Origin of the sequence: Streptomyces sp. NBC_00872 (genome assembly GCF_045161915.1) — a bacterium.
Lineage (GTDB): Bacteria > Actinomycetota > Actinomycetes > Streptomycetales > Streptomycetaceae > Streptomyces.
The window spans coordinates 2,816,029-2,931,371 of record NZ_CP108806.1 but is presented as its reverse complement, the minus strand read 5'-3'; the positions used below and the strand labels follow the sequence as shown (position 1 = coordinate 2,931,371).

The following is a 115,343-nucleotide window of genomic DNA, read 5'->3' as shown; positions in this document are numbered from 1 at the left end:
TGCACCTGCTGCTCCAAGGGCCGTAACCGCGGCCCGACTGGGACGAGTGGCAGGGGTGGGGACATGGGATCGCCCGATGAGACCGGGAGATTACGGAGCGCCGCCGGCGTGCGCTGTCAGACCGACATCGACGCCGACGGCCGCTACGGATGGCGCGTCGTCGCACAGAACGGGCGGGTGGTGGCCGTTTCGGCAATCGCTTTCGCCACGTACGAGCGGTGCCGCGCCTCTTTCGAGGAGGTCTGCCGACAACACGCGGTCCTCACCGGAGGTGTCCAGCACACGCAGGAGAACAACGGCTGGATGTGGATCGTCAGGGACCAGGGCGGACAGCGCACGATCGTGTCCGCCCGTTCGTACGAGCGGTACTCGACCTGCCGGGCGGCGTACGCCCGCTTCCGTGACCTGTTACGGGAGTTGGGCGACAGCGGCGAGTTCCCGTGGAGCGGCCGTTGAAACGGATTTCGATCCTCATGCGCACAGGAGTCTGGCGCCGCGCATGGTTCTCCGCACGCCACTTGCACACGTTCGTAACCCGAAGTTGCCTCTAGGGCGCCCCTCGTTCACGTGAAGGTGCCCACGTGTCAACCGCGCCCCGTGAGCGTCTTGGTTGTGCTGAGACGAACAAGGGAGCGAACTGTGGCCGCCGGGGTGACCGGCGGGCCGTTCGGCGGTGATTCCGGCGAGACGCCGGCCGTCGACAGTTCACGCGTGCTGTACGCCGACCCCGGGCTGCCCGACCGGATCTTCCGAGGGGTGGCCCGAGGCGGCGGCGGCCTGGTCCTCGCCGTCATGCTGCTGGTCGGCGGCTTTCTGCTGTACCGGGCGTGGCCGGCGCTCGACCGCGCCCGCTGGTCCTTCCTGACCACCGAGGCCTGGGAACCGGACGCGGGCAATTTCGGTATCGCGGCCGTGATGGTCGGTACCGTGCTGATCGCCCTGGTGGCGATCGTGGTGGCGGTGCCGCTCGCGGTCTGCGCGGCGCTCTACATCTCCGAGTACGCGCGGCCCGGGATCCGCTCCACGCTGATCAGCGTCGTCGATCTGATGGCGGCGGTGCCCAGCGTGGTCTACGGACTCTGGGGGCTCTTCTTCTTCGAGGGCGCCGTCCTGCCCACCGCCCGCTGGATCGCCACCTATCTGGGCTGGTTCCCGCCGCTCGGCGTGGTCGGCACCGACCCGGACGACCCGCTCTCCACCGCGACCGTCTACACATCCTCGACGCTGATCGCGGGCATCGTGGTGGGCTTCATGGTCGCGCCCGTCATCTGCTCGGTGATGCGTGAGGTGTTCACCCAGGCCCCGGCCGGTGAGCGCGAGGGCGCCTACGCGCTCGGCGCCACCCGCTGGGGGATGATCCGCAGCGTCGTCCTGCCCTTCGGCAAGGGCGGCATGATCGGCGGCACCATGCTCGGCCTCGGCCGGGCCCTGGGCGAGACCATCGCCGTCTATCTGATCATCTCGCCGGTCTTTGTGATCCAGTGGCACATCATCCAGAGCGGGACCAGTTCGGTCTCCTCGCTGATCGCGCTGCGGTACGGAGAGGCCAGCCCCTTCGCCATGTCCGCGCTGATGGCGGCGGGCCTCGCGCTCTTCGTGATGACCCTGATCGTCAACTTCGCCGCCTCGTCGATCGTCGCCCGCAGCCGCTCCGGCGCGGCGAGCGACGCGTAGCGCCATGAGCGGCTGTCCGCCGGACCTGTCCGGCCACCGGTCCGTCCGCGACCGCCGGACGGGCGTCCGTGCCGTGTCCGCCACCGCGGGGACGGGCTCACGCGCTCTGTACCCAACCGCCGCACGGGCCGCCGTCACCGGCCCACCGCAAGCCGTCTCTAAGGGGATTCACCCGCTATGACCCTCGCACCCGAGACGCCGCCGGCCGTCACGGCGGAACGGCGCACCGTGCTGCCCGCGAGCCGGCCGCGGCCCGCCGAGCCGGGCGGGGAGCGGCGGCGTTCCCTGGGGCTGGGCCGGGCCACGGACGTCTACGCGCTGCTGGGCGCGGGCGCCGCGGCCCTCGGCCTGACCGCGCTGCTCTTCGTATGGCTGCTGCCGTTCAACGGGGTGGTCGGCTTCGTCTGCGTCGGATACGCGGTCTTCCTCGCCCTGTACGCGCTGCTGGTCTCCTTCGACGAGGACGCGGCGACCGTACGGGACCGGCTCGCCGGGGTCTTCGTCCGCAGCATGGGCCTGGTCCTGCTCACCGCCCTGGTCTTCGTGATCGTCTTCACGCTGTGGGAGGGCCGCAGGGCGCTGCCCCATCTCAACTTCTTCACCGAGGACATGAAGCTCTCGGGCCCGCTCGAACCGCTGAGCGTGGGCGGCATCCTGCACGCCGTCGTCGGCACGCTGGAGCAGATCGGTATCGCGCTGGTGCTCACCGTGCCGGCCGGGCTGCTCTGCGCGGTCTTCCTCAACGAGGTGCCGGGACGGTTCGCGCGGTTCGTCCGCACCGTCGTCGAGGCCATGACCGCGCTGCCGTCCATCGTCGCGGGTCTGTTCATCTACGCGACCGTGATCCTCACCCTGGGCACCGGCAGGTCGGGCCTGGCCGCCTCCCTCGCCCTGGCGGTGATGATGCTGCCCATCATCATCCGCGCCTCCGACGTGGTGATCAGGCTGGTGCCGGGCACGCTGCGCGAGGCGTCGTACGCGCTGGGCACCTCCCGCTGGCGCACCGCCTGGCATGTGGTGCTGCCCACCGCCCGCTCCGGTCTGACCACCTCGGTGATCCTCGGCACCGCGCGCGGTGTCGGCGAGACCTCTCCGGTGCTGCTCACGGCGGGCTTCAGCGCCGAGATGAACGCCGATCCGTTCGACGGGTCGCAGGTGTCCCTGCCGCTCGCCACCTTCGAGTTCGTCAAGTCGCCCGAACCGAACATGATCGCCCGCGGTTTCGGCACCGCGGCGACGCTGATGGCCCTGGTGCTGCTGCTGTTCATCATCGCCCGGATCATCGGCGGGCGCGCGCCGGGCCAGTTGACGCGCCGTCAGACCCATCGGCGGGTGCTCGCCTCACGCCGTGACGCCGAGCGCTTCGCCACCCGTACCCGCACCGGTACGGACGGCCACAAGCCGGCCGTACCCTCCGCCACACCCTTCAGGAGTTCCCCGTGAGACCCGCGACCGTCTCCCGTCTTGCCCTAGGGCGTGTCCGCAAAGTCTCGCCTGGCCCGCGACGCCCGGCACGCACGCTCGCCGCGTTGTCGGAGTCGTCCGAGTACGTCCAGTCCATCGACGACGCCGATCCTCCGCCTTGCGATCGCACGCACCGGACGCCGCGGACCCCGCCCTTCGGGCGGACGGCGATACTTCGCGGACACGCCCTGGGGCTGGCCGCGCTGCTCTGTGCGCTGCTGGCCGTCGGGCCGCCGCCCGCCTGGGCGGCGTCCTATCCGAAGATCAACGGCGCGGGCTCCACCTGGAGTGCCAACGCGCTGGACCAGTGGCGCCGCAATGTCGCCTCCAACTTCGGTATGACCGTCAACTTCGCCGCGACCGGATCGTCCAACGGGCGTGAGCAGTTCAGAAACGGCTCGGTCGACTTCGGTGTCTCCGAGATCCCGTACGGGCTCAAGGAGGGCGGCGTCACCGACACCCCGCCCACGCGCGGTTTCGCCTATATGCCGATCGTGGCCGGCGGCACCGCCTTCATGTACAACCTGAAGATCGGCGGCAAGCGGGTCACCAATCTGCGGCTGTCCGGCGATGTCCTCGCCAAGATCTTCACCTCGAAGATCACCATGTGGAACGCGCCCGAGATCCGGGCCGACAATCCGGGACTCACTCTCCCCGCCCGCCGGATCGTGCCGGTCGTACGCTCCGACGGCTCCGGTACGACGGCGCAGCTCACCGCCTGGCTGGCCAAGGAGCACGGCCCGACGTGGAACGACTACTGCGGACGCGCCGGACGCGCCTCGCCGTGCGGTCTGACCTCGTACTTCCCGGTCGTGCCCGGCACCTCGACCATCGCCAAGTCCGGTTCGCTCGGGGTCTCCAGCTATGTGAAGCAGAACCAGGCCGAGGGCGCGATCACCTATGTCGAGTACTCGTACGCCATCTCGACCGGCTTCCCGGTCGCCAAGGTGCTCAACGACTCCAACTACTACGTGGAGCCGACCGCGTCCAGCGTCGCCGTGGCCCTGCTCGACGCCAAGATCAACCCGGACAAGAACTCGACCGACTATCTGACCCAGATCCTCGACGGCGTCTACGGGTCGAAGGACAGCAGGTCCTATCCGCTCTCCAGCTACAGCTACATGATCATTCCCACCTCGCTGGCCGGTGACCAGAACCCGATGACCGAGGCCAAGGGCCTCTCGCTGGGCACCTTCGCCAACTACTTCCTCTGCGACGGCCAGCAGATGGCCGAGGAACTGGGCTACTCGCCGCTGCCGAAGAACCTGGTCCTGGCGGGCTTCGAGCAGGTCAGGCGGATCCCGGGCGCGCCCAAGGACAAGATCAACATCGAATCCTGCCGGAATCCCACCTTCTCCTCCAACGGGACCAACACGCTCGCCAACAACGCCCCGCGGCCGAAGGCCTGTGACAAGAAGGGCACGACCCAGTGCTCGACCGGCACCGCGGGCGCCAAGGACACGCAGACCCCGGTGAAGCCGTCGGCGCAGGGCTCGAACGGCGGCTCGGGCAGCGGCGGTCCTGGCGGCGGCACGGGCGGCAGCGGCGGTACGGGAGCGACCGGCGGTACGGGCGGCACCTCGGCCGGCACCGGCGGAGCGGGCGCCACGGGCGGCGCCTCCGGCTCCCAGGACCCGTCCGCCGCGGCGGCCGGCGCGTCCGGCGGCACGATCGACCCCGACACCGGTGAGCTGATCACCGAGGACGGCGCCTCCGGCGGCGACTCCTCGGTCGTCGCGAACCCGGTCACCCTCGCCTCGGGCGAGTCGTCGGCGCTGCGCGGCGCGCTGATGGGGCTCTCCGCGCTGCTGCTGGTCGGCGTCGTCGTCGGCCCGCCGCTGACCGCACGCGCCCTGTCCGCCCGCGCCCGCCGCAGGGAGGGATCGGGATGAGCGTGCGCGAGACGACGGTGTCCCGGCGGGTCAAGGCCGGTCTCGGCGCGCTGGCCGGCGCCCTGCTGCTGGCCCTCGTACCGCTGCCGTCAGGACCGGTCCAGGCGGCGGAGGCGCCGCCGGCGGACGTCACCGCCGAGGACTCCGCGGTGACGAAGACCGGCAAGAAGGGCCCGTACGACGACTTCTCCGGTCTCCAGGTGACGGTCCATCAGACCAGGAATCTACGCGCGCAGGGCGTCGAGGTGAGCTGGACGGGCCAGGAGACGTCGGCCGCGAAGTACATGAACTTCCTTCAGATCATGCAGTGCTGGGGGGACGACCCGGCGGGCCCCGAACGTGAGCAGTGCGAGTTCGGCGCGAACAACGCGGGCGAGCGCTTCATGGGCCTGCGGGCGCTGCCCAGGGGCCTGGACCCGGGGGAGACGGAGTACACCGAGGCCCCCGGCGGCGGCAACCCGTTCGTCCCGTTCCGGCCGGTGGTGGGGGAACAGACCGATTCGGGCACCGACTGGACGTACTTCACCAACAACGACACCAACACCCAGCCCTGGCTGCGCACGAGGCAGGACGGCACCGGCGAAGCGATCTTCGAGGTGAAGACGGCGCTCGAAGCGCCTCATCTGGGATGCGGCGAGGTCGACCCGGCCGCCGGGCGGACGACGCCCCGGCGGTGCTGGCTGGTCGTCGTCCCCCGTGGCACACACGATCCCGACGGCTCCTCCGACATCGGTACCGGGCTGAAGACGTCCGGCCTGAGCCAGTCCAACTGGGACCAGCGGATGGTCTTCCCGATGGACTTCGGTCCGGTGGGCAACACCTGTGACGCCGACAAGGCCGAGCGCCGCGTCATCGGATCCGAGCTGCTGACCGACGCCATCACGTCGTGGCAGACGCGGTTGTGCTCGGGCGCCGACGCGCGGTTCACCTTCAGCCAGGCGGGCGAGGAGTACACGCGCGGGCTCATCTCGAATCCCACGCCCAGTTCGCCCGGACTGGGTATCACCGTGGCGCCGGTCGAGGGCGGGACGGAGGTCGTGCACGCCCCCGTGGCGGTCAGCGCTCTGACGGTCGGCTTCTTCTGGGAGGACGGGGACGCCGGGCAGGTGCACGATCTCAAGCTCAGTCCACGGCTGCTGGCCAAGCTGCTGACCGGTTCGTACCCGTACGACGTCCGGCAGATCACCTTCCAGAGTCCGGTTCCGAAGCATCTCGAAGGAAATGCGCTCTCCATCATCGTCGATCCGGAATTCAGAGAGCTGAACCCGTACTTCGAGCGTCCCACGGCGCCTCAGCTCGGACCCGACGGAATATTGCTTCAGGCCGGTAATTCGGATGTCAATTCCCTTGTCTGGCGCTATCTCCAGTCGGACACCGACGCCCGGGAATTCCTCCAGGGGAAGCCTGACCCCTGGGGTATGAAGGTGAATCCCTCCTACCGGGGACTGGGTCTCGACAAGGACGCACCTTTCGATTTCCCGAAGGCGGACCCGACCGAGACCGAGGTGTCGCTGGCACTCGGCGGTGATCAGACGGGGAAGATCTCGTACGGACAGCAGGAGAAGTCGCCCTACTCCAACGACCTGCACAACGGAGCGCTGCGGATCCGGCGAGGGGCCAGCGGGGCGACCTTCGTCCCCGCCCAGGACCCCAACTCCCCAGGCGGCGTCAAGCTGGTGACCTCGGACGCCATCCCGGGCGACCGCAGGACGTACGGCATCGTCGACGCCGCGTCCGCGTCCCGCTACGAGCTGGACGTCGCCGCGCTTGCGAACGCCGACGGCCAGTACGTCAAGCCGACCGCCGACGCCCTGCTCAAGGCCGTCGACCGTATGCCCGACTCGGCCGTCAAGGGTGTGAAGGCACCCACCCCGGCCACCGCGAAGGGCGGTGCCTATCCGCTGGCGGCGGTCGCCTACGCCGTCGCTCCGCTGGACCAGCCCGCGAAGGTGCGCCAGGACTACGCACGGCTGATCCGGTACGCGGCGGGCGCCGGGCAGACGCCGGGCCTCGCCCCCGGCGAGCTGCCGCCCGGATACGCGCCGCTGCCCGAGGCCCTGCGCGACCAGGCGTCGGCCGCGGCCGACCAGCTCGAACGCGGCAAGCCGGCCGCCCCCGGCGATGACGAGAGCGCTCCGAACGGTTCCGGCGGCGCCGGTGGCGGCGATGGCGCGGGCGGCGGGTCCGCGGGCGGCGCCGGTGACGGTACGGCGGCGGCCGGCGGTACCGCGGACGAGGAAGCGGCGGCCGGCGGCTCCGGTACGGACGCGCCCAGCGCCTCCGCCACTCCGGGCGCCGCGGCGGCGGGCGGCGGTCCGGGCCCCGCCAAGAGTGTCGCGGCCTCGTCCGGCGGACTGACCCCCGGCGAGGTCCTGGGCATCGTCCGCTGGGTGCTGCTCGGGGTCCTGGTCGCGGGCGGTGTCGCCGCGCTGGCCGGTCCCGTACTCCTGCGGCTCTCCGTACGACGGGCGGCGACGGGCGGCTCCGGATGAGCTGACGGGACCGTGGCCCTGGAATTCCCGGAGCGGCGTTCCGCCCTCCGGGAATTCCGTGCAACCACCGGTGAATTCCCTAGGAGTCACCTAGGAAATGCCCTCGTAACCTTTTCCTTCAATGGAGTTGGTGGATCTCCGGCGGGAGAATAAGGAACTGTTCACGGTGTCGGCCGACGGGTCGGCAGCAACGAAAATCCGGATTCCTCTTGACCGTCCATTCCTCGCAATCCGTTTTTCACGGAGGAGAACAGAAGTGAACGTCAAGTCCCGTATTCGCATGGCCGCCGCCGCCGGCGCCGTCGCCATGGGCCTCAGCCTGTTCGCGACCCCCGCGTCCGCCGACTCCGAGACCCGCCAGATCGTCGGCGTGGGCTCCGACACCACGCAGGACGTCGTCAACGGTCTGGGCAACGTCATCCTCGACCCGAACGGCACCCCGGACAACCAGCTCATCCAGTCGTACAACGCGACGGGCACCGGTGGGGTCACCTGCCGTACCGGCGGCACGATCACGCGGCCCAACGGCTCCTCGGCCGGCATCGACGCGCTGCGCAACGACCTCACCAACACCGCGATCGACTGTGTCGACTTCGCCCGCTCCTCCCGGGGCCCGGCCGACTTCAGCACGACCCGGCTGACCTGGATCCCGTTCGCCAAGGACGCGGTGACCGTCGCGGTCCGTTCGAACAGCGCCCTCAACGACAACGTCGGCTTCACCACCGCCGAGCTGCGCGCCATCTACACCTGCACCAAGACCACGCACAACAGCGTGACGCTGAAGCCGCTGCTGCCGCAGTCGGGCTCCGGTACCCGCACCTTCTTCCTGGAGAAGATCGGCGTCACCGAGGCCCAGCTCGGCTCCTGCGTCAACGGCACCGTCCAGGAGCACGACGGCACCGCCCTGACGGACGTCGGCCACGTCGCCCCGTACTCCATCGCCCAGTACATCGCCCAGACCGGTGGTGTGGTGACGGACCGTCACGGCGCCACGGTCCTGGCCAAGGTGGACACCGTCCAGCCCCGCATCGCCGGCAAGCTCAACACCGCCTTCCCGTACAACCGTGACGTCTACAACGTCGTCCCGACCGCCAAGCTGACCGGCGGCGCCACCCCGGACGCCGACCTGATCCGGGCCTTCGAGACCACCACCAGCCCTGCCGCCACCGCCCAGATCTGCGCCCAGACGGCCGTCATCGAGAACTACGGCTTCGGCACGGTCGGCAACTGCGGCAACACCAGCGTCAAGGCCGAGCGCTGATGACCCGGGGCGGGCACTGACCACGGTCTCCGCCCCGGTCCTTCTCCCAGTACTCACCACCGCACCACCAGTACTCACCGCACCACACGCACCACACGCACCACCGCACCACGGCCGGGCACCCTCCACGGGTGCCCGGCCCCCGGCCTCCGCACCCGCGGCCGGCCGACGGCTCCAGGTACCGCGATCACGGAGGAGAGGCACAGAGTGAACATCAGGTCCGTCATCCGGTCGGCGGCCGTCGCCGTCACCGCCGCTCTCGCCATGAGCTTCCTCGCCCCCGCGGCCGTCGCCGACCCGCCCCAGTACCGCCGGCTTGTCGGCGTGGGCTCCGGCACCACGCAGGACGTGCTCAGCGCTCTGGGCTCCGTCGTCGCCGACCCCGACGGTGTTCCGCACAGCCTCCTGATCGGTTCGTACGACGCGACGGGCCCCTCGCCCGTCAAGACCCGCCCCGTCGGCTGCCAGATCCCCCGGCCCAACGGATCGCACGCCGGTATCGCCGCGTTGCGCGACGACATCGCCGCCGGTACGCACTGCGTCGACTTCGCCCGCTCCTCCGTGGGCCCGGAGGACACCGTGGAGACCCGGAGCACCCGGCTCACGTTCATTCCGTTCGCCAAGGACGCGGTGACCGTCGCGGTCCGTTCGAACAGTGCCCTCAACGACGGCACGGGCTTCACGACCGAGCAGCTCCATGACATCTACACCTGCGCGCTGACCACGTACAACGGTGTCGTCCTGACCCCGCTGCTGCCGCAGCCGGGTTCCGGCACGCGGAGCTTCTTCCTGCGCGAGATCGGTGTCACCGAGCCGCAGATCGGCTCCTGTGTCGACGGCACCGTCCAGGAGCACGACGGCACCGCCCTGGACACGGTCGGTGACATCGCCCCGTACTCGGTCGCGCGGTACATCGCCCAGACGGGCAGTGTGGTGGCGGACCGTCACGGTGTGACGGTCCTCAGCCGACTGGAGGGCGTCGCGCCGCGCGTCAGCGGCAGGCTGAACACCCTCTTCCCCTTCACCCGTGACGTCTACAACGTCGTCCGGACCGCCGAGCTGACCGGTGGCCCCACCCCGGACCCCGACCTCATCAGCGCCTTCGTCGGCCCCACTTCCACGGTCTGCGCCCAGGCGAACCTGATCCAGGTGTACGGCTTCGCCACACTCGGCTCCGCCTGCGGCAGCACATTGTGACGGGGGTGCGCTGATCAATATCCCTTCTCTCCCACGCAGGCCGGACACCCCTCCAGGTGCCCGGCCCGGCGGCGTATCCGGATCCGACCGGCGGCGGCGCCCGACACCGCACCTCGTGCCTGACCTACACCTACTAGGAGTAACGACCATGACACGCCTCGCGCGAGCGAGAACATTTCCGGCGCTGCTGATGTGCTGCGCCCTGATCCTGGGCGCTGCCGCCGCCGTGCTCGGCGCCGCGGCCACCGCGAGGGCGGCGGACCGGCTGGGTGATCTGACCCTCAGCCAGACCTCCGGAAGCATCACCGACAACCCCCTGGTCCCGCATGTGACCACGGACGCGCCGTGCCCGGCGGGCCAGGGCGATGCCCTGCAGCTCAGGGTGGTCCACCCGACGACCGGATTGCGTCCGAGTCTCGGCCAGGTGAGCGCGGGCGGCTATGACACCGCGCCCGTGGACACCGACCTGCCGGCGTGGGGCACCTCCCTCGCCGACATCCTCGACGGCTGGTTCGGCGCCGAGCCCCATGACGGCACCTACACACTGCAGTTGGAGTGCCCCAACTGGGACGACACGAACGCGTTCGCGTTCTTCTCCACGAACATCGAGGTCACCGGCGACACCTGGGCACTGCCCCAGGCGGAGGCCACCAGCGTCGAGCTGACGGCGGTGCCGGAGATCGAGTCCAAGCTGGGCGACACGGTGACCATCACGGCGAAGGTGACCCCCGCCGTGGCCGGTGACTTCACCCTGACCGCGCAGCAGCTCAACGCCGAGCCGGTCGAACTGGGCAGCGAGGCGGCCGACAACGGCACCGCCGTGTTCACCACCACGGCCCTGCCCCTGGGCGTGATGAGCATCGGGGCGCAGTTCACCCCCGCCGACCCGGACGCCTACACCCCTTCGGTGGGGTCCATCGCCGACTACACCGTCAAGCCGGCCACGGGCCCGTCCGGCTCCCCGTCGCCCAGCGGCTCCGAGAGCCCCGAGGAGCCCGCCGACCTCGAAGTCGTCGACGCGGACGGCAACCCGCTGGGTGAGAACCCGAATCTGGAGGCCGGTCAGAAGGTCGCTATTACCGCCCGCGGCTACTCCCCGAGCGCTGTGGTGAAGGTCTCCCTCTCCGACAGCGAGACGGCCTTCGCCGACGCCACGGCGGACGCCGAAGGCATCGTGCAGGGCTACGACTTCACCGTCCCGGACGAGATCGCCGACGGCGACCACACGCTGACGCTCGCGGAGGACAAGGCGGACGGCCACAGCGTCGCGTTCGCCTTCACCACCGGCGAGGTGGTCGACCCGGACCCCAGCCCCGAGCCCAGTGACAGCACCGGCGCGGACGGCGGTACGACGGACGGCGCGACCGGTGGCGACACCGGCGGGTCGGACACCGGCGGTACGGGCGGCTCGGACAGCGGCGCCGGCGGAACCGCCGGAGGCAGCGGCGGGGGCGGTTCGCTCGCCTCGACCGGCACCGGTGTCGCGGCGATCGGCCTGGGCTCGCTGGCACTGCTCTTCGTGGGCGCGGCCTTCGTGGTCAGCGCGCGCCGCAAGGGCATGCTCACGTTCGCCGCACCGGCCGGCACACCGGTCGACTGACGCGGAACGGACGGCGGAACGGGAGAGCGAGGGCTTCCGGGGGCAGACCGTACGCCTGCCCCCGGGCCCGCGCTCGTACCCGTACCCGTACCGCCGGCCGCATCCGCTCGTCCCCCTCCACCCCTTCACTTCCCACCCCACCACCACCCCTCCACCCCGAGAGCGAGGAGCGCAGCCACCGTGGCCGTTCTGATATCGCCGCCCTCCGCCCCCGCGCCGCAGGCCGGGGCCCGACGGCCCGCCGGGCGCGGCGGAGGCGCCCCGCCCGCCGCCCGTCCCGGGCTGGCGCTGGCCGGGGCCGCGCTGTGCGTGCTCGCCGCCGTGCTGCTCGGCTTCGCCGCCAATCTCACCGTCGTCGGGCATCTCAAGCACGAGCGTGACCAGCAGGTCTCGTACGACGAACTGCGCAAGCAGCTCGCCGAGGGCACCGCCCCGGTGGGCGGGCGCGATGTCGAGGGCAAGCCCCTCGCGCTCGGCGCGCCCGTGGCGCTGCTGGACATCCCGGAACTCGGTGTCCACGAGGTCGTCGGCGAGGGCACCACCTCGGGTGTGCTGATGTCCGGTCCCGGACACCGCCGTGACACCCCGCTGCCGGGACAGGCGGGCACCGCCGTGATCATGGGCAGGCTGTGGGGGTACGGCAGTCCCTTCGCCGGCCTCGACCGGCTCCCGGTGAACGCCACCTTCACCGTGATGACCGGTCAGGGCAAGGCGGAGTACCGCGTCACCGGCAGCAGGCGGGCCGGTGACGCCCTGCCCGTGGCCGCCGACCCCACCAAGGGCAGGCTCACCCTGATCACTGCCACCGGTCCCGCGTACACGCCCTCGGGAGTGCTGCGGGTGGACGCCGAACTGACCAGCCCCGTACAGCCCAGCCCGCCGCGCGACCGGCGCTCCGGCTGGATCGGTACGGCGGAGGAGGCGCTCAAGGGCGACAGCGGAGCCTGGCTCGCGGTCTTCCTCTGGACCCAGGCACTCTTCCTCGCCGCGCTGCTCGCGGCCTGGGCACAGCGTGTCTGGGGCCACTGGCAGGCCTGGATCTGCGCCGTGCCCGTACTGGCCGCCCTGGGCCTGGCCTGCGCCGGCGCCATCACCCGCCTTCTGCCCAACCTGCTCTGAACCACCGGGAGTTGATCCATCATGACCGCCACCACCTCGCATGACCTCGCCGACACCCTGGGCCTGCCCGCGGTGGGCGGTGACACCGCCGCCTCGCTGGAGGCCGAGAGCGTCTCCGCGTGGTTCGGCGACCACAAGGTGCTCGACCGCGTCTCGCTCACCATGCCCGCGCACGAGGTCACGGCGCTGATCGGCCCGTCGGGCTGCGGCAAGTCGACCTTCCTGCGCATCCTCAACCGTATGCACGAGCTGATCCCGTCCGCCGGTCTCGCCGGACGCGTGCTGCTCGACGGCGGGGACATCTACGACCGGGGCCGCCGGATCACCCACGCCCGGCGCCAGATCGGCATGGTCTTCCAGAAGCCCAACCCGTTCCCCGCCATGTCCCTGTACGACAACGTGGTGGCCGGTCTCAAGCTCAACGGCATCAAGGCCCACCGCGACGGCAAGGACGACCTCGTGGAGGAGTGCCTCACCAAGGCGGGCCTCTGGCGCGAGGTCAAGGACCGCCTCCGCCAGCCGGGCGGCGCCCTCTCCGGCGGCCAGCAGCAACGCCTGTGCATCGCTCGCTCCCTGGCCGTACGTCCCAGGGTCCTGCTGATGGACGAGCCCTGCTCGGCCCTCGACCCCACCTCGACCCGCCGTATCGAGGAGACCATCGCCGAACTCAAGTCGGAGGTGACGATCGTCATCGTCACCCACAACATGCAGCAGGCCGCCCGCGTCTCCGACTCCTGCGCCTTCTTCCTCGCGGAACAGGGCACCCCTGGAGTCATCGTCGAACACGGTGACACGGACGCGATGTTCAACACCCCCCAGGACCCGAGGACGGCCGACTACGTCAACGGCCGCTTCGGATAACGGCCCCTGGTCCTCCAACGGCCTCCGCCTTCCCGGGGGCGCCCCGTCCACTACCCTCCGGACCGTGGGGAGGGCGTGTGTCGACGGAACGGCAGGCCATGGATCTTGAGCAGTACGAGCGGCGGGCGCGGGGCGGGCCGTGCTTCGTCTGCGCGTTTCTGGCGGGTGAGCCGGAGTACCGGCACGAGAGGGTGTACGAGGACGACGAGCACGTGGCCTTCCTCGACCGCTGGCCCACCCTGCCGGGGAAGGTGCTGGTCGCGCCGAAACGCCATGTCGAGCACGCCGTACGGGAGCTGGACGAGGCCGCGTACACGCGGCTGATGCTGTTCGTCCGGGCGGTGGCGCTGGGGGTGGAGGATGTGCTGGAGCCCGAGCGTACGTATCTGCTGTCGCTCGGCAGCCAGGAGGGCAACGCCCATCTGCACTGGCACATCGCGGGCCTGCCGCCGGGGGTGCCGTACAGGCGGCAGCAGTATCACGCGCTGATGACGGAGCACGGGGTACTGACCGTACCGCCGAGGGAGAGCGCCGAGCTGGCGGGCCGTCTGCACGGAGCGGTCGCCGACCGGCTCCGGGCGGCCGGCCCGGCCTGAGGCCGGGCCCCGGGGCCTCAGCGCGCCGGGAAGGCGTGGCGGCGTGCGGCTGCGACCGTTGCCAGGGCTACGGCGATCAGTGGCAGCGTGGTCCAGGGCAGCGCGCCCGCACCGGTCCCCGCGCTCTCCAGGACGACACCGCCCGCCAGGGACCCCGCCGCGATGCCCGCGTTGTAGACCGTCGTCTGCATCGATGTCGCCACATCCGCCCTCCCCGGCCCCGAGATACGCACCAGCGCGGTCTGCAACAGCGTCGGCGCTCCGCCGAAGGCGACGCCCCACGCCGCGACGGCGGCCGGCAGGACGACCGGGTCACGCCCGAAGAGTCCCAGCGCGAGCATCGCCGCCGCGATCAGGGCCAGGGCGCCCAGCAGCGTCGGCCGCGGGTGACGGTCGATCAGTACGCCGACGAGCCAGATCCCGCCCACCGTGGCGAGCCCGAAGACGAACAGGACCAGGCCGGCCCGGCCGGAACCGAGGCCGGAGCGCTCGGTGAACGGCGCCATGTACGTGTACATCGCCTGGTGCCCCAGCAGCAGGAGCAGCGTGATGGCCAGCACCGTCCGGATGCCGGGCATGGCGGCGATACGCCACAACGGAACGCGCTCCGAGGCCGGTTCACCGGGAAAGTCGGGGACGCGCCACGCCACCCAGGCCACCAGCACCACCGCCAGCACGGCCACCGTCCCAAAGGCCGCCCGCCAGCCCAGCAGTCGGGCCAGGGCCGTGCCCGCGGGGATGCCGAAGGAGAGCGCGACCGTGATCCCGGCCAGCACGATCGCGATGGCGCGGCCCCGGCGCTCGGCCGGGACCATACGGGCCGCGTACCCCGCGAGCATCGCCCACAGCGTGCCGCCCATGACACCGGCCATCAGCCGGGCCCCGAAGGTCAGCGCGTAGTCGGACGAGAGCGCGGTGACGGCGTTGCAGAGCGCGAAGCCGGCCAGCGTGCCCATGAGCACCGGACGTCTGCGCAGACCGCGCAGCGCGGCCGTGAGCGGGATGGCCGCGAGGAAGGAGGCGGCGGCGTAACCGGTCACCAGGAACCCCACCCGGCTCTCGGACACCCCCAGACTCCGGCTCATGTCCGGCAGCAGCCCGGCGGGCAGCAGTTCGGTCATCACGGCCGTGAACGCCGCCGTGAACAGGGCGAGCAGCCCCCGGAGCGGCAGCCCGGGGTGCCCGGACCCCGCCTCGGTGCCGGAGCCGTCTCTCGATGCGATGGACATGCGAGCATGGTGAAACCTTCACACCAGTGTGAAAGCAAGCCCGCCCCTTGAGGCCCGACCCCCGCACGGAGCGCCATGAAGATCGGTGAACTCTCCCGGCGCACCGGCGTCCCCACCCGGATGCTGCGCTACTACGAGGAGCAGGAACTGCTCCGTCCCGAGCGCGCCGACAACGGCTACCGCTCCTACGACGAGCCCGCGGTCCACCGGGTCCAGCAGATCCGCGGACTGCTCGACTCCGGCCTCACCACCGAGATCATCCGCCGGATCCTGCCCTTTCTGAACAAGCCGGACGAGATCCATCTCCACCCGGAGTGCCTCACCCCCGAGACCGCCGCCCTGCTGCGCGGCGAGGCGGAGCGGATCCAGCAGCGCATCGACTGCCTGGCCCGCAACCGCGACGCCATCCACGCCTACCTCGCCGCCGTCCTGCCCGGCCCCGAAGACCGGTCTCCCCCTCCTACACCGCGTCGTTCGGACGGGACATCCGGAGAGCCAGCTCCCGCAGAAGCGCCTCCGACGTGATGTCCGTACGGCCGCTGTCATGGACCTCGGCCAGCTCGGAGTAGACGAAGCTGAACGCCCCGATGAGCTGCATGATGGCGGGCAGCGCCGCCTCGGTCACCGCGTGCGCCGCCTCCAGCGGGGTGGCCTCGGAAGAGACCGTGAACGAGGGGAAGACCTCGGCGAGCAACGACCCGATCTGGCCCGCGCCCTGACCCGCCCCCGACTCGGCGCCGGTGGCCGGATCCCGGTCGGCGGTACGGATCCACTCCGCGGACTGGGTCAGAATGCCGATGGCCCTGAGAACGACTTCGCTCTGTTCCATGAGCAGAGCCTAGGGTCTTTCGTTTGGATCAGGCTGGGTGAGGGAGCGGGGTCTGGTGCCGTGGATCGCAAGGCGGAGGAGGGAGTCCACGCGGAGCGTAGGCGACCGACGACAACGCGGCGAGGCGCGGTGCCAGGGCACGCGAGCCCAGCAAGATCCAAAAGAGAGGCCCTTTAGGCGGCCCGTCCGGCTCCGCCCGGAGCGGAAGTCGGTAAAACCCGGACGCGGCCACGGAGTCCGACCTACTCTCGACATGTGTCAGGCGCGTCCGGTCGGGTGCTTGTCGTGGACGACAACAGGGTCATCCGGCAGTTGATCAGGGTCAATCTCGAACTGGAGGGTTTCGAGGTCGTGACCGCGGCCGATGGTGCCGAGTGCCTGGACGTGGTGCACGAGGTCATGCCCGATGTCGTCACCCTCGATGTGGTGATGCCGCGCCTGGACGGACCCCGCACCGCCGCGCGGCTGCGCGCGGACCCGAGGACGAGCCGGCTGCCGATAGCGATCATCAGCGCCTGTACGCAGTACGAGGTGGAGTCCGGAATCGCCGCCGGGGTGGACGCCTTTCTGGCCAAGCCCTTCGAACCGTCCGAGCTGGTCCGTCTCGTACGGCGGCTGACCCGCCGGGACGCCCCGCCCCCGTTCGATCTCGACGGCCGGCACGGCGCGGGCCACGCGGGAAGCGCGCGGGGCTGACGGCGGCGACAGGCCGGCCCCCGATGACCGCCCCCGGTGACCGCATCGCGAAACCGGTTCGCGAAGTGGCCCCCCTCCTCCCCTACGCTGGTGCCGTGACCCCCGCAGAACTCTCCCGGACCGTGCGGCACGCCGTGTGCCGCGCGGTCGAGGACGACGTCCTGCCGGGGCCCGTACCCGAACAGGTCACCGTCGAGCGCTCCCGCCCCGGTGGCCGGGGGGACTACGCCTCCAATGTCGCCCTGCGCCTCGCGGGCCCGGCCGGCCGGCCGCCCCGTGAGATCGCCGAGATCCTGCGTAGCCGCGTCGACACCACCCGGGGCATCGCACGGGTCGAGATCACCGGACCCGGCTTTCTGAACTTCACACTCGGCCGGGACAGCCGGGCCGAACTGGTCCGTACGATCCTCCGCGACCCCGCCCGGTACGGATACGGCGAGGCGCTCGCCGGTACGGCCGTGGCCTTCGCGCCCCCGCCCGCCGCCGACGTCCGCGCCCGGGTCTGGACCGACACCGTCGTACGGCTGCTCCGCAGCCAGGGCGCCGAGGCGGCCGTCGTACCGGGCGCCGTGGAGAGACCGGCGCTCGTACCCGCCGCCCCCGGCACCGGCCCCAGCCCTGACGCGGACACCGGCCCCGGCACAGGCACCGACGGCGGCCAGGACCCCGACGGTCTCTTCGTCCGGCTCGGGCGCGACGCCGCCCACTGGGCGCTGCTGCGACCCGCCGCCCACGACCGCCCGTACACGGGCCCGGACCTGCTCGTGCAGCGCGAGAGCAACGCCCTGTTCCGGGTGCGGTACGCCTACGCCCGTACCCGCGCGGTCGTCCGCAACGCCGCCCAGCTCGGTATGGCGCCCACCCCGGGCCCGTACGCCGAGGACACCCCGGGAATCCCGCAGGCCGAGCCCCCCGCCGAGCCCCCCGCCGCCGCTACCCCCGCCCAGGCCGCCGCCACCTCCGCCCTGTTCACCGCCCTCGGCGACCACCCCGCCGTCCTCGAAGCCGCCGCCCGGCTGCGCGCGCCCGACCGGCTCGCCCGCCATCTCGAACTCACCGCGGAAGCGTTCCTGCGCTTCCAGGAGAGCTGTCGTCCGCTGCCGCTCGGCGACGAGAAACCCTCGGCCGCCCACCGCTCCAGGACCGCGCTCGCCGAAGCCGCCGGGGCCGTGCTGGCCGGCGGCCTGTCCCTGCTCGGCATCGATGCGCCAGAACACCTCTGACCACCTGCCCGGGGCCCGCCGTCGTACGGCACGGCCGCGTACGGCGCGGCCCCGCCGCACACACCGAATCCCCCGAACAGCGCGTACGAACACCGCACACACACGAACACCGCACACGAACACCTCTGAGAGAGCCAAGAGAGCCACGAGATGAGCCGTTCCGCACACCCCGCAGGCCCCCGCCACGCGGATGTACTCCCCGAAGGGCACTACACCGCCCCGGCCGCCGATCTGAACGTTCTCGACGAGAAGGTCTGGTCGCGTACGGTCCGCAGGAACGAGGACGGCGTCGCCACCGTCGCGGGCATCGAGGTGACCCGGCTGGCCGAGGAGTTCGGCACCCCGGCGTACATCCTCGACGAGGCCGACTTCCGCGCCCGCTGCCGCGCCTGGTCCGACGCCTTCGGCGGTGACGCGGACGTGTTCTACGCGGGCAAGGCGTTCCTGTCCCGGGCCGTGGTCCGCTGGCTGAACGAGGAGGGGCTCAATCTCGACGTGTGCTCCGGCGGTGAACTCGCCACCGCGCTCGCCGCCGGAATGCCCGCCGAGCGCATCGCCTTCCACGGCAACAACAAGTCCCTCCAGGAGATCGAGCGCGCCGTCTCGGCCGGTGTCGGCCGTATCGTCCTCGACTCCTTCCAGGAGATCGTCCAGGTCGCGCACGCCGCCCAGCGCCTCGGGACCCGCCAGCGGGTGCAGATCCGGGTCACCGTGGGCGTCGAGGCCCATACGCACGAGTTCATCGCCACCGCCCACGAGGACCAGAAGTTCGGTATCGCGCTGGCCGGCGGACAGGCCGCCGAGGCCGTCAGAAGGGCGCTCACGCTCGACGGTCTCGAACTGATCGGTATCCACTCGCACATCGGCTCGCAGATCTTCGACATGGCGGGCTTCGAGGTCTCCGCCCGCCGTGTGGTGCAGCTTCTCGCGCAGGTGCGCGACGAGCACGGGGTGGAACTGCCCGAGATCGACCTCGGCGGCGGCCTCGGTATCGCGTACACCTCCGAGGACGATCCGCGCGAGCCGCACGAGATCGCCAAGGCGCTCAGCGACATCGTCACCCGGGAGTGTGAGTCCGCCGGGCTCCGTACCCCGCGTATCTCCGTCGAGCCGGGCCGCGCGATCGTTGGGCCCACGGCCTTCACGCTCTACGAGGTCGGCACCATCAAGCCGCTCGAAGGACTGCGTACCTATGTCAGTGTGGACGGCGGCATGTCCGACAACATCCGTACCGCCCTCTACGACGCCGAGTACAGCGTGGCGCTCGTCTCGCGCCGCTCCGACGCCGAGGCGATGCTGACACGCGTCGTCGGCAAGCACTGCGAGAGCGGCGACATCGTCGTACGGGACGCGTTCCTGCCCGCCGACCTGGCGCCCGGGGACCTGATCGCCGTGCCCGCCACCGGCGCGTACTGCCGCTCGATGGCGAGCAACTACAACCACGCGCTCCGGCCGCCCGTGGTCGCCGTCAAGGACGGCGGGGCCCGGGTGATCGTCCGGCGTGAGACGGAGGAAGATCTTCTGCGTCTCGACATCGGAGAGTGAAATACATGTCTCGCAATCTGGACGGGGGACAGAAACCCCCGTCCAGTGAGTGAGACTGGTTCGGGTTCCCGCTTGAAAGAGCCGTGATGGATGAAAGGCGTAGGTGGATGATGCGTACGCGTCCGCTGAAGGTGGCACTGCTGGGCTGTGGCGTGGTCGGCTCAGAGGTGGCGCGCATCATGACGACGCACGCCGACGACCTCACGGCCCGGATCGGTGCCCCGGTGGAGCTGGCCGGGGTCGCCGTCCGGCGGCCCTCCAAGGTCCGCCAGGGCATCGACCCCGCCCTGATCACCACCGATGCCACCGCCCTGGTCAAGCGCGGTGACATAGACGTGGTGGTGGAGGTCATCGGCGGGATCGAGCCCGCCCGTACGCTGATCACCACCGCGTTCGAGCACGGCGCCTCCGTCGTCTCCGCCAACAAGGCGCTGCTCGCCGAGGACGGTACGACCCTCTACGAGGCCGCCGAGCGGCACGGCAGGGACCTGTACTTCGAGGCGGCCGTCGCCGGTGCCATACCGCTGATCCGGCCGCTGCGCGAGTCCCTCGCCGGGGACAAGGTCAACCGCGTCCTCGGCATCGTCAACGGCACGACCAACTTCATCCTGGACCGGATGGACACCGCGGGCTCCGGCTACTCGGAGGCGCTGGACGAGGCCACCGCACTCGGTTACGCCGAGGCCGACCCCACCGCGGACGTCGAGGGCTTCGACGCCGCCGCCAAGGCCGCCATCCTCGCCGGGATCGCCTTCCACACCCGGGTCCGGCTGGACGACGTACACCGCGAGGGGATCACCGAGGTCACCTCCGCCGATCTCGCCTCCGCGAAACAGATGGGCTGTACGGTCAAACTCCTCGCCATCTGCGAGCGCGCCGCCGACGGCCGGTCCGTCACCGCCCGTGTCCACCCGGCGATGATCCCGCTCAGCCATCCGCTGGCCTCCGTGCGCGAGGCGTACAACGCGGTCTTCGTCGAGGCCGACGCGGCCGGGCAGCTCATGTTCTACGGCCCCGGCGCCGGCGGCTCACCGACCGCCTCCGCCGTACTGGGCGATCTGGTCGCCGTCTGCCGCAACCGGCTGAGCGGCGCGACGGGCCCGGGGGAGTCCGCGTACACCCGGCTTCCCGTGAGCGGTATGGGCGAGGTCGTGACGCGCTACCACATCAGCCTCGACGTGGCCGACAAACCGGGTGTACTGGCCCAGGTCGCCACGGTCTTCGCCGAGCACGGCGTATCGATCGACACCGTGCGCCAGAAAGGCCGACAGGACGGCGACGGCGAGGCCTCCCTCGTCGTCGTCACCCACCGCGCGCCCGACGCCGCCCTCTCCGGGACCGTCGAGGCGCTGCGCAAGCTCGACACCGTGCGCGGTGTCGCCAGCATCATGCGTGTTGAAGGGGAGTAAGGGACCCATGACCAGCATCGGCACCCAGCGCGGCACCCACCAGTGGCGCGGCATCATCGAGGAGTACCGGGACCGCCTCCCGGTGACGGACGCGACGCGGGTCATCACACTCCGTGAGGGGGGCACGCCGCTCGTCCCGGCGCAGGTGCTGTCCGAGCGGACGGGGTGTGACGTTCATCTCAAGGTCGAGGGTGCCAACCCCACCGGATCCTTCAAGGACCGTGGCATGACCATGGCGATCACCCGGGCCAAGGAGGAGGGCGCCCAGGCGGTCATCTGCGCCTCCACCGGCAACACCTCGGCCTCGGCCGCCGCCTACGCGGTACGGGCCGGCATGGTCTGCGCCGTACTGGTGCCCCGGGGCAAGATCGCCCTCGGCAAGATGGGCCAGGCGCTGGTCCACGGCGCGAAGATCCTCCAGGTCGACGGCAACTTCGACGACTGTCTGACGCTGGCGCGCTCGCTCTCCGACAACTACCCGGTGGCACTGGTCAATTCGGTCAATCCGGTACGGATCGAGGGCCAGAAGACCGCCGCGTTCGAGATCGTGGACGCGCTCGGCGACGCCCCGGACATCCATGTGCTGCCCGTCGGCAACGCCGGCAACATCACGGCGTACTGGAAGGGCTACACCGAGTACGCCGCCGACGGCGTGGCGGCCCGTACCCCGCGTATGTGGGGCTTCCAGGCCTCCGGCTCCGCGCCCATCGTGCGCGGTGAGGTCGTCAAGGACCCGCACACCGTCGCCACCGCGATCCGGATCGGCAACCCCGCGTCCTGGCGGTACGCGCTGGCCGCGCGCGACGAGTCCGGCGGCTTCATCGACGAGGTGACGGACCGGCAGATCCTGTCCGCCTACCGGCTGTTGGCCGCCCAGGAGGGCGTCTTCGTGGAGCCCGCCTCGGCCGCCTCCGTGGCCGGTCTGCTCAAGGCCGCCGAGGAGGGCAAGGTCGACCCCGGGCAGCGCATCGTCTGCACCGTCACGGGCAACGGCCTCAAGGACCCGGACTGGGCGGTCGCGGGAGCGCCCCAGCCGGTGACCGTGCCGGTCGACGCGACCGTCGCCGCACAGCGCCTCGGCCTGAACTGACACGGGAATCACACCGGAACCGCGCGCCGGGACCACGCCCCGGACACGCCCCGGTCACCGCCCAAGGACGGCAAGACCGACAAAGGCGCACAGGAGACACGCGACACGCATCGTGCGCCTCCTGTGCGCCCTATGTCGCCATACAACCTTCCTTCGATACGCTGTACCCCACCCGCCCCGCCGCATATGCCGCGGTGTTTGTCGCCCCCGTGGCCCCCGGGCGTTCCGCATGTCCTCGAACATCTCGCAGTCGCCCCACACCACCGTCATAGTCAGCACAGTCCCCAGCACGCAGTCACGCCGTCACAAGGAGAGTCGTCAGAGCGATGGCCGGTCCCGCGTTCCGCGCCGCCGCCGTACGGGTGCGCACCCCCGCCACCAGCGCCAATCTCGGTCCGGGCTTCGACGCCCTGGGTCTGTCGCTGGGGCTCTACGACGACGTGGTCGTCCGCGTCGCCGACTCCGGCCTCCATGTCGACATCGCCGGTGAGGGCGCCGAAACGCTGCCCAGGGACGAGAGTCATCTGCTCGTACGCTCCCTGCGCACGGCCTTCGACCTGCTCGGCGGGCAGCCGCGCGGACTGGAGGTCGTGTGCGCCAACCGCATCCCGCACGGCCGGGGTCTGGGCTCCTCCTCGGCGGCGATCTGCGCGGGGATCGTGGCCGCCCGCGCCGTGACCATAGGCGGGGACGCCAGATTCGACGACGCGGCGCTGCTGGAGCTGGCCACCGAGATCGAGGGCCACCCCGACAATGTCGCGGCCTGTCTGTACGGCGGATTCACGCTGGCCTGGATGGACGGGGGAGCGGCGCGCGCCATCAGGATGGATCCGGCCGGTTCCATCGTTCCGGTGGTTTTCGTCCCCGACAGTCCGGTGCTCACGGAGACCGCCCGCAGCCTGCTGCCGCGTACGGTTCCCCATGTGGACGCCGCCGTCAACGCCGGCCGCGCGGCCCTGCTCGTCGAGGCGCTGACCAGGCGCCCCGAGCTGCTGTTCCCGGCCACCGAGGACCGGCTCCACCAGGACTACCGGACCCCGGCGATGCCGCAGAGCATCGCCCTGGTCAACCGACTGCGCGCGGACGGCGTCCCCGCGGTCATCTCCGGCGCGGGCCCCACGGTGCTCGCGCTGGTCGAGGACGGTGCGGCCGACAAGGTCGCACGGCTGGCGGGCGAGGGGTGGGCGGCCAACCGGCTCTCCCTCGACGCCGGGGGCGCGAGCGTACTGCCGCTCGGCTCTTAGTCGCACAAGATTGCCGGTGAGTGAGAGGGGGAATGTTTGTTGGAGCCGGTAGTGTTAACCTCAAGTCTGCAACCGACGTCTTTGCGGCGCGGTGCTTCGTGTCCCGTTTCGGGACCAACCTTCTTCCGGGAGCCTCCCCAACTGCCTGAGCAGCCTGCCTGAGCAGTTTTGAGCACGCACCGGAACCGGCACGACACCCCCCGTTTTTCCTAGCGGAGGGCCGAGCAGGGGGACCTCGGGCCGGACCCATTTGCACGTATGCGTATTTCTCCGCCGTACCCGGCGGGACCACCGCCCCGGCACGGTCCACAGGATGGGACCGCCGTCGGACAGCACAACCGGTCGCCGAGCCAGAAGGCCGACGTCCGCTCCAGGGAAGGACCCTTCGTGAGCGACACCACCGATCTGATGGGCGTGACTGCCGACAACAGTGTCGACGCCACCGCGCCCGCCGCAGGTGCTGCCACTGGCACCACCGCACGGCGCCGCCGCTCCGGCACCGGCCTCGAGGGCATGGTCCTGGCCGAGCTGCAGCAGGTCGCGTCCGGCCTCGGTATCAGGGGCACCGCGCGGATGCGCAAGAGCCAGCTGATCGAGGTCATCAAGGAGGCGCAGGCCGGCGGCCCGTCCGCGCCCAAGACCGCCGAAGCGGGCAGCGCCGACGCCGAGACCAAGCCGAAGCGGCGCGCCACCTCCAAGGCCCGTACGGGTGAGGCCGCGGCCGCCGGGGAGAGCGCGGGCGAGGCCGAGAAGGCCGTGGCCCCGCAGCAGATCGACATTCCCGGCCAGCCCGCCAGTGACGACCAGCCCGTGGGCGAGCGCCGCCGCCGCCGGGCCACCGCGCAGGCGGGCAGCCCGGAGACCACGGCGGAGGCCCCGGCGGCCGACGTCAAGGTCGAGGCACAGCCGGACAGCAGGGCCGAGGCCGCCGTCGGCGCCTCCGGAGCGGGAGCGGCGCAGACCGACGCCGACGGCCGGCGCGGCGAGCGCCAGGACCGCGGCCAGCGGGGCGAGCGCGGTGACCGTGACCGCGGTGACCGCCGCGACCGGCAGCGCGACCGCCGGGGCAAGACCGATGAACAGCAGGGCGGTCCGGCCGGCCAGAGCGGCGGCCAGCAGCAGAGCGCCGGCCAGCGCCAGCAGCGGGACAACCGCGGCGGCGGCCAGAACACCGGCCCGCAGGACGACTTCGACGACGAGGCGGGCGGCCGGCGCGGCCGGCGCGGCCGGTACCGCGACCGCCGTGGCCGCCGCGGCCGTGACGAGTTCGGTCCCGGTGAGCCGCAGGTCGCCGACGACGATGTGCTGATCCCCGTCGCGGGCATCCTCGACATCCTCGACAACTACGCGTTCATCAGGACCTCCGGCTATCTGCCGGGCCCGAACGACGTGTACGTCTCGCTCGCCCAGGTCCGCAAGAACGGTCTGCGCAAGGGCGACCATGTCACCGGTGCCGTGCGCCAGCCCAAGGAGGGCGAGCGCCGCGAGAAGTTCAACGCGCTGGTGCGCCTCGACTCCGTCAACGGCATGGCGCCCGAAACCGGCCGCGGCCGCCCGGAGTTCCAGAAGCTGACCCCGCTCTACCCGCAGGACAGGCTCCGGCTGGAGACCGACCCGGGTGTGCTGACCACCCGGATCATCGATCTGGTCGCCCCCATCGGCAAGGGCCAGCGCGGTCTGATCGTGGCCCCGCCGAAGACCGGCAAGACCATGATCCTCCAGGCCATCGCCAACGCGATCACGGTCAACAGCCCCGAGTGCCACCTCATGGTCGTCCTCGTGGACGAGCGCCCTGAGGAGGTCACCGACATGCAGCGGTCGGTCAAGGGCGAGGTCATCTCCTCGACCTTCGACCGCCCTGCCGAGGACCACACCACCGTCGCCGAACTGGCCATCGAGCGTGCCAAGCGCCTGGTCGAGCTGGGCCACGACGTGGTCGTCCTGCTGGACTCCATCACCCGTCTGGGCCGTGCGTACAACCTCGCCGCGCCCGCCTCCGGACGCATCCTGTCCGGTGGTGTCGACTCGACCGCGCTCTACCCGCCGAAGCGCTTCTTCGGTGCCGCGCGCAACATTGAGGACGGCGGTTCGCTGACCATCCTGGCCACCGCGCTGGTCGAGACCGGCTCGCGCATGGACGAGGTGATCTTCGAGGAGTTCAAGGGCACCGGCAACATGGAGCTGAAGCTCGACCGGAAGCTCTCCGACAAGCGCATCTTCCCGGCGGTGGACGTGGACGCGTCCAGCACCCGTAAGGAAGAGATCCTGCTCGGCGGCGAGGAACTGGCCGTGGTCTGGAAGCTGCGCCGGGTGCTGCACGCCCTCGACCAGCAGCAGGCGATCGAGCTGCTCCTGGACAAGATGAAGCAGACGAAGTCGAACGCGGAGTTCCTGCTCCAGATCCAGAAGACGACGCCCGGTCCGGGCAACGGCAACGACTGATCCGGACAGCTGTCCCACCGAACCGCCCCGGCGCCCCGTGCGCCGGGGCGGTTCCGCGTCCCGGCCCGGTGCGCCCCCTCCCGGCCCGTACGCCCCAGGAGGGCCGTCAGCGGCCCGCTGACGGCCCCGTACCCGGATCCCCTGGTGGGGGAGGCCCGGCGGGCGGCCGTGGCCCGCTCACGGGGTGCCGTGCTCCCGCCTTGATGTTTGACTGACTGGATATGCGGCGACAGGGCGCGCCTCATCACCGAGGACAGGAGGCGGCGGGACCGGCACCACGGACAGAGGGAGACCATGACCGACGGGAGCAGCAGCCGAAGCAGCAGCCGAATACCCGGCCGTGGCGGACGCCGAGGGGCCAGGGGCGGCGGCAGGCGCCGCCGCAGGGCGACCGCCGTCGTCGCGTGGTCGGCCGCCGTTCTGGTGCTGCTCGGCGGGTCGGGACTGGGCTACGTCTATGTCAAGCTCGACGGCAATCTCAGAGGCATCGACATCGACCGCATCCTGGGCCGGGACCGCCCCGCCGACGTCGACAACGGCTCCGAGGACATCCTGGTCCTCGGCTCCGACTCCCGGGCCGGCGCCAACGCCGTGTACGGCGACGACGGCGGCGGTGCCCGCTCCGACACGGCCATGATCATCCATGTCTACCCGGGTCACCGGAAGGCCAGTGTCGTCTCCGTACCGCGCGACACCCTGATCGACCGCCCCGACTGTGCGGGACCCGGCGGAGGCACCGTCCCCGGCGAGCGGCTCGCCATGTTCAACACCGCGTACGAGGTCGGCGGCGCCGCCTGTGCGGTCAAGACCGTCGAGACCATGTCCGGGATCCGGATGGATCACTACATCGAGGTCGACTTCACCGGCTTCAAGCGGCTCGTCGACGAGCTGGGGGGTGTGCGGATCACCACCACCCGGCCGATCGACGACGCCAAGAGCCATCTGACCCTGGCGCCCGGCACCCACACCCTCGACGGGGAGCAGGCCCTCGGTCTCGTACGGACCCGCAAGAGCGTCGGCGACGGCAGCGACCTGGGCCGTATCGAGCTCCAGCAGGCCTTCGTCAAGGCGCTGATCGAGCAGGTCGGACGCATCGGTCTGTTCAGCAGCCCGAAGAAGCTCTACGACCTCGCCGACACCGCCACCCGGGCGATCACCCCCGACTCCCGGCTCGATTCCGTCAAGGAGCTGATCGGCTTCGCCGGCGGCCTCAAGGAGATCGACACCCGGAATCTCCGGATGATCACGCTCCCGGTGACCTACGACCCCGCCGACCCGAACCGTGTCCTGCCCATCCCGGCCGGTGCCGAGCAGGTCTGGACGGCCCTCAAACAGGACAAACCCATCCCCGCCTCCGCGACGAAGGACTCCGCCGGAGACCCCGGCGAGGCGGCCGGCACGGTCGTCGGCGACTGAGCCCCCTCCGGCGCGCGCCCCCGCGCGCCGGCCCCAGGAATACCTCCGGCCGACCCCCGGTTTTGGGAGATGCGGCCGGTCCTGGCAGACTGGTACGTCGGCCCCGGTTCACGTACGAGCAATCCGCGTGTACGACCCGGTGCCCTCCCGGAACTAGGAGAAACCCTTGAAGCGCGACATCCACCCCGCGTACGTCGAGACCCAGGTGAGCTGCACCTGCGGCGCGTCGTTCACCACCCGGAGCACCATCGAGTCCGGCACCATCCGTGCGGACCTCTGCTCCGAGTGCCACCCGTTCTACACGGGCAAGCAGAAGATCCTCGACACCGGTGGCCGTGTGGCCCGCTTCGAGGCCCGCTTCGGCAAGGCCGCCGCCTCCGCCAAGAAGTAGCGAGCCATCTGCGCCGGTTCTCGGTGCCCCGTTCCGGGGTGCCGAGACCGGCGCTTTGGCGTCCCGAAGCACCTTCGTACGAACCCAGGAGCACCCGATGTTCGAGGCGGTCGAGGAACTGATCGGCGAGCACGCCGATCTGGAGAAGAAGCTCGCCGACCCGTCGGTCCACGCGGACCAGGCGAACGCACGCAAGCTCAACAAGCGCTATGCCGAGCTGACCCCGATCGTCGGCACGTACCGCTCCTGGAAGCAGACCGGCGAGGACATCGTCACCGCCCGCGAGTTCGCGGCCGACGATCCCGACTTCGCCGCGGAGGTGAAGGAGTTGGAGAAGCAGCGCGAGGAACTGACCGAACGGCTCAGGCTGCTGCTCGTACCGCGCGACCCCAGCGACGACAAGGACGTCATCCTGGAGGTCAAGGCCGGCGCGGGCGGCGACGAGTCCGCGCTCTTCGCCGGTGATCTGCTGCGGATGTATCTGCGCTACGCGGAGCGCGTCGGCTGGAAGACCGAGATCATCGACGCCACCGAGTCCGAGCTGGGCGGCTACAAGGACGTCCAGGTCGCGGTGAAGACCAAGGGCGGCAACGGCGCCACCGAGCCCGGACAGGGCGTCTGGGCCCGGCTGAAGTACGAGGGCGGCGTGCACCGTGTGCAGCGTGTGCCCGCGACCGAGTCGCAGGGCCGTATCCACACCTCCGCCGCCGGTGTGCTGGTCACACCCGAGGCCGAGGAGATCGACGTCGAGGTCAACCCCAACGATCTGCGGATCGACGTCTACCGCTCCTCGGGGCCCGGCGGCCAGTCCGTCAACACCACGGACTCCGCCGTCCGCATCACCCATCTGCCCACCGGTGTGGTCGCCTCCTGCCAGAACGAGAAGAGCCAGCTCCAGAACAAGGAGCAGGCCTTGCGTATCCTGCGGTCGCGGCTGCTCGCCGCCGCGCAGGAGGAGGCGGAGAAGGAGGCCGCCGACGCGCGGCGCAGCCAGGTCCGTACCGTCGACCGGTCCGAGAAGATCCGTACGTACAACTTCCCGGAAAACCGGATCTCGGACCACCGTGTCGGATTCAAGGCGTACAACTTGGACCAAGTGCTCGACGGAGAACTGGACGCCGTCATCCAGGCCTGTGTCGACGCCGATTCGGCCGCGAAGCTCGCGGCCGCGCAGTAAACAAGCACCCGCGTAAACGACCGTACGACTCCAGCCCGGAGGACCAGCGTGCAGCTACCCCCCGGGGGGCGACCCCCGCACCCCCGCTCCGTGCTGCTCGCGGAGGTGGCACAGGCCACCCAGCGGCTGGCCGACGCGGGCGTACCCTCACCCCGCTTCGACGCGGAGGAACTGGCCGCGTATGTGCACGGCGTCAAGCGGGGAGAGCTGCACCGCGTCAAGGACGCGGACTTCGACGCCCGTTACTGGGAGGCGGTGGCCCGCCGCGAGGCCAGGGAGCCGCTCCAGCACATCACCGGCCGGGCCTTCTTCCGCTATCTGGAACTCCAGGTCGGGCCCGGGGTGTTCGTACCGCGCCCGGAGACCGAGTCGGTCGTCGGCTGGGCCATAGACGCCGTACGGGCGATGGACGTGGTCGAGCCCCTGATCGTCGATCTGTGCTCGGGCTCCGGCGCGATCGCGCTCGCCATGGCGCAGGAGGTGCCGCGTTCCCGGGTGCACGCCGTGGAACTGTCCGAGGACGCCCTCACCTGGACGCGGAAGAACGCCGACGGGTCCAGGGTCACCGTGCACCAGGGAAACGCCCTGACGGCCCTTCCCGAACTCGACGGCCAGGTCGACCTGGTGATCTCCAACCCGCCGTACATCCCGCTCACCGAATGGGAGTACGTCGCCCCCGAGGCCCGCGACCACGACCCCGAGATGGCGCTTTTTTCCGGCGAGGACGGACTCGACACGATCCGGGGCATCGAACGCACCGCCCACCGGCTGCTGCGGCCGGGCGGTCTGGTCGTCGTCGAACACGCGGACACCCAGGGCGGACAGGTCCCGTGGATCTTCAGCGAGGAGTCCGGCTGGGCGGACGCCGCGGACCACCCCGACCTCAACAAGCGCCCCCGCTTCGCCACGGCGCGCAAGGCCCTGCCGTGACGACCCCGGCACACCTCCTCGCCCCGGCCCGTGCCTTTCGGGTGAGCGCCAGCCCCGAGCACGATCGACCGTCGACGGTGGCGGAGAGCGCCCCGGAGGCGAACCGAGCCTCAAAAAATAGGGAGTCAGGCTGATGGCACGGCGATACGACTGCAACGACGCGACCGACCGCACGACGGGTCTGCGTGAGGCCGCGTCGGCCGTACGCCGTGGTGAGCTGGTCGTGCTGCCCACCGACACCGTGTACGGGATCGGCGCGGACGCCTTCAGCTCCGAGGGTGTCGCCGATCTGCTGGACGCCAAGGGCCGCGGACGCAATATGCCCACACCCGTGCTGATCGGCTCCCCGAACACGCTGCACGGCCTCGTCACCGAGTTCTCCGAACAGGCGTGGGAACTGGTCGACGCGTTCTGGCCCGGCGCGCTCACCCTGGTCGCCAAGCACCAGCCGTCCCTCCAGTGGGACTTGGGCGACACCCGCGGCACCGTGGCGATCCGGATGCCGCTGCACCCCGTCGCCATCGAACTGCTCACCGAGGTCGGCCCGATGGCGGTCTCCAGCGCCAATCTCACGGGACACCCGTCCCCCGAGGACTGCGACGCGGCGCAGGAGATGCTCGGGGACTCCGTCTCGGTCTATCTCGACGGCGGCCCCACGCCCGGCATCGTGCCCTCCTCGATCGTCGATGTCACCGGCCCGGTCCCGGTACTGCTGCGGGCCGGCGCCCTCGACGCCGAGGAACTGCGCAAGGTGGTACCCGACCTCGAGGTGGCCAATTGACCGCCCCTGAGGGGCGTGGCATAGCGGAGACCGCACACACCGGCAACACCTTCCGCATCCTCCACGTCAGTACCGGCAACGTCTGCCGCTCACCGATCACCGAGCGGCTGAACAGGCATGCCCTGACCGTCCGCCTCGGCGAGCGGCTCACCGGCGGCCTGATCGTGGAGAGCGCCGGCACCTGGGGACACGAGGGCGCGCCCATGGAGGCCAACGCCGAGGCCGTACTGGCCGACTTCGGCGCGGACGCGTCCGGCTTCGTCGGCCGCGAACTGCTCGACGAGCATGTGATCCGCGCGGATCTGGTCCTCACCGCGACCCGCGACCACCGCGCCCAGGTGATCTCCATGGGCCACTCCGCGGGTCTGCGCACCTTCACGCTCAAGGAGTTCACCCGGCTGGTACGGGCCATAGACCCGGCGACACTGCCCGACGCGGTCGACGAGGGCGTGGTCGAACGCGCCCGCGCCCTGGTCCGCGCGGCGGCGGCGCTGCGGGGGTGGCTGCTGGCCCCGACGGCGGAGGCGGACGAGGTCTACGACCCGTACGGGGCGCCGATCACCTTTTTCCGCTCGATCGGCGAGGAGATCCACCAGGCACTGGACCCGGTCGTCACAGCCCTGACCGGCGTCCCGTCGCAATTTTGAAGGGCTCGGTTCGCCTCCGGGCGCTTGCTGTGTCCATCAGCGGCCTCCGGCCGCGGGTCGTGCGGGGCCGGCACATCAACGCAGCCCAGTCCCGACCGGGGCCGGGTTGTCCTCAATCGCCGGACGGGCTTGTTTTTCGCCCCGCGTCCGGGGCGGGCGGGGCCGTCCTCAATCGCCGGACGGGCTTGGTTTCGGCCCGCAGTCGGGGGCCGGGCGGGAGGGGGTCGGGGTCGTAGGAGGTGCGTGTTCGGACACTAAAGCGTGATTTGTGCCGCACGCCGGGCCGCACCTAACAAACCGACCCGCACGCGGCGTAAATCATGCCGTCCGGACATGTACCTCCGGAGTGCCCCGGCCCCCGCACCACCCACACACCGCACCCCCGCACCACGGCCCCCCGCACCACGGCCCCCCGCCGGGAGGCGTATCGGCCTACATTGGAGAGCGCACGTACCCCCCCAGGTCCGGAGCCCGTCATGGCGGTCCCCAGCGCATCCGACACCCGCGCCCCCCACACCCGCGCCCCCCACACCGCGGTGCCCGACGTCCTGCTGCGGCAGGATCCCGAGATGGCCGAGGTGATCCTCGGGGAGACGCGCCGCCAGGCCGACAGTCTCCAGCTCATCGCCGCGGAGAACTTCACCTCGCCCGCCGTCCTCGCCGCACTCGGCTCCCCCCTCGCCAACAAGTACGCCGAGGGCTACCCCGGCCACCGCCACCACGGCGGCTGCGAGCTCGTCGACGCCGCCGAGCGGATCGCGATCGCGCGGGCGAAGGCGCTCTTCGGCGCGGAACACGCCAATGTGCAGTCGCACTCCGGCTCCTCCGCCGTCCTCGCCGCGTACGCCGCGCTGCTGCGGCCCGGGGACACCGTGCTGGCCATGGGGCTGCCGTACGGCGGTCATCTCACGCATGGCGCGCCGGTCAACTTCTCCGGCCGCTGGTTCGACTTCGTCGGGTACGGGGTCGACGCCAGGACCGGGTTCATCGACTACCCGCAGGTGCGCGCCCTGGCCCGCCAGCACCGCCCCAAGGCGATCGTCTGCGGGTCGATCTCGTATCCGCGCCATATCGACTACGCGGTGTTCCGGCAGATCGCCGATGACGTCGGCGCGTATCTGATCGCTGACGCCGCGCATCCGATCGGACTGGTGGCCGGGGGCGCGGCGCCCAATCCGGTGGCGTACGCAGATGTCGTGTGCGCGACCACCCACAAGGTGCTGCGCGGACCGCGCGGCGGGATGATCCTGTGCGGCGAGGAGCTGGCCGAGCGGGTCGACCGCGCGGTGTTCCCGTTCACCCAGGGCGGCGCGCAGATGCATACGATCGCCGCCAAGGCCGTCGCGTTCGGCGAGGCGGCGACCCCGGCCTTCACGGCGTACGCGCACCAGGTCGTCGCCAACGCCCGCGCGCTCGCCAAGGCGCTGGCCGCGGAGGGTCTGCGGATCACCACGGACGGTACGGACACCCATCTCATCACCGCCGATCCGGCGCCTCTCGGTGTGGACGGCAGGACGGCCCGCGGCCGGCTGGCCGCCGCGGGTGTGGTTCTCGACACATGCGCGCTGCCGTACGCGGACGGCCGGGGCATCCGGCTGGGGACCGCCGCCGTGACCACTCAGGGCATGTCAGAGGCCGAAATGGCGCGGCTCGCGCCCCTCTTCACCTCGGCGCTGCGCGGAGGCGTGGAAGCGGCGCGCAGGGCCCGTGCCGAAGTGCGGGAGCTGGTCGGCCGATTCCCTCCGTATGGGAAGCTTTCCTGACGGGAACACGGTGCGGTGACAAGCCGTGCAACTATCCCGCTCAGCCGCCCGTCCTGGCTCATATGGCGACTCGGTATCCGACAGCGGGTCCCGCGCGGGCTAGTGTGTGGGGCTGAGATGGCCAGCGATTCCTGTGGGGCAGCCCGTGCGTGATTACCTGCTGACGCTCTGTGTGACGGCTGCGGTGACCTATCTGCTGACCGGCCCGGTGCGGAAGTTCGCCATCGCGACCGGGGCGATGCCGGAGATCCGCGCCCGTGACGTGCACCGCGAACCGACGCCGAGGCTCGGCGGTATCGCCATGTTCTTCGGCCTCTGCGCCGGACTGCTCGTGGCGGACAACCTCCAGAACCTCAACGGGGTCTTCGAGCTCTCCAACGAGCCGCGCGCGCTGCTCTCCGGTGCCGCTCTGATCTGGCTGATCGGTGTCCTGGACGACAAGTTCGAGATCGACGCGCTGATCAAACTCGGCGCCCAGATGATCGCCGCCGGTGTGATGGTCATGCAGGGTCTGACCATCCTGTGGATCCCGGTGCCGGGCGCCGGCATGGTCTCGCTGACCTCCTGGCAGGGCACGCTGCTCACCGTCGCGCTGGTCGTGATCACCATCAACGCGGTCAACTTCGTGGACGGTCTGGACGGTCTCGCGGCCGGCATGGTCTGTATCGCCGCCGCGGCCTTCTTCCTGTACACCTACCGGCTCTGGTACAGCTACGGCATCGAGGCCGCGGCCCCCGCCACCCTCTTCTCGGCGATCCTGATGGGCATGTGCGTGGGCTTCCTGCCGCACAACATGCACCCGGCCCGGATCTTCATGGGCGACTCGGGATCGATGCTGATCGGCCTGGTGCTCGCCGCGGGCGCGATCTCGGTGACCGGCCAGGTCGACCTCGATGTGCTGAAGATCTTCGAGGGCTCCACCCGTCAGGCCACCCACACCGCGCTGCCGGTCTTCATCCCGCTGCTGCTGCCCCTGACGATCATCGCGATCCCCTTCGCCGACCTGGTGCTGGCGATCGTGCGCCGCACCTGGAACGGCCAGTCGCCGTTCGCCGCGGACCGGGGCCATCTGCACCACCGGCTGCTGGAGATCGGGCACTCGCACAGCAGGTCGGTGCTGATCATGTACTTCTGGTCCGCGCTGATCGCGTTCGGTGTGGTGGCCTACTCGGTGCACTCGGCGTCGACATGGATCCTGCTGGTCATCGTCGTGCTGAGCGCCGTGGGTCTGGTGCTTCTGCTGCTGCCGCGCTTCACCCCGCGGGCCCCGCTCTGGGCGCAGTCGTTCGTACCGCCGCGTTACCGCCGTAAGCGGAAGGGCGAACCGGCCGCCGGGGAACTCGCCCCGCCCGTCGCGGCGCTGGCGCTCGCCGGCGAGACACAGCCCGTGACGGAGGAGCGCACGCCTGTTCCCGCGGGTGTCAACGGGGCGACCGCGCTCGGCGCTCGTTCGCGTCTTCCCGACCGCCGGAAAGCCGGTTCGAGGAACTGACGGGACTGTTATTTACCTCACCGAGGGGCAATACCAGACAAGATGGCCCGGTGTCCTGCACACACGCGCGGGGTAACTCTCACGTGTGACAGTCAGCACACCACCATGGTAAAGACCTCATCAAATAGTTTGTGATACTGTTCACGAGACCCGGCGACAGAGCCGAAGGACCGTAGTGCGACGGTTCGTTGGCCCGAGAAACCTTCTCTCGGACCGGGCCTACGCTCGTCCATGACGACACCATCTGCCCCACCCAGTAAGCGGAGCTGCCGCCATGCCGTCCAACGACGCCCGGATCCTCCTGCACACCGCCGTACCCACCGCCGCCGTCGGCGTGCTCGCCACGGTGATCAGTAGCGTGGTCGCGGGCGGCAAAGGGGCTCTGGGAGCGGTCGTCGGCACGCTGGTGGTCGTGCTCTTCATGGGGATCGGGCTGGTGGTCCTCCAGCGAACGGCGAAGTCGCTTCCGCACCTGTTCCAGGCGATGGGCCTGATGCTCTACACGGCCCAGCTCCTGCTGCTCTTCATCTTCGTGGCCGCCTTCAAGAACACCTCGCTGTTCAATCCGAAGGCCTTCGCCCTCACGCTCGTTGTGGCGACCCTCGGCTGGGTCGCCGCCCAGGCACGTGCGCACATGAAAGCCAAGATTCTCTACGTCGACCCCGAATCCTCCTCGTCCAGCAGGGCCGAGAAGTCGGGGTCGTCGGCGTGAGGAGTAGGGCCGGGATAAGTGCCCGTTCGAGATCCTGCTATCGTCCGGTGCCAACTGCGGCATTGCGGGCGCGGGCATCCGAGCTGACGCCTGTTCTCACGCGAGGCTCAACGCCCGACCGCCGTCTCCACATCCGTAACACCCCCAGTCCAGTGCCGAACCGCGGCTCCGCGCCGCGCCGACACAACGAGGTTGCCGTACCTATGCGCCATGCTGAAGGAGCCCGCGGTGAGTGCTGACCCGACGCAGGTGCTCGCCTTCGAGACCGACTGCCACATCTTCGACGGATGTGGCTTCCCGGCACCCGGCCTGCACTCGTTCCTGTTCGAGCCCATCGTGGGCAACGCGGACAGTGACTTGTACTTCAACAAGACGATGCTGCTGGCGGTGCTCGGCTCCATCATCATCATCGGGTTCTTCTGGGCCGCTTTCCGCAAGCCGAAGGTCGTCCCGGGCAAGCTCCAGATGGTGGCCGAGGCCGGCTACGACTTCGTGCGCCGGGGCGTTGTCTACGAGATCATCGGCAAGAAGGAAGGCGAGAAGTACGTACCGCTGATCGTCTCGCTCTTCTTCTTCGTCTGGATGATGAACCTCTGGTCGATCATCCCGGTCGCGCAGTTCCCGGTGACGGCGATCATCTCCTACCCGGCGGGGCTCGCGCTCATCGTCTATGTGCTGTGGGTGTCGCTCACCTTCAAGCGGCACGGCTTCGTGGGCGCCTTCAAGAACTTCAGCGGCTACGACAAGTCGCTCGGCGCGGTGCTGCCGCTCTCGATGACCATCGAGCTGTTCTCGAACCTCCTGGTCCGCCCGTTCACCCACGCCGTGCGACTCTTCGCGAACATGTTCGCCGGTCATACGCTGCTGCTGCTCTTCACGATCGCCAGCTGGTACCTGCTGAACGGTCTCGGCATCGCCTACGCCGGTGTCTCGTTCGTGATGGTCATCGTGATGACCGTCTTCGAGCTCTTCATCCAGGCCCTTCAGGCGTATGTCTTCGTGCTGCTGACGTGCAGCTTCATCCAGGGCGCGCTCGCCGAGCACCACTGATCCCCCTCCCGTCCCAGACCCCACAGTCGTCCGGTGGCCAACCCCCACCGGTCCGTGAAAGAGAAGGAAGAACTGGCATGTCCTCGACTCTTGCCGCCGTATCCGGCTCGCTCGGCTCCATCGGTTACGGCCTGGCCGCCATCGGTCCCGGCGTCGGCGTCGGCATCATCTTCGGTAACGGCACCCAGGCCCTCGCCCGTCAGCCCGAGGCGGCCGGCCTGATCCGTACGAACCAGATCCTTGGTTTCGCGTTCTGTGAGGCGCTCGCCCTCATCGGTCTGGTCATGCCGTTCGTCTACGGCACGTGATCTCTGATTCACGACCAGCCCACTAGACGAAAGGCACTGATGTGAGCCCACTGCTCAATGTCGCGGCTGCGGAGATGGAAAACCCTCTCGTTCCGCCGGTTCCTGAGCTTGTCATCGGTCTTCTCGCCTTCGTCATCGTCTTCGGCTTCCTCGCCAAGAAGCTCCTCCCGAACATCAACAAGGTTCTGGAAGAGCGCCGAGAGGCCATCGAGGGCGGTATCGAGAAGGCGGAGGAGGCCAAGACCGAGGCCCAGAGCGTGCTGGAGCAGTACAAAGCCCAGCTCGCCGAGGCCCGTCACGAGGCCGCCCGTCTCCGCCAGGAGGCGACCGAGCAGGGCGCCGTCATCATCCAGGAGATGAAGGCGGAGGGTCAGCGGCAGCGTGAGGAGATCATCGCCGCCGGTCACGCCCAGATCGAGGCCGACCGCAAGGCCGCGGCCAGTGCGCTGCGTCAGGACGTGGGCAAGCTCGCCACGGATCTGGCCGGCAAGCTCGTCGGAGAGTCCCTGGAGGACCACGCCCGGCAGAGCCGCACGATCGACCGCTTCCTCGACGAGCTCGAGGACGGCGCCGAGAAGGCCGAGGCCAGGCGATGAACGGAGCGAGCCGCGAGGCACTGGCTGCCGCACGTGAGCGTCTCGACGCGCTGACCGACAGCACGTCGGTCGACGCCGCGAAGCTCGCCGAGGAGCTGGCCGCCGTTACCGCGCTGCTCGACCGCGAGGTGTCGCTGCGCCGGGTCCTGACCGACCCGGCGCAGCCCGGCGAGGCCAAGGCCGAGCTGGCCGGACGGCTGCTGAGCGGCCAGGTGGGCGGCCCGACCGCCGATCTGGTCTCCGGCATGGTCCGCTCCCGCTGGTCACAGCCGCGTGACCTGGTCGACTCCGTCGAGGAGCTGTCGGCCCTCGCCGAGCTGACCGCCGCGCAGCGGACCGGGACGCTCGACGACGTGGAGGACGAGCTGTTCCGGTTCGGCCGGATCGTCGAGTCCAGCACCGGGCTGCGCGCGGCGCTGACCGACCGGGCGGCCACGGTCTCCGCCAAGACCGCGCTGCTGCACGGGCTGCTCGGCGGCCGGGCGGAACCGGCCACCGAACGCCTGGTCGCGCGTCTTGTGACCCAGCCCCGGGGACGTAGCCTGGAATCGGGTCTCCAGACCCTGTCCCGGCTCGCCGCGGCGCGCCGGGACCGGATGGTCGCCGTCGTCACCTCGGCGGTACCGCTCACCGAGGGACAGAAACGGCGCCTCGGCGCGGCACTGGCGAAGCTGTACGGCCACCCGATGCATCTGAACCTGGACGTGGACCCCGAGGTCCTCGGCGGGGTTTCGGTGCGGGTCGGCGACGAGATCATCAACGGCACGGTCGCGGACCGTCTCGAAGAGGCGGAACGGCGGCTCGCCGGCTGACCGCGGGCAGCGCCGGGCGGCTGACGCCGGCCCAGCAGAACAGAGCAACACCAGCGGCCCGGTTGGGCCGTGCAGAGATTGCAGAAGATTCCTGGGGGTCGCCCCCAGACCCCGATTCACGCAGACCCCCAAAGAAACTTCGGGCCCAACAAGGAGAGCAGGGAACCCAGATGGCGGAGCTCACGATCCGGCCGGAGGAGATCCGGGACGCGCTGGAGAACTTTGTCCAGTCGTACAAGCCGGACGCGGCCTCGCGCGAGGAGGTCGGTACGGTCAGCGTTGCCGGCGACGGCATCGCGAAGGTCGAGGGGCTGCCCTCGGCCATGGCGAACGAGCTGCTGAAGTTCGAGGACGGCACCCTCGGTCTCGCCCTCAACCTCGAGGAGCGCGAGATCGGCTCGATCATCCTCGGTGAGTTCAGCGGTATCGAGGAGGGACAGTCGGTCACCCGTACCGGCGAGGTCCTCTCCGTCGCCGTCGGCGAGGGATACCTGGGTCGCGTCGTCGACCCGCTCGGCAACCCGATCGACGGACTCGGCGAGATCGAGACCGAAGGCCGCCGCGCCCTGGAGCTTCAGGCTCCTGGCGTCATGGTCCGCAAGTCGGTCCACGAGCCGATGCAGACCGGCTACAAGGCTGTCGACGCCATGGTGCCGATCGGCCGTGGCCAGCGTCAGCTCATCATCGGCGACCGTCAGACCGGCAAGACCGCGCTGGCCGTCGACACGATCATCAACCAGCGTGACAACTGGCGCTCGGGCGACACGAACAAGCAGGTCCGCTGCATCTACGTCGCCATCGGCCAGAAGGGCTCCACCATCGCGTCCGTACGCGGTGCGCTGGAGGAGGCGGGCGCGCTCGAGTACACGACGATCGTCGCCGCCCCCGCGTCCGACCCGGCCGGCTTCAAGTACCTGGCGCCGTACACGGGCTCGGCCATCGGCCAGCACTGGATGTACCAGGGCAAGCACGTCCTGATCATCTTCGACGACCTCTCGAAGCAGGCCGACGCCTACCGCGCCGTGTCGCTGCTGCTGCGCCGTCCGCCGGGCCGTGAGGCCTACCCGGGCGACGTCTTCTATCTGCACTCGCGTCTGCTGGAGCGCTGCGCCAAGCTCTCCGACGACCTGGGCGCCGGTTCGATGACGGGTCTCCCGATCGTCGAGACGAAGGCCAACGACGTCTCGGCGTTCATCCCGACCAACGTCATCTCCATCACCGACGGCCAGTGCTTCCTGGAGTCCGACCTGTTCAACGCCGGCCAGCGGCCCGCGCTGAACGTCGGTATCTCGGTCTCCCGCGTCGGTGGCTCCGCCCAGCACAAGGCCATGCGGCAGGTCTCGGGACGACTGCGTGTGGACCTCGCCCAGTACCGTGAGCTGGAGGCGTTCGCGTCCTTCGGCTCCGACCTGGACGCGGCCTCCAAGGCGTCCCTGGAGCGCGGCAAGCGCATGGTCGAGCTGCTGAAGCAGCCGCAGTACTCGCCATACCCGATCGAGGAGCAGGTCGTCTCCGTCTGGGCCGGCACCAACGGCAAGATGGACGACGTACCGGTCGCCGACATCCGCCGCTTCGAGACCGAGCTGCTGGAGTACCTGCGCCGTGAGCGCAAGGAGCTGCTGACCAGCATCGCCGAGGGCGGCAAGATGTCCGACGACACGCTCCAGTCCATCGCGGACGCCATCACCGCCTTCAAGCGGCAGTTCGAGACCTCGGACGGCAAGCTCCTGGGCGACGACGCGCCGGCCGTCAACGTCTCCAAGTGACGACGGAAGGGACCTGACTCATGGGAGCCCAGCTCCGGGTCTACAAGCGTCGCATCCGATCCGTCACCGCGACCAAGAAGATCACCAAGGCGATGGAGATGATCGCCGCCTCGCGCATCGTCAAGGCGCAGCGCCAGGTGGCGGCCTCCACGCCGTACGCCGCCGAGCTGACCCGCGCGGTCACCGCGGTGGCGACGGGATCGACGATCAAGCACCCGCTGACCACCGAGGCGGAGACGCCGGTCCGGGCCGCGGTCCTGCTCATCACGAGCGACCGGGGTCTGGCCGGCGGTTACTCCTCGAACGCCATCAAGGCGGCGGACCAGCTCACCGAGCGGCTCCGTGGTGAGGGCAAGGAGGTCGACTCGTACATCGTCGGCCGCAAGGGTGTCTCCTACTACGGCTTCCGCGAGCGCAAGATCGCGGAGTCGTGGACCGGCTTCACCGACAATCCGACGTACGCGGACGCCAAGAAGGTCGCGGCACCGCTGATCGCGGCCGTCCAGCAGGACACGGCCGAGGGCGGCGTGGACGAGCTCCACATCGTCTTCACCGAGTTCGTCTCGATGCTGACGCAGACGCCGGTACAGCACCGGCTGCTGCCGCTCAGCCTCGGCGAGGCGGCCGAGGAGTCGGCGGCGAAGGGCGAGATCCTTCCGCTCTTCGACTTCGAGCCGTCGGCGGAGGACGTCCTCGACGCCCTGCTGCCGCGCTATGTCGAGAGCCGTATCTACAACGCGCTGTTGCAGGCCGCCGCCTCCAAGCACGCCGCCACCCGGCGTGCGATGAAGTCGGCGACCGACAACGCCGGGGACCTCATCAAGAGCCTCTCCCGGCTTGCCAACGCGGCCCGCCAGGCCGAAATCACCCAGGAAATCAGCGAGATCGTCGGAGGCGCCAGCGCTCTGGCCGACGCGACCGCGGGGAGTGACAAGTAAATGACGACGACTACCGAGAATGCTGTGACGGCCGCGGCCACGGGCCGCGTCGCCCGGGTCATCGGCCCGGTCGTCGACGTGGAGTTCCCCGTCGACGCGATGCCGGACATCTACAACGCCCTGCACGTCGAGGTCGCTGACCCGGCCGAGGAGGGCAAGAAGAAGACGCTGACCCTCGAAGTCGCCCAGCACCTGGGTGACGGCGTGGTCCGCGCCATCTCGATGCAGCCCACCGACGGTCTGGTCCGCCAGGCCACGGTGGTCAACACGGGCAACGGCATCACCGTACCGGTCGGCGATGTGACCAAGGGCAAGGTGTTCAACACCCTCGGTCAGATCCTGAACGAGCCGGAGGCCGAGTCCCAGATCACGGAGCGCTGGCCGATCCACCGCAAGGCCCCGGCCTTCGACCAGCTCGAGTCCAAGACCGAGATGTTCGAGACCGGCCTGAAGGTCGTCGACCTGCTGACCCCGTACGTCAAGGGCGGCAAGATCGGTCTGTTCGGTGGTGCGGGCGTCGGCAAGACCGTCCTCATCCAGGAAATGATCATGCGTGTGGCCAATCTGCACGATGGTGTTTCCGTGTTCGCCGGTGTCGGTGAGCGCACCCGTGAGGGCAACGACCTGATCGACGAGATGACCGAGTCGGGCGTGCTCGACAAGACCGCGCTGGTCTTCGGTCAGATGGACGAGCCGCCGGGCACGCGTCTGCGGGTCGCGCTCTCCGCGCTGACCATGGCGGAGTACTTCCGCGATGTGCAGAAGCAGGACGTGCTGCTCTTCATCGACAACATCTTCCGCTTCACCCAGGCCGGTTCCGAGGTCTCCACGCTGCTCGGGCGTATGCCGTCCGCGGTGGGTTACCAGCCGACCCTGGCGGACGAGATGGGTGTGCTCCAGGAGCGCATCACCTCGACCCGTGGTCACTCGATCACCTCGATGCAGGCGATCTACGTGCCCGCGGACGACCTGACCGACCCGGCCCCGGCCACGACCTTCGCGCACCTCGACGCGACGACCGTGCTGTCGCGTCCGATCTCGGAGAAGGGCATCTACCCGGCGGTCGACCCGCTGGACTCGACGTCCCGCATCCTGGACCCCCGTTACATCTCGCAGGACCACTACGACGCGGCCAGCCGCGTCAAGGGAATCCTGCAGAAGTACAAGGACCTCCAGGACATCATCGCGATCCTCGGTATCGACGAGCTGGGCGAGGAGGACAAGCTCGTTGTCCACCGTGCCCGTCGCGTCGAGCGCTTCCTGTCGCAGAACACCCACGCCGCCAAGCAGTTCACCGGTGTGGACGGCTCCGACGTGCCGCTCGACGAGTCGATCACCGCGTTCAACGCGATCTGTGACGGGGACTACGACCACTTCCCCGAGCAGGCGTTCTTCATGTGCGGTGGCATCGAGGACCTCAAGGCCAACGCCAAGGAGCTGGGCGTCTCCTGAGCCCTCGGCTCATGGAGGGGGGCGGGTTCGTCCCGCCCCCCTCCGACGCTCTCCACGACAACCCATAGAATCAAGCCCAACACCCGGCCGAACAGCCGGGTGGTGACCCGAGGAGCCACCCTTGGCTGCTGAGCTGCATGTCGAGCTGGTCGCCGCGGACCGCAGTGTCTGGTCCGGCGAGGCCACCCTGGTCGTCGCGCGCACCACGTCCGGCGACATCGGCGTCATGCCCGGTCACCAGCCGCTGCTCGGTGTGCTGGAGTCGGGCCCGGTGACCATCCGTACGACCGACGGTGGAACGGTGGTGGCCGCGGTGCACGGCGGCTTCCTCTCGTTCGCCGACAACAAGCTCTCGCTGCTGGCGGAGATCGCCGAGCTGGCGGACGAGATCGACACCCAGCGCGCGGAGCTGGCGCTGGAACGTGCGAAGTCCGACGACGACGCCGCCGCCGAGCGGCGCGCCGATGTCCGGCTGCGTGCGGTGGCGGTGCGCTGAGCGCTGTCACAACGGTTCTACCCTCAGCCGCGGCCCTGGCTGGACTCTCCAGACCGGGTCGCGGCTGAGGCGATGCGGGTGCGATTTCTGTTCCGGTACTGAATGAGGCGAGGAGGTCGGTGTTGATGGTCCTCGCTCTGCTCGTATGCGGACTGGTCGTCGTACTGGTTGCGGTAGGGCTCTTCGTCTTCGGTCTGCGCCGGCGGCTGATCCAGCGCTCCGGCGGGACGTTCGACTGCAGTCTGCGCTGGAATGTGCCGGAGGAGCCCGATTTCTCCGGCAAGGGCTGGGTGTACGGCGTGGCCCGCTACAACGGCGACCGGATCAACTGGTACCGGGTCTTCTCCTACGCCCCCCGCCCGCGCCGCACGCTGGAGCGCTCCGCGATCGAGGTGCTGGCACGCCGGGCGCCCCAGGGCGAGGAGGAGCTGGCGCTGCTCTCCGACGCGGTCGTCCTCGGCTGTGCGCACCGCGGGGTCCGGCTGGAACTCGCCATGAGCGACGACGCCCTGACGGGCTTTCTCGCCTGGCTGGAGGCGGCCCCGCCAGGACAGCGGGTGAATGTGGCCTGAGCCCCGCGCTCACGGGTCTCATCGGTACGGACATGGCGGAGGGGGCGGCGCTCGGGCGCCGCCCCCTCCGTGTGTCTTCAGTACCGCTTACCGCGGCTGTGCTGTGCCGTACCGGTTATCCGAGGCTGTTCTTGACCGCGGTCACCAGCTCGCCGTTCGCGGTGTCTCCCGTGAAGTCCCAGAAGAAGGCGCCGCCCAGGTTCTGCTGGTTCGCCCAGGCCATCTTGGTGGCGATGGTGGCCGGGGTGTCGTAGCTCCACCAGTTGGTGCCGCACTTGGCGTACGCGGTGCCCGCGATGGTGCCGGTGGGCGGGCAGGTGTTCTTGAGGACCTTGTAGTCCTCGATACCGGCCTCGTACGTGCCGGGCGCGGCGCCGGTCGCGGTGCCGCCGGGCGTCGCCTGCGTCACACCGGTCCAGCCGCGTCCGTAGAAGCCGATGCCGAGCAGCAGCTTGTTGGCCGGCACGCCCTGCGCCTTGAACTTGGCGATCGCCTCGGCGGAGTTGAAGCCCGCCTGCGGGATGCCCGGGTACGAGGTGAGCGGGGAGTGCGGGGCCGTCGGGCCCTGCGCGGCGAAGGCGCCGAAGAAGTCGTACGTCATGACGTTGATCCAGTTGAGGTACTGGGAAGCGCCCGCGTAGTCGGTCTGCTCGATCTTGCCACCGGGCGAGGCGTCCGCCGTGGTGGCCGCGGTGACCAGGTTGTTCGTGCCGAACTTGGCACGCATGGCCTGCACCATGTTCTTGAACGCGGCCGGACCGCTGGAGTCACAGGTCAGACCGCAGGAGTTCGGGTACTCCCAGTCGAGGTCGATGCCGTCGAAGACATCGGCCCAGCGGGGGTCCTCCACCAGGTCGTAGCAGGACTGCGCGAAGGCGGCCGGGTTCTGCGCGGCCTGGGTGAAGCCGCCGGACCAGGTCCAGCCGCCGAAGGACCAGAGGACCTTGATGTGCGGGTACTTGGCCTTCAGCTTGCGGAGCTGGTTGAAGCTGCCGCGCAGGGGCTGGTCCCAGGTGTCGGCGACACCGTCGACGCTCTGGTCGGCGGTGTACGCCTTCTCGTAGTCGGCGTAGGAGTCACCGATCGCGCACTTGCCGTTGGTGACATTGCCGAAGGCGTAGTTGATGTGCGTGATCTTGGCCGCGGAACCCGAGGTGTCCAGGTTCTTGACGTGGTAGTTACGGCCGTAGACGCCCCACTCGGTGAAGTAGCCGAGCTTGACCTTGCCGCCGGGAGGCGGGTTGCCGGGGTCGGTGCCGCCGCCACCGGTGGTGCGGACCGCGCGGGCGCCGCTGACCGGGCCCGTCTGGTCGATGGTGTCACGGGCCTGGAGGGTGTACGAGTAGTCGGTGCCCGCCGTCAGACCGGTGTTGGTGTACGTCGTACCGGTGACCGTGGCGATCTTCGTACCGCCCCGCAGGACGTCGTAGTTCTTGATGCCCTTGTCATCGGTGGCCGCCGTCCAGCTCAGCGTCACCGCGGTGTCGGTGATGTTGCTCGCGGTGGGGGTGCCGGGTGCCGAGGGCGGGTTGTCGCCGGGGACGCTCGGTCCGCCGTCGCAGGAGGCGCCGTTGAGCTTGCAGTTGGACGGCGCTCCCGCACCGGAGCCGTTGAAGCCGAAGCTCACGGAGGCGCCGGGGGCGAGGGTCCCGTTCCAGGACTTGTTCTTGGCGGTCCAGTGGTTGGCCGAACCGGTGATGTCGGCGTCCCAGCCGGAGGTGACGGCGGTGCCGGAGGGGAAGTCCCACTCGACCGTCCAGGAGCTGAGGCTGGTGGTGCCGGTGTTCTTCACCGTCCACTTGCCCTCGAAGCCCGTGCCCCAGTCGGAGGTCTTGGCGTAGGTGGCGGTGGCCGAGGCGGCGGCCTCCGCGGGCGTGGCCAGTCCGACCAGGGCCGCGAGCGGAAGCAGCAGCGCGGTCAGGCCCGCGACAGCCTTGGATCTGAATCGCGTTCTGTGGAGGGCGGGTTGGATGTTCAAGCGTGCTCCTCAGGTGAGTACCGGACAAAGCGGGGGTGGGTCCGTGCACTGCTCACCCTGCGACGGCTCACCGCAGCGTGTGCGGTGAGAGTAGGAAGGTCTGGACCACTCGTCAATAGGTCCAGACCAAAGGCGCGGTGGAGCCGGCCGCGGGAGATGCCGTTCCGGGGTGTCGTTCCAGGGGCTTTCGGGAGCAGTCGGCGGCCTGTTCGTGCCCGTTCGCGGCCCGTCGGATCAGATTCCCAACTCCTGTACCAGCACCGCCGCTTGTACCCGGCTGCGCAGTCCGAGCTTGCCGAGCAGCCTGCTCACATGTGTCTTCACCGTAGCCTCCGCCATCGTCAGACGTACGGCGATCTGGGCATTCGACAGCCCTTCACCGAGACAGGAGAGCACCTGGCGCTCCCTGCGGGTGAGGCCGCTGAGTGTCTCCGGATCGGCCGCCGCTCTGGACGGGCGTGCGGACGCGGGCGCGGACGCCGGAGCGGCGAACTCGGCGATCAGCCGGCGGGTCACGGCCGGGGCGATCAGGCCCTCGCCGCGGGCCACCGTCCGTACCGCCGTGAGCAGTTCACCGGCCTCGGCGTTCTTCAGCAGAAAGCCGGCGGCCCCGGCGCGCAGCGCCCCGAAGACATACTCGTCCAGATCGAAGGTGGTCAGTACGAGGACGTCCGCGAGCCCCTCCGCGACCACCGCGCGCGTCGCCGACACACCGTCGAGCCGGGGCATCTGTATATCCATCAGCACCAGATCGGGGCGGAGTTCACGGGCCAGCGCGACCGCCTCCTCGCCGTCCGCGGCCTCCCCGGCGACCTCGATGTCCGGCGCGCTGCGGAGGATGAGCACCAGACCCGCGCGTACCGCCGACTGGTCCTCCGCGACCAGAACCCGGATGGTCATGCCGTACCGCTTCTCGTCATGCCGTACCGCTTCCCTCGGTGACGGGCAGTTCGGCCCGTACCAGCCAGATCGTCGTGCCGTCACCGGTGGTGACGGGACCCGCCTCGAACTCCCCGTCCAGCAGCGCCACGCGCTCGCGCATCCCGATCAGACCGGCGCCGGAGCCGGGCGCGCGCGGCCCCGGCCGGTCGCCGAAGGGACTGGAGACCCGGACCGTCAGCGCCTCTGCCGTACAGGCCAGTCGGACGGTGACGGTACCGGGCGCGGCGTGCTTGAGCGCGTTGGTCAGGGACTCCTGGACGATGCGGTAGGCGGCCAGCTCGACGGGGGTGGGAAGGGCGAGGGCGTTGTCCTGGCGCAGGTCGTCCAGGGCGAAGCCGAGACCGCTGGAGGCGCCGTTCGTACGGGCCTGTGCCAGCAGTGTGTCCAGCGCGCGCAGGGTGGGCGCGGCGGCCGGTCCGGTCCCGCCACCCGTACCGCCGTCCGGGCCGCCACCCGAGCCGCTGTCCCGGAGCAGCCCGATCAGCCTCCGCATCTCGGCCAGCCCCTCGACACTGTTCTCCCGGATGACGGAGAGCGCGTCCCGGGTCGTCGCCTCGTCGTCCAGGGAGAGCGCGGCGGTGGAGTGGATCGCGATCGCGGAGAGATGGTTGGCGACCATGTCGTGCAGCTCACGCGCCATCCGGGCGCGCTCGGCGAGCACCGCCTGACGCCGGTCCATCTCGGCCAGCAGGGCCGTCTGTTCGGCCCGCAGCCGGGCCGCCTCGGCGGCGTCGCGGTGGTTGCGCACCAGGGCGCCGGTGGTGGCGGGGCCGAAGCTGATCAGCCCGGTGAACACACCGACCAGCAGCACATCGGTCCGGGGGATCCAGGAGACGAGCCCGATCGGCACCGCGACCGTGACCAGCGCCGTGGTCCAGGGGATACGGCGGGCGGCGGCCGGTGTTCCGTACAGCACCGCCGCGTACATGATGTCCGTGAACATCAGCACCGTCGCCAGACTGCCGCTGGTGAACTGGTCGGCGACCAGGGTGAGTGTGCCGACGACCACCGTGGTCTGCGGCGCGGTCCTGCGCAGCGTCTCCAGCCCGGCCATGACGCCCATCGGCAGCAGCGCCCAGGCCCCGGTCAGCGGCCGGGAGTCCTGGATGGTGTGCAGCCCGACGGCCCACAGCAGCAGACCGCCGAGCAGCCCGGCCGCGGCGATCAGCAGGTCGTGGCGGTGCGGACGGCCGGCGTGGTGCGCACGGCCGACGCGTCGGGGGAGGGTGTCGCGTCGCGGGAGGGTGTCGCGGTACGGGCGCGGGAGCCGGAGGGGAAAACTCACCCTCCCCATGAAACACGGCCCGCGGGACACGGTCCTCCCCATCCGGGGGGAGTGCGGGATACATCGAAGGATGCAGTCCCGGTTCGTCACTGACGACGACGTACCCCGGCGGAACGGACGGGAGGCTGGAGGGGACCGCGAGGCCGGGGGGCCCTGGGGCCGGGGGTCGCAAGGCCGGACGGAGAGGTCCGTGATCGTCACACTGATCATCGTCTGCGAGGTCGGTTTCTGGGTGCTGCCGGCAGCCGGCCTGGCCCTGCGCTACCTCGCCGGACTGCGGCGGCTGGGCGCCGCCGTACTGCTGCTGGAGCCGCTGCTGGAGCTGGTCCTGCTGGCCGTCACGGCCGTCGACCTCAAGAACGGCGCCGAGCCCGACTGGAAGCACGGACTCGCCGCGCTCTACATCGGCTGCACCGTCGCCTACGGCCACTACACGGTCAAGTGGATCGACGGCCATGCCGCCCACCGCTTCACCGGCGCCCCGCCCCCGCCCAGGCCCCCGCGCCACGGCAGGGCCCGCGCCCGCCACGAGGGCCGGCTCTGGCTCCGTACGGTCCTGGCCGCCGCGGTCGCGACGGCCCTGCTCCAGCTCGCGGCCTGGTACGTGGGCGACGAGGGCGACACCCGATCCCTGACGGAGTGGCAGTTCACGGCGCTGCGGGTGGTGGGCGTCCACGGGGTGATCGCCCTGACGTACACGATCTGGCCGAAGAAGGCACCCGCGACCCCGGCGGACCCCGGCCCCGGCCCCGGACCCACCGGCCCGAAGCGCTCCTCGTCGGTCACGAAGCGGTGAGACGGTGGCCGATCGGACCGCGGGTGTGGCCGGTCGGCCGATGTGGCGTTACGGGGCGGGCGCCTAGCGTCGTTCGTGGACCAGGCCACGGCCGCCACTGCGAACCCCCAGGGGAACCCGATGGAAGAACGACCTCCGCTCACCGCGCGTACCGGCGCCGAGCGACTCGACGGCGAGACCACGGAGTTCGGGTCCGACGTCATCGACCTTCTCGCCGCGACGCTGCTCCGCGCGCTCAAGCAGGAGTTCCGGAGTGTGGGCACGGACGCCCTGCTGGCCGCGCTGGTTCTCGGTGACTCGGCGGCCGGTGAGGCGATCGCCCCGGGTATGCGGCGGGCCGGCTCGCTGAGCGGGATGATCCACGGCCGGGCGGGGCGCGGATGGGTGAGCGACGACAGCGGCGACAACGGGGATGGTGACGACAGCGGGGACAGCGGGGACAGCGGGGACAGCGGGGACGGCGGGGACGGCGGCAGGTCGGCCGTACCCGGTGACGAGCACGAGGTCGACGCCGCCTGGCGCCTGGCGCGGCGGCACACCATAGGGCGCTTCAGGGGAGAGGACACGGTGAGCGGCCGGATATGGCCCGAGCCGTCCCGCGCGCTGCGCGCCTGTCTGCTCCATGCCCTCCGGCTCGCCCGCGCCGAGGGCCGGCACGATGTGTGCTCCCGGCATGTGGCCCGCGCCCTGCTGGACGTCCCCGGCACGAGGGCACGGGAAGCCTGCGTACTGGAACGGCTGGACCCGGCCGCCGCGTACGCCACGCTGGACACTCTCGACACCCGGGCCGCGGCGGGGGAGGAAGAGCCGGGGACGGAACGGCCGCAGTCCCCGGCCGTCATGGTCCTGCGCCGGGCCGGGTTGCTGGAAGACCGGAGCAACTGGCTGGCGCGCACGGTGATGTCGTGGGTGACCGGCAGTGCCGTCAACGGCACGCCCGTCGTGTTCGCGGTGTCCACGGAGACCGTCCGCCAGGCCGTGCGGTGCGGACGGGGCGAGGTGGAGCCGATCGATCTGCTGCTGGCCGTCCTGGCCCTGGACCGGGCGCTGTCCATCGCCGGACGGTCACTGCCCGAGGCGCTGGTGTCCGCCAATGAGGCCGCCGGTCTGCTGCGTACGCACGGAGTGCGCCCGGCGTCGCTGACCCTGTCGGCGCTCGCCGTCGATCCGCACCCCGTGACCGAGAACGTGCCGCTCTCCGCCGCGGCCGAGCGGACCGTGGCCGTGGCACAGCTCACCGCCGCCGAGCACGGCGCCCCCGGCGTCGGAACGGTGCACCTGGTGAGCGCGCTCCTCGATGACGCCGAGGGACAGGTTTCGGAACAACTGCGCGCGCAGGGAGTGGACTTGACCGCGCTGAAGGCGGACCTGAGCCTTCGACTGAGCAGGTGAGGGGCCGATCCGTGAGGGTCGACCCCGCGATGACCCGGCCGGTGCGGCTGACGCTACCGTTGCCGCGCGGACACACCCCAGGGCGAGGGCAGGGATGACGGTGAGGCGCTCGCCCGAACGTACGCGCCGCGGATGGGGACGCACCCGCGGATGGGGACGCACGAGGTCCGCGACGGCGCACACTCCCCGGCCGGCACTCGGCCTGCGGTCGGCGCACGCTGTACGGTCGCTGCGGCGCGAAGCGGTGGCGGGCTGGGCCGCCGTGCGCCATGCCCCGCGCCGTACCGTCGCCGCCGAGGCGCTGGGCTGTCTGCTGACGGCGGCCCTCGGACTGATCCCCTTGCTGCTGGTGCGTCCGGACCGGCCTGTCCTGGCCGTACTGGAGGCGCTGTACACGGTCCTTCTGGTGCCCCTGCGGCGCTACCGGCCGGTCCTGGCCTTGCTGGGTACCGGGCCGCTGCTCGTCGGCCCCAACGTATGGGTGCTCGCGGTCGTACCGCTGATCGTGCTGCCCGCCGCCCGCCGGATCGCGCCGCCGCGCCGCGCGTGGCACGCCGTCTGGGCGGCCTGCGCGGTGACCGTGGTGCTGACGGTGGCCGCGAGCCCGTTCCGGCCGGGCGCGTGGGCGCGGGAGCTGGCGGAGAACGGTGTCTCCGCCGTCCTCCTGGTGCTGCTCCCCGCGTTCGCCGGGATACTGCTGGGGCGGCGCCGGCCTCTGGTCAGTCTGCTGCGGGAACGCAACGCCTATCTGGAACAGGCCCGTTCACTGACCGCCGCCGCCGCGCGGCTGGAGGAACGTACCCGTATCGCCGGTGAGATGCACGATCTCCTCGGCCACCGGCTGAGCCTGATATCGGTGCACGCCGGGGCGCTGGAACTGGCCGCCGCGCGTCAGGCACCGCCGCTGGCGGGCCAGGCCGAGCTGCTGCGTACGACCGCCGGTACGGCGATGGAGGAACTGCGCGACATCCTGGGCCTGTTGCGGCGCGAGGACACGGCGGTGCCGGTGCCGGAGCCCGAGGGGGACCGGGGAACACACGAGGACATCACCGCGCTGGTGGCGGAGTCCCGGCGGGCGGGAGTCACCGTCGAACTCGACTGGACGCTTCCCGGCACGGCCGATCCGAGCCCGCGCACCCGCCAGTCGGTGCACCGTGTGGTGCGCGAGGGGCTGACGAACGTGCTCAAGCACGCGTCCGGGGCGCCCACGCGGGTGGAGGTCAGGGGCGGCTCCGGCCGGGTCGAGGTCTCCGTCACCAACGAGGCGCCGCGCCCGGGACATCACCAGGGGACCGGAAGCCGCAGTGGACTGGCCGGTCTGGAGGAGCGGATCGCACTCCTCGGGGGCTCTTTCACGGCGGGGCCCCTGCGGGACGGCGGGTTCCGGCTGGCCGCCGTACTGCCGTACCGTCCGCACGCGATCACCCCGGCCGTACCCCCGCCGGCGGCGAAACCTGCGTCGGCCATGGGATCTCCGCCGGCCACGGGACCTTCGTCGGCCATGAACGGGCTCGTCGGCGGCGCGCCCGGGGCCCTTCGCGGCGGTGGCACCCCGCCCGCCGGAACCCGCCCGCCCCTGTCGGACGAGGTACTCACCTGGCCCCGGGTACTGGGCGCGGGCTGCGCGGCCACCCTCGTGATCCTGCCCACGGTGACCTTTCTGATCGTGTTGCTGACGATCGCCGCTCTGAGATGAGGCCGCTCCAAGGCGAGGAAGCCGCCCCTAGGATGACGGGGTGGTGATACGAGTTCTGATAGCCGACGACGAGGCGTTGATGCGCGCCGGCATCAGGCTGATCCTGGAGAACGCCGAGGACATCGAGGTTGTGGCCGAGGCGGGTGACGGTCACGAGGCTGTCGCGGCCTGCCGCGGCCGGACCGTCGACGTGGCGCTGCTCGACATCCAGATGCCGGCCGGGGACGGGATCGCCGCCGCCGGGGACATCGCCCGTATCTCGCCGTCCACTTACGTGGTGATGCTCACGGCGTTCGGCGAGGAGCGGAGCGTGACCCGGGCCCTGCGGGTCGGCGCGAGCGGCTTCCTCCTCAAGGACACCGGCCCCACCGAGCTGATCCACGCGGTACGGCGCGCCGCGAGCGGTGAGCCGGTGCTCGCGCCGCGGATCACGCGGCAGTTGATGGAACAGCACGTACGGTCCGCCCATGACACCCAGGCCGCCCGGCGCAAGGTGGAGGACCTGACCGCCGCCGAGCGGAGCGTCCTGAGGTTGCTGGGCACCGGCCTGTCCAACGCCGAGATCGCCGACGAGCTGTATCTGAGCGCGAGCACGGTCAAGGCGCACATCAGCCGGATCCTCACGCGCACGGGCTGCGCCAACCGCGTCCAGGCGGCGGTCCTGGCCCATGACGCGGAACTGCTCGCCGACCGCTGAAAACGGTCAGCCGGTCCACGGTCCACCGGTCCACCGGTCTGCCGACAGGGCGGCCTGGCGGCCGGGCGTGTCCGGGACGCGCGTGGCTCTCAGCGCTCGCCGCCCGGCACCCACAGCACGTCCCCGACGTCCTTGTTCGCCACGCGGGCGAGGATGAAGAGAAGGTCGGAGAGACGGTTCAGATAGGTAGCCGCCAGGGGGTTCATGGTCTCGCCGTGCACCTCCAGCGCCGCCCAGGTGGAGCGCTCGGCACGGCGTACGACCGTGCAGGCCTGGTGGAGCAGGGCGGCGCCCGGGGTGCCGCCGGGGAGGATGAAGCTGCGCAGCTTGTCGAGACGCTCCAGGAAACGGTCGCAGTCCGCCTCCAGCTTGTCGATGTACGACTGCTCGACCCGCAGCGGCGGGAACTCGGGCTTCTCCACCACCGGCGTCGACAGATCCGCGCCCACGTCGAAGAGGTCGTTCTGGACCCGGACGAGGACCTTCACCAGCTCCTCGGGGAGTCCGCCCAGCGCGATCGCCGTACCGATGACGGCGTTCGCCTCGTTGGCGTCGGCGTACGCGGCGATCCGCACATCGGTCTTGGCGGTACGGCTCATATCGCCGAGCGTGGTCGTGCCCTTGTCGCCGGTGCGGGTGTAGATGCGCGTCAGATTGACCATATGGCCAGCCTAGTGCTGTGGCACTAGATCCTGTCCGGCCGACCATGGGGTACGGCCGAGGTACGGGTGCCCGGCCGGGGTACGGGTGCCCGGCCGGGGTACGGGTGCCCGGCCGGGGTACGGGTGCCCGGCCGGGGCCGGTGCCTGTGGTGGGCGCCGGCCCCGGTGTGCGTACCGTACGGACGCGCACCGGCGCGCGCCCGGCCGCCCCGAGCGGATCAGCCCGATCAGCCCGATCAGCCCGCCATCGGCTCACCGGTCTCCAGCAGCGACTTGAGGTCGCTGAGCACCATCGCCCAGCCGCCGCCCGACTCCTTGATCTCCCCGGCGATCTGCGCCGCGTGGACCGGGGCGTCGGTGACATCGTGTGTCACCGTGAGCTTGGTGACGCCCCCGTACGGCTCTTCCTCGATCTCGTAGGTGAGACGCGTGAACGGTTCGGCCGCCAGCTCCGGAGAGAAGAGCATGCGGTACGTCTGGACGAGCCTGCGCGGGGGTTCGGCCTCGATGATCTCGCCCTCGATGATCCGCTCCGGCGCGCCGTGCCGGAGCATCTCGTCGCTCGACAGCACCCGGTACGCACCGCCGGCGCGCAGATCGAACTCGCCCACGCAGCGGTAGCCGTACTGCGCGTTCCACTCCGGCTGGGTGATCGCGTCCCAGACCGCCTGGGGTGTCGCCTTGATGTAGACCTGGTGGATCCGGACGGTCGTGGTCTTCTCGGCCGTGGCTGTCATGTGTTCCCCTCCAGCTCGTTCTTGAGCTCTGTGAGCGCCGTCACCTGACGCTCGGTGTACTTGTCGATCCACCGGTCGTGGATCAACCGGATCGGTACGGGGTTCAGGAAGTGCAGCTTCTCCCGGCCCGATCTGCGCGTGACGACAAGCCCCGCCTCCTCCAGCACCTTCAGGTGCTTCATCGCTCCGTACCGCGTCATCTCCACCTCGGACTCCAGCTCGGTCAGCGTGCGTCCGTCGCGCGCGAAGAGCAGATCCAGCAGGAAACGGCGCGTCGGATCGGCCAGCGCCTTGAAGACACGGTCGTCGTCGCTCACGGATCCAGAATAGGTGACCAAAAGGTCACATGTAAAGCGCGGTTCCGGGGGAAGGAGGTACTCAAGTGGGGGGTGCGCGGCGCCTGGTGGACCGTCCCGGTGTGATGTGCGTCTTCCGGGGCGTGACGCGCATCTCTTCGCCACCACACGGCCCACCGCGACCGCTAACCTCCGGCAGAGCACTCGGATGTAAACAGGCGTTAAGGCTCAAAGAAGAGCCGAAGAAGAATCGTGGGGTGTCACGTGGCCAGGAAGCTCGCCGTCGTCGGGGCCGGACTCATGGGGTCCGGGATCGCGCAGGTCTCCGCGCAGGCGGGCTGGGAGGTCGTGCTGCGGGATGTCACCGACGCGGCGCTGGCCCGGGGGATCGAGGGCATCAAGGGCTCGTTCGGGCGGTTCGTCGAAAAGGGCAAGCTCGAAGAGGCCGACGCGGACGCGGCTCTCGCCCGGATCACCACGACCACCGATCTGGACGCCGTCGCCGACGCGGACATCGTCGTCGAGGCCGTCTTCGAGCAGCTCGACGTCAAGCACGAGATCTTCCGGGCGCTCGACAAGCTCGTACGGGACGACGCCGTCCTCGCCTCCAACACCTCCGCCATCCCGATCACCAAGATCGCGGCGGTGACCGGGCGCCCGGAGCGTGTCGTCGGTACGCACTTCTTCTCGCCGGTGCCGATGATGCGTCTCTGCGAGCTGGTGCGCGGCTACAAGACGAGCGACGAAACCCTCGCCACCGCGCGGGAGTTCGCCGAATCGGTGGGCAAGACCTGCATCGTCGTGAACCGCGATGTGGCAGGCTTTGTGACCACACGACTGATCTCCGCGCTCGTGGTCGAGGCCGCCAAGCTCTACGAGTCGGGCGTCGCGTCCGCCGAGGACATCGACACCGCCTGCAAGCTGGGGTTCGGTCACGCCATGGGGCCGCTCGCCACCGCCGACCTGACCGGTGTCGACATCCTCCTCCACGCGACCGGCAACATCTACACCGAGTCGCAGGACGAGAAGTTCGCCCCGCCGGAGCTGATGCGCCGGATGGTGGACGCGGGTGACATCGGCCGCAAGAGCGGGCAGGGGTTCTACAAGCACTGAGCCGCGCACTGAGCCGCGTCAAGCCGTTTCGGTATCACCCCACGGGGTGATTTTGGTATCGGTTCGCTTACAGACGGCAACTTCTCCGCCCACGGGGCAGTCAGTTGTTGGAAGACAGAACAGACACGGAGTACGGAAGCACTCATCGGGGAGCGCATATGCACATCAGGGGCGACCACGCCGAGCTGGTCGTCGGGGGCCGCCTCGACGTCCGCAGCGCGGCGGACGCCCGTACGGTCCTGCACTCGGCCGTCGACGACGGAGCCGGCGATCTGGTGCTCGACCTGACCGAACTGGACTCCTGGGACGCCACCGGACTCGGCGTCATCATGGGAGCCCACCGACGCGCGGGGCGGTGCGGACGCAGACTTGTGCTGCGCGGCGTCCCGCCGCAGATGCAGCGCCTGCTGGTGGCCACCCGATTGCACCGCATTCTCGCCATCGAGGGCGGAATCGCCGCAGAGTCGCTGCCGAGGGTCTGACCCGGCCAGACCGCGCAATCCTCATGAGACCGTGATGTCTTGGACGGGGTGGTACCCCGGCTGTTCACGGATACTGTGCGGAGGTCTAGGGTTCGGCCGTCTGCCGATGACCGACCCATGGAGCAGATACCGGACCAGAAGCGACAGATGGGCGTGCGCGGCCGGGGGCAACGGCACGCCACGATCTGGGGGGCTTTTCACCATGGACCCGATGAGCCGGGGACCGGAAGAGTACGGCCACGACAACGAGCGGTTCGACGACGGGCGTCCCGACGGCCCGCGCGCCGGCGGTACGAGCGCCGACGGCCCGCGCGCCGACGGCGACCGCTACGGCGAGGACCGCTTCGGCGGTGAGCGCGGTCGTAACGAGCCCGTCGACGGCGCGCAATACGGCGGTCCGCGCGACAGTCCCCGCTACGGCTACGAACCCGCCGCCGGCGAGAGCCGGTATGAGGACGGCCGTTACGAGGACAGGCGCGGGGACGGCGCTCGCCACGAGGACAGGCGCGCGGACGACGGGCGCTACGAAGACGCCCATCGTGACGACGCCCGTTACGAAGACGCCGGGTACGAGGACGCCCACCGTGAAGACGTCCGCTACGAGGACGCCTCCTACGAAGACGCGTCCTACGAGGACGAACGCCCCGCCGAGAGCCCCGACTCAGGGCGCCCGCCCCGCGTCGAGATCACGCCCGCGATCACCGCGGCCCTCGCCCCCAGGCCCGCCCCCGCCCCGCCCCCGGCGATCACCCCCGCCCTGGGACATCTCAAGGGCGGATCCGGCTCGCCCCAGCCCGCCCGTACGGTCCAGCTCGTCTCGGGCGACCTCCTGCTGACCGTCAACCCCGTCGACGGCAGCGAGATCGAGCTCTGCCCGCCGGGACGGCGGCCCGCCGCCCCCGCCCGGCGCACCGCCGAGGAGCGCGCCGCTCTCCAGCGCGCCGGCCGCCCGCCCGTACCGCCGGGACCCGCCGCACCGCCGCTGCCGCTGCTGGAGCGCGCCGAGGAACGCGCCCGGCTGACCGGGCTGCTGGGCCGTGGCCGCTCCGTCCGTCTCACCGGGCCCGCCGGCTCCGGACGTACCGCACTGCTCGAAGCCGTCGCGGCGGACTGCGCGAACCTCGCGCCCGACGGGGTCGTCCGTCTCTCCGGCCATCACCGCACCACCACCGAACTGCTCCACGAGCTGTACTCCGCCGTATACAAGGCGGCCCTCCGGCGGCCCGACCGCGCGGAACTGCTCACCCTGGTCCATGACATCGGCGCGGTCGTCGTCCTCGACGATCTGGAGCTGGGCGGCGAGGCGCTGGACGAACTGCTGGGCGCGACCCCGGAGTGCGCCTATCTGCTCGCCCCGGTCCCGGGCGCCGACGCGCCCTCGGCCGACGCGCGTCTGGACGAGGTCACCCTCGGCGGGCTCGGCCGCGGCACCTCGCTGGAGCTGCTGGAGCGCGCCGTCGAACGCCCCCTCACCGACGAGGAGGCGAACTGGTCGGGCGACCTCTGGTTCGAGTCCGAGGGCCTGCCCCTGCGCTTCGTACAGGCCGGCGCGCTGCTGCGTCAGCGTGACCAGCTGCGGGGCGGTCCCGAGGCCTTCGACGAGTTCGAGCCCTTCGAACCGTCCATCGGCGAGACCCCGGTCAGCACGCCCGACGGATACGACATACCCCTGCCCAGCCTCGGTGAGGGGGCCGCGCCCGCGGCCCTGCTCGCCTCCCGGCTGAGCGAGGCGGCCCGCGCCACCCTGCGCTTCGCCGTCGCGCTGGGCGGCGAGGTGCCGCACCAGGCGCATCTGCCGGCCCTGGTCGGCGACACCCACGCGGACGCCGCGCTCGGCGAGTTGATGAGCTGCGGACTGCTCACCCCGGTCGGCGCGCGCTACCGGCTCGCCACCGGTGTGGTCGCGCAGCTGGAGGCGAAGGGGTACGGCGACGACGCCGCGGCCCACGCGCGGACCGCCGCACAGCACTACGCCTGGTGGACCGGGCATCCCTCGGTCACCCCCGAGCGCGCCGCCGCCGAGGCCGACGCCATCCTCGCCGCGCTGGGCCCCCTGGTGCCCGGCCAGGAGGCGGGTCACCCGAGCGCCGCCGTACTGCTGGCGCGCAGCGCCGCGCCCGCGTTCCTCGCGGGTCTGCACTGGGGCGCCTGGGAACGGGCCCTGCGGGCCGGCTCCGAGGCCGCGAGACTCGCCGGAGAGGTCGCCGAAGAGGCGTACTTCCACCATGAGCTGGGCGTGCTCGCGCTCTGTGTCGGGAACCTGGACCGGGCCCGCGCCGAGCTGGAGGCGTCGATCGGTATGCGGGGCGCCGTCGCCGACAAGGCGGGCACGGTCGCGGGCCGCCGCGCCCTGGCCCTGGTCGCGGACCGCGAGGGCGCGGGCGGACCGTCCGGCGGACACCCGCCCGTGGGCGAGGGGACAGCGGTCGTACGGTACGAGGGCCCGGCGCCGCACACCTCCACGCCCGCGCCGGGCGCCGCGCTGCCCGCGCTGCCGGGACCGTCCGGGGCCGGCGCGGGCTCCGGAGCGAGTACGCCCCTGGTGACCCGCCGGGACACTCCCGTATCCGCGCGCGCACCTCACCCCGCCGTCAAGGCCCCCGCGCACGGCCGCCGTCCGGCGCTCGGCGGCGCCCGGCGCAATCTGGTCGCGGCGGGCGCGGGCGCGGTGCTCGCGGCCGTGCTGGGCACGGTGGTGACGCTGGGCGCGACCTCGGGCAACGACACCTCGCAGCCGGACCGGGTCAGCACGGAACCGTCCCCGGATCCGGAGGAGGGCGACAACGGTCTGCCGGCCGACCAGCCCGCCGCCGACACGAGCCGGGGCCCCGGCGGCGGCCGTACGGGGCAGGGCGCACCCGCCCCGGGACCGACGGACAGCGGCACCCCTTCGGGTACGGCGTCGGCCTCCGACAGCCCCTCGGGCAGCGGCTCGACTCCCGGTGGCGGCGGTTCGCCGTCCGCACCGGGTGAGACGCAGAAGCCGCCGACCAAGCCGTCGACGCCACCGACCTCCGGCGGCTCTTCGGGCACTCCTTCGACGACCCCGACGCCGCCACCGAGTTCGTCGGCGCCGCAGCCGTCGGAGAGTGCTTCGGAGCCGTCGCAGCCCGCGACGGCGAGCGACATGTCCCCGAGCCTCAGCGCGGGCGCCACGGAGCCCGACACCACCTCGCCCGGCACCGGCACACCGGCCTGACGCTCCGTCAGCCGAACACGGGCTGTACACGATGTGGGGGCCGCTCCGGAGAGCGGCCCCCACATCGGTGTCAATGGTGTGCCGGACGCGGTGGCCGGACCGGACCCAGGGCGCCGCACCCGGACGCCACGGGCGTCCGGGTGTCAGAAGGTGTCAGAAGGCCTCGGCAGGTGTGCCAGAAGGCGTCGGAAGGCGTCGGAAGGGGTGTCAGAAGAGACGGAGCTTGTCGTCCTCGATACCGCGCAGCCCGTTGTAGTCGAGTACGACACAGCCGATCCCGCGGTCCGTCGCCAGCACCCGCGCCTGCGGCTTGATCTCCTGAGCCGCGAACACGCCCCGCACCGGGGCGAGATGGGGGTCGCGGTTGAGCAGTTCGAGATACCGCGTGAGCTGCTCGACACCGTCGATCTCACCGCGCCGCTTGATCTCCACCGCCACCGTCACCCCGTCCGCGTCCCGGCACAGGATGTCCACCGGGCCGATCGCCGTCGGGTACTCACGGCGGATCAGGGTGTATCCGTCGCCGAGCGTCTCGATACGGTCCGCGAGCAGCTCCTGGAGGTGCGCTTCCACGCCGTCCTTGATGAGACCGGGGTCGACGCCCAGCTCATGCGAGGAATCGTGGAGTACTTCCTCCATGGTGATGATCAGTTTCTCGCCCGCTTTGTTCATGACCGTCCATACACCGGCGTCGTTGTCGGCGCCTTCCTTGAGCGTGCACGGCGGTGACATCCAGTTCAGGGGTTTGTACGCCCGGTCGTCGGCGTGGATGGACACACTGCCGTCCGCCTTGACCAGGATGAGACGGGGAGCGGAGGGCAGGTGGGCGGTGAGCCGGCCCGCGTAGTCCACGGAGCAGCGGGCAATGACGAGACGCATGGTCGGCAACGCTACTCGACCGGCGAGCCCCCGCGCGATTCGCCCCGGAAGCCCCCGTTCGTTATTGGCCGGTTGTGTTCCCATTCTCCTGGTGCCGTCCCGACTGCGCGCCTAACGTGGAAGCAGGAGGTCGCCGGTCGTGCACGCTGCGTCGTCGTCGCCTCCTTCCCTGCCCGGAAGACCCCGCTTCCCGGGGTCGCGAGAGGAGAACCCATGTCGCTCGACGTCTCACCGGCACTGTTGGATCAGGCCGAGCGAGGCGAGGTCGATGAAGTGGCTTTCGTCGACTGCGTCCGGACCTCCCTGCCCTACGCATGGGAGATGATCAGTTCTCTGGTGGCAGAGCTGAAGGTGGACGGTGGACCTTTCGCCGACAACCAGACGCCCCCGCCGGACGAGCAGGCACGCGGTCAGCTGCTGCGCGCGCTCGCGAGTGATGCGATTCGCGGTGCGCTCCAGCGGCACTTCGGAGTGCGTCTCGCTTTTCAGAACTGCCACCGCGTCGCGGTGTTCCCACTGGACACCTCGGTCGACGAGCGGCTGGCCCGCTTCACCTCGGTGAGGGCCCAGTTGCTCAACCAGTCTCCCGAACTCAGGGACTGCTGAGGTCCCTTGCTGCCGCTCCGCGCACCGGGGAGGTGTCGTGGGTGCAGGAGCGGCAGCAGTTCGAGCGGCAGCAGTTCGAGCGGCGGCGGTCCGGGCGGCAGCGGTCCGGGCTTCGCGCACATCGCACACATCGCGCACATCGCGTACGGCTCGTCAGCAGAGCGCCGGCAGCACCTCCATGCCCAGCCGCTGTATGTTCTCCTGCGTCGCCGTGAGATCGCCCGACCCCTCGACGAGCAGCGCGAAGCGGCTGATGCCCGTACGCTCCGCCGTCGCCGTGAGCCGGTCCACTGCCAGCCGGGGCGGTCCCACCGGATGCAGCCCGCACAGCAGTTCCGTGTACTCCACGGGGTCCCGCATCGACCGCGGCCGGCCGTCGACCGTGACATGGGCGCCCAGACCCTGCCGGAGCCAGCCGGGCATCGCCTTGACGAGCGTCTCCGCCGCCTCGGCCCGGCCGTCCGCGATCTGCGCCACCCCGACCGACACATGCGCGGCGCCCTCGATCTCCTCGGCGCTGCGGCCCGCGGCGCGCGCGTGCGTACGCCACAGTCCGACCATCGCCGCCTTCTCCTCGTCGCCGCAGTGCATCCCCAGCAGCATCGGCAGACCGTGCTCGGCGGCCAGCCGTACGGTCTTCGGCGAGGTGCAGGCGATGACCACCTCCGGCCCTGCCGTGTCCAGCAGTTCGTCCGGTCTGGGCACGACCGGGACCTCACGGAACCGGTACCGCTCGCCCGCGGCCGAGACACACGGCTCGCTCAGCCAGCGCAGCAGCAGGCCGAGGGATTCGGGGAACCCGCGCTCGTACGCCGCCAGACCGGAGCCGAAGACCTCCAGATCGACCCAGGGACCGCCCCTGCCCACACCGAGCGTGAACCGCCCCCCGGACACCAGATGCAGCAGCGCCGCCTGCTCGCCCAGCGCCACCGGATGTACGTTCGGCAACACACTGACCGCCGTGCCCACCCGGATCCGCCGGGTGCGGCCGAGGAGCAGCGCGGCCAGTGTGACGGCCGACGGGCATACCCCGTACGGTACGAAGTGGTGCTCGGCCAGCCAGACGGCGTCGAGTCCGGACTCCTCGGCCAGTTCGGCGGTGCGCACCGCCCGGTTCAGTGCCTCTCCCTGTCCCTGACCAGGGAACTGAGCGGACAGTACAAAAGCTCCAACACGCATCGCCTTCTGCCTCCTTGCGGCCGACGCGACTCCCCTATGGGCAACAACGCCTGACACGTGCCAAAGGCACGGCCACCCATAAAAGTTATGCGATTGTCCGTTAAGTCTGTTCTGTGAGTCCGGACCTCCTGAGCCGTGCGGGGCGTCTACCCGGTGGCACGGGTCGTAGGCTGGGAGTGGAACCGTGCTGTCTGCCCCGTGAGGTGTCCTGTGTCCCCGCGCCGCAACCGCCCCCGAGGCGGCGAGAAACCGACCGAGCGTGCCGGTGAGGCGGGGGACAGGTACGGCGGGTTTCAGCGGTCGGAGTCATGGCAGGGCGAGGAGTGGTCGGTCCGCCATGTCGCCGGCGCGAGCGCCGAGGGCAAGCGGTACCGCTGCCCGGGGTGCGACCAGGAGATCCCCTCCGCCGTACCGCATGTGGTGGCCTGGCCCGAGTACGGCGGAGTGGAGGACCGGCGGCACTGGCACCAGTCCTGCTGGAACGCGAAGGACCGCCGTACCTCACGGGTACAGCGGTCCCGCAACGCGCCCAAGTACTGAGCCGTACCTTCGCCCGGGAGACCGGGAGACCGGGAGATCCCGGAGACCGGGGCGGTCTAGACGTCGCGTTTGTTGAGGGCGAGGCAGGCACCGGCCAGCGCGACGGCCGTCACCCCCAGCAGGATCCACAGCGGCTCCCAGCCCCGGGGACCGGACGAGCTCGCGATACCGGCGGTGTCGGTGTAGAAGACCGAGAGCTGGTTCGGGATCGAGTACTCGAACAGCGAGTCACGCAGTCCGTTGAGCGAGTCCGAGAACATGAACATCGCCAGCACGAGCGGCAGCAGGACCACGCCGATCATGACCGTGATCGCCCCCGCCGAGTGCCGGACCAGCGCGCCGACGGCCATGGACAGCAGTCCGAGCGTGGCCAGATAGAGGCTGATGCCGACCGTCGCCCGGAACCAGGCGGCGGCGTCGGGCGAGGCGGTGTCCACGATCGCGGTCTGGAGCGCGGCCACGGTCATCGTGGTCACGGCCGTGATCACGAAGACCAGGACGAAGAAGACGATCGCCTTGGCGGCCAGTACCCGGACCCGGCTGGGGCACGCCGTCAGGGTCGTACGGATCATGCCCGTGCCGTACTCCGAGGCGATGGTCATCACACCCAGGGTGATCACACACATCGAGCCGAGCAGCACGCCGAAGAAACCGAGGGCGAGCACGGACTCGTCGTCGGCGATCTGGCTCTCCGCCGAGGCCACGATCACCGCGGCGAGCAGTCCGATCCCCACCATCAGCGCGACCATCACGCCGAGCGTCCACATCGTGGACCGTACGGACCGGAGCTTGGTCCACTCCGAGGCCAGCGCGTCACCGAGATGGGTCCGGCGGGCCGGGATCGGCGAGACGTAACCGCCGACGGAACCGTTCTGCCACCCGGAGGACTGCTGGGGGAGCTGGTGCGGGGTCTGCGGGGGGACCTGCTGGTACGGCGTCGTCATCGGGCGTCCTCGGTGCTGTCGCGCTTCGTCGTGTCCGGGGCGGGGGCCGTGGTGGCCGGGGCGGGCGTGGGAGGCGTCACGGCGGGAGACCCTACGGCGGGAGCCGTCGCGGCCGGGGCAGCGGCGGGGGCCGCCGTCGCCGGGACGTCACGCGCGTACGGGTTGTCCCCGGGCGGTGGCGGGGGATACCAGCCCTGCTGCGGCACATCCGGGACGGCCGGCAGCGCGTACCCGGGCAGCTGCGGCTGCTGGAACCCGGCGAGCGCGTCGGCCGTCGAGCGGTAGTCCACGGCGCTCTGGGTCATCCGCATGTACGCCTCCTCCAGCGAGGCCTGGTGCGGGGAGAGCTCCCAGAGCCGGATGTCCGCCCCGTGCGCCAGATCGCTGATCCGGGGCAGCGTCAGCCCGGTGATCCGCAGCGCGCCGTCCGGCTCGGAGAGCACCTGGCCGCCCGCCTCGGTGAGCGCGGACTTGAGCTTCTCGCGGTGCTCCGGGCCGCCCGGCGCGACCCGCACCCGCGCGAAGTCCGCCGAATTGGCCGAGATGAAGTCCTTGACGCTCATATCGGCGAGGAGCTGACCGCGCCCGATCACGATGAGATGGTCGGCCGTGACAGCCATCTCACTCATGAGATGCGAGGAGACGAAGACCGTACGGCCCTCGGCGGCGAGCTGCTTCATCAGATTGCGGACCCAGAGGATGCCCTCGGGATCGAGACCGTTGACCGGCTCGTCGAAGAGCAGCACCTGCGGGTCGCCCAGCAGCGCCGCCGCGATCCCCAGCCGCTGGCCCATACCGAGCGAGAAGCCCTTGGAACGCTTTCTGGCCACATCCTGGAGACCGACGACCCCGAGCACCTCGTCGACCCTGGTCGCCGGGATCCCGGAGAGCTGGGCCAGCGAGAGCAGATGGTTGCGCGCGCTGCGCCCGCCGTGCACCGCCTTGGCGTCGAGCAGCGCGCCCACCTGACGTGGTGCGTTCGGCAACTGCCGGAAGGGATGTCCGCCGACCGTCACATGGCCGGCGCTCGGCTGGTCGAGTCCGAGGATCATCCGCATGGTGGTCGATTTGCCGGAACCGTTGGGGCCCAGGAACCCGGTCACCGATCCGGGCCGTACCTGGAAGGAAAGGTTGTCCACGGCCGTCTTGGCGCCGTAGCGCTTCGTCAGGCCGACTGCCTCGATCATTCTCCAGCCCCATCGACAGGTCAGGTCGTCGGGGCAGTCGCCGTTCCCGGCTGAAAACCCCCGTAAGAGTTAGGAGGATATCCGGGCCTTGACGGTTGCGGCCAAGTCGTTCAGGCGGAGAGTCGGTGACGAACGGGCTACGCGCCCCATGACGCACGGGCCAGACCCAAACGAGAGGCCCTAGGCGTCGCGCTTCTTGAGGACGAGATAGCCGCCCAGGAGGGCCGCCGCGACCCAGAGGACCAGGATCCCGAGGCCGCCCCAGGGGCCGTACGGAGCCGCCTCGGAATTCATGGCGTCCGGCACCACCTGCAAGATCCTGGAGCCCGCCCGGTCGGGGAAGTAGTGCGCGACGTCCTTCGCGACCGGGACGGCCGCGAGGATCTGGGAGACGAGGAAGAAGAACGGCATCAGGATGCCGAGCGAGAGGATCGAGCTGCGCAGCATCGCGGCCACGCCCATCGAGAAGAGGGCGATCAGCGCCATGTAGAGACCGCTGCCGATCACCGCGCGCAGCACATTCGGCTCCCCGATGCCGGTGCCGTGCTCACCGAGCAGCGCCTGTCCGAGGAAGAACGCCAGAAAGCCGGTGACGAGCCCCACCACCAGGGCCAGCACCCCGGCCACCAGGACCTTGGCGAAGAGGAAGGTGGCGCGTTGCGGCACGGCGGCGAGCGAGGTACGGATCATGCCCGAGCTGTACTCGGAGCCGACCACCAGCACCCCGAAGACCACCATCGCGAGCTGGCCCAGCACCATCCCCGAGAAGCTGGTGAGCGTCGGATCGAAGGTGGCCCGCTGCGGTGCCGACAACTCGTCGAACGTCGAGTTCAGCAGCGCGGAGAGGGCCGCGCCCAGGGCCACGGTCACCACCAGGGCGCTGATCAGCGTCCAGGTGGTGGAGGAGACCGTACGGATCTTGGTCCACTCGGAGCGGAGGACCGCGGGTACCGATGCCATGGTCAGACTCCCTTGCCCTGGTCGTCCTGACCGGCCCCGGACTCGTACCCGTCCTGAGGGCTCCCGCCCTCCTGGGGGCTCCCGCCGGCCCCGGGGTGCTGGCCCCGCGCGGGCGGCGGGGGCTGCGGTGCGCCCCACCCCTGCCCGGCCGGCGGCTGCCCGCCCTCGGGGCCCGCGTGGGCGTGGTACTCCACCGACTCGGCCGTCATCTGCATGAACGCTTCTTCGAGCGAGGCGCGCTGGGCGCTCAGCTCATGCAGCACGATCCCGTTACGGGCCACCAGCTCCCCCAGCTCCTCGGTGGAGGCCCCGTCGATCTCCAGCACCCCGCCGTCGCCCTCGACCGCGGTGAAGCCCGCCGAGTGCAGTACGTCCTTCAGCCGCTCCCGCTCCGGTGAGCGCAGCCGGGCGTAACTGCGGGAATTCTCCCGGATGAAGTCCGCCATCGAGGTGTTCGCCAGCAGTCTGCCCTGCCCGATCACGATCAAGTGATCGGCGGTCAGCGCCATTTCACTCATGAGATGGCTGGAGACAAAGATCGTCCGGCCGTCGTTTGCGAGCGCCTTCATGAGATTTCGAATCCAGTGGATGCCCTCGGGGTCCAGACCATTGACCGGCTCGTCGAACATCAGGATCTCGGGATCACCAAGCAGCGCGGACGCGATTCCGAGCCGCTGTCCCATACCGAGCGAGAAACCCTTCGATTTCTTTCCCGCGACGGCGGTCAGTCCGACCATGTCGAGCACCTCGTTCACCCGGCTCGCGGGAATGCGATTGCTCTGTGCCAGACAGAGGAGATTGTTGTAGGCGCTGCGGCCGCCGTGCATGGCCTTCGCCTCCAGCAGCGCCCCGATGTGCTTGAGGGGTTCCGCGAGTTCGCGGTAATGCCTGCCGTCGATCCTGACCGACCCACCGGTCGGGATGTCCAGATCGAGCATCATCCGCATCGTGGTCGACTTGCCCGCGCCGTTGGGGCCCAGAAAGCCCGTGACCACACCGGGTCTGACCTGGAAGGAGAGATGGTCGACCGCGACCTTGCGGCCGAAGCGTTTGGTGAGTCCCTCGACCTCGATCATCCGGATGCCTCGATCATGCGGACAACCTAAGGGTGCGCGAAGCCCCCCGCCACCGTGGTGACGGGGGGCTGACGCGATCGTTATCTACTCGAACACCATGGCGCGCTCAGCCGGTCGGGCTCAGCGTGCTCGGCCGGTCACGCTCAGCGGGTCTGCTGGGCCGGCACACCACGGGAGATCGGCTCGTCGTCCGCCGGGCTGCCCGCGGCGGCCACCGCGGCGCCGGTCAGCGTGGCCAGCATCTCGCGGACGTTGGTGAGCTGGGCGTTGATCGAGTCGCGGCGGTTGGTGAGCGCCGCCAGCTCGCGCTCCGATTCGCTGCGGATCCGGTCGGCCTTGGCGTTCGCGTCCGCCACGATGTCCTCGGACTGGCGCTGCGCGGTCTCGACGGTCTGCCGGGCCCTGCGCTCCGCGTCCGTACGCAGCTTCTCGGCCTCGAGACGGAGCTGCTCGGCGCGGTGCTCGATCTCCGCCAGGCGCTTCTCGGCCTTCGCCTGACGCGAGGCCAGGTCGCGCTCCGACTGCTCGCGGCGCTTGGCGAGGTTCGTCTCGAAGTCCGCGGCGGCCTGGGCGGCCTTGGCGCGGGTCTCCTCGAAGAGCGCGTCGGCCTCCTCGCGCTTGGACTGCGCGTCCTTCTGCGCGTCCGAACGCAGGGTCGCGGCGTCGCCCTTCGCCTTGTCGACGATACGGACGCCCTCGTCCTCGGCCTTGGCCTTGCGCTCCGACGCGAACGACTCGGCGTCGTTGCGCACCTGCTGGGCCGCCGACTCGGCCAGCTCGCGGTGCTGCTCGGCCGCGCGCCTGGCCTCCTCGCGCAGGTCCTTCGCCTCCTCCTCGGCGAGGCGGAGGATCTTCTCGACCCGGGCGCCGAGCCCGGCGTACGACGGCTCCGCGTCGGTTACCTGGGCCTGGGCGTTCTGCGTCTCGAGGTGGAGCTCCTCGATGCGCTTCTCCAGTGCGGTGATACGGGCCAGGGCACTGTCACGGTCGGCGACGAGTTTGGTAATGCGGTCGTCCACCTGACCGCGGTCGTAACCACGCCGCACGAGCTCGAAGCCGAATGGGGAGGAAGTGTCGCTCATGGGGTTCCTGTCGAATGAGACCGGTGAGGTGATAGGGGGAATCCTAGGGGCCTAAGCGGCGTGTCATCGAGCGGATGCCGGTTTGATCTGGAGAATGTCCAGCCTTTTGAGTGGCTAGCTGTCGGACGACTTGCCACTCGATCGGGTGGTTCCCGCCGCGGCGCCCGCCTTGACCTGGGTGTCCTTCGTAGGACCGGCGGGTGCCTCAAACGACTCCAAAGCTTCGAGTACATCCTGGACGCGGGAGATCTCCGCCTGAATGTCCTCGCGCCTGCGCACCAGGACATCGAGTTCGCGCTTGCCGTCGTCGACCGTACGCTTGGCCTCGCGGGCGGCGTCCGCGCGCAACTCCTGGGCCTCTCTGATGAGTTCGGCCTTCTTCTGCTCGGCCTCCTTGAGCAGGCCCTCGGCCTTCTTCACCGCGGCGATCCGTACTCTGCTCGCCTCGGAACCCGCCTCGGCGACCAGTTGCTTGGCCTTCGCCTCGGCCTCGGCCCGCTGCTCGTTGGCGGCCTTCAGCAGATTGTCGACGCGCTCGCCGACGGTCTTGAGCTGTTCCGACGTCTCACGGCGGGCGCGCTCGTGGAGTTGCTCGATCTCGCTCTCGACCCGTACGCGCAGTTCCTCGGCCCGGTCGCGGATGGCCGTCGCGTCCCGCCGCGCGCCGACGAGCAGCTCGTCCGCGTCCGTACGGGCCTTCTCCACCAGGGAGTTGCCCTCGACGGTCGCGTCCCCGGTGATCCGGCCCGCCTCCTTGCGGGCGGCGCCCACCATCATGTCGGCCTGGGCCTCGGCCTCGGTGGCGGCGCGCAGCGCCTCCTCCTGGGCCTTGTTGATGAGCTGGTCGGCCTGCTCGGCGGCGTCGGAGCGGCGCTTGGCCGCGTCCTTGCGCGCCTCGTCCAGGAGCCAGTCCGTCTCCTCCTGGGCCTCGTTCCTGAGCCGCTCCGCGGCGGCCTCGGTGTCCGCCTTGAACTGCTCGGCGTCGGACCGCAGCCGCTCGGCGGCCTGCTGTGCGGCGCCCACCGTCTCGGCGGCCTCGGCGCGCATCCGCTCCGACTCGCCCGTGGCCTCCGCGACAAGCCGGTCGGCCTGGGCCGCGGCATCGCCACGGATACGGTTCGCGTCCTCCCGGGCCTCGGCGCGGGCACGCGCCGCGTCCCGCTCGGCGGCCGCCAGGGAGTCGGACGCCTCGGTCCTGACCCGCTGCGCGTACTCCGCGGTGTCGGCGCGCATCCGCTCCGCCTCCGCGATCGCGTCGCCCACGGTGCGCTCGGCCAGGGCCTGCGCGGCGTCGGCCTCCTCCTGGGCCCTGGCGCGGATCCGGCCGGCGTCCTCCGAGGCGCGCTCCCGCTCCGCGTACGCGTCCGCGCGTACCCGGTCGGCCTCCTCCTGCGCCTCCGTCCTCGTCCGCTCGGCCGCGTGTTCCGCGGCGGAGCGCAGTCCGGCGATCTCCTGCTCGGCCTGGTCCTGGAGCCCGGCGACCGAGTCCCGTACCTGCTGGGCGGTCTGCTCGGCCGCGGCCACCAGCTCGGTGGCGCGGTAGTCCGCCTCCGAGACCAGCCGGTGCGCCTCGGTCTGCGCGTCCTCGACCCGCTTGCGGGCGGAGGCGAGCAGTTCCTCGCTCTGCTCCCGCGCCCGCTCGCGCTCCTGGTCCGCCTCCGTACGGGCGGCCGTCAGGGTCTCCTCGGCCTCGCGGCGGCGGCGGCCCGCCTCCTCCTGCGCGGCGGCCAGCGCCTCGGCGGCCTCGGCACCGACCCGCTCGGCGGCGGCCGCGGCCTCCGCCCTGACCCGGTCGGCGGTCTCCTGTGCCTCGGTCTTGAGCCGCTCGGCCTCCGTGGCGGCCTCGGTACGCAGCCGCACCGCCGCGGTCTCCGCCTCGGCGCGGTACTCCGAGGCGTCGGACGCGGCCTCGTCACGGAGCCGCTCGGCCTCCTGCTCGGCCTGTGCCCGGAGCGTACGTACCCGCTCCGCGGACTCCGCGCGCAGCCGCTCGGCCTCCTCCGAGGCCTCACGGCGGATCCGCTCGGACTCGGCGCGCGCGTCGGTGAGCGACTCCTCGGCCGACGCGAGACGCTGCTCCGCCTCCGAGTGCAGCCGGGTCAGCTCGTCGGCCGCCTCGGTCCTGCGGGCCTCGACACCGCGCTCGGTCTCCTCGCGCAGCTCGGCCGCGGCCTGCTCGGCGGCGGCCCTGGTGGCCTCGCCCTGCTCCTCGCCCTCGGCGCGCAGCCGCTCGGCCTCGGCGCGGGTGCGCTCCAGCGTCTCCTCGGCCTGCCGGCGCAGCGTGGTGGCGCGCTCGATGGCCTCCGTACGGACCCGCTCGCTCTCGGCGGTGGCGCCGGAGCGCAGCTCGTCGGCGTCCGCCTTGGCCTTGGTGAGCAGCTCCTCGGCGGACCTGGCCGCCTCCTCGATCTGCTGGACGGCCTCCCGCCGCGCCTCACCGCGGATCCGCTCGCCCTCGGCGACCGCCTCGGACCTGAGCTGCTCGGCCTCGCCGCGCAGCCTGCGCGCCTCCTCCTGGAGCTCGACCGTCTTGGCCCGGTACTCCTTGGTGTCGTCCTTGGCCGCGCCCTTGAGCTGGTCGGCCTGCTCGGCGGCCTCGCCGCGCAGCCGGTCCGCCTCGGCCTCCGCCTCACGGCGGATCCGCTCGGCCTCCTCGGCCGCCGACCTGGTGGTGGCCTTGGCGTCGTCCGACGCCTTCGTCAGGACCTCTTCGGCGGTACGGGCCGCCTTGGCGAGCTGGGCCGCGGTGTCCTCGGCGGCGACCGTACGGGCCTTCTCGGCGGCCTCGGCGACCACCTTCTCGCCCTCCGCGCGGGCGTCGGCGAGCACCTGCTCGGCCTCGGCCCTGGTGGCCTCGGCGTCCTTCGTGGCCTCGCCGACCAGCCGGGCGATCTCCGACTTGGCCGTACGGGTGCGCTGTTCGTTCTGCGACTCGACCCCGGCCAGCCGCTTGGCCGCGCTCTCCCTGGCCTCCGCGACGACCTTCTCGGCCTCCGCGCGGGCCTCGCGCAGCCGCTCCTGCGCCTCGTTCATCCGCTGGTCGGCGGCGCGGCTCAGCTCGGTGGCGTGCTGGCGGACCTGATCGGCCTCGGCGGTGGTGGACGTACGCAACTGCTCGGCGTGGCTGGAGGCCTCCTGCGCCTGCGAGGACGCGGCGTTCAGCATCCGCTCCGCGTCCCTGCGGGCCCGCAGCAGGATCGCTTCAGCTTCGGACCTGGCGGCCTCGGCCTCCGAGCCCAGCCTGCGGCGGGCCTCCTCGGTGACCCGGACGGCCTCGGCGCGGGCGGCGGCCAGGGACTGCTCGGCCTCGGCGCGGGACTCGTCCAGCAGCCGCCTGGCCTGTGACTCCGTACGGGCCCTGAGCTGCTCGGCCCAGGCGACGTTCTCGTTGACGTGCGACTCGACGGTCTGCCGGCGCTCCGCCAGCTCCTGGTCGAGCCGCTGGCGGCGCTGGACGGCCTCCGCGTGCAGCTCCGCCTGGAGCCTGGCCTGGTGCTCGGCGTGCTCCTGGAGGATGCGCTGAGTCTGGGCGCGGGCGTCGCGCAGCTCGCGCTCCGCGTCCGCGCGCATCTGCTCGGCCTGCATCTGGGCGTTACGAAGCATCTGCTCGGCCTGATAGCCGAGGTCGCCGTTGTCGTAGGACGACGGACGGGTGGCCAGCGTGCGGCGTGCCTCATGGAGCTTGGCGCGCAACACCTCGACCTGGTAACCGAGGTCCTCGGCGTGCTGGACGGCCTTCTCCCGCGCGGTCTTCAGCCGTTCCATCTCGGCTTCGAACCGCGAGAGGTGGTCGTCGTCAGCTCGGTGGCTCTCCTGGCGTTCGTAGCCCCGCACTGCGCGGTCCCATCCGTCCCCTGGTCGCAACTGCCCAATCGAGCACCGTTCGCGGCGAACGGCCCCCCGGGGAATGGTGTCAGATCAACGGCAGGGGCGCGGCCCCGGCCCGGCCCCGGCCCGGAGCGCCCCACTCTACCGGGCCGGGAATCCTTAAGGTCAGTGCTCCGGGGCGGAGGTGATGAGTTCTGTGAGGACTCCGTGACAGTCCTTCGGGTGGAGGAAAGTGATGCGCGAGCCCATGGAACCGATGCGCGGCTCGTCGTAGAGCACCCGTACGCCCTTGTCACGGACGGCCTGCGCGTCCCCGTCGACATCCGCCGTCCCGAAGGCGATGTGGTGCACGCCCTCGCCGTTCTTCGCGAGCCACTTGCCCACGGGGGAGTCCTCCCGTACGGGTTCGAGGAGCTGGAGATACGAAGCCCCGCCGTCGGACGTCTCGTTGATCTTGAGCATGGCCTCACGGACGCCCTGCTCCTCGTTGACCTCGGTGTGGAAGACCTCGAAGCCGTAGGTGGCCCGGTAGAACTCGACGGTGGCATCGAGGTCGAAACAGGCGATTCCGATGTGGTCGATTCGCGTCAGCATGGAGACAGTGGAGCGTCACGGCGACGGTTACGCAACGTGCGCGCGATCACACGCACGGCCGGGTGACCCCGGCGCGTACCGCTCAGTACATTGGAGTAAACCCTCGTTCACTCCTCACGCTCCACGCAAAGGGGATCGCGTCTCATGTCGGATACGCACACCACCACCTCCGTGATCGTCGCGGGCGCCCGTACGCCCATGGGACGGCTCCTCGGCTCGCTGAAGTCCTTCTCCGGCGCGGAGCTGGGCGGCTTCGCCATCAAGGCCGCGCTGGAGCGGGCCGGGATCAGCGGCGACCAGGTGCAGTACGTGATCATGGGCCAGGTGCTCCAGGCCGGGACAGGGCAGATCCCGGCACGCCAGGCCGCGGTCAAGGGCGGCATTCCCATGAACGTCCCGGCACTCACCGTCAACAAGGTCTGTCTCTCCGGCCTCGACGCGATCGCGCTCGCCGACCAGCTCATCCGCGCGGGTGAGTTCGACGTGGTGGTCGCGGGCGGCCAGGAGTCCATGACCAACGCGCCGCATCTGCTTCCCAAGTCCCGTGAGGGCTACAAGTACGGCGCGATCGAGATGCTCGACTCGATGGCGTACGACGGGCTGACCGACTCGTTCGAGGAGATCGCCATGGGCGCCTCGACCGAGAAGCACAACACCCGGCTCGGTATCGCACGCCCCGAGCAGGACGAGTTCGGCGCGCTCTCCCACCAGCGGGCCGCCACCGCCCAGAAGAACGGTGTCTTCGAGGCCGAGATCGCCCCGGTGGAGATCCCGCAGCGCAAGGGCGACCCGCTGCTCTTCTCCCAGGACGAGGGCATCCGCCCCGAGACCACGGTGGAGTCCCTGGCGCGGCTGCGTCCGGCGTTCGCCAAGGACGGCACGATCACGGCGGGCACCTCCTCGCAGATCTCCGACGGCGCGGCGGCGGTCGTGGTGATGAGCAGGGCCAAGGCGGAGGAACTGGGCCTGGAGTGGATCGCGGAGATCGGCGCGCACGGCAATGTGGCGGGCCCGGACAACTCGCTCCAGTCCCAGCCGTCCAACGCGATCCAGCACGCCCTGAAGAAGGAGGGCCTGGCCGTCGGGGACCTCGATCTCATCGAGATCAACGAGGCCTTCGCGGCGGTCGCCGTGCAGTCGATGAAGGACCTCGGGGTGTCCCCGGAAAAGGTGAATGTGAACGGCGGCGCGATCGCTCTCGGTCACCCGATCGGGATGTCCGGCGCACGGCTCGTGCTGCATCTCGCGCTGGAGCTGAAGCGGCGCGGCGGCGGTATCGGCGCGGCGGCGCTGTGCGGGGGCGGGGGCCAGGGCGACGCGCTGATTCTGCGGGTGGCCGGGTAAGCCGTCGTACGTACGTTCCGTACGTAGGTACGTTCATTACGTCTGCGTGGCCGCGTGGCCCCGAGACCGTGTGACCTCGTGGCCGTGTGGCCGAGCAATGGAGCTGGAGCTGTGATGCAGGACGTCCCCGAGCTGGTGGCTCAGGCGCGCGAGGGCCGGCCGCGGGCCGTGGCCCGGCTGATCTCACTGGTCGAGGGGGCGTCCCCGCAGCTGCGGGAGGTGATGGCGGCACTGGCGCCGCTGGCGGGCCGGGCCTATGTCGTCGGGCTCACCGGCTCGCCCGGTGTCGGCAAGTCGACCTCCACCTCCGCGCTGGTCACCGCGTACCGGCGGACGGGCAAGCGGGTCGCGGTGCTGGCCGTCGACCCGTCGTCGCCCTTCTCCGGGGGCGCGCTGCTCGGCGACCGCGTCCGGATGTCCGAACACGCCTCGGACCCCGGCGTCTATATCCGCTCGATGGCCACCCGCGGCCATCTCGGCGGTCTGGCCTGGGCGGCTCCGCAGGCCATCCGGGTGCTGGACGCGGCGGGCTGCGACGTGATCGTGGTGGAGACCGTCGGGGTCGGCCAGTCGGAGGTCGAGATCGCCTCCCAGGCCGACACGTCGGTGGTGCTGCTGGCGCCCGGGATGGGCGACGGCATCCAGGCCGCGAAGGCCGGAATCCTGGAGATCGGCGATGTGTACGTGGTCAACAAGGCGGACCGCGACGGCGCCGACGCGACGGTCCGCGAGCTGAACCACATGCTCGGCCTGGGCGAGTCCCGGGGCCCCGGCGACTGGCGCCCGCCGATCGTCAAGACGGTCGCGGCGCGGGGCGAGGGCATCGACGAGGTCGTGGAGGCGCTGGAGAAGCACCGGGCCTGGATGGAGGAGCACGACGTACTCGCGCTCCGCCGGACCGAACGCGCGGCCCACGAGGTCGAGGCCATCGCGGTGACGGCCCTGCGGGCGCGCATCGGCGACCTGCACGGCGACCGCAGACTGGGCGCGCTGGCGGAACGGATCGTGGCGGGGGACCTGGACCCGTATACGGCGGCGGACGAGCTGGTGGCGGGGATTACGCGGGGCGGGTGAGCGCTGGCCGGGTCCTGGGCGGTGCGCGCCTGGCGGTGCGCGCTTGGCGGTGCGCGCTTGGCGGTGCGCGCCTGCGGCGCGGGGGCCGGTGGTGGGTGCGGGTGCCGGGGCCTCCGGAGGTACATGTCCGGACGGCATGATTTACGGCGCCCTTGAGCGGTCGTCGGATACGGGCGGTCGTGCGCCACAAATCACGCTTTAGTGTCCGGACACGCACCTCCTGCGACCCCGCCCCCCTCCCGCCGGTGGTCCGGCTGACGGTGGTCCGGGCCGCGCACGGTCGATCCTCAACAAAGCTAAGCTGACCGCGTGTTCCTCCTTCGTGCGTAGGACCCCGTAGTACCGTCCGCGACGTTCGCCGTCGCGGCACTTCGGCGTCCCTGTACGGCCGCGGCGCCCCGTTGCGCGCCGCCCTCTTCGAGGAACCCCATGTCTTCGTACGCCGCTGTTCTGCGGACCCCGCATGCCTCGCGCACCTTCGGTGCCGCGCTTGTCGGGCGCCTTTCCTACGGAACCGTCTCGCTCTCCCTCGTACTGGCGGTGAAGGACTCGTCAGGGTCCTTCACGGTGGCCGGTACCGCCATGGCGCTCTTCGGGGCGACCAGTGTTCTGCTCTCGCCGGCGCGGGCCGCGCTCGTCGACCGGTACGGGCCCCGCCGGGCGCTGGTGCCGATGGCCGGGCTGTACGCCGTACTGCTGGCCGTGCTCGCCCTCGTCACGCGGGAACCCGGCGCCCCGGGCCCGCTCCTGTGGGCGCTGGCCGCGCTCGCCGGGATGTGCACCCCACCGCTCGGGCCCACCATGCGGACGCTGTGGAGCCAACTGCTGCCCGACCGGCGGATGGTGCAGCGGGCCTACAGCCTCGACGGGGTCGCGGAGGAACTCCTCTTCGTCTCGGGACCGCTTCTCGTCGGTGTCCTCGTGGTGTACGCGGAGCCCGCCGCCGGGGTCGCGCTCAGCGCGGTCCTGGTGCTGACGGGGACGCTCGCGCTCGTCTCCTCGCCGGTGCCGTTCCCGGTACGGCCCCGGGCGGAACGCGAGAAGCGCACCCGGGTCCGTACCGGACCGCGCGGTCTAGGACAGCCTGTGCTGGCCGGCGCTGGGGTCGGGCTCTGTCTGGGCGGGCTCGACCTGCTGGCGATCGCCTTCACCGAGGACCGCCATCAGCCGGGCGCGGTCGCCTGGATACTGGCCGCGCTCTCGGCCGGCAGCGCCGTCGGCGGACTCGTCAACGGCGCCGTCACCTGGCGGCTGCCCGCCAGGCCGAGGCTCTCCCTGCTCTGCGCCGTCCTCGGACTCGCGCTGGCGGCGGCCGGACTCGCGCCGAACGTGTACGTGCTCGGCGCCGCGGTCACGGTGGCGGGGCTGTTCGTCGCCCCCGCGCTGACCACCGCGTATCTGATCGCGGACGAGACCGCCGCCCCCGGCGCCCGCACGCAGGCCGGTGCCTGGGTCAACACGGCGGTCAACGCCGGGATGTCGGGCGGTACGGCGGCCGTCGGCGTACTGGTGGGCCGGCTGCCGCTCGCCCTGTGCTTCGCGCTCGCGGCCCTGCCGGTGCTGCTGTGCGCCGCGTACGGCCGCCGGCGGGTCCTCGGAGGCGAACCGGGCCCCGAAGGGGCGGTGGACGCTTCCGGCGGTCAGCCGTCCTGACCGTCGTCGTCCCGGTCGTCACCGTGCCGGCCACCGTGGTCGTCACCGCCGTGGTCGTCGTCGCGGTCCGGTGTGACCTTGCCCGTGCGCGCGTGGACGTTCAGCTCGTGGGTACGGCCGTCCGCGCCGCGTACGTCGACCTCCCAGTGGCCCGTACGGTCGTCGTCGATCTCGACGGACGTCACGCTCCCCGGTACGGCGGCGAGCGCGGCGTCCGCCGCCTGCCGGGCGTCCACCGTGGCGCCCCGCAGCGCGGCCCGGTCGTCGCGGTCGTCATCGTCGTGGTCCCGGTCGTCGGGGCGTACCGTGCCGTCGCCGCCGACCTTCAGTTCGTGCCGGCGGTTGTCCTCGCCCAGCAGATCGACCTCCCAGCGGCCACCGCGGTCATCGTCCCGCTCGACGGAGACCACCCTCCCCGGGATCTTCTTCAGGGCCGCGTCCACCGCCTGTCCCGCCGTCAGATCCGCCCGGCTCACCTGCGGGCGCGGAGAGTCGTAGGGCGAGGGTGAGCCGTCGGACGACGGTGAGACGTCCGGTGACCCGGGCTGCGACACGGGCACGGACGGCGTCGCCGCCGGGCCGGCCGTGCCGTCGCCGCCCATGGCGACCGCGGTGTATGTTCCGCCGCCGATCAGAGCCGCCGCGGTGATGGCGGCGATGACGAGATTGCGCTTCATGAGGTCCTCCCCAGTCGGTCCGTCCGCTGACGACCTCAATGTCCAGGAGGGAAGCTGAAGGCAGCCTGAAGCAGGCTGAAGAGATCTTCAGGTTCCTTTTGGCAGGGTGGGGGCATGCGTTTGCTGATCGTGGAGGACGAGAAGCGGCTCGCGGTGTCGCTGGCCGCGGGACTGCGGGCCGAGGGCTTCGCCGTGGATGTCGTCCACGACGGCCTCGAAGGGCTGCACCGGGCCGGGGAGGGCGTCTACGACCTGGTCGTGCTCGACATCATGCTGCCCGGGATGAACGGCTACCGGGTCTGCGCCGCCCTGCGCGCCGCCGGCAACGACGTACCGATCCTGATGCTCACCGCGAAGGACGGCGAGTACGACGAGGCGGAGGGGCTCGACACGGGCGCCGACGACTATCTGACCAAGCCGTTCTCGTACGTCGTGCTCGTCGCGCGGGTCAAGGCGTTGCTGCGCCGCCGCGGTTCCGCCGGGGCCTCGCCCGTCCTGCGGGCCGGGGGCCTCACCGTCGACACCGCGGCCCGCCGGGTCTTCCGGGACGGGACCGAAGTGGCCCTGACCGCGAAGGAGTTCGCCGTACTGGAACAACTCGCGGTCCGGGCGGGCGAGGTGGTCGGCAAACCGGAGATCCTGGAACATGTCTGGGACTTCGCCTACGACGGCGATCCCAACATCATCGAGGTCTACATCAGCGCCCTGCGGCGCAAGGTAGGCGCGGCGGCCATTCAGACCGTGCGCGGTGCGGGCTACCGGCTGGTGACGTCATGAGCGCCGGAGGACGCCTCTTCGGCTCCGTACGGGCCAAGACCTCCCTGGCGGCGACCGCCGTCGTGGCGGTCGCGCTCCTGGCCGCCGGGATCGCGGTCCTGCTCTCGCTGCACGCGAACCTCACCGACCAGGCCGACCAGGAGGCCGACACCTCGGCGCGCGATGTCGCCCTGGACATCGCGTCCCAGGTCCCCGCCCGGACCTCGTACGCGGATCTCGACCTGCCGGACACCGAGGAGCATCCGGTGCAGGTGGTCACCGAGGAGGGCCTGCTGCTCGTGGCCGGCGAGGACCTGGAGCGGATCAGCGGTACCGGAGTGCCCGGCGTACGGGCCGTACGGAGCCCTGCCCCGCAGCAGGGCGCCGAGCCGGGTGACGACGACGGAGGCGACGACGACGGCGACGACAGCGGCGACGACCACGGGGGCCGCGGGCGCGGCGGCGACGATCCCGCCGTCGGCGAGATCGGCGAGATCCGCGATCACAGCTCGGGGAGCGCCACCGTCGACGGCAGGACGGGCGACTACCGCTTCGCCACCATCGCGGTGACCGACGGCTCGGGCCGGACGGTCACCGTGCACGCGGGCGCGTCACTGGCCGCCCGGCAGAGCGCGGTCGGCACGGCCACCGTGGCGATGCTGCTGGGACTGCCCGTCCTGCTGCTGGTCGTCGGGGGAGTGACCTGGCTGGTGACCCGGCGGGCGCTCAGGCCCGTGGAGGGCATCCGGCGCGAGATGGCGGCCATCACCGCGTCCGAGGATCTGTCCAGACGGGTGCCGGAGCCCGCCGCCCATGACGAGGTGGCCCGGCTGGCCCGTACGACCAATGAGACGCTCACCGCGCTGGAGGCGGCCGTCGACCGGCAGCGCCGCTTTGTCGCGGACGCCTCGCACGAACTGCGCAGCCCCATCGCCTCCCTCCGCACCCAGCTCGAAGTGGGCGAAGCGCACCCGGAGTTGCTGGATGTGCCGGGCGCGGTCGCGGACACCGTACGGCTCCAGCGGCTCGCCGCCGATCTGCTGCTGCTGGCCCGGCTGGACGCGGGGGAGCGGCCGGGCCTGACCCGGTTCGATCTGGGCGCGCTGGTCCGCGAGGAGATCTCGCAGCGGCCCCTGGACCGTGTACCGGTGACGGTGGACGTCGGTCGAGGGAGCGGGTCCGCGCGGAGTCAGGGGACCGAAGTGGCGGGCTCGCGCGGTCAGCTGGCGCGGGTGCTCGGCAATCTGCTCGACAACGCCCAGCGCCACGCACGCGGTTCGGTGGAGGTGTCCGTCCACCGCGCGCCGGACGGTCAGGTGGTCCTCGTGGTCGCCGACGACGGCTCCGGGGTGCCGGAGGCGGAGCGCGAGCGGATCTTCGAACGCTTCGTACGGCTCGACGACGCCCGCAGCCGCGACGACGGCGGCGCGGGACTCGGCCTAGCCATCGCCCGAGACGTGGCCGAACGCCACGGCGGCACCCTCACAGCCGCCAACTCCCCCACAGGCGGCGCCCACTTCCAACTCACCCTGCCCCCGGCCCACGACGGCAAGGCCGGCGGGATCTGATGCCACGGCCCCCGGACGCCCGGGGTGCGAAGACACTCCGGCCCCGCACGGCCGCCGGCGAGTGAGCCGAAGGGGCGCGTCGGTGCCGAAAGGGAGAGCGCGCGCAGGCCCTGAGGTACGAGGGGGCGAGCACGGTCGACCGTCGGCATCGACAAAGTGCGCCCCGGAGGCGAACCGAGCCCCAAAAATCACGGCTTGCCGCGACGCCCCCGGAGTTGTTCCGCGACCGGGCCGAGTGAAGCCCGTAGCTCCACCAGGGCCTCCGGTGACAGCAGGTCGATGAAGTGCTTGCGTACGGACGCGACATGGTGCGGCGCGACCTTCTGCATGGTCTCCATGCCACGGTCGGTCAGTACGGCGAAGAGGCCGCGCCGGTCCGACTCGCAGTGCTCCCTGCGCACCAGTTCCGCCGCTTCCATCCGCGTGATCTGGTGGGAGAGCCGGCTCTTGGACTGGAGCGTGGCGGCCGCGAGATCACTCATCCGCATACGCCGGTCCGCCGACTCCGAGAGATTCACGAGGATCTCGTAGTCGTTCATGGTCAGTCCGAACGGCTGGAGGTCCTTCTCCAACTGGTGCGTGAGAAGCCTGTTGACATCGAGATGGGCGCGCCAGGCGCACTGCTCCGCTTCGGTCAGCCAGCGGGTGGCGGTCTCGGTCTCCATATATGGATTCTACCTAAGAAGTTGAATTCTGTACGGATACTCCGGGATGTGACGCCGCGCACCCCGCCCTTCCGGAACGGCGCAGGTCCGGAAGGGCGCAGGCGTTCGACGTCACACTCCGCAGACTACCGCTCACAGGCCGAAGCGCCGTTGGAGATCTCCGAGCTGTCCCGGCAGCCGGGGCGAGGCACCCTGCTGGCCGGAGTGTCCGGCGTGCCCGGGTGCGCCCGCGCCGCCGCCCGGTACCCCGGGCTCGTGCGGTACCGCGCCGGTCGCCTGCTCGGCCATCAGCATCTCGGTCGACTGAAGCAGCACCGTACCCGCTCCGACGAACTCGAATTGATGCTCCTCGCCCGAGGTCCCCCCGAGACCCGTCAGCGAGCGCAGCCCGCCCAGCACGCCGGTCATATAGCCGTGGTCGTAGTGGTGGCACGGGGAGGGGCAGTCCGCCCAGCCCACCAGTGCCTGGGGATCCACCCTGATAGGCGGTTCCATGAAGACGACGGGACCGTTGGACGCCGCCACGAACTTCCCCGTACCGATCAGGGTCAGAAAGCCCGGCACGATCGACTGCTTGAGCGCCAGTGTGGGCTGGTACGCCAGCAGATTCCCGGAGCGGATCGTCAGATTGCCGTTCTCCAGGTCGTACGAGTTGACGTCGAAGGCGCGGTCCGCCAGCAGCATCTTGCCGCTGCCCTCCGCCACCACCCAGTCACTGGCGTGCAGCGGCGAGTGGAAGCTCGTACGCAGCAGCCGCTCGAAGCGCCCGTGGCCGATCCCGTTGAAGTCGATCCGCCCGTAGTAGGCGATCATCTTCCCCTTCTGGAGGAACCACTGCCCCCCTTTGAGCTCCACACAGAAGGTGTACGCGTTGACGTTGTCGTCACTCGGCAGTGTCATCGGGTCGAAGATCACGGGCGCGCTCACAGCTTCTCCTCCGACGCCTGGACGTACACCGCACCGCTGCCGCTCAGTTCGAGCTGGAAGGCCTCGCCCGAGCCGCGTCCCACCATGTCGCGCCAGCCGAGCGCCGTGGAGAGCTTGTTCCGTACGTCGCCGTGGTGCGCGACATACGCCTGCGGGTCCACATGGACGGCCCTGCCCGGGGTGATGGGCACCTCGATCACCCCGCCGTGCGCCATGACGGCGACCGCGCCATGGCCCTTGAGCGTGGTGGTGAACAGGCCCTGTCCGGTCACCTGGCCGCGCACCATGCCCATGACCCCGCCCTGCGAGCCCATGAACATCGTGCCCTGCTGGAGCGTCCCGTCGAAGGCGAGCAGCCGGTCGGCCTCGACGTACAGGGTGTCGCCCGCGAGACCGATGACCTGGATGTGATGGCCGCCATGGCCGAACAGCACCGTGCCGCTGCCCTCGACCGTCATCAGCGGTGTCGCCTCGTTGGCCACCCGCCGGCCGATCATCGACATCAGACCGCCCTGGCCGCCCTGCGTGTTCGGGGTGAAGCTGACCTCGCCCCGGTACGCCAGCATCGCGCCGCGCTGGCTGAACATCTTCTGGCCGGGGACCACCGTGGCCTCGACCATCTTCGAGTTGATCTCACGGAACGGCATCAGACGTCACCCCCGATCGTGTTGCGCTCGCTGGGCTGCACGTACACGAGCCCGTCGCCCTCGAAGCGGATCTGGAAGGCCTCGCCCCCGCCCTCGCCCATGAGGGTGCGGAAGGTCACTCCCGCCTGGAAGTGCTGCTGGAGATTTCCCTGGTGCGCGATATAGGCGCCGGGGTCGACCGAGAGCGGGTACTGGGGCGTCACCCGCAGGATCACCGCCGGGCCGTCCGACATGATCGCGGCCTGGCCCATGCCCTCGACGGTGGTGGTGAACAGGCCGTTGCCGGTCGCGCCGCCGCGCAGTCCGGTGAAGGTCGTACCGGTCCGCAGCCCGGCGTCCGTGCAGAGCAGATTGCTGGCCTCGACGTAGAGCTTGTCGCCGTGCAGTGAGACAAGGTTGATCTCGCTCGCACGGTCGGCGAAGTAGCAGGTGCCCTGGCCCCTCACCTCCATGACGGTCATCTGTTCGCCGGTGAGCCGGCGCGTCACCATCCCGCGCAGACCCTCACCGCCGCCGGACATCTTCTTGAACGCCATCTGGCCGTCGTACGCGACCATCGAGCCGTTCTTCGCCTTGACGGAGTCGCCGGACATGTCCACGGCGAGCACCTTGCTGCCTTGCAGTCGGAACTGAGCCACGGATCGAAGGTAATGGGCCGAGGCCGGGACGAACAGGTCTTTCCGTCCCGGCCGCGTCCCACCCTGGTAACGGTCGGGCAAAAGCGGGCTGCCACAATGGTCGCGCTTGTGCGCGCATTCACAAGATCGCGCCGCCCCTGGTGTTGCCCCCGACGACGAAGGTGCCTGCCTCGTGGACATCAAGACCGCCTCCTCCCTCCACCGACTCCGTCTGGTCTCCGCGCCCGAGGCCGTGTCCTTCCTCCTGCTGCTCGTCTGCTCGGTGCTCAAGCGGACGACGGACTTCAACGCCGTGCCCGTGATGGGCGCGGTCCACGGGCTGCTCTTCGTCCTGTACGTGGTCTTCTGGCTGGACGCCTGGAACCGCACGAAGTGGTCCTTCGGGACGGCGGCCCTCTACTTCGTCCTCTCCGTCCTGCCGACCGGCGGCTTCTTCGCCGAGCGGAAGCTCAAGCGCGCGGCCGAGGACGAGGTCGTCGCCTCCCGCGCCGGCCGCGAGGGTACGGTGAAGGCATGATCGTCGCCTTCTCCGTCTCCCCCCTCGGTGTGGGGGAGGACGTCGGTGAGTACGTCGCCGACGCCGTCCGGGTGGTCCGTGAATCCGGGCTGCCGAACCGCACCGACGCCATGTTCACCTCCATCGAGGGGGAGTGGGACGAGGTGATGGACGTGGTCAGGCGCGCGGTCGCCGCCGTCGAGGCGCGCGCGCCGCGTGTCTCGCTCGTGCTCAAGGCCGACATCAGGCCCGGTGTCACGGACGGGCTCACCTCGAAGGTCGAGACCGTGGAGCGCCACCTCTCCTCCTGAGCCCGGACCCGGGCGCCGGGCGCCGGGCGCACGGCGGACGGGCCGCACCGCCACGGACGGGCCGCCGTCGCGGCGCCGCCATGGACGGGCCGGCTCCGTGATGGACGTCCTGCTCCGCCCCGTACGAGCTGTCCGGGACGTGCCCGGCTGCCGTTCGTCCGTGCCCGGCTGTCCTCCTGCCCCGACGGGCTGTCCGTCGTACGCGGGCGGCGTTGTGCGCGTATGGCGTCGTACGCGTACGGGCCGCTCCACGGCGGAAGCCCCGGCCCCCGCGTCTGGCCCCTGCGTCCGGCCCCCGCGTCCGGCCTCCACCGGGCCCTCGCGCCCCGCCCTCCGCCCCGCTTCCCGGCCCGCCCTCGCGGAAGCCCGTGCGCCCGCGCGGAGTTGCCTGCCCAACGTGGCAGTGTCAGCTCCGCACGAGCCCGCGCGCCACCGCCCACGGCCGTAAGCGGTACCTTCCGCCCGGAAAACCCCCCGCACGGACGCCCCCCGGTCGACACGCAGGTCGATGTCCCGTTCTGTGGTGATATCGACCTCGCGAACTGCTGGAGGCACCGTGCGGTCCGACGGCTACGACTACGACACGTACAGCTGCCTGGCCGGTCCCTTGACGGAGCCGGACGGGCCCGGCGCGTACCGGGTGCGGTTTCACAGTCTGCTCGCACGCGAGCCGCACCGGATACGCGCGGTCCTGCTGATGACCCTCGCCCCCGTGCTCTCGGGTGTGCTGCTGGTCTATCTGGTCTGGCCCACGCACCGGACCGAGCGCGAGGGCGGTGAGCGCTGGCTGGTCGTCTTCGACCATGTGATGCTCGGCGCGATCGGCCTCATCTCCCTCTTCATGCTGGTCAACGTGGTCTCCGTGGCCCATGCCACGCTGGTCGCGAGGGACCCCATACCCGTGCCCGCCGAGGCGGGCACCCGGGTCGCGTTCCTCACCACGTACGTGCCGGGCAAGGAGCCGCTCTCCATGGCGAGGGCCACGCTCGAAGGAGCGGTACGGCTGCGCCACAGCGGCCCGCTCGACGTCTGGCTGCTCGACGAGGGCGACGACAGCGAGGCCAGGGCTCTCTGCGAGGAGCTGGGAGTCCGTCACTTCACCCGGCACGGGGTGCCCGAGTGGAATCAGGGGAAGGGCGCCCACAAGGCACGCACCAAGCACGGCAACTACAACGCCTGGATCGCGCTGCACGGCGAGGAGTACGACTTCTTCGCCTCCGTCGACACCGACCACATACCGCTCCCCAACTTCCTGGAGCGGATGATGGGTTACTTCCGCGATCCGGACATCGCCTTCGTCGTCGGTCCCCAGGTGTACGGCAACTACACCTCACCGGTCACCAAGGCCGCCGAGTCGCAGCAGTTCCTCTTCCACGCGCTGATCCAGCGGGCCGGCAACCGCTACGACGCCCCGATGTTCGTCGGCACCAACAACGTCGTCCGGATCGCGGCGGTCAAGCAGATCGGCGGTCTGTACGACTCGATCACCGAGGACATGGCCACCGGCTTCGAACTGCACCGCAGGCTCAACCCCCGTACCGGCCGGTTCTGGCGCTCCGTCTACACCCCCGACGTCCTCGCCGTCGGCGAGGGCCCCGCCTCCTGGACCGACTTCTTCACCCAGCAGCTCCGCTGGTCCCGGGGCACGTACGAGACGCTCTTCACGCAGTACTGGAAGGCACCCTTCCAGATGCCCCGGGGACGGCTGTTCAGCTACACGCTGATGCTCGTCTACTACCCGATGACCGCGGTCAACTGGCTCCTGGGCATCCTGAGCTGCGTTCTCTTCCTCTGGCTCGGGGCCTCCGGCACCCAGGTCTCCTCCTCGGTGCTACTGATGCTCTACAGCGACGCCGCCGCCCTCCAGATCGGCCTCTACCTCTGGAACCGCCGGCACAATGTCTCGCCCCACGAGCCCGAGGGCTCGGGCGGACTGGCCGGGATGGCGATGTCGGCGCTCTCCGCGCCCGTCTATCTCAGATCGCTCGGCTCCGCCGTACTGCGCACCCGGGGCGGCTTCGTCGTCACCCCCAAGGGCGGCAGCGCCAGCCCCGACCGGCTGATGACCTTCCGGCTCCATCTCTTCTGGGCCGGTGTCCTGGTCGTCTCCCTGATCGCGTCGGTGTTCCTGGACCACACCCACGCGGCGATGCGCACCTGGGCCCTGCTGGCCCTGGCCATCGCCCTCGCGCCGGTCGGTATCTGGGCCTGGACCACCTGGCGCGAGGCCGCGGAGCGCCGGGCCGCAGGCGGCACGGCCGTCACCGTCACCGCTCCCGAGCCGGGGGAGGAGCCGGAGCCCGCGTTCGCGACGACGACCGGAGGGAACTGAGTCATGGACTCCTACGGGTACGGACCGTCCGGGTACGGACCGTCGAAGAAGTTCACACCGTCGAAGAAGTTCAGGAAGACACTGCTGGGCGGCGGAGCGCTGGTCGTACTCGTGGGGCTCAACGCCCCCGCGGCCTTCACCTTCGCCCAGGAGAAGTACCACGCCTACAAGATCGCGCAGCCCGGCTACAAGCGGCAGTACGGCTCCTGGGCGAGTCTCGGCGTACCCGCGGAGTTCCGTACGAACGCGATCCACGCGGCCCTGCTGCACACCGGCAAGGTGCTGATCGTCGCAGGCTCTGGCAACAGCCAGAAGAAGTTCGACGAGGGGTCGTTCGACACGATCCTCTGGAACCCGGCCGACAACACCTTCAAGAAGATCCCCACCCCGGAGGACTTCTTCTGCGCGGGCCACGCCCAGCTCCCCGACGGACGGCTCCTGGTGGCGGGCGGCACCGCGCGCTACGAGGTGCTCGACGGCGAGATACGCAGGGCGGGCGGCGGTATGCGGGTCAAGAACGAGAACCCGGACCGCTCCTACACGTTCAGGAAGGGCACCCGCTTCCGCTCCCCCTCGGGCGTCGAGTACATCAGCACGACCGATGTCACCGTGCCGAAGGCGAAGAAGCAGCTCCAGGTCGGATACGGGAAGGGCGACCGGATGCTGCCCTGGAAGACCAAGGTCACGGCCGGTGAGGCACGGGTCTTCGTGGAGGCGGTCAAGGAGGGCCCGCAGGCGCTCACCACCCAGGCCGCGCAGTACGAGATCGTCGGCCTCAAGGGCAAGGACGCGGACAACCTCTACGGTCTGGCGCAGAAACTCACCACGGAGAAGCAGGATTTCCAGGGCATCAGGTCGGCGTACGAGTTCGACCCCACGGCCGAGAAGTACCTCCCCGTGGACCCGATGAAGGAGGCCCGCTGGTACCCCACGCTGGTCGGTCTGGACGACGGCAGGGTGCTCGCGGTCTCGGGCCTGGACGATGTCGGCGCCGTGCTCACCGGGTACAACGAGGTGTACGACCCGAAGACCAAGAAGTGGTCCAAGGGCCCCGAGCGGTACTTCCCGACGTACCCCGCGCTCTTTCTCACCAAGGGCGGAAAGCTCTTCTACTCGGGGTCCAACGCGGGGTACGGGCCCGCCGACAAGGGCCGGCAGCCGGGCCTGTGGGACCCCAGGAACAACGCCTTCACACCGGTCGACGGACTCACCGACGGCGACCAGACCGAGACCTCGGCCTCGCTGATGCTGGCGCCGGTGCAGGACCAGCGGGTGATGCTCCTCGGCGGCGGGGGCGTGGGCGAGTCGGCCAAGTCCACCCCGCGTACGGCGATCATCGACCTGAACAAGGAGAGCCCGACGTTCCAGGAGGGGCCCCGGCTGCCGCAGGGCACGCGCTATCTGAGCAGTGTGCTGCTGCCCGACGACTCGGTGTTCACCACCGGCGGTTCCTCGGACTACCGCGGACGCAGCGCCAGCGACATCCTCAGGGCGCAGTTCTACGACCCGGCGACCAACTCCTTCCGGCGCGCGGCCGACCCCACCGTGGGCCGCAACTACCACTCGGAGGCGCTGCTGCTGCCGGACGGCCGGGTGGTCACCTTCGGCTCCGACCCGCTCTTCGACGACGCCGACAACACCAAACTCGGCACCTTCGAGCAGCGCGTGGAGATCTACACCCCGCCCTATCTCCAGGGCGACCGCGCCTCCGCCGCCAACCGCCCGGCCCTAGGCGAGGGCCCCCGGCACACGGACCGCGACGGCCGGGCGACCTTCCGGACGGCGAAGCCGGACCGCATAGCCAAGGCCCGTCTGATGCGCCCCAGCGCCGTGACCCACACGACGGACGTCGAACAGCGCTCGGTCGAACTGGGCCTGACCAGAACCAAGAACACGGTCACGGTGGAGGTTCCCAAGGACCCCACCCTGGTCCCCCCTGGCTGGTACATGCTCTTCGTCACCGACACCGAGGGCACCCCGTCCGAGGCGAAATGGCTCCTGGTGGAGTGACCCGTAACCCCGCCCCCGCTCCTGGCGGCGCGGAGAGGCACCGGTCCGGCCCGGACGCGGCGAGTGAGCCGAAGGGGCGCGCCGGTGCCGAAAGGGAGAGCGCGCGCAGGCCGTGAGGAACGAGCGGCCGAGCACGGTCGACCGTCGGCGCCGGCATGAAGCGCCCCGGAGGCGAACCGAGCCCCGAAGAAAGAGGGGCTCAGGCCTTGGCCTTGCGGGCCAGGCCCAGGGCGTAGTCGGGCCACCAGGTGCCGGCGGTCGGGCCGCCGCGGCAGGGGCCGTCGGATTCGCCGGGGCGCTTGATCCAGAGGTACGCGTCGAGGAGTTCGTTGCCGGTGTTGGTGGTCGGCGGGGTGCCGAGGGCGCGGCCCGGTGGGTTGCACCAGGCCTCGTCCCGGTCGCCCGACAGCGGTCCGACGCCGTTCCTGCTGGTGTCGACGGTGAAGTGGGCGTCGCCCAGCAGCCCGGAGAGGCGGGTGCCGAACGCCTTGACCGTGTCGTTCGTCTGGAAGTTGGACACATTGAGCGAGAAGCCGTCGGCCGATTCGACCCCGGCCCGTTTGAGCGGTTCGGCGAGCCTCGCCGGGTCGGAGATCCAGGCCGGGTTGCCGGCGTCCAGATAGACCTTGGTCTTCGGCTGGCGCTTGAGCCGGCTGATCGCCTGGGCGAGCAACTCGTACCGCTCGTCGTGGTACTGGGCCGGGGTGCAGCCGTCCGCGAGATGCGGCACGGCGTCCGGCTCCAGGATCACGATGGCGGGGGCGTCTCCGATGGCCTCGGCGAAGGCGCTGATCCACTCCCGGTAGTACGCCGCGTCGGGGGCGCCGCCCGCCGAGTACATGCCGCAGTCGCGGTGGGGGATGTTGTACGCGACGAAGACCGCCGTCCGCCCGCCGGCCGCGGCGGCGCCCCGTACGGCCCTGCTGATCTCGGGTACGGGGTTGTCCCCGGCCGGCCACTCCGCCACCGCGCGCTCCGAGATCCGCTTCAGGGCCTTCGCGTCGTCCGGGCGGCCGTCCTTCTCCCACTGCCTGACCTGGCGTGCCGCGTCGCTCTCCGGGTCGATCCAGAAGGGCGCCCCGTCCGTGGTGGCGGCCTCGCCCCTGGCCGTCTCGCCCTCGGCCGCCGAGGCGGTCCGCTCATCGGCGGGGGTCCGCCGGGATTCGGAGGAGGACGAGGAACAGGCGGCGGCCGTCAGTGCCAGAACGGTCGTGACGGCGGCGGTGAAGGCGGCGGTGAGTGAGTACGAACGGTGCGGTCTGCGGCCGGGCATACAGCCCCCTCGGACGACGGCTGACCACCGGGGAGTGGTGGCTGGGATGTGGTGACTGGGATGTGGTGACAGCCGGGTGATGGAGCGATGACCGGCTGGGACAAGGATGGCTTATCGTGACATAACGGCACATCGCTGCCGGGCTGCGACACCGCGGGGTCCCCTCGGCCGGAGCCTCGGCCGGGGCCGGTCCGACCGAAGGGCGAGACGGGGCTGACCGCTATATGACCAGTGGGTAAGGTCGGTGCCGTGCCGAAGCCGCTCAACCTCCCGTTCGATCCCATCGCCCGTGCCGACGAGCACTGGCAGCGGCGCTGGGGTCCCGTTCCCGCCATGGGCGCCATCACCTCGATCATGCGCGCGCACCAGATCCTGCTCGCCGGGGTCGACGCCGTGGTCAAGCCGTACGGACTGACCTTCGCGCGGTACGAGGCGCTGGTGCTGCTCACCTTCTCCAAGGAGGGCGAGCTGCCGATGTCCAAGATCGGCGAGCGGCTCATGGTCCATCCGACCTCGGTCACCAACACCGTGGACCGGCTGGTGACCTCCGGGCTGGTCGACAAGCGGCCCAATCCCAACGACGGCCGCGGCACGCTCGCCTCGATCACGGAGAAGGGCCGCGAGGTGGTGGAGGCCGCCACCCGCGATCTGATGGAGATGGAGTTCGGGCTCGGGGCGTACGACGCCGAGGAGTGCGCGGAGATCTTCGCGATGCTGCGCCCGCTGCGGGTGGCGGCGCAGGACTTCGAGGAGTAGGGGAGCGGCGGCCACGGCCGGGCGCGGGCCCGCGAAGGCCGACCGGGCAGGACCCTGGCGTACGGGGTCGGTGACGGGGGCGGGCGCGCGACCCGGGCGTGCGGGGTCGGTGTACGGGGCAGGCGTACGGCCCAGGTGCCGTGCCCTGGCGTGCGGCCCAGGTGCCGTGCCCTGGCGTGCGGGCCCGGCGTACGGGCCGCCCGAAGATCCCCGATCGCGCCCCGTTACGCTCGTCGCCATGAAACAAAGCGTGCTCTCCCGCTACCGGGTGATGGCGTATGTCACCGCCGTATGGCTGCTGGTCTTCACCGTCGCGATCGTCATGAAGTACGGGTTCGACACCGGCGACACGATGCTCATCTCCCAGATCCACGGTGTGCTCTTCATCGTGTACGTGGTCTTCGCCTTCGATCTGGGCTCGAAGATGAAGTGGCCGTTCGGCAAGCTGCTCTGGGTGCTCGCGGCCGGCTGCATTCCCGTGGCGTCCTTCTTCGTCGAGCCGAGGGTCACCCGCGAGGTCAGGGCGCAGCTCGCGGAGAGTGATCCCGCCTTCGTCGAGGCCTGACGGCGTCGAGGCCCGACACCCGTCCTCCCCGTCCTCCCCGCCCGCGCGGAGGATCGCGGGGGCGGCTGCCATCGACATTTACTTGGACGTCCTAGTAAATTTGAGAGTATGGACGCCGACGCGATCGACGAGGGCCGCCAGCGCTGGCAGGCCCGCTACGACAAGGCCCGCAAGCGCGACGCGGACTTCACGACGCTCTCCGGTGACCCGGTGGAGCCGGTCTACGGGCCCCGGCCCGGCGACACCTACGCGGGATTCGAGCGGATCGGCTGGCCCGGCGAGTACCCCTTCACCCGGGGACTCCACCCGACCGGCTACCGCGGCCGGACATGGACCATCCGCCAGTTCGCCGGGTTCGGCAATGCCCTGCAGACCAATGAGCGCTACAAGATGATCCTGGCCGCGGGCGGCGGCGGACTCTCCGTCGCCTTCGACATGCCGACGCTCATGGGCCGGGACTCCGACGACCCGCGCGCGCTCGGCGAGGTCGGCCACTGCGGTGTCGCCATCGACTCGGCCGCCGACATGGAGATCCTCTTCGGTGACATCCCGCTCGGTGATGTCACCACGTCGATGACGATCAGCGGGCCGGCGGTCCCGGTCTTCTGCATGTATCTCGTCGCGGCGGAGCGCCAGGGCGTGGACCCGGCCGTGCTCAACGGCACGCTCCAGACCGACATCTTCAAGGAGTACATCGCCCAGAAGGAGTGGCTCTTCCAGCCCGAGCCGCATCTGCGGCTGATCGGCGATCTGATGGAGCACTGCGCCCGCTCCATCCCCGCGTACAAGCCCCTCTCCGTCTCCGGCTATCACATCCGTGAGGCGGGCGCGACGGCCGCGCAGGAGCTGGCGTACACCCTCGCCGACGGCTTCGGCTATGTGGAGCTGGGGCTCAGCCGGGGGCTGGACGTGGACACCTTCGCCCCCGGGCTCTCCTTCTTCTTCGACGCGCATCTCGACTTCTTCGAGGAGATCGCGAAGTTCCGCGCGGCCCGGCGGATCTGGGCGCGCTGGATGAAGGAGGTGTACGGAGCGAGGACCGACAAGGCGCAGTGGCTCCGCTTCCACACCCAGACGGCGGGAGTCTCGCTGACCGCGCAGCAGCCGTACAACAACGTCGTGCGGACGGCGGTGGAGGCGCTGTCGGCCGTTCTCGGCGGTACGAACTCCCTGCACACCAACGCGCTGGACGAGACGCTCGCCCTGCCGAGCGAACAGGCCGCGGAGATCGCGCTGCGCACCCAGCAGGTGCTGATGGAGGAGACGGGTGTGGCCAATGTGGCCGACCCGCTCGGCGGCTCCTGGTACGTGGAGCAGCTCACCGACCGTATCGAGGCCGACGCCGAGAAGATCTTCGACCGGATCAAGGAGCGCGGACTGCGGGCCCACCCGGACGGGCGTCACCCGATCGGCCCTGTCACCTCCGGCATTCTGCGCGGGATAGAGGACGGCTGGTTCACGGGCGAGATCGCCGAGTCGGCGTTCCAGTACCAGCGCTCGCTGGAGAAGGGCGACAAGCGGGTCGTCGGCGTCAATGTGCACCATGGCTCGGTCACCGGCGATCTGGAGATCCTGCGGGTCAGCCATGAGGTGGAGCGCGAGCAGGTGAAGGTGCTCGCGGAGCGCAAGGGAGCCCGCGACGACACCCGGGTGCGTACGGCCCTGGCGGCCATGCTGGCCGCGGCCCGCGACGGCTCGAACATGATCGACCCGATGCTGGAGGCGGTACGGGCGGAGGCCACCCTCGGCGAGATCTGCGGTGTCCTGCGGGACGAGTGGGGCACGTACACGGAGCCGCCCGGCTTCTGAGCCCTCGGACAGACGGCGGAGAACAGAGAACGACGACAGCGGACGGCCGCTCCCGGTGCGGGGGCGGCCGTCGGCGTTTTCCCCACGGTATTTCCCGGGGCCACCGTCTGGCAGATAGCTCTCAGTGAGAGCTAAAGTGATGGTATGACCTCAGCCGAGTTCCCTGACTCGCTCGCCGATGTACTGGCGGGAGTCCAGCGCATGGTCCGGCGGCGGCTGCGCGAAGGGATGACGGCCCCGCGGCTGCGTGGCGCGCAGGTCGAGCTGCTGCGGCTGGTCGCGGCACGGCCGGGGATCCGGGTGTCGGCCGCGGCGAAGGAGCTGTATCTCGCCGGGAACTCGGTCTCCACCCTGGTCAATCAGCTCAGCCGGGCGGGATATCTGCGTCGTGAGACCGATCCGTCCGACCGCCGGTCCGCGCTGCTGCTGCCCACCCAGGCGGCCACGTCGCGTGTGACGGACTGGGAGGAGCGCCGCTCCGAGCTGGTGCGCGAGCAGGTGGCCCGGCTGACGGACGAGGAGCGCGCGGCCCTGGCCGCGGCCCTTCCGGCGCTGCGCAAGCTCGCTCAGAACCTGCACGAGGAAGTGGAGGGCGTATGACGGACAGAGCCGCAGGCACCACCGATACGGACGGTGTCACCACAGGTACGGCCGCTCCCGCCGGTACGGCGGGTGCGGACACCGGCACGGACACCGACGCTGGTACCGGTGCCGACGCCGGCACCGAGGCCGTGAGCTGCCGGGGGCTGGACTACTCCTTCGGTGACACCAAGGCGGTCTCCGATCTCGACCTCTCCGTCCGCGCGGGCGAGGTCTTCGGACTGCTCGGGCCCAACGGCGCCGGCAAGACGACCGCGATCCGCTGTATCACCACGCTGCTGCCCGTCCCCGCCGGCATGGTGCGGGTGTTCGGGCACGACGCGGCCAAGGAGAAGATGGCCGTACGGCGGCTGCTGGGCTACGTACCGCAGCAGCTCTCCGCCGACGCCGCGCTGACCGGCCGCGAGAACGTGACGCTCTTCGCCCGGGTCTTCGACGTCCCGCGCCGCGAGCGTGCCGAACGGGTCGCGCAGGCACTGGAGGCCGTCGATCTGACGAGCGCCGCCGACCGCTTGGCCAAGACCTACTCCGGCGGCATGATCCGGCGCCTCGAACTCGCGCAGGCGCTGGTCAGCGCGCCCCGGCTGCTGATGCTGGACGAGCCGACGATCGGTCTCGACCCGATCGCCCGTACCAGCGTCTGGGAGCACATCAACGCCGTACGGCACGCCACGGGCATGACCGTGCTGGTGACCACGCACTACATGGACGAGGCCGAGCAGTACTGCGACCGGGTCGGGCTGATGCACCGAGGCCGTATCCACGCCCTCGGCACCCCAGAGGAGCTGAGGACCGAGCTGCGCGAGAGCCGCAAGGCCTCCGGCGGTTCGGAGAACGGCGGCTCGGCGGAGAACGACGCCATGCCGACGCTGGAGGAGGTCTTCCGCGAGGTGGCGGGCCGGGGCCTGGACGAGGAAGGAGGCGACTTCCGCGATGTCAGGAACACCCGCCGTACAGCGTCCCGGGTCGGCTGAGGCCCTCGACCCCCGCCGGCTCGATCTGCTGCTCAAGCCGCCACGCGCCCGTACCGGCTGGCGGGTGCTGCCCGCCAGGGTCATGGCGATGTGCGTGGTCGAGCTCCAGAAGCTGCGCCATGACCGTACCGAGCTGTACACGCGGGCCGTACAGCCCGCGCTGTGGCTGCTGATCTTCGGTGAGACCTTCACCCGGATCAGGGCCATCCCGACCGGTGGCATCCCGTACATCGACTTTCTCGCGCCCGGCATCATCGCCCAGTCCGCGATGTTCATCGCGATCTTCTACGGGATCATGATCATCTGGGAGCGGGACGCGGGCATTCTGACCAAGCTCCTGGTCACCCCGACCCCGAGAGCCGCCCTGATCAGCGGCAAGGCGTTCGCCTCCGGGGTGAAGGCGCTGATCCAGGCGGTCGTGGTGATCGTCATCGCGGCGGCCCTCGGGGTGGGGCTGACCTGGAACCCGCTGAAGCTGCTGGGGGTCGCGGTCGCGGTGGTCCTCGGCTCGGCCTTCTTCTCGTGCCTGTCGATGACGATCGCGGGGATCGTGCTGACCCGCGACCGGCTGATGGGGATCGGCCAGGCCATCACCATGCCGCTGTTCTTCGCGTCGAACGCGCTCTATCCGGTGGCGATCATGCCCGGCTGGCTCCAGGTGATCAGCAAGATCAATCCACTGAGCTATCAGGTGGATGCCCTGCGCGGGCTGCTGCTCGGTACGCCGTCCCATCTGCTGCTGGACTACGCCGTGCTGGCGTTCGCGGCGGTCGTGGGCATCACGGCCGCCTCGTCCCTGCTGGGCCGGCTGGCGCGGTAGAGCCGGCGGCACGGCGGCACACAAGGCGAGCGGCGTCCGGGCGTCCGGGAGGCGCGAAGCCCGGCGTGACGCCGTCAGGGCGCCGTGGTGACGGCGGACAGACCGCCCAGCAGCAGGGCCGTGAAGGTGCGCGCCCACTGCCGGTCGACCGGTTCCGCGCTGACCAGCGCCCGGTGGACGACCGTCCCCGCGATCACGTCGAAGATCAGGTCCGCGGTACGGGCGGCCGCCGCGGCGTCCGGTTCACGGGGGAGCTCGCCCCGGTCCTGGGCGCGCTCGCGCCCCAGCAGCACCAGCCGCTTCTGACGGTCGACGATCGAGGTGCGGATCCGCTGCCGCAGCGCCTCGTCCCTGGTGGACTCCGCGACCACCGCCATCAGCGCGGTCTTGGTCTCCGGCCGCTCCAGCAGCGCGGCGAACTGGAGCACCACGTCCTCGATATCGGTGACGAGGCTGTCGGAGCCGGGGAGTTCGAGCTCGTCGAAGAGCGCCGCGACCGCGTCCACCACCAGCTCGCTCTTGCCCGGCCAGCGCCGGTAGAGCGTGGTCTTGGCGACGCCCGCCCGGTGCGCCACATCGCTCATCGTCAGCTTGGGCCAGCCCAGTTCCACCAGGGCGGCCCTGGTCGCCTCCAGGATCGCCGCGTCGGCCTCGGCGCTGCGTGGGCGGCCCGTACGCGACGTACCTCGGGACGTACGCGCACCGGCGGGGCGGCTGTGGCTGCACATGACGGCGACCATATCGGCCGGTGGACAATGTGTTGTGAGCCAGTTCACCGGAAAGATCTCACCTGCGGACCGGAACCGGGAGTTACGCTACGACCCGTAGCGAAAGCCTGGCGGAGCCCGTGGCGAAAGCCCGTGACACCTTGTGGCAAAGGCTGTGACGGGTCATGACGGGTGATGGCGGGTCCGCGGCGACAACCACGAGACGCGGGGTGGGGACCCCGCGTCGAACCGCGGTGTACGCACCGCTTTTCTGAAGTGCGCGCGGAAGGGGGAGGATGTACTCATGCAGCCTAGGAACATGTCCATGAGCGGCGTCGTCGACCTCGCCGCGGTGAAGGCGGCCAACGAGGCCAAGGCGAAGGCGGAACAGGCCCGTGCCGAGGCGGCCCGCCAGGGGGGCACCGGTGCCGTACCCCCGTCCAGTCTGGTGATCGATGTCGACGAGGCCGGCTTCGAGCGCGATGTCCTCCAGCGTTCCACGGAGGTCCCGGTCGTCATCGACTTCTGGGCCGAGTGGTGCGAGCCGTGCAAGCAGCTCAGCCCGGTGCTGGAGCGGCTGGCCCGGGAGTACGTCGGCCGGTTCGTCCTCGCCAAGATCGATGTCGACGCCAATCAGATGCTGATGCAGCAGTTCGGGATCCAGGGCATCCCCGCGGTCTTCGCGGTGGTGGCCGGGCAGGCGCTGCCGCTCTTCCAGGGCGCGGCCCCGGAAGCCCAGATCCGTCAGACGCTCGATCAGCTGATCCAGGTCGGGGAGGAGCGCTTCGGGCTCACCGGTATCGCGGTCGATCCGGGCGCGGAGACGGAGGGACCGGCGGAGACGGTTGTTCCGGCCGGCCCGTACGACGCGCTGCTGGAGGCGGCCGTACAGGCGCTGGACGCCAATGACTTCGCCGGCGCGGCCCAGGCGTACCGCAATGTGCTCACCGACGATCCCGGCAACACGGAGGCCAAGCTGGGCCTCGCCCAGGCCGAACTGCTCGGCAGGGTACGGGCGATGGACCAGACGCAAGTGCGCAAGGACGCGGCGGAGCGGCCGGACGATGTCCAGGCGCAGATCGCCGCGGCCGATCTCGATCTGGTCGGCGGCCATGTGGAGGACGCCTTCGGACGGCTCGTCGAGACCGTGCGCCGGACATTCGGTGACGACCGGGAGGCGGCGCGGGTACGGCTGCTGCAACTCTTCGAGGTGATCGGCGGGGACGACCCCCGGGTGACGGCGGCACGTTCGGCCCTCGCGAGAGTTCTCTTCTGAGGGTGCCCGCCGCGGCACCACGCGGACGCGGCCGCACCGCGGCGACAGCGCCGCGCTTTACCAAATCTTGGTAAAAGCAGCTGCTGTTACTGGCAGTAAGTCGCCCCCCTTGCTCTGTCCGGCTATGGGGGGCATTCGCCGCTTCTGCCGTACCGCCGGGTGGCACCCTGTGTGGCCGCCCGGCGCCGCCGGGTCGTGCGCCGGTCATCGGGCCGTTACCAGCCAGTAACGAACCCCCTTGTGTCAAGGCCGTGAATGGACCACGATCGGCGACGCTCGGTCCAATTCCGCACCAGCACGGCAACCAGTCGCGCCGTCGGTACTGGGTCCCCACCGAGCGGACCGGTGGCGGTGCCGCCGGGCCGGACAGGGGGGTTCCTGCCTTCCCGGCAGGGCCTGTCCAGAGGTTGCGCGAAGGCGTGGCCAGTGGTTGTCGCTCGGGGGTGATCGCCGGTGGTTCCGGGCGCGCTTCGCGCCTCCGGGGCAGGCGCTCTCCTTCCCGAGGACGTAGCACTTCTCCCATCCCAGGACGGGCTCCAACCCGGTCCGGAGATGTACGTCCGAGAAGGAGGAAATTCATGGAGTCCCAAGTGCGTGGCGGGACCAGATGGAAGCGGTTCGCGGTCGTCATGGTGCCGAGCGTGGCCGCCACGGCGGCGATAGGTGTCGCTCTGGCACAGGGGGCGCTGGCGGCCTCGTTCAGTGTGTCGGGCCAGAGCTTCAAGGTGACCGCCGACCAGCTGGTCGGTCACGACTTCGTCCAGTACGGAGGTGTCGCCGAGGGCACGGACCTCGAAGGCAACTCGGCCACCCACCCGGTGGCCGTGTCGGGGTTCGAGTCGGCCACGATCACCAACATGTGCCAGTCCGTGGTCACCCCGCTGCCGCTGCTCAACACGAGTGTGACGCTGGTACTGACCGCCGGCGACAAGGGCACCAAGGTCAGCGCGGAGAACCTCTACCTCGATGTCGAATCGCTCGACGCCGACGCGGTGTTCGAGGACATCGACATCGGTATCGCGGCCGGTCAGAACAAGGTCCCCGGCACCCAGCCCGGGACGAAGGTGAATCCGTTCGGCTTCGCCCAGCAGGCCAGGGTCGCCACGCTGACCGATGTGGAGCAGACGGCCTGGGCCACCACCGCGGGCACGTTCCGGCTCCCGGACCTGAGCCTGAGGCTCAAGGTCGGTGACCCCTCGAAGTACGAGTGCTACTAGGCATTCGACCCGGGCGGGCCGCACGGTCCCGGTCAGCCGCTCGGTCCTGACGGGCCGTACGGTCCTGGGAGTGTTCGGTCCGTCCGGCCCCCGCCTTCTGTTGCCTTCTACCGCAATACCGCATTCCAGGGAGCTGTTTTCCATGAGCGCCGAGTCCACAGGTTCCCGCGGATTCACCTACTGGCGGCTTCGGTTCCGCGCCTGGCGAGGCACCCGGCCGTTCTGGGCGGGCCTGTTCACCCTTCTCGGTGGTCTGCCGATCGCCTACTTCCCCTACGCCCAGCTTCATTTCGGCAATCTCACGCTGGCCATGTCCACCACGGCCGGGGCGGGTTCGCTGATCATCGGCGTACTGCTGGTGACCCTCGGCCTGACCATGTGGTTCCAGGCCATCGTCAGGGTCTTCGCCGGTGTCGCCGCCATTCTGCTGGCGCTGGTGTCGATTCCGGTCTCCAACATCGGCGGCTTTCTTCTGGGCTTCCTGTTCGCCCTGCTCGGCGGCGCGCTCTCCATCTCCTGGGCACCCGGCACACCGCCCCGGCCGGACGCCGAGCAGCACACCCCCCACCAGGCACCGGAACCCGACAGGGCCGGTGCCCCCTTCCCCGTACCGCGCGACGGGGAGGACCCGAACGTGACGGAAACGACTGCTCAAGCCAACGGCGGGAGGAACAGTGCGGGGTGAAGACGCGCAGCGGATCGCGGCCGGAGGCGATGAATCCCGGGTGAAGAGAGGGCCGCGCCACGCGGCTCCGAGGAAGTCGCTCCTGACCAAGCTGCACATACCCGCCGGCAAGGCCATGGCCCTGGCCGCCATGCCCACGGCGGTCTTCGTGGGCATGGGGCTCACGCCCAGGCTCGCGCTGGCCGACGACAGCAAGGACATACCCTTCGCGCCCGGACCGTGTGTGACGCGCTCGGACGATCCGGACCCGTCCGCGTCGCCCTCGCCCTCGGAGTCCCCGTCGGGGTCTGCGTCCGGGGCGCCCTCGCAGTCGCCGGCACCGGGTGAGTCGCCGTCGGCCTCGGACGGGCCGGAGCCGGGAGCGTCCGGGAGTCCGGCGGCGGGCGGGCAGGGTACGGGGAAGGAACCGGAGTCCGGGGCCGGGGAAGCCGCCGCTCCCGCGGGGTCCGCGCCGAAGCCGACGCCGACGCCGACTCCGACTCCGGCGAAGTCGAAGCACCCGCTGGACCCGCTGGGGCTGGGGGACGTACTCGGCGACATCCTCGGTGTCCCCGACAAGGAGGCGCCGGGCACCCAGACGCCGAGCCCCTCGGCCACCACGCAGAAGCCGGGCGCCGGCGAACCGTCCGCCAAACCCACGCAGAAGCCGGGGCAGGACGGTCCGGAGCGCCCGGAGCGCCCGGAGCACCCGGCCGACGCGGACAGCCCGGCGGGCGACGCGGCGGGCGCCGTGACGGACGGCACGGAGGAAGCCATCAGGGAGGCGGCCGAGCGGGCGGGGGCCACGGTCGAGGAACTGGACGACGAAGCGAAGGGACTCGACGCCCGCTCGGACGACGACATCCCGGCGGGCGCGGGCGGCAAGGAGCCCTACCCCTGCCCGACCCCCGACCCCGAGGCGCTCGCCGCGGCCGAGGAGGAGCGGGGCATCCCACTGCTGCCGGACGACCCCTGGACGCTGCACAGTTCGCTGCTGACGCTGCGCGGGCTCGACTACCACGGCATCGTCGAGGTGAGGACCGGCAGCGGCAGGATCAAGAAGGCGCTGAAGTTCACGGCATCGTCGGTGGACATCGGCGATCTGCACCAGACCGTGGTCTTCCCCGAAGGCAAGACGGCTCATGTGAAGGCCCGCGAGGGTTCGATATCCACGATCCGCAACGGCGAAGTGACCATGTACACCGAGGAGTTGAAGGGCAATCTCTTCGGCCTCATCCCGATCACCTTCAGCCCGCGGACGCCGCCCCCGCTGAACGTACCGTTCGCCTTCTTCACGGAGGTCAAGGTCACCCAGGCAGGTCAGTTCGGCGGCACGCTCACCGTCCCGGGCCTCCAGAACTACATCACGGACTGATCCGAACCTCCCGGCAGCCGCGGGAAAAACCGTGGCCCGCCCCCCTCGACCCAACAGGGGAGCGGGCCACAGCCCTGTGCACTCCGTACGGAGTGCCCGTACGGAGTGCCCGTACGGCAACGGAAAGGCCCGCCGGGGGCGGCGGGCCTGGGGTGGGGGTGCGGGGGTGTGTCCGGGTCAGGCTTCGGCGTTGCCGCCCAAGTGGTGGACCCGGACCATGTTCGTGGTGCCGGGGACGCCGGGAGGGGAGCCCGCGGTGATGATCATGGCGTCGCCCTCGTTGTAGCGCTGGAGCTTGAGGACTTCCTCGTCGACCAGGTCGACCATCTCGTCCGTGCTGCTCACCCACGGCACGATGAAGGACTCCACGCCCCAGCTCAGGGCGAGCTGGTTACGGGTCGACTCGTCCGTCGTGAAGGCCAGGATCGGCTGGGCCGCGCGGTAGCGGGAGAGACGGCGGGCCGTGTCGCCGGACTGGGTGAAGGCGATCAGTGCCTTGCCGCCCAGGAAGTCGGCGATCTCGCAGGCCGCGCGGGCCACCGAACCGCCCTGCGTACGGGGCTTCTTGCCCGGGACCAGCGGCTGGAGCCCCTTGGAGAGCAGTTCCTGCTCGGCGGCGACCACGATCTTCGACATCGTCTTGACCGTCTCGATCGGATACGCGCCCACCGACGACTCGGCGGAGAGCATGACCGCGTCCGCGCCGTCCAGGATCGCGTTGGCGACATCGGACGCCTCGGCGCGCGTGGGGCGGGAGTTGGTGATCATCGACTCCATCATCTGGGTCGCCACGATCACCGGCTTGGCGTTGCGGCGGCAGAGCTCGATGAGCCGCTTCTGCACCAGCGGGACCTTTTCGAGCGGGTACTCGACGGCCAGATCACCACGGGCCACCATGATCGCGTCGAACGCCGCGACGACGGCGTCCATGTTGGCGACCGCCTGCGGCTTCTCGACCTTGGCGATGATCGGGACCCGGCGGCCCTCCTCGTCCATGATCTTGTGGACGTCCACCACGTCCTGCGCGTCGCGGACGAACGAGAGCGCGATCATGTCGCATCCCATCCGCAGACCGAAGCGCAGGTCCTCGATGTCCTTCTCGGAGAGCGCGGGAACGTTCACCGCCGCGCCGGGGAGGTTGATGCCCTTGTGGTCGGAGATCACACCGCCCTCGATCACGATGGACCTGACCTCGGGGCCCACGACCTCGACCACCCGCAGCTCGACGTTGCCGTCGTTGATCAGGATCTGGTCGCCCTTGGAGACATCGCCGGGCAGACCCTTGTACGTGGTGCCGCAGATGGACTTGTCGCCCGCGACATCCTCGGTGGTGATGGTGAACTCGTCACCGCGGACCAGCTCGACCGGTCCCTCGGCGAAGGTCTCCAGCCGGATCTTGGGGCCCTGGAGGTCGACGAGCACACCCACCGCACGGCCGGTGTCCGCCGACGCCTTCCGGACGCGGTTGTACCGCTCCTCGTGCTCCGGGTGGCTTCCGTGGCTCATATTCAGACGGGCCACATTCATGCCGGCCTCGATGAGCGACCTCAGTTGCTCGTACGAGTCGACGGCGGGGCCCAGTGTGCAGACGATTTTGGAACGGCGCATAAGGCGGATCCTATCGGTTTGTTTCCCTGCGGAATATTCCGGCTGGTGGAAAGTACAAATGGGCGGCGGGCCGCTCAGTCGATAGCCGCCCGTTCGATGTTCGGCATTCTGAGCGGACCGCCGCTCAGGCGATTGCGGGCCGGTCCTCGCCGATCAATGCGAAGGTCTGTCGCGCGATCTCCAGCTCCTCGTCGGTCGGTACGACGGCCACCACGGTCCGCGCCCCGTCCGGTGAGACGATCCGCGGCTCCCCGGAACGTACGGCGTTGCGCTTCGCGTCCATGGCCAGGCCCAATGCCTCCAGACCCGCCACGGCGGCCTCCCTCACCTCCGCCGCGTTCTCCCCCACGCCCGCCGTGAAGGCCACCGCGTCCACCCGGCCGAGGACCGCGCTGTAGGCACCGATGTACTTCTTCAGCCGGTGGATGTAAATGTCGAACGCGAGCCGGGCCCGCTCGTCCCCCTCGTCGATACGCCGGCGGATCTCCCGCATATCGTTGTCTCCGCAGAGGCCGACCAGACCACTTTTCTTGTTGAGAAGTTCATCGATCTCATCGACGGACATTCCGGCCACCCGCCGGAGATGGAACGTGACCGCCGGATCGATGTCACCGGAGCGCGTACCCATCACCAGCCCCTCCAAGGGGGTCAGCCCCATCGAGGTGTCCACGCACCGGCCGCCCGCGACGGCCGACGCCGAGGCGCCGTTGCCGAGGTGCAGCACGATCACATTCACCTCCGACGGATCCTTGCCGAGAAGCTCGGCGGTCCTGCGCGAGACATACGCGTGCGAGGTGCCGTGGAAGCCGTAGCGGCGGATACGGTGCGCGTCGGCCGTCGCCGTGTCGATGGCGTAGCGGGCGGCGTACTCCGGCATCGTCGTATGGAACGCCGTGTCGAAGACCGCGACCTGCGGAAGGTCCGGGCGCAGCGCCCGCGCCGTACGGATCCCGAGGAGATTCGCCGGGTTGTGCAGCGGCGCCAGCGGTACCAGCCGCTCGATCTCCGCCAGTACGCCGTCGTCGATGAGGGTCGGCTCGCTGAACCCCAGCCCGCCGTGGACGACCCGGTGGCCGATCGCCGCCAGCTCGGGGGAGTCGAGACCGATGCCGTCGTGTGCCAGCTCGTCCGCGACGGCCTCCAGCGCCTTCGCGTGGTCCGCGAACCTGCCCGTACGTTCACGGCCGCCATCGCCGCCGGACGAGTCACCGCCGGACGAGTCCCCGTCCGATGAGTCACCGCCGGATTCCGGCAGGGTGTGCACCAGCCTGGAGGTCTTCTCGCCGATCCGCTCGACCATGCCGACCGCGAGCCGGGAACCGTTCCGCATGTCCAGGAGCTGGTACTTCAGCGACGAGGAACCGGAGTTGAGGACAAGGACGCGGGTGGCGGTATCGGCGGCATCATACGAACTCACGGGCTGTCGGCCTTCGGTAGAAGTGAAGTGGAGTGGAGTGGAGTGGAGGACGGGAGAGCGGAAGGCGAAGGGGACGCGAAAAGGGAAGGGGGAACCGCGCTCACGCGGGCTCGCCCTGCGCACCCTGCGCGCCCTGCGCCTGGATCGCCGTGATCGCCACCGTATTGACGATGTCCTGCACCAGCGCGCCGCGCGACAGGTCGTTGACCGGCTTGCGCAGCCCCTGGAGCACCGGACCCACGGCCACGGCGCCCGCCGAGCGCTGCACCGCCTTGTAGGTGTTGTTGCCCGTGTTCAGATCGGGGAAGATCAGCACCGTCGCCCGGCCCGCCACCTCCGACTCCGGCAGCTTGGTCGCCGCGACGGACGGCTCGACCGCCGCGTCGTACTGGATCGGCCCCTCGATCAGCAGATCCGGACGGGCCGCGCGCACCAGTTTCGTCGCCTCGCGCACCTTGTCGACATCCGCGCCGGAGCCCGAGGTGCCGGTGGAGTACGAGAGCATCGCGATACGCGGCTCGACCCCGAACCGGGCGGCGGTGGCCGCCGACTGGATCGCGATATCGGCGAGCTGCTCCGCGTCCGGGTCCGGGTTGACCGCGCAGTCGCCGTACACCAGCACCTTGTCCGCGAGGCACATGAAGAAGACCGACGAGACGATCGAGGACTGTCGCCGGGCCCCCTGACCCACTCCCGGACCCATCTGACCGCCCTGAGCCCCCTGACTCCCTGGGGCTCCCTGAGCCTCTTGAGTCCGGCGGGTCTTGATGATCTCGAAGGCGGGCCGGATCGTGGCGGCCGTGGAGTGCACCGACCCCGACACCATGCCGTCGGCCAGCCCCTCCCGCACCATCAGGGTGCCGAAGTAGTTGGGGTCGGCCACGATGTCGTGCGCCAGCTCCACCGTCACGCCCTTGTGGGCGCGCAGCTCCGCGTACCGCTCGGCGAAGCGCTGCCGCAGCTCGGAGGTGTTCGGATCGATGAGCTGGGTGGCACCGAGATCGATACCGAGGTCGGCGGCCTTCTTGCGGATGAGACCGGTGTCCCCGAGGAGCGTCAGCTCGCACACATCGCGGCGCAGCAGTACGTCGGCGGCGCGCAGGACGCGTTCCTCCGCGCCCTCCGGCAGGACCACACGCCGGCGGTGGGCGCGGGCCTGCTCCAGCAGTTCATGCTCGAACATCATCGGTGTCACCCGTCCGCTGCGGGCCACCGAGAGCCGGCCCAGCAGAGCCGCGGTGTCCACATGGCGCTCGAACAGCCCGAGCGCGGTCTCCGCCTTGCGCGGTGTCGCGGCGTTCAGCTTCCCTTCCAGACCGAAGAGTTCGGCCGCCGTGGGAAAGGAACGGCCCGGCACCGAGATCACCGGGGTGCCGGGCGCGAGCCGCGCGGCCAGGGTCAGTACCGAGTCGTCCGGCCGTTCGTCGAGGGTGAGCAGCACCCCCGCTATCGGCGGGGTGCCGGCCGAGTGCGCGGCCAGGGCGCCCACCACCAGATCGGCGCGGTCACCGGGCGTGACCACCATGCAGCCGGGGGTCAGCGCGCGCAGGAAGTTCGGCAGCATCGCGCCGCCGAAGACGAAGTCCAGCGCGTCCCTGGCCAGGCCCGCGTCGTCGCCGAGCAGCACCGTGCCGCCCAGGGCCTGGGTGATCTGGGCGACGGTCGGGGCGGCGAGCGCCGGTTCGTCCGGCAGTACGTAACAGGGCACCGGCAGCCGTGCCGCCAGCCGCTCCGCGATCGCCGCGCGGTCCTCGGGGGCGACCCGGTTGACGACCATGGTCAGTACGTCGCAGCCCAGGACCTCGTAGGCGCGGTGGGCGTTGCGCGCCTCGGCCCGTACGGACTCGGCGCTCTGGCCCTTGCCTCCCACCACCGGGATCACGGACGCGCCGAACTCGTTGGCGAGCCGCGCGTTGAGCGACAGCTCGTCGGGGAGCTGGGTGGCCGCGAAGTCCGTGCCCAGGACGAGCACGACCTCGTACTCCCGCGCCGCCTGGTGGAAGCGGTCGACCAGCCGGGAGACCAGCTCGTCGGTGCCCCGCTCGGCCTGGAGCGCGGACGCCTCGTGGTAGTCGAGCCCGTAGACCGTCGAGGGGTCCTGTGACAGCCGGTAGCGGGCCCGTAGCAGTTCGAAGAGACGGTCGGGACCGTCGTGGACCAGCGGGCGGAAGACCCCCACCCGGTCCACCTGGCGGGTCAGTAGCTCCATGACCCCCAGTTCGACGACCTGACGGCCGTCCCCCCGGTCGATCCCGGTCACGTACACGCTGCGTGTCACGCGTGCTCTCCCGTCCCCGCTCGTGCCTGGCCCTGCCCGTGAGATGGACAGCCTGTTCCCGTTAGGGTGGCAATGCCCCCTTGACAATACCTTCGGGGGTGGTGGCACCGCCGGGGCGCACAGGGGGGTGTACGGGCAGGTGTACGGGCGTACACGGCGTGGTGTACGAACCATTCCCCGGCGCGGTCGACAGCACCGCCGACAGCGGTACCACCCGGCGCGTGACGCCGGTCACCCGTGGGAGGATCGAATCGGAACAGGCTCACCCGTGGAGGGCCGAGGATCCGTCCTCCGGAGAAGTACGGCACTAGCGAGCAGGAGACACAGCACGATGCGTATCGGAGTTCTCACCGCAGGCGGCGACTGTCCCGGCCTGAACGCAGTGATCCGGTCGGTCGTGCACCGGGCCATGACCGGATACGGGGACGAAGTCATCGGATTCGAGGACGGTTTCAAGGGGCTGCTCGACGGCCACTTCCGTCCGCTCGATCTCAACGCGGTCAGCGGCATCCTGGCCCGCGGCGGTACGATCCTGGGCTCGGCCAGGCTGGAGCGCGGCCGGCTGCGCGAAGCCGCCGAGAACTGCGCCGAGTTGGCCCAGCGGTACGGGATCGACGCGCTCATCCCCATCGGCGGCGAGGGCACGCTGACCGCGGCCCGGCTGCTCTCGGACGCCGGAATGCCCGTCGTCGGTGTCCCCAAGACCATCGACAACGACATCTACTCGACCGACCGCACCTTCGGTTTCGACACCGCCGTCACGGTCGCCACCGAGGCGATCGACCGGCTCAAGACCACCGCCGAGTCCCATCAGCGGGTGATGGTCGTGGAGGTCATGGGACGGCACGCGGGGTGGATCGCGCTGGAGTCCGGGATGGCGGGCGGCGCGCACGGCATCTGTCTGCCCGAGCGGCCCTTCGAGGTCGACAGCCTGGTGAAGATGGTCGAGGCGAGGTTCTCGCGCGGGAAGAAGTTCGCGGTGATCTGTGTCGCCGAGGGCGCGCATCCCGCCGAGGGCTCGATGGAATACGGCAAGGGCGAGATCGACCAGTTCGGCCACGAGCGCTTCCAGGGCATCGGCAACCGGCTCGCGGCGGAGCTGGAGCGCCGGATGGGCAAGGAGGCCAGGCCGGTGATCCTGGGCCATGTCCAGCGCGGGGGCACCCCGACGGCGTACGACAGGGTGCTCGCGACCCGGTTCGGCTGGCACGCGGTGGAGGCCGTGCACCGGGGCGAGTTCGGGGGCATGACGGCGCTGCGGGGGACGGCGGTGGAGATGGTGCCGCTGGCGGAGGCCGTGACCCAGCTCAAGACGGTCCCGGAGAACCGTATGTTCGAGGCGGAGAGCGTCTTCTGAGCCTCTGAGCCTTTGAACTGCGAGTCGCTGAGCCTCCGCGCCTCTGAGCCTCCGCGCCTCTGAGCCTCCGCGCCTCTGCATCTCCGGAGTCGCTCAGCCCTTCACCGCGCCGCCCAGCGCGAAGCCCCCGCCCAGGCGCCGGGAGATCAGGATGTACAGGACCAGTACCGGCGCCGAGTAGAGGATCGAGAACGCGGCGAGCTGTCCGTAGATCACCGATCCGTAGTTGCCGAAGAAGGTGAAGATCGAGACCGAGGCGGGCAACTGGTCGGGGGTGAGGAGCAGCATGAACGGTACGAAAAAGTTTCCCCAGAGCTGGATGAACGTATAGATCGTCACCACCGTCAGCCCCGGCCCCATCAGCGGCAGCACCACCCGGGTGAGCGTCTGGAGATGCGACGCCCCGTCCGTCCACGCGGCCTCCTCCAGAATCGTCGGCACCCCGTCCATGAAGTTCTTCATCAGCCAGATGGAGAACGGCAGTTGGGAGGTGGCGAGAAAGAGCGAGGTGCCGTACATGGTGTCCACGAGATCCACCTGTACGAACAGTCCGTACACCGGCACCATGATCGCCGTGATCGGCAGACACGTCGTGAACAGGATCGTGAGCAGATACGGCCGGTTGAAGCGCGACCGGTAGCGGGAGAGCGGATACGCCGCCAGCGCCGCGCAGACCACCGTCAGCAGGGTGGCGCTGCCGCACAGCACCACACTGTTGAGCATCGGTGTGAAGGTGATCTCGTCGGTGAGGACCGCGGTGAAGTTCTCCCCGGTCACCGACGAGGGGGCCCGCACCCGCATATCGGCGTTCGCGTCGACCGAGGCCAGCGCCAGCCAGATCAGCGGCAGCGCGAAGGCCGCGGCGGTCAGCAGCAGGGCGGCGTCGGCCGCGCGCCGGCTCCGGGCACGGCGATCGCGCCGGTCGCGCGTGCGCGGGCGCTGTGCGAGCGGCGGCGCCATCAGACCTCCACCCGCATCAGCCGCAGATAGACGAGCGAGAACAGCGAACCGACCAGCAGCAGAAGCAGCGCGACCGCCGTGCCGTATCCGATGAGGCTCTTCAGGAACGCCTGGTCGTACATGAACACCGGCAGCGTCTGGCTGCGGTTGCCGGGACCGCCGCGGGTCATCGCCCAGATCAGCCCGAAGACGGAGAGGGTGGAGAGAGTGTTGAGCATCAGATTCGTACCGATGGAGCGGCGGATCATCGGCAGGGTGATGTGCCAGGCCCGGCGCACCCCGCCCGCGCCGTCGACCTGGGCCGCCTCCGTGATGTCCCGGGGGATCTCGGCGAGCGCGGCCGAGTAGATCAGCATCGAGAACGCCGTGCCGCGCCAGACGTTGGCGAACGACACGGCCAGGATCGGCAGGGTGAACAGCCAGTTCTGGGACGGCAGATGGAGCCAGTCGAGGATCGCGTTGAGCGTCCCCTCGCGCCGGAAGAACGCGTAGAGCAGAAAGGCCGCGACGATCTCGGGCAGTACCCACGCGGCGATCACGAGCGCTCCGGTGAGCGTACGGACCGGCCGGGACGCGGCCCGCATCAGCCCGGCGAGCGCCAGCCCCAGACTGTTCTGGCCGACGATCGAGGAGACGAAGGTGAAGACGAGAGTCAGCCGGACGGCGTTACGGAAGTTCTCGTCGGCGAAGGCCCGGCGGAAGTTCGCCAGACCGACGAAGTCGGAGGAGGACGAGCCGGTCAGCTGGGTGTTGGTGAAGGCGATCCAGACGCAGTAGCCGATGGGGCCCGCCAGGAAGAGCAGCAGCAGAAGGGTGGCGGGGGCGAGCGGCAGCCACCGCCACAGCCGCACTCCGCGCGGACGCCCGCCGGAACGCTTCCCCGCCAGGACTCCCGCGCTCACTTGGCGACGACCGCGCCGTCGGTGATGGTGCCGAGCTGTTCGTCGTACTCCTTCGCCGCCTCCGCCGCAGACGCGTCACCCGTCGTGACCTTCTCCATCGCCTCGCCGATCGCGGTCGACACCTGCGGATAGACCGGCAGCGCAGGGCGGTAGTGCGTGTACTCGACCAGCCCGGTGAAGAACTCGATGCCCGGCATGGACGTCAGATAGCGCGGATCGGCCGCCACATCCTCGCGCACGGCGATCTGCGCGCCGACGACATCCCACTCGACGGCGTTGTCCCTGGTCTGCTGTGTCTTGATGAACTCCCAGGCCAGATCGGGGTTCTTGGCCTTCTGCGGGATCGCCCACGCCCAGCCGCCCGACATCGACACGGTGCCCGGCGCCTGCCCGTCCCGGGTCGGCATCGGCGCCTGGGCGAGATCCGTCGACCACTCCGGCCACTCCTTGGGGCCCTCGTTGATCCAGTTCTGGCCCATCCAGGAACCGTCCAGGGAGATCGCCAGCCTCCCTTCCGGGAACCACTCCGTGGCGACCCGGGTGCCGATGTTCGGATCGAGCGCGTCCGAGACATCGGGTCCGAGCTTCTCCCCGTACACCGTCCCCACGAACTCCAGCGCGTCCCGGAACCCCTGACCGCCCGTCACCCACTTCCTCGCGGACGGGTCGTAGAGCGGATCCTCGCCGGTCCCGTACAGCAGCATCTCGAAGCCCTGCATCACGGCGGCCTCGCCGGGTCCCTTGCCGGTGTAGACGTTCAGCGGGATGACCCCGGGGACCTTCTCCTTGACCGTACGGGCCGCGTCCAGCACCTCGTCCCAGTTCCGGGGCCGCCAGTCGGCGGGCAGACCGGCCTCGGCGAAGATCTTCTTGTTGAACCAGAGCCCACGCGTGTCGGTGCCGTCAGGGACGCCGTACGTACTGCCGTCCTCGGCCTTGGCGGCCGACTTCGCCGAGTCCACGAACCGGTCCCAGGTGTCCCACTTCGCCAGATAGTCGTCGAGCGGGCGCAGATATCCGGCCTTGATGTCGGCGTTGATACGGAAGGTGTCCTCGTAGACCAGATCCGGGGCGGTCTTCGGCGAGCGCATCATCTGCTGCGCCTTGGTGGCGTAGTCGTTGTCCGGCGCCTGCACCGGGATCAGCTGCACCTTCTTGCCCGGATGCGCCTTCTCGAACTGCTGCTTGACGGACTCCAGATAGGTGTCCTTGAAGCGGATCTTGTTGTCGGTGGAGCGGTTGTACACGATCTTGACGGTGTCCGGATCGCTGCCTGAACCGCTGCCGCAGGCGGTGAGGGAACCGGCGGCGAGGGCGGCGGCGACGAGGATCAGCGGGGCGGTGGGGCGCACGGGCATGACCTCCTCCGAGCCACAAGGGCTGCCCGGCGACCGTAGGACCGGGCCTTCGGCATGGTCAATCCCCGTGCAGCGCCAAGTGGTCGGCGCCCCCCGGCTCAGTGGGGCGCGGAGATCCAGCGGTACTGCAACTCCGGGCGCCCGACCTGCCCGTACTGCGGACTGCGCACCGCGCGCCCGTTGGTGACGAGATGTTCGAGATAACGGCGCGCGGTGATCCGGGAGATCCCCACCCTGACGCCGGCCTCGGCGGCGGTCAGCCCGGTGGGCGAGTCGCGGAGCGTACGGGTCACCGACTCCAGCGTCGGCGCGCTCAGCCCCTTGGGGAGCGAGGACGGCTGCGGCGCCCGCAGCACGCCCAGCGCCCGGTCCACCTCCTCCTGACCGCTGGCCTCCCCGGCCGCCGTGCGGAACTCCGCGTAGCGGGTGAGCCGGTCACGCAGGGTGGCGAAGGTGAAGGGCTTCAGGACGTACTGGACGACACCGAGCGAGACGCCCTCCCGTACCACCGCGAGATCGCGCGCCGAGGTCACGGCGATGACATCCGCGTGGTGTCCGCCGGCCCGCAGCGCGCGCAGAAGCTGGAGCCCGTGTCCGTCGGGGAGGTAGAGGTCGAGGAGGATCAGATCGATGTCCGTGCGCTCCAGCAGCCGGGCGGCCTCGGCGCGGGAGTGGGCGACGCCCGCCACGGTGAAGCCGGTCACCCGGGCGACATAGAGCTGATGGGCGTCGGCCGCGACCGGATCGTCCTCGACCACCAGCACCCGGATCGGCCCCCGCGCCGCGGGACCGTCCCACTCGGGCCTCACCGGGCGGCCTCCGCGCCGGCGGGCGGTGCGGTGTCCGTACGGGCGGACGGCGCGTCGTCCGCGTCGTCCGGTCGCGCGGTGGCGGGTTGCGCGGTGTCCGTGCCGGTGGCGGGTCGTGCGGTGTCCGCGCCGGTGGCGGACTGTGCCGTATCCGCGCGGGCGGCGGGCCGCGTCGTATCCGCGTCGGCGGGCGACAGTACCTCGGCCGCGTCGGTCGATGCCGTCGTCCGCTTCCCCAGCGGCAGCCGTACGGTGAACTCCGCGCCGCCCTCCGCGCCCTGCGCCAGCTCCACCGTTCCCTGCGCGCGGTGCACCGCCTGCCGTACCAGCGCCAGACCGAGCCCGCGCCCCGGGCCGCGGGTCGACCAGCCGCGCCGGAACACCTCCTCCATGTCCGCCGGGTCGACGCCGTCCCCCGTGTCCCGTACGCCGAGGATCAGTTCACCGCCGGCCGTGCCGTCGACCAGTGCCGTCACCGTCACCCGCGCGCCCTCGCCGCCCTGCGCCGCGTCCACGGCGTTGTCGATCAGATTGCCCAGGATGGTCACCAGATCGCGTGGCGCGAGGGCCGTGGGCAGCACCCCGTCGTCGATACGGCTGTCCTCCGCGAGCACCAGCTCCACCCCGCGTTCGTTCGCCTGGGCCGCCTTCCCCAGCAGCAGCGCCGCGAGCACCGGTTCACCGACCGCGCCGACCACCCGGTCGGTGAGCGCCTGGGCCAGCTCCAGCTCCGCCGTGGCGAACTCCACCGCCTGCTCCACCCGTCCCAGCTCGATCAGCGAGACGACCGTGTGGAGCCGGTTGGCGGCCTCGTGCGCCTGGGAGCGCAGCGCCTGGGTGAATCCGCGCTCCGAGTCCAACTCCCCGGAGAGCGCCTGGAGTTCGGTGTGGTCGCGCAGGGTGATGACCGTACCGCGCTGCTCCCCGCCCACCACCGGCTGGGTGTTGACCACCACGATCCGCTCGGCGGTCATATGCACCTCGTCCACCCGTGGCCCGGAGGCGAGCAGCGCGCCGGTGAGGGGCGCGGGGAGGCCCAGTTCGGCGACCGGGCGGCCCACGGCGGAGTCGTCGAGACCGAGCAGTTCGCGGCCGGCGTCGTTCATCAGCGCGATCCTGCGCCTGCCGTCGAGCATCAGCAGTCCCTCGCGTACGGCGTGCAGCGCGGCCTGGTGGTAGTCGTGCATCCGGCTCAGCTCGGCCGCGTTCATCCCGTGGGTGTGCCTGCGCAGCCGGGCGTTGATGACATACGTACCCAGACCGCCGAGCGCCAGTGCCGCGCCCGCCGCCAGCGCCAGCAGCTTGACCTGCTGGGTCACCTCGGAGGAGATCCGGTCCACGGTGATGCCCACGCTCACCAGCCCGGTGATCCGCCCGTTGTCCCGCACCGGGGTGACCGCCCGGATCGAGGGGCCGAGCGTCCCCGTGTAGGTCTCGGTGAATGTCTCGCCGCGCAGGGCGGGAGCCGTACGGCCCAGAAAGGGCATACCGATCTGCGCCGGATCCGGGTGGGTCCAGCGGATCCCCTCCGGATTCATGATCGTGATGAAGTCGATCCCGGTGTCGTGCCGCACCCGTTCCGCGTACGGCTGGAGCAGGGCCGTCGGATCGGGCGTACGGATCGCGTCCCGTACAGAGGGCGAATCGGCCAGCGCGTACGCCGTGGCCAGAACTTGCTTGCGTGCGGTCTCCGCCGCGTGGGCACGACCTGTGATGTACGCGAACATCGCGCACCCCGCCACGACCGCCGCGACCAGCACCACCTGCATGGCGAAGAGCTGGGTGGCGAGGCTGCGAGGGCGGGGCAGATGCATGGGGCAAGTCTGCATCGCCGCATTCACATGAACGAAATGAACGTAACCGTGACCGGGGTCACATGCTGATGGATAGTCGCCGGGACCCCTCGGACAGGGACGGGGGAATCGCACGGAACGAGTCAAGGAGGACCCGTGGCCGCACGTCGGGACCGCACCCATTATCTGTACATAGCGGTGATCGCCGCCGTCGCACTCGGCATTCTGGTGGGCTTCGCGGCTCCTGGTGTGGCCGTCGAGCTGAAGCCGATCGGTACCGGCTTCGTCAATCTCATCAAGATGATGATCTCGCCCGTGATCTTCTGCACGATCGTGCTGGGCGTCGGATCGGTCAGGAAGGCCGCGAAGGTCGGTGCCGTCGGCGGGCTCGCCCTCGGTTACTTCATGGTGATGTCGACCGTCGCGCTGGCCATCGGCCTGGTCGTCGGCAACATCCTGGAGCCCGGCTCCGGTCTGCACCTCACCGAGGCCACCCGCGGCGCGGGCGCGGCCCAGGCCGAAGGGGCGAGCGAGTCCACCGCGGACTTCCTGCTCGGCATCATCCCGACGACGATGGTCTCCGCCTTCACCGAGGGCCAGGTGCTCCAGACGCTGCTGGTCGCGCTGCTGGCGGGCTTCGCGCTCCAGGCGATGGGCTCGGCGGGCGAACCGGTGCTGCGGGGCATCGGGCACATCCAGCGGCTGGTCTTCCGTATCCTCGCGATGATCATGTGGGCCGCGCCGGTCGGCGCGTTCGGCGCGATCGCGGCGGTGGTCGGTGAGACGGGCGTCGACGCGCTGAAGTCGCTGGCGATCATCATGATCGGCTTCTACATCACCTGTGCGATCTTCGTCTTCGTCATCCTGGGTCTGCTGCTGAGGCTGATCGCGGGTGTGAACATTCTCTCGCTGCTGAAGTACCTCGGCCGTGAGTTCCTGCTGATCCTCTCGACGTCCTCCTCGGAGTCGGCGCTGCCGCGGCTCATCGCGAAGATGGAGCACCTGGGCGTCAGCAAGCCCGTCGTGGGTATCACCGTGCCGACCGGCTACTCGTTCAACCTGGACGGCACGGCCATCTATCTGACGATGGCCTCGCTCTTCATCGCCGAGGGCATGGGCGACCCGCTCTCGATCGGGGAGCAGATCTCGCTGCTGCTGTTCATGATCATCGCGTCCAAGGGCGCGGCGGGCGTCACCGGCGCGGGTCTGGCCACCCTCGCGGGCGGCCTCCAGTCGCACCGGCCCGAACTGCTCGACGGCGTGGGCCTGATCGTCGGTATCGACCGCTTCATGAGCGAGGCCCGCGCGCTGACGAACTTCGCGGGGAACGCGGTGGCGACGGTCCTGGTCGGCACCTGGACCAAGGAGATCGACAAGGAGCGGGTGGACGAGGTCCTGGCGGGCCGGATCCCGTTCGACGAGAAGACGCTGCTGGACGAGGGGCACGGCGAGTCCCCGGCGACGGCGCCGGAACCCGAGCCGGAGAAGAAGACGGCGGCGGCTGTCTGACCCGGACCTTCACGCCCGGACCTTCACGCCCAGAGCTTCACGCCCGGATCTTCACGCCCAGACCTCCACGACGACCCCGGCCGGGGCTTCCCCCCTCCCACCCCGGCCTGCCCGCCGGGGCTCCCCCCAGCCCCGGCTCCCCCAGGACCGGCCCGCACGGAGACCTTCCGTACGGGCCGGTCTTCATGCGCGCCGCGCCTCCGCGCCGAGCGCATCGCACCCCGCACCGCGGCCCGCGCCGGGAGGCGCACCGTGCCGTTGACGCCGGGGTGTTCACATCCGTAGCCTCCATTTTCGTACGTAGATGGCATCCGCGTAGGGAGACGATCACATGGCGCGCCCCACCGCCCACACGGCAACCGCCGGAGTGCTCCATGGCTGACCGGCCCGGTCAGGCCATCGCCGAGGTCCGGCTCACCCCGATCCTGGTGACCGACCCGCCGCTGCTCAACACCCAGGGTGTGCACCAGCCGTACACACCCCGGCTGATCGTGGAAGTGGTCACGGCCGACGGGGTGACGGGGATCGGCGAGACCTACGGCGACACGAAGTACCTCGAACTGGCGAGGCCGTTGGCCGAGCGGCTGCCCGGACACCGGGTCACCGATCTCAACGGCCTGTTCGCGCTGGCCGATCAGGTGGCCGTCGACGCCTCCCAGGTGGACGACTCCGTCGACGTGGGCGGGCTCCGGGGGGTGCAGACCGCCGGCAAACTGCGTCTGTCGGTCGTCTCCGGTTTCGAGGTGGCGTGTCTGGACGCGTGGGGCAAGACCGTCGGCGTGCCCGTGCACGAGCTGCTCGGCGGCAAGGTCCGCGACCGGGTCGAGTACAGCGCGTATCTCTTCTACCGCTGGGCCGAACACCCGGACGGCGCCGGGGAGACCGACGACTGGGGCGCCGCCGTGGACCCGGCCGGCGTGGTCGCACAGGCCGAACGCTTCGCCCGCGACTACGGGTTCACCTCCTTCAAGCTCAAGGGCGGGGTGTACGAACCGGCCGAGGAGATCGCCGCCGTCCGGGCCCTGGCCGAGCGCTTCCCGGGGCAGCCACTGCGCCTGGACCCCAACGGCGCCTGGTCCGTGGAGACGTCGCTCAAGGTCGCCGACGAACTGCGCGACGTCCTCGAATATCTGGAGGACCCCACCAGCGGTACGCGGAACATGGCCGAGGTCGCCGCCCGCGCGCGGGTCCCGCTCGCCACCAATATGTGCGTCACCACGTTCGCCGAGATCCGCGAGGCGTTCACGACGGGCGCGGTCCAGGTGGTGCTGAGCGATCACCACTATTGGGGCGGGCTGCGCAACACCCGTGAACTCGCCGCCGTCTGCCGCGCCTTCGGCGTCGGACTGTCCATGCACTCCAACACGCATCTCGGGATCAGCCTGGCCGCGATGACCCATGTCGCCGCCACCGTCCCGAACCTCGACTACGCCTGCGACAGCCACTACCCCTGGCAGACCGAGGACGTCATCACCGACACCTCGAAGGAACGGCTCACCTTCACCGACGGCCGCCTCGACGTCCCGGACGCCCCCGGGCTCGGCGTCGAACTCGACCACGACCGTCTCGCCGTACTGCACCGGCGCTGGCTGGACGACGACGGCACCCTGCGCGACCGCGACGACGCCGCCGCGATGCGCGTCGCCCACCCGGAGTGGACGACGCCGGCGGTTCCGCGCTGGTGACCGCCGGTGTACGAGTGTGAGAACGGGGCCCGGACGGTGTCCGGGCCCCGTTCGTATCCGTCACCTCACCCGTGCGGGCGAGGCCGGCGGAGATGACCGGAGTCGATGACCGGAGTCGATGACCGGAGTCGGTGGTCGGAGTCGGTGGTCGGAGTCGGTGGTCGGAGGAGAAGGCCGACTCCGCCTTTACCAGGCCACCGGCAGTGTGATCGGGAAGCGGCGGATCGTCGCCGTGTCCCAGCGCACCTCCTCGACCGGCACCGCCAGCCGCAGCCGTGGAAAGCGGTCCACCAGCCCCCCGATCGCGGCCTCCAGCTCCACCATCGCCAGCGGCGCGGCGATACAGCGGTGTCCGCCCCAGCCGAAGGTCATATGCGGAGTGGGCGTACGGTCCGGGTCGATGACGTCCGGGTCGGTGAACCGCTTCGGATCGCGGTTCGCGGTCAGATACGAGACATGGACGAAGTCGCCCGCCCGGATCGTCACGCCCTCGATCTCCACGTCCTCGGTGGCGATACGCGGGATGCCGACCCCCTTGCGGAACGGGATGAAGCGGAGCAGCTCGTCCAGTACCCGCGTCAGCTCCTCGGGCCGGTTCCTCACCTGCTCCATCAGATCGGGCCGGTTGAGCAGGATGTACGCGATGTTGCTGATTTCGCAGGTCGCGGTGTCGTGCCCGCTGAGCATGAGCGTCAGCGCCATGACCGCCAGATCCTGGTCGTCGAAGGCGTCGTCGCCCTCCTTCGCGGCGGCCAGAGTGCTGATCAGATCGTCCCCGGGGTTGCGCCGCCGCTCGGTGACCAGCTTCCCGAAGTACTCGCGCAGCGCCGACTTCGCGTTCGCCGCGGCCTGCCGGGTCTCCGGTCCGGTGGAGAGCAGCTGGTGCGCGTACTCCTGCATGCTCGGCCGGTCCTCGGGCGCGATGCCCAGCAGCTCGCAGATGGTGTGCTGGGGGAGCCGGTCCGAGAGATGGCTCACCAGATCGGCGGGCGCGCCGTGCTCGGCCATCTCGTCGAGCAGTCCGGCGGCGATGCCCTCGACGGCGGGCCGCATCCGGTCCACATGCCGCTTGGTGAACGCCTGCGAGGCCAGTTTGCGCAGCCGGGTGCTCCGGGGCGGGTCGATCACATTGATCGACTCCGGCGAGACGATGGGCTCCGGCGTCAGCCGCGGATAGTTCCGCCCGGTGATCGCCGCTCGGCTGAACCGGTGATCGGTGGT

At 70.5% G+C, this 115,343-nt stretch carries 101 protein-coding genes (1 of these 101 running past the window's edge); 68 read left to right on the top strand and 33 right to left on the bottom strand.

Going from position 1 to position 115,343, the window contains the following annotated elements; all coding sequences use genetic code 11:
* Positions 1 to 108: 108 nt before the first annotated feature.
* The 11 genes from OG214_RS12435 (at position 109) to OG214_RS12385 (ending at position 14,156) form a co-directional block, all read left to right on the top strand.
* The gene (locus tag OG214_RS12435) at positions 109 to 456 is read left to right on the top strand and encodes a hypothetical protein (RefSeq protein ID WP_363083116.1); all 348 of its coding nucleotides are present in this window, start codon (positions 109 to 111) and stop codon (positions 454 to 456) included.
* Between the two features lie 183 nt (positions 457 to 639).
* Positions 640 to 1,674 (top strand): phosphate ABC transporter permease subunit PstC, encoded by a 1,035-nt coding sequence (gene pstC / locus OG214_RS12430; protein WP_405984757.1) that lies wholly within the window; start codon positions 640 to 642, stop codon positions 1,672 to 1,674.
* A gap of 177 nt (positions 1,675 to 1,851) precedes the next feature.
* Positions 1,852 to 3,117, top strand: coding sequence for a phosphate ABC transporter permease PstA (gene pstA / locus OG214_RS12425; protein ID WP_405984756.1), 1,266 nt, complete (start codon positions 1,852 to 1,854; stop codon positions 3,115 to 3,117).
* Positions 3,118 to 3,203: 86 nt separating this feature from the next.
* Positions 3,204 to 5,030 carry a phosphate ABC transporter substrate-binding protein PstS gene (locus OG214_RS12420; protein ID WP_405984755.1) on the top strand — a complete coding sequence of 609 codons (1,827 nt, stop codon included), beginning with the start codon at positions 3,204 to 3,206 and terminating at the stop codon, positions 5,028 to 5,030.
* Positions 5,027 to 7,522 (top strand): hypothetical protein, encoded by a 2,496-nt coding sequence (locus tag OG214_RS12415; RefSeq protein ID WP_405984754.1) that lies wholly within the window; start codon positions 5,027 to 5,029, stop codon positions 7,520 to 7,522. Before OG214_RS12420 ends, OG214_RS12415 begins: the two co-directional genes overlap by 4 nt.
* Before the next feature lie 256 nt (positions 7,523 to 7,778).
* Entirely contained in the window at positions 7,779 to 8,783 is a 1,005-nt protein-coding gene (locus OG214_RS12410; RefSeq protein WP_363083121.1) for a substrate-binding domain-containing protein, read from the top strand.
* 207 nt (positions 8,784 to 8,990) lie between these two features.
* Complete coding sequence (locus OG214_RS12405; protein ID WP_405984753.1) at positions 8,991 to 9,980, top strand: substrate-binding domain-containing protein; 990 nt, start codon at positions 8,991 to 8,993, stop codon at positions 9,978 to 9,980.
* A gap of 148 nt (positions 9,981 to 10,128) precedes the next feature.
* Positions 10,129 to 11,580, top strand: coding sequence for an Ig-like domain-containing protein (locus OG214_RS12400; protein WP_405984752.1), 1,452 nt, complete (start codon positions 10,129 to 10,131; stop codon positions 11,578 to 11,580).
* A 180-nt stretch (positions 11,581 to 11,760) separates the two neighbouring features.
* Positions 11,761 to 12,699 carry a sortase gene (locus OG214_RS12395; RefSeq protein WP_405984751.1) on the top strand — a complete coding sequence of 313 codons (939 nt, stop codon included), beginning with the start codon at positions 11,761 to 11,763 and terminating at the stop codon, positions 12,697 to 12,699.
* Between the two features lie 21 nt (positions 12,700 to 12,720).
* Positions 12,721 to 13,560 carry a phosphate ABC transporter ATP-binding protein gene (locus tag OG214_RS12390; RefSeq protein ID WP_363083125.1) on the top strand — a complete coding sequence of 280 codons (840 nt, stop codon included), beginning with the start codon at positions 12,721 to 12,723 and terminating at the stop codon, positions 13,558 to 13,560.
* A gap of 77 nt (positions 13,561 to 13,637) precedes the next feature.
* Positions 13,638 to 14,156, top strand: coding sequence for an HIT family protein (locus OG214_RS12385; RefSeq protein WP_405984750.1), 519 nt, complete (start codon positions 13,638 to 13,640; stop codon positions 14,154 to 14,156).
* A gap of 17 nt (positions 14,157 to 14,173) precedes the next feature.
* On the opposite strand, the gene OG214_RS12380 is transcribed toward OG214_RS12385, so the two are convergent.
* Positions 14,174 to 15,385: an MFS transporter gene (locus OG214_RS12380; protein WP_405984749.1), complete on the bottom strand. Its 1,212-nt coding sequence runs from the start codon at positions 15,383 to 15,385 to the stop codon at positions 14,174 to 14,176.
* A gap of 75 nt (positions 15,386 to 15,460) precedes the next feature.
* Here OG214_RS12380 and OG214_RS12375 point away from each other — a divergent pair, with 75 nt between their 5' ends.
* Positions 15,461 to 15,910, top strand: coding sequence for a MerR family transcriptional regulator (locus OG214_RS12375; RefSeq protein WP_405984748.1), 450 nt, complete (start codon positions 15,461 to 15,463; stop codon positions 15,908 to 15,910).
* Here OG214_RS12375 and OG214_RS12370 read toward each other — a convergent pair.
* Positions 15,846 to 16,214: a hypothetical protein gene (locus OG214_RS12370; RefSeq protein ID WP_363086276.1), complete on the bottom strand. Its 369-nt coding sequence runs from the start codon at positions 16,212 to 16,214 to the stop codon at positions 15,846 to 15,848. The genes OG214_RS12375 and OG214_RS12370 overlap by 65 nt on opposite strands.
* Before the next feature lie 255 nt (positions 16,215 to 16,469).
* Here OG214_RS12370 and OG214_RS12365 point away from each other — a divergent pair, with 255 nt between their 5' ends.
* From OG214_RS12365 to OG214_RS12245, 25 genes are all read left to right on the top strand, one after another.
* Positions 16,470 to 16,910 carry a response regulator gene (locus OG214_RS12365; RefSeq protein ID WP_363084614.1) on the top strand — a complete coding sequence of 147 codons (441 nt, stop codon included), beginning with the start codon at positions 16,470 to 16,472 and terminating at the stop codon, positions 16,908 to 16,910.
* Positions 16,911 to 17,005: 95 nt separating this feature from the next.
* On the top strand, positions 17,006 to 18,133 hold the full coding sequence (gene nrtL, locus OG214_RS12360; protein WP_405984747.1) for an ArgS-related anticodon-binding protein NrtL: 1,128 nt from the start codon (positions 17,006 to 17,008) through the stop codon (positions 18,131 to 18,133).
* Between the two features lie 150 nt (positions 18,134 to 18,283).
* Entirely contained in the window at positions 18,284 to 19,678 is a 1,395-nt protein-coding gene (gene lysA, locus OG214_RS12355; RefSeq protein ID WP_363084612.1) for a diaminopimelate decarboxylase, read from the top strand.
* A 107-nt stretch (positions 19,679 to 19,785) separates the two neighbouring features.
* Positions 19,786 to 21,087: a homoserine dehydrogenase gene (locus tag OG214_RS12350; protein ID WP_363084611.1), complete on the top strand. Its 1,302-nt coding sequence runs from the start codon at positions 19,786 to 19,788 to the stop codon at positions 21,085 to 21,087.
* Positions 21,088 to 21,094: 7 nt separating this feature from the next.
* Positions 21,095 to 22,177 (top strand): threonine synthase, encoded by a 1,083-nt coding sequence (gene thrC / locus OG214_RS12345; RefSeq protein ID WP_363084610.1) that lies wholly within the window; start codon positions 21,095 to 21,097, stop codon positions 22,175 to 22,177.
* Between the two features lie 326 nt (positions 22,178 to 22,503).
* Entirely contained in the window at positions 22,504 to 23,421 is a 918-nt protein-coding gene (gene thrB, locus OG214_RS12340; protein WP_405984746.1) for a homoserine kinase, read from the top strand.
* 387 nt (positions 23,422 to 23,808) lie between these two features.
* The gene (rho, locus tag OG214_RS12335) at positions 23,809 to 25,863 is read left to right on the top strand and encodes a transcription termination factor Rho (protein ID WP_363084608.1); all 2,055 of its coding nucleotides are present in this window, start codon (positions 23,809 to 23,811) and stop codon (positions 25,861 to 25,863) included.
* A gap of 294 nt (positions 25,864 to 26,157) precedes the next feature.
* Positions 26,158 to 27,279 (top strand): LCP family protein, encoded by a 1,122-nt coding sequence (locus OG214_RS12330; protein WP_405984745.1) that lies wholly within the window; start codon positions 26,158 to 26,160, stop codon positions 27,277 to 27,279.
* Positions 27,280 to 27,445: 166 nt separating this feature from the next.
* Positions 27,446 to 27,670: a 50S ribosomal protein L31 gene (gene rpmE / locus OG214_RS12325; protein WP_066950131.1), complete on the top strand. Its 225-nt coding sequence runs from the start codon at positions 27,446 to 27,448 to the stop codon at positions 27,668 to 27,670.
* Positions 27,671 to 27,767: 97 nt separating this feature from the next.
* Positions 27,768 to 28,847, top strand: a complete 1,080-nt coding sequence (gene prfA / locus OG214_RS12320; protein ID WP_363084516.1) for a peptide chain release factor 1 — start codon at positions 27,768 to 27,770, stop codon at positions 28,845 to 28,847.
* Between the two features lie 48 nt (positions 28,848 to 28,895).
* Positions 28,896 to 29,777 carry a peptide chain release factor N(5)-glutamine methyltransferase gene (gene prmC, locus OG214_RS12315; protein WP_363084517.1) on the top strand — a complete coding sequence of 294 codons (882 nt, stop codon included), beginning with the start codon at positions 28,896 to 28,898 and terminating at the stop codon, positions 29,775 to 29,777.
* Between the two features lie 133 nt (positions 29,778 to 29,910).
* Entirely contained in the window at positions 29,911 to 30,558 is a 648-nt protein-coding gene (locus OG214_RS12310; protein ID WP_363084518.1) for an L-threonylcarbamoyladenylate synthase, read from the top strand.
* Positions 30,555 to 31,205: a protein-tyrosine-phosphatase gene (locus OG214_RS12305; RefSeq protein WP_365905778.1), complete on the top strand. Its 651-nt coding sequence runs from the start codon at positions 30,555 to 30,557 to the stop codon at positions 31,203 to 31,205. Before OG214_RS12310 ends, OG214_RS12305 begins: the two co-directional genes overlap by 4 nt.
* Before the next feature lie 569 nt (positions 31,206 to 31,774).
* Positions 31,775 to 32,968, top strand: coding sequence for a serine hydroxymethyltransferase (glyA, locus tag OG214_RS12300; protein ID WP_405987485.1), 1,194 nt, complete (start codon positions 31,775 to 31,777; stop codon positions 32,966 to 32,968).
* Positions 32,969 to 33,113: 145 nt separating this feature from the next.
* Positions 33,114 to 34,460 carry an MraY family glycosyltransferase gene (locus OG214_RS12295; RefSeq protein ID WP_363084521.1) on the top strand — a complete coding sequence of 449 codons (1,347 nt, stop codon included), beginning with the start codon at positions 33,114 to 33,116 and terminating at the stop codon, positions 34,458 to 34,460.
* A 274-nt stretch (positions 34,461 to 34,734) separates the two neighbouring features.
* Positions 34,735 to 35,172 carry a hypothetical protein gene (locus OG214_RS12290; RefSeq protein ID WP_363084522.1) on the top strand — a complete coding sequence of 146 codons (438 nt, stop codon included), beginning with the start codon at positions 34,735 to 34,737 and terminating at the stop codon, positions 35,170 to 35,172.
* Between the two features lie 213 nt (positions 35,173 to 35,385).
* Positions 35,386 to 36,222 (top strand): F0F1 ATP synthase subunit A, encoded by an 837-nt coding sequence (atpB, locus tag OG214_RS12285; RefSeq protein WP_363084524.1) that lies wholly within the window; start codon positions 35,386 to 35,388, stop codon positions 36,220 to 36,222.
* Positions 36,223 to 36,299: 77 nt separating this feature from the next.
* Positions 36,300 to 36,530, top strand: a complete 231-nt coding sequence (atpE, locus tag OG214_RS12280) for an ATP synthase F0 subunit C (protein WP_030351998.1) — start codon at positions 36,300 to 36,302, stop codon at positions 36,528 to 36,530.
* Positions 36,531 to 36,571: 41 nt separating this feature from the next.
* Complete coding sequence (locus tag OG214_RS12275; protein ID WP_363084523.1) at positions 36,572 to 37,126, top strand: F0F1 ATP synthase subunit B; 555 nt, start codon at positions 36,572 to 36,574, stop codon at positions 37,124 to 37,126.
* On the top strand, positions 37,123 to 37,938 hold the full coding sequence (locus OG214_RS12270) for a F0F1 ATP synthase subunit delta (protein ID WP_405984744.1): 816 nt from the start codon (positions 37,123 to 37,125) through the stop codon (positions 37,936 to 37,938). The genes OG214_RS12275 and OG214_RS12270 overlap by 4 nt, the downstream gene beginning before the upstream one ends.
* A gap of 170 nt (positions 37,939 to 38,108) precedes the next feature.
* Positions 38,109 to 39,704, top strand: a complete 1,596-nt coding sequence (gene atpA / locus OG214_RS12265; RefSeq protein ID WP_365905773.1) for a F0F1 ATP synthase subunit alpha — start codon at positions 38,109 to 38,111, stop codon at positions 39,702 to 39,704.
* Positions 39,705 to 39,724: 20 nt separating this feature from the next.
* On the top strand, positions 39,725 to 40,642 hold the full coding sequence (locus OG214_RS12260; protein WP_382858108.1) for a F0F1 ATP synthase subunit gamma: 918 nt from the start codon (positions 39,725 to 39,727) through the stop codon (positions 40,640 to 40,642).
* The gene (atpD, locus tag OG214_RS12255) at positions 40,643 to 42,094 is read left to right on the top strand and encodes a F0F1 ATP synthase subunit beta (protein ID WP_363085636.1); all 1,452 of its coding nucleotides are present in this window, start codon (positions 40,643 to 40,645) and stop codon (positions 42,092 to 42,094) included.
* Between the two features lie 121 nt (positions 42,095 to 42,215).
* Positions 42,216 to 42,590: a F0F1 ATP synthase subunit epsilon gene (locus OG214_RS12250; RefSeq protein ID WP_066950094.1), complete on the top strand. Its 375-nt coding sequence runs from the start codon at positions 42,216 to 42,218 to the stop codon at positions 42,588 to 42,590.
* Between the two features lie 125 nt (positions 42,591 to 42,715).
* Positions 42,716 to 43,162, top strand: coding sequence for a DUF2550 domain-containing protein (locus OG214_RS12245; RefSeq protein ID WP_363085637.1), 447 nt, complete (start codon positions 42,716 to 42,718; stop codon positions 43,160 to 43,162).
* A gap of 115 nt (positions 43,163 to 43,277) precedes the next feature.
* On the opposite strand, the gene OG214_RS12240 is transcribed toward OG214_RS12245, so the two are convergent.
* The 3 genes from OG214_RS12240 to OG214_RS12230 all read right to left on the bottom strand — a co-directional run bounded on the left by OG214_RS12240 (position 43,278) and on the right by OG214_RS12230 (position 47,253).
* The gene (locus OG214_RS12240; RefSeq protein ID WP_405984743.1) at positions 43,278 to 45,140 is read right to left on the bottom strand and encodes a glycosyl hydrolase family 18 protein; all 1,863 of its coding nucleotides are present in this window, start codon (positions 45,138 to 45,140) and stop codon (positions 43,278 to 43,280) included.
* 234 nt (positions 45,141 to 45,374) lie between these two features.
* Positions 45,375 to 46,040, bottom strand: coding sequence for a response regulator (locus tag OG214_RS12235; RefSeq protein ID WP_405984742.1), 666 nt, complete (start codon positions 46,038 to 46,040; stop codon positions 45,375 to 45,377).
* A 16-nt stretch (positions 46,041 to 46,056) separates the two neighbouring features.
* Complete coding sequence (locus OG214_RS12230) at positions 46,057 to 47,253, bottom strand: sensor histidine kinase (RefSeq protein WP_405987484.1); 1,197 nt, start codon at positions 47,251 to 47,253, stop codon at positions 46,057 to 46,059.
* Between the two features lie 304 nt (positions 47,254 to 47,557).
* Here OG214_RS12230 and OG214_RS12225 point away from each other — a divergent pair, with 304 nt between their 5' ends.
* The 4 genes from OG214_RS12225 to OG214_RS12210 all read left to right on the top strand — a co-directional run bounded on the left by OG214_RS12225 (position 47,558) and on the right by OG214_RS12210 (position 51,948).
* On the top strand, positions 47,558 to 48,163 hold the full coding sequence (locus OG214_RS12225) for a hypothetical protein (RefSeq protein WP_405984741.1): 606 nt from the start codon (positions 47,558 to 47,560) through the stop codon (positions 48,161 to 48,163).
* 120 nt (positions 48,164 to 48,283) lie between these two features.
* Positions 48,284 to 49,555 carry a Clp protease N-terminal domain-containing protein gene (locus OG214_RS12220; RefSeq protein ID WP_405984740.1) on the top strand — a complete coding sequence of 424 codons (1,272 nt, stop codon included), beginning with the start codon at positions 48,284 to 48,286 and terminating at the stop codon, positions 49,553 to 49,555.
* Positions 49,556 to 49,799: 244 nt separating this feature from the next.
* Positions 49,800 to 51,251 (top strand): sensor histidine kinase, encoded by a 1,452-nt coding sequence (locus tag OG214_RS12215; RefSeq protein ID WP_405984739.1) that lies wholly within the window; start codon positions 49,800 to 49,802, stop codon positions 51,249 to 51,251.
* A 43-nt stretch (positions 51,252 to 51,294) separates the two neighbouring features.
* Positions 51,295 to 51,948 carry a response regulator gene (locus OG214_RS12210; RefSeq protein ID WP_405987483.1) on the top strand — a complete coding sequence of 218 codons (654 nt, stop codon included), beginning with the start codon at positions 51,295 to 51,297 and terminating at the stop codon, positions 51,946 to 51,948.
* An 89-nt stretch (positions 51,949 to 52,037) separates the two neighbouring features.
* Here the strand turns inward: OG214_RS12210 and OG214_RS12205 are convergent, their stop codons facing one another.
* The 3 genes from OG214_RS12205 to OG214_RS12195 all read right to left on the bottom strand — a co-directional run bounded on the left by OG214_RS12205 (position 52,038) and on the right by OG214_RS12195 (position 53,664).
* On the bottom strand, positions 52,038 to 52,610 hold the full coding sequence (locus tag OG214_RS12205) for a cob(I)yrinic acid a,c-diamide adenosyltransferase (RefSeq protein ID WP_363083614.1): 573 nt from the start codon (positions 52,608 to 52,610) through the stop codon (positions 52,038 to 52,040).
* Between the two features lie 236 nt (positions 52,611 to 52,846).
* Complete coding sequence (locus tag OG214_RS12200; protein WP_363083613.1) at positions 52,847 to 53,347, bottom strand: SRPBCC domain-containing protein; 501 nt, start codon at positions 53,345 to 53,347, stop codon at positions 52,847 to 52,849.
* A complete protein-coding gene (locus OG214_RS12195; protein WP_363083612.1) occupies positions 53,344 to 53,664 on the bottom strand; it encodes a metalloregulator ArsR/SmtB family transcription factor in 321 nt (106 codons plus the stop codon). Before OG214_RS12195 ends, OG214_RS12200 begins: the two co-directional genes overlap by 4 nt.
* Before the next feature lie 243 nt (positions 53,665 to 53,907).
* Between OG214_RS12195 and OG214_RS12190 the strand changes: the two genes are divergently transcribed.
* The 3 genes from OG214_RS12190 to OG214_RS12180 all read left to right on the top strand — a co-directional run bounded on the left by OG214_RS12190 (position 53,908) and on the right by OG214_RS12180 (position 58,437).
* Entirely contained in the window at positions 53,908 to 54,756 is an 849-nt protein-coding gene (locus tag OG214_RS12190; protein ID WP_363083611.1) for a 3-hydroxyacyl-CoA dehydrogenase family protein, read from the top strand.
* Between the two features lie 158 nt (positions 54,757 to 54,914).
* Entirely contained in the window at positions 54,915 to 55,238 is a 324-nt protein-coding gene (locus OG214_RS12185) for an STAS domain-containing protein (RefSeq protein WP_066956508.1), read from the top strand.
* A gap of 211 nt (positions 55,239 to 55,449) precedes the next feature.
* Positions 55,450 to 58,437, top strand: coding sequence for an ATP-binding protein (locus tag OG214_RS12180; RefSeq protein ID WP_405984738.1), 2,988 nt, complete (start codon positions 55,450 to 55,452; stop codon positions 58,435 to 58,437).
* Between the two features lie 207 nt (positions 58,438 to 58,644).
* Here OG214_RS12180 and nucS read toward each other — a convergent pair whose 3' ends face one another.
* Complete coding sequence (nucS, locus tag OG214_RS12175) at positions 58,645 to 59,316, bottom strand: endonuclease NucS (protein WP_363084600.1); 672 nt, start codon at positions 59,314 to 59,316, stop codon at positions 58,645 to 58,647.
* 213 nt (positions 59,317 to 59,529) lie between these two features.
* On the opposite strand from nucS, the gene OG214_RS12170 reads away from it, so the two are divergent.
* Positions 59,530 to 59,922 carry an SCO5389 family protein gene (locus tag OG214_RS12170; protein ID WP_363084599.1) on the top strand — a complete coding sequence of 131 codons (393 nt, stop codon included), beginning with the start codon at positions 59,530 to 59,532 and terminating at the stop codon, positions 59,920 to 59,922.
* A gap of 153 nt (positions 59,923 to 60,075) precedes the next feature.
* Here OG214_RS12170 and OG214_RS12165 read toward each other — a convergent pair whose 3' ends face one another.
* A complete protein-coding gene (locus OG214_RS12165) occupies positions 60,076 to 61,101 on the bottom strand; it encodes an LLM class flavin-dependent oxidoreductase (RefSeq protein WP_405984737.1) in 1,026 nt (341 codons plus the stop codon).
* A 210-nt stretch (positions 61,102 to 61,311) separates the two neighbouring features.
* Here OG214_RS12165 and OG214_RS12160 point away from each other — a divergent pair, with 210 nt between their 5' ends.
* A complete protein-coding gene (locus OG214_RS12160; RefSeq protein WP_363084597.1) occupies positions 61,312 to 61,641 on the top strand; it encodes an ATP/GTP-binding protein in 330 nt (109 codons plus the stop codon).
* A 56-nt stretch (positions 61,642 to 61,697) separates the two neighbouring features.
* Here the strand turns inward: OG214_RS12160 and OG214_RS12155 are convergent, their stop codons facing one another.
* From OG214_RS12155 to mce, 7 genes are all read right to left on the bottom strand, one after another.
* Positions 61,698 to 62,585, bottom strand: coding sequence for an ABC transporter permease subunit (locus tag OG214_RS12155; protein ID WP_363084596.1), 888 nt, complete (start codon positions 62,583 to 62,585; stop codon positions 61,698 to 61,700).
* Positions 62,582 to 63,772: an ABC transporter ATP-binding protein gene (locus OG214_RS12150; RefSeq protein ID WP_405984736.1), complete on the bottom strand. Its 1,191-nt coding sequence runs from the start codon at positions 63,770 to 63,772 to the stop codon at positions 62,582 to 62,584. The genes OG214_RS12155 and OG214_RS12150 overlap by 4 nt, the downstream gene beginning before the upstream one ends.
* 180 nt (positions 63,773 to 63,952) lie before the next feature.
* Positions 63,953 to 64,732, bottom strand: coding sequence for an ABC transporter permease (locus tag OG214_RS12145; protein ID WP_363084593.1), 780 nt, complete (start codon positions 64,730 to 64,732; stop codon positions 63,953 to 63,955).
* Positions 64,733 to 64,734: 2 nt separating this feature from the next.
* Positions 64,735 to 65,808, bottom strand: a complete 1,074-nt coding sequence (locus OG214_RS12140; protein WP_405984735.1) for an ATP-binding cassette domain-containing protein — start codon at positions 65,806 to 65,808, stop codon at positions 64,735 to 64,737.
* Between the two features lie 143 nt (positions 65,809 to 65,951).
* On the bottom strand, positions 65,952 to 66,890 hold the full coding sequence (locus tag OG214_RS12135; RefSeq protein WP_363084591.1) for a cellulose-binding protein: 939 nt from the start codon (positions 66,888 to 66,890) through the stop codon (positions 65,952 to 65,954).
* 114 nt (positions 66,891 to 67,004) lie between these two features.
* Positions 67,005 to 70,724, bottom strand: coding sequence for a polarized growth protein Scy (scy, locus tag OG214_RS12130; protein WP_405984734.1), 3,720 nt, complete (start codon positions 70,722 to 70,724; stop codon positions 67,005 to 67,007).
* Between the two features lie 159 nt (positions 70,725 to 70,883).
* Positions 70,884 to 71,312 (bottom strand): methylmalonyl-CoA epimerase, encoded by a 429-nt coding sequence (mce, locus tag OG214_RS12125; RefSeq protein ID WP_363082268.1) that lies wholly within the window; start codon positions 71,310 to 71,312, stop codon positions 70,884 to 70,886.
* 144 nt (positions 71,313 to 71,456) lie between these two features.
* On the opposite strand from mce, the gene OG214_RS12120 reads away from it, so the two are divergent.
* The 3 genes from OG214_RS12120 to OG214_RS12110 all read left to right on the top strand — a co-directional run bounded on the left by OG214_RS12120 (position 71,457) and on the right by OG214_RS12110 (position 75,383).
* Positions 71,457 to 72,656: an acetyl-CoA C-acetyltransferase gene (locus tag OG214_RS12120; RefSeq protein ID WP_363082267.1), complete on the top strand. Its 1,200-nt coding sequence runs from the start codon at positions 71,457 to 71,459 to the stop codon at positions 72,654 to 72,656.
* A 114-nt stretch (positions 72,657 to 72,770) separates the two neighbouring features.
* The gene (meaB, locus tag OG214_RS12115) at positions 72,771 to 73,730 is read left to right on the top strand and encodes a methylmalonyl Co-A mutase-associated GTPase MeaB (protein WP_405987482.1); all 960 of its coding nucleotides are present in this window, start codon (positions 72,771 to 72,773) and stop codon (positions 73,728 to 73,730) included.
* A gap of 429 nt (positions 73,731 to 74,159) precedes the next feature.
* Entirely contained in the window at positions 74,160 to 75,383 is a 1,224-nt protein-coding gene (locus OG214_RS12110; RefSeq protein ID WP_405984733.1) for an MFS transporter, read from the top strand.
* Here OG214_RS12110 and OG214_RS12105 read toward each other — a convergent pair.
* Positions 75,371 to 76,060, bottom strand: coding sequence for a PepSY domain-containing protein (locus OG214_RS12105; protein ID WP_405984732.1), 690 nt, complete (start codon positions 76,058 to 76,060; stop codon positions 75,371 to 75,373). The genes OG214_RS12110 and OG214_RS12105 overlap by 13 nt on opposite strands.
* 114 nt (positions 76,061 to 76,174) lie before the next feature.
* On the opposite strand from OG214_RS12105, the gene OG214_RS12100 reads away from it, so the two are divergent.
* Together OG214_RS12100 and OG214_RS12095 are read left to right on the top strand one after the other, a co-directional pair.
* Positions 76,175 to 76,837 carry a response regulator transcription factor gene (locus OG214_RS12100; RefSeq protein WP_405984731.1) on the top strand — a complete coding sequence of 221 codons (663 nt, stop codon included), beginning with the start codon at positions 76,175 to 76,177 and terminating at the stop codon, positions 76,835 to 76,837.
* A complete protein-coding gene (locus OG214_RS12095) occupies positions 76,834 to 78,384 on the top strand; it encodes an ATP-binding protein (protein ID WP_405984730.1) in 1,551 nt (516 codons plus the stop codon). The genes OG214_RS12100 and OG214_RS12095 overlap by 4 nt, the downstream gene beginning before the upstream one ends.
* A gap of 188 nt (positions 78,385 to 78,572) precedes the next feature.
* On the opposite strand, the gene OG214_RS12090 is transcribed toward OG214_RS12095, so the two are convergent.
* The 4 genes from OG214_RS12090 to OG214_RS12075 form a co-directional block, all read right to left on the bottom strand.
* Positions 78,573 to 79,049, bottom strand: coding sequence for a MarR family transcriptional regulator (locus OG214_RS12090; RefSeq protein ID WP_363082261.1), 477 nt, complete (start codon positions 79,047 to 79,049; stop codon positions 78,573 to 78,575).
* Positions 79,050 to 79,181: 132 nt separating this feature from the next.
* Positions 79,182 to 79,976: an AIM24 family protein gene (locus OG214_RS12085; RefSeq protein WP_363082260.1), complete on the bottom strand. Its 795-nt coding sequence runs from the start codon at positions 79,974 to 79,976 to the stop codon at positions 79,182 to 79,184.
* Positions 79,973 to 80,623: an AIM24 family protein gene (locus OG214_RS12080; protein ID WP_363082259.1), complete on the bottom strand. Its 651-nt coding sequence runs from the start codon at positions 80,621 to 80,623 to the stop codon at positions 79,973 to 79,975. The genes OG214_RS12085 and OG214_RS12080 overlap by 4 nt, the downstream gene beginning before the upstream one ends.
* Positions 80,623 to 81,261: an AIM24 family protein gene (locus OG214_RS12075; RefSeq protein ID WP_093599889.1), complete on the bottom strand. Its 639-nt coding sequence runs from the start codon at positions 81,259 to 81,261 to the stop codon at positions 80,623 to 80,625. Before OG214_RS12075 ends, OG214_RS12080 begins: the two co-directional genes overlap by 1 nt.
* Positions 81,262 to 81,433: 172 nt before the next feature.
* On the opposite strand from OG214_RS12075, the gene OG214_RS12070 reads away from it, so the two are divergent.
* The 4 genes from OG214_RS12070 (at position 81,434) to OG214_RS12055 (ending at position 86,410) form a co-directional block, all read left to right on the top strand.
* Positions 81,434 to 81,778 carry a DUF3817 domain-containing protein gene (locus OG214_RS12070; protein WP_363082258.1) on the top strand — a complete coding sequence of 115 codons (345 nt, stop codon included), beginning with the start codon at positions 81,434 to 81,436 and terminating at the stop codon, positions 81,776 to 81,778.
* The gene (locus tag OG214_RS12065; protein ID WP_363082257.1) at positions 81,775 to 82,068 is read left to right on the top strand and encodes an MTH1187 family thiamine-binding protein; all 294 of its coding nucleotides are present in this window, start codon (positions 81,775 to 81,777) and stop codon (positions 82,066 to 82,068) included. Before OG214_RS12070 ends, OG214_RS12065 begins: the two co-directional genes overlap by 4 nt.
* Positions 82,069 to 82,576: 508 nt before the next feature.
* On the top strand, positions 82,577 to 84,400 hold the full coding sequence (locus OG214_RS12060) for a glycosyltransferase family 2 protein (RefSeq protein WP_405984729.1): 1,824 nt from the start codon (positions 82,577 to 82,579) through the stop codon (positions 84,398 to 84,400).
* A gap of 3 nt (positions 84,401 to 84,403) precedes the next feature.
* On the top strand, positions 84,404 to 86,410 hold the full coding sequence (locus OG214_RS12055; protein ID WP_405984728.1) for a galactose oxidase-like domain-containing protein: 2,007 nt from the start codon (positions 84,404 to 84,406) through the stop codon (positions 86,408 to 86,410).
* Positions 86,411 to 86,609: 199 nt separating this feature from the next.
* Here OG214_RS12055 and OG214_RS12050 read toward each other — a convergent pair whose 3' ends face one another.
* The gene (locus tag OG214_RS12050; protein ID WP_405984727.1) at positions 86,610 to 87,683 is read right to left on the bottom strand and encodes a glycoside hydrolase family 6 protein; all 1,074 of its coding nucleotides are present in this window, start codon (positions 87,681 to 87,683) and stop codon (positions 86,610 to 86,612) included.
* 249 nt (positions 87,684 to 87,932) lie between these two features.
* Between OG214_RS12050 and OG214_RS12045 the strand changes: the two genes are divergently transcribed.
* The 6 genes from OG214_RS12045 (at position 87,933) to OG214_RS12020 (ending at position 93,207) form a co-directional block, all read left to right on the top strand.
* A complete protein-coding gene (locus OG214_RS12045; RefSeq protein ID WP_363082253.1) occupies positions 87,933 to 88,439 on the top strand; it encodes a MarR family transcriptional regulator in 507 nt (168 codons plus the stop codon).
* 238 nt (positions 88,440 to 88,677) lie between these two features.
* Positions 88,678 to 89,004, top strand: coding sequence for a DUF3817 domain-containing protein (locus OG214_RS12040; protein WP_363082252.1), 327 nt, complete (start codon positions 88,678 to 88,680; stop codon positions 89,002 to 89,004).
* Between the two features lie 108 nt (positions 89,005 to 89,112).
* A complete protein-coding gene (locus tag OG214_RS12035; RefSeq protein WP_405984726.1) occupies positions 89,113 to 90,813 on the top strand; it encodes a methylmalonyl-CoA mutase in 1,701 nt (566 codons plus the stop codon).
* 144 nt (positions 90,814 to 90,957) lie between these two features.
* Entirely contained in the window at positions 90,958 to 91,413 is a 456-nt protein-coding gene (locus OG214_RS12030; protein ID WP_363082250.1) for a MarR family transcriptional regulator, read from the top strand.
* Positions 91,410 to 92,387 carry an ABC transporter ATP-binding protein gene (locus OG214_RS12025; RefSeq protein WP_405984725.1) on the top strand — a complete coding sequence of 326 codons (978 nt, stop codon included), beginning with the start codon at positions 91,410 to 91,412 and terminating at the stop codon, positions 92,385 to 92,387. The genes OG214_RS12030 and OG214_RS12025 overlap by 4 nt, the downstream gene beginning before the upstream one ends.
* Positions 92,347 to 93,207, top strand: coding sequence for an ABC transporter permease (locus OG214_RS12020; RefSeq protein WP_363082248.1), 861 nt, complete (start codon positions 92,347 to 92,349; stop codon positions 93,205 to 93,207). The genes OG214_RS12025 and OG214_RS12020 overlap by 41 nt, the downstream gene beginning before the upstream one ends.
* A 74-nt stretch (positions 93,208 to 93,281) precedes the next feature.
* Here OG214_RS12020 and OG214_RS12015 read toward each other — a convergent pair whose 3' ends face one another.
* A complete protein-coding gene (locus OG214_RS12015) occupies positions 93,282 to 93,935 on the bottom strand; it encodes a TetR/AcrR family transcriptional regulator (RefSeq protein WP_363082247.1) in 654 nt (217 codons plus the stop codon).
* A 283-nt stretch (positions 93,936 to 94,218) separates the two neighbouring features.
* Here OG214_RS12015 and OG214_RS12010 point away from each other — a divergent pair, with 283 nt between their 5' ends.
* The 4 genes from OG214_RS12010 to OG214_RS11995 all read left to right on the top strand — a co-directional run bounded on the left by OG214_RS12010 (position 94,219) and on the right by OG214_RS11995 (position 98,446).
* Positions 94,219 to 95,190: a tetratricopeptide repeat protein gene (locus OG214_RS12010; RefSeq protein ID WP_405984724.1), complete on the top strand. Its 972-nt coding sequence runs from the start codon at positions 94,219 to 94,221 to the stop codon at positions 95,188 to 95,190.
* Between the two features lie 578 nt (positions 95,191 to 95,768).
* Positions 95,769 to 96,407, top strand: a complete 639-nt coding sequence (locus tag OG214_RS12005) for a DUF6230 family protein (protein WP_363082245.1) — start codon at positions 95,769 to 95,771, stop codon at positions 96,405 to 96,407.
* Between the two features lie 142 nt (positions 96,408 to 96,549).
* On the top strand, positions 96,550 to 97,092 hold the full coding sequence (locus OG214_RS12000) for a DUF6114 domain-containing protein (protein ID WP_363082244.1): 543 nt from the start codon (positions 96,550 to 96,552) through the stop codon (positions 97,090 to 97,092).
* Positions 97,082 to 98,446: a hypothetical protein gene (locus OG214_RS11995; RefSeq protein WP_405984723.1), complete on the top strand. Its 1,365-nt coding sequence runs from the start codon at positions 97,082 to 97,084 to the stop codon at positions 98,444 to 98,446. The genes OG214_RS12000 and OG214_RS11995 overlap by 11 nt, the downstream gene beginning before the upstream one ends.
* 177 nt (positions 98,447 to 98,623) lie before the next feature.
* Here the strand turns inward: OG214_RS11995 and pyk are convergent, their stop codons facing one another.
* The 3 genes from pyk to pta form a co-directional block, all read right to left on the bottom strand.
* Positions 98,624 to 100,054, bottom strand: a complete 1,431-nt coding sequence (gene pyk / locus OG214_RS11990; RefSeq protein WP_363082242.1) for a pyruvate kinase — start codon at positions 100,052 to 100,054, stop codon at positions 98,624 to 98,626.
* A gap of 124 nt (positions 100,055 to 100,178) precedes the next feature.
* Positions 100,179 to 101,471: an acetate kinase gene (locus OG214_RS11985; protein WP_405984722.1), complete on the bottom strand. Its 1,293-nt coding sequence runs from the start codon at positions 101,469 to 101,471 to the stop codon at positions 100,179 to 100,181.
* Positions 101,472 to 101,571: 100 nt separating this feature from the next.
* Complete coding sequence (gene pta / locus OG214_RS11980) at positions 101,572 to 103,749, bottom strand: phosphate acetyltransferase (RefSeq protein WP_405984721.1); 2,178 nt, start codon at positions 103,747 to 103,749, stop codon at positions 101,572 to 101,574.
* 331 nt (positions 103,750 to 104,080) lie between these two features.
* Here pta and OG214_RS11975 point away from each other — a divergent pair, with 331 nt between their 5' ends.
* Positions 104,081 to 105,106, top strand: a complete 1,026-nt coding sequence (locus OG214_RS11975; protein ID WP_363082239.1) for an ATP-dependent 6-phosphofructokinase — start codon at positions 104,081 to 104,083, stop codon at positions 105,104 to 105,106.
* Positions 105,107 to 105,199: 93 nt separating this feature from the next.
* Here the strand turns inward: OG214_RS11975 and OG214_RS11970 are convergent, their stop codons facing one another.
* The 5 genes from OG214_RS11970 to OG214_RS11950 all read right to left on the bottom strand — a co-directional run bounded on the left by OG214_RS11970 (position 105,200) and on the right by OG214_RS11950 (position 110,949).
* A complete protein-coding gene (locus tag OG214_RS11970; protein WP_405984720.1) occupies positions 105,200 to 106,066 on the bottom strand; it encodes a carbohydrate ABC transporter permease in 867 nt (288 codons plus the stop codon).
* Complete coding sequence (locus tag OG214_RS11965; protein WP_405984719.1) at positions 106,066 to 106,968, bottom strand: carbohydrate ABC transporter permease; 903 nt, start codon at positions 106,966 to 106,968, stop codon at positions 106,066 to 106,068. Before OG214_RS11965 ends, OG214_RS11970 begins: the two co-directional genes overlap by 1 nt.
* A complete protein-coding gene (locus tag OG214_RS11960; protein ID WP_405984718.1) occupies positions 106,965 to 108,326 on the bottom strand; it encodes an ABC transporter substrate-binding protein in 1,362 nt (453 codons plus the stop codon). The genes OG214_RS11965 and OG214_RS11960 overlap by 4 nt, the downstream gene beginning before the upstream one ends.
* A gap of 98 nt (positions 108,327 to 108,424) precedes the next feature.
* The gene (locus OG214_RS11955; RefSeq protein WP_363084763.1) at positions 108,425 to 109,135 is read right to left on the bottom strand and encodes a response regulator; all 711 of its coding nucleotides are present in this window, start codon (positions 109,133 to 109,135) and stop codon (positions 108,425 to 108,427) included.
* On the bottom strand, positions 109,132 to 110,949 hold the full coding sequence (locus OG214_RS11950) for an ATP-binding protein (protein ID WP_405984717.1): 1,818 nt from the start codon (positions 110,947 to 110,949) through the stop codon (positions 109,132 to 109,134). The genes OG214_RS11955 and OG214_RS11950 overlap by 4 nt, the downstream gene beginning before the upstream one ends.
* 135 nt (positions 110,950 to 111,084) lie before the next feature.
* Here OG214_RS11950 and OG214_RS11945 point away from each other — a divergent pair, with 135 nt between their 5' ends.
* Together OG214_RS11945 and OG214_RS11940 are read left to right on the top strand one after the other, a co-directional pair.
* Positions 111,085 to 112,437, top strand: a complete 1,353-nt coding sequence (locus OG214_RS11945) for a cation:dicarboxylate symporter family transporter (protein WP_363084765.1) — start codon at positions 111,085 to 111,087, stop codon at positions 112,435 to 112,437.
* A 374-nt stretch (positions 112,438 to 112,811) separates the two neighbouring features.
* Positions 112,812 to 114,122, top strand: coding sequence for a glucarate dehydratase family protein (locus OG214_RS11940; RefSeq protein WP_405984716.1), 1,311 nt, complete (start codon positions 112,812 to 112,814; stop codon positions 114,120 to 114,122).
* Positions 114,123 to 114,308: 186 nt separating this feature from the next.
* Here OG214_RS11940 and OG214_RS11935 read toward each other — a convergent pair whose 3' ends face one another.
* Positions 114,309 to 115,343, bottom strand: the 3' portion of a protein-coding gene (locus OG214_RS11935) for a cytochrome P450 (protein ID WP_405984715.1). It continues 171 nt past the right edge of the window; the window shows 1,035 of its 1,206 coding nt (coding positions 172-1,206); its start codon lies off the right edge, out of view; it ends in the stop codon at positions 114,309 to 114,311.

What these genes read in the sequence shown, in the direction of transcription:
- OG214_RS12090 (WP_363082261.1), bottom strand. Translation starts at nt 79,049, where the DNA reads ATGGAGACCGAGACCGCCACCCGCTGGCTGACCGAAGCGGAGCAGTGC.
- OG214_RS12380 (WP_405984749.1), bottom strand. Translation starts at nt 15,385, where the DNA reads ATGTCCATCGCATCGAGAGACGGCTCCGGCACCGAGGCGGGGTCCGGG.
- OG214_RS12200 (WP_363083613.1), bottom strand. Translation starts at nt 53,347, where the DNA reads ATGACAGCCACGGCCGAGAAGACCACGACCGTCCGGATCCACCAGGTC.
- OG214_RS12270 (WP_405984744.1), top strand. Translation starts at nt 37,123, where the DNA reads ATGAACGGAGCGAGCCGCGAGGCACTGGCTGCCGCACGTGAGCGTCTC.
- thrB (WP_405984746.1), top strand. Translation starts at nt 22,504, where the DNA reads ATGGCCGGTCCCGCGTTCCGCGCCGCCGCCGTACGGGTGCGCACCCCC.
- pstA (WP_405984756.1), top strand. Translation starts at nt 1,852, where the DNA reads ATGACCCTCGCACCCGAGACGCCGCCGGCCGTCACGGCGGAACGGCGC.
- nucS (WP_363084600.1), bottom strand. Translation starts at nt 59,316, where the DNA reads ATGCGTCTCGTCATTGCCCGCTGCTCCGTGGACTACGCGGGCCGGCTC.
- OG214_RS12170 (WP_363084599.1), top strand. Translation starts at nt 59,530, where the DNA reads ATGTCGCTCGACGTCTCACCGGCACTGTTGGATCAGGCCGAGCGAGGC.
- OG214_RS12000 (WP_363082244.1), top strand. Translation starts at nt 96,550, where the DNA reads ATGAGCGCCGAGTCCACAGGTTCCCGCGGATTCACCTACTGGCGGCTT.
- OG214_RS12120 (WP_363082267.1), top strand. Translation starts at nt 71,457, where the DNA reads ATGTCGGATACGCACACCACCACCTCCGTGATCGTCGCGGGCGCCCGT.
- pyk (WP_363082242.1), bottom strand. Translation starts at nt 100,054, where the DNA reads ATGCGCCGTTCCAAAATCGTCTGCACACTGGGCCCCGCCGTCGACTCG.
- OG214_RS12040 (WP_363082252.1), top strand. Translation starts at nt 88,678, where the DNA reads ATGAAACAAAGCGTGCTCTCCCGCTACCGGGTGATGGCGTATGTCACC.
- OG214_RS12185 (WP_066956508.1), top strand. Translation starts at nt 54,915, where the DNA reads ATGCACATCAGGGGCGACCACGCCGAGCTGGTCGTCGGGGGCCGCCTC.
- OG214_RS12165 (WP_405984737.1), bottom strand. Translation starts at nt 61,101, where the DNA reads ATGCGTGTTGGAGCTTTTGTACTGTCCGCTCAGTTCCCTGGTCAGGGA.
- OG214_RS12245 (WP_363085637.1), top strand. Translation starts at nt 42,716, where the DNA reads ATGGTCCTCGCTCTGCTCGTATGCGGACTGGTCGTCGTACTGGTTGCG.
- OG214_RS12180 (WP_405984738.1), top strand. Translation starts at nt 55,450, where the DNA reads ATGAGCCGGGGACCGGAAGAGTACGGCCACGACAACGAGCGGTTCGAC.
- OG214_RS12065 (WP_363082257.1), top strand. Translation starts at nt 81,775, where the DNA reads ATGATCGTCGCCTTCTCCGTCTCCCCCCTCGGTGTGGGGGAGGACGTC.
- OG214_RS12140 (WP_405984735.1), bottom strand. Translation starts at nt 65,808, where the DNA reads ATGATCGAGGTCGAGGGACTCACCAAACGCTTCGGCCGCAAGGTCGCG.
- OG214_RS12415 (WP_405984754.1), top strand. Translation starts at nt 5,027, where the DNA reads ATGAGCGTGCGCGAGACGACGGTGTCCCGGCGGGTCAAGGCCGGTCTC.
- OG214_RS12100 (WP_405984731.1), top strand. Translation starts at nt 76,175, where the DNA reads ATGCGTTTGCTGATCGTGGAGGACGAGAAGCGGCTCGCGGTGTCGCTG.
- OG214_RS12155 (WP_363084596.1), bottom strand. Translation starts at nt 62,585, where the DNA reads ATGACGACGCCGTACCAGCAGGTCCCCCCGCAGACCCCGCACCAGCTC.
- mce (WP_363082268.1), bottom strand. Translation starts at nt 71,312, where the DNA reads ATGCTGACGCGAATCGACCACATCGGAATCGCCTGTTTCGACCTCGAT.
- atpD (WP_363085636.1), top strand. Translation starts at nt 40,643, where the DNA reads ATGACGACGACTACCGAGAATGCTGTGACGGCCGCGGCCACGGGCCGC.
- OG214_RS12025 (WP_405984725.1), top strand. Translation starts at nt 91,410, where the DNA reads ATGACGGACAGAGCCGCAGGCACCACCGATACGGACGGTGTCACCACA.
- OG214_RS12310 (WP_363084518.1), top strand. Translation starts at nt 29,911, where the DNA reads ATGGCACGGCGATACGACTGCAACGACGCGACCGACCGCACGACGGGT.
- OG214_RS12350 (WP_363084611.1), top strand. Translation starts at nt 19,786, where the DNA reads ATGATGCGTACGCGTCCGCTGAAGGTGGCACTGCTGGGCTGTGGCGTG.
- glyA (WP_405987485.1), top strand. Translation starts at nt 31,775, where the DNA reads ATGGCCGAGGTGATCCTCGGGGAGACGCGCCGCCAGGCCGACAGTCTC.
- OG214_RS11940 (WP_405984716.1), top strand. Translation starts at nt 112,812, where the DNA reads ATGGCTGACCGGCCCGGTCAGGCCATCGCCGAGGTCCGGCTCACCCCG.
- OG214_RS11975 (WP_363082239.1), top strand. Translation starts at nt 104,081, where the DNA reads ATGCGTATCGGAGTTCTCACCGCAGGCGGCGACTGTCCCGGCCTGAAC.
- OG214_RS12005 (WP_363082245.1), top strand. Translation starts at nt 95,769, where the DNA reads ATGGAGTCCCAAGTGCGTGGCGGGACCAGATGGAAGCGGTTCGCGGTC.
- OG214_RS12375 (WP_405984748.1), top strand. Translation starts at nt 15,461, where the DNA reads ATGAAGATCGGTGAACTCTCCCGGCGCACCGGCGTCCCCACCCGGATG.
- OG214_RS12050 (WP_405984727.1), bottom strand. Translation starts at nt 87,683, where the DNA reads ATGCCCGGCCGCAGACCGCACCGTTCGTACTCACTCACCGCCGCCTTC.
- atpE (WP_030351998.1), top strand. Translation starts at nt 36,300, where the DNA reads ATGTCCTCGACTCTTGCCGCCGTATCCGGCTCGCTCGGCTCCATCGGT.
- OG214_RS12150 (WP_405984736.1), bottom strand. Translation starts at nt 63,772, where the DNA reads ATGATCGAGGCAGTCGGCCTGACGAAGCGCTACGGCGCCAAGACGGCC.
- OG214_RS11960 (WP_405984718.1), bottom strand. Translation starts at nt 108,326, where the DNA reads ATGCCCGTGCGCCCCACCGCCCCGCTGATCCTCGTCGCCGCCGCCCTC.
- OG214_RS12235 (WP_405984742.1), bottom strand. Translation starts at nt 46,040, where the DNA reads ATGACCATCCGGGTTCTGGTCGCGGAGGACCAGTCGGCGGTACGCGCG.
- OG214_RS12105 (WP_405984732.1), bottom strand. Translation starts at nt 76,060, where the DNA reads ATGAAGCGCAATCTCGTCATCGCCGCCATCACCGCGGCGGCTCTGATC.
- lysA (WP_363084612.1), top strand. Translation starts at nt 18,284, where the DNA reads ATGAGCCGTTCCGCACACCCCGCAGGCCCCCGCCACGCGGATGTACTC.
- OG214_RS12030 (WP_363082250.1), top strand. Translation starts at nt 90,958, where the DNA reads ATGACCTCAGCCGAGTTCCCTGACTCGCTCGCCGATGTACTGGCGGGA.
- OG214_RS12020 (WP_363082248.1), top strand. Translation starts at nt 92,347, where the DNA reads ATGTCAGGAACACCCGCCGTACAGCGTCCCGGGTCGGCTGAGGCCCTC.
- OG214_RS12110 (WP_405984733.1), top strand. Translation starts at nt 74,160, where the DNA reads ATGTCTTCGTACGCCGCTGTTCTGCGGACCCCGCATGCCTCGCGCACC.
- OG214_RS12035 (WP_405984726.1), top strand. Translation starts at nt 89,113, where the DNA reads ATGGACGCCGACGCGATCGACGAGGGCCGCCAGCGCTGGCAGGCCCGC.
- OG214_RS12290 (WP_363084522.1), top strand. Translation starts at nt 34,735, where the DNA reads ATGCCGTCCAACGACGCCCGGATCCTCCTGCACACCGCCGTACCCACC.
- OG214_RS12060 (WP_405984729.1), top strand. Translation starts at nt 82,577, where the DNA reads ATGTCCCGTTCTGTGGTGATATCGACCTCGCGAACTGCTGGAGGCACC.
- OG214_RS12095 (WP_405984730.1), top strand. Translation starts at nt 76,834, where the DNA reads ATGAGCGCCGGAGGACGCCTCTTCGGCTCCGTACGGGCCAAGACCTCC.
- OG214_RS12015 (WP_363082247.1), bottom strand. Translation starts at nt 93,935, where the DNA reads ATGTGCAGCCACAGCCGCCCCGCCGGTGCGCGTACGTCCCGAGGTACG.
- OG214_RS12145 (WP_363084593.1), bottom strand. Translation starts at nt 64,732, where the DNA reads ATGGCATCGGTACCCGCGGTCCTCCGCTCCGAGTGGACCAAGATCCGT.
- meaB (WP_405987482.1), top strand. Translation starts at nt 72,771, where the DNA reads ATGCAGGACGTCCCCGAGCTGGTGGCTCAGGCGCGCGAGGGCCGGCCG.
- OG214_RS12220 (WP_405984740.1), top strand. Translation starts at nt 48,284, where the DNA reads ATGGAAGAACGACCTCCGCTCACCGCGCGTACCGGCGCCGAGCGACTC.
- OG214_RS12080 (WP_363082259.1), bottom strand. Translation starts at nt 80,623, where the DNA reads ATGCCGTTCCGTGAGATCAACTCGAAGATGGTCGAGGCCACGGTGGTC.
- OG214_RS11970 (WP_405984720.1), bottom strand. Translation starts at nt 106,066, where the DNA reads ATGGCGCCGCCGCTCGCACAGCGCCCGCGCACGCGCGACCGGCGCGAT.
- OG214_RS12370 (WP_363086276.1), bottom strand. Translation starts at nt 16,214, where the DNA reads ATGGAACAGAGCGAAGTCGTTCTCAGGGCCATCGGCATTCTGACCCAG.
- OG214_RS12055 (WP_405984728.1), top strand. Translation starts at nt 84,404, where the DNA reads ATGGACTCCTACGGGTACGGACCGTCCGGGTACGGACCGTCGAAGAAG.
- OG214_RS12205 (WP_363083614.1), bottom strand. Translation starts at nt 52,610, where the DNA reads ATGGTCAATCTGACGCGCATCTACACCCGCACCGGCGACAAGGGCACG.
- OG214_RS12390 (WP_363083125.1), top strand. Translation starts at nt 12,721, where the DNA reads ATGACCGCCACCACCTCGCATGACCTCGCCGACACCCTGGGCCTGCCC.
- OG214_RS12010 (WP_405984724.1), top strand. Translation starts at nt 94,219, where the DNA reads ATGCAGCCTAGGAACATGTCCATGAGCGGCGTCGTCGACCTCGCCGCG.
- atpA (WP_365905773.1), top strand. Translation starts at nt 38,109, where the DNA reads ATGGCGGAGCTCACGATCCGGCCGGAGGAGATCCGGGACGCGCTGGAG.
- prfA (WP_363084516.1), top strand. Translation starts at nt 27,768, where the DNA reads ATGTTCGAGGCGGTCGAGGAACTGATCGGCGAGCACGCCGATCTGGAG.
- OG214_RS12260 (WP_382858108.1), top strand. Translation starts at nt 39,725, where the DNA reads ATGGGAGCCCAGCTCCGGGTCTACAAGCGTCGCATCCGATCCGTCACC.
- thrC (WP_363084610.1), top strand. Translation starts at nt 21,095, where the DNA reads ATGACCAGCATCGGCACCCAGCGCGGCACCCACCAGTGGCGCGGCATC.
- OG214_RS11950 (WP_405984717.1), bottom strand. Translation starts at nt 110,949, where the DNA reads ATGCATCTGCCCCGCCCTCGCAGCCTCGCCACCCAGCTCTTCGCCATG.
- OG214_RS12330 (WP_405984745.1), top strand. Translation starts at nt 26,158, where the DNA reads ATGACCGACGGGAGCAGCAGCCGAAGCAGCAGCCGAATACCCGGCCGT.
- OG214_RS12135 (WP_363084591.1), bottom strand. Translation starts at nt 66,890, where the DNA reads ATGAGCGACACTTCCTCCCCATTCGGCTTCGAGCTCGTGCGGCGTGGT.
- OG214_RS12400 (WP_405984752.1), top strand. Translation starts at nt 10,129, where the DNA reads ATGACACGCCTCGCGCGAGCGAGAACATTTCCGGCGCTGCTGATGTGC.